Here is a 115,343-nt window from a genome sequence, read left to right as displayed (position 1 = left end):
CAGTTCATTGAAATCTCGTCTGGAAATGGAATATATCGCCTGGTTTTCCTTCCCATATGGCAAAAAGGAAGTGTCTCCATGTTCATCATGGATACTCCGTCCGTACATGGGCAAGGCCATTGGGGCCACTTTTTCCCTTAGGCCAATTTTATCCAAAGCTTTCCAGCCACGGTCACTTAAGGCCATATTGATGGACCTTCCTTCAGGAACATTCTTTTTATCCCTGAGATCGGAACGCTTTTCATACAAGCTAACATCCAGTCCTTTTTTTCTCAGGTAAATTCCCAAAAGAGAACCAATCAACCCTGCTCCAATAATGCTTACATCATTATTCCTCATCGGTTCAAAATCAGTTTAATAGGTTAATATAAAATAGGTTTGAAATTTATTCACTTAAGTAAATTTTGCCAAAGATCGTTCCAAAATCTGTGCAAAACGATAGACTTCCTCAAAGCTGTTGTACAATGGTGTAGGAGCAAGTCTGATCACATTTGGATTTCTCCAGTCACCAAGGATTCCATTTCTATAAAACTCATCGAAAACAGCCTTGCCCCCCTTATGGATCAATAAGGACAATTGGCAGCCTCTTTCTGCTGGATCCTGAGGAGTAATTATTTCCAATATCCCACTTTCTCCATTGATTCTTTGAATCAGATATTCCAAATACCCCGTCAACAACACGCTCTTTTCTCTCAACCTGTCTATTCCTGCCTGCTCAAAAACATCCAAAGATGCTTGATGGGCAGCCATCCCCAGTACATTGCCATTGGAAGTCTGCCAACCATCAGCGCCATACATCGGCTTGAACCCCTTCTCCATCATGAAACGCTCCTGCTCTTCATGACCCCACCAACCTGCAAACCGATTCAACTCTTTATTATCAGCAAATTTCTCATGCACAAAAATCCCTGCTACATTTCCAGGGCCAGAGTTCAAATACTTATAGCTACACCAAGCAGCAAAATCCACCTCCCAATCATGTAAAGCCAATGGATAATTACCTGCTGCGTGCGCTAGATCAAAGCCCACCAAGGCACCAACACCATGTCCTGCTTCGGTTATGCGCTTCATATCAAAGACCTGACCGGTATAATATTGCAGACCTGCCATCATCACCAACGCAAGCTCATCTGCATGATCCGAAATAGTGGCTAAAATATCCTCAGTCCTGAGCGTATGTTCTCCAGTTCTTGGTGCTATTTCTATGATTGCATCCTCTGGCGAATAGCCATGAAACTTTACTTGGCTCTCCAACATATACATATCAGAAGGAAATGCTCCCGCCTCCGTCAAAATTTTAAACCTTTTGCCTTCAGGTCGGTAAAAGGAAACCATCAAAGCATGAAGGTTGCTGGTCAAACTATTCATTACCACGACTTCTTCTTCCTGCGCACCTACAATTTTGGACAAAGCCTTTTTGGCGCGAGTATGAATAGAAAACCAAGGTTGCTCCCCGTCAAAATGCCCATCTACCGCCTTATCAGCCCAAGCATGAAGCTCTCTTTGCACATATGCTTCGACCGTTTTAGGCTGCAAACCCAATGAGTTTCCACAGAAATATATAGCTGCTTTCCCATCAATTTTGGGAAAAAGAAACTGTTCCTGAAAATCCTTTAAGGGATCTTCAGCATCCATCTTCTTGGCAAAGTCAAGGCTGTATTCGTAAGAAATCATGGTTTTGATTAAAATTTCGTATTATTCGCTGTACAGTAAATGTACCGAAAGCCTATTTCTCCATCTTAGTCCCACACTGAGTACAAGTGGTGTGCTCCGGATTGCTCCAGAATCTCTCCATGATGGGAGGCAACTGGTTAACGATATCAGTTACTTCATGGTATTCTTCATAAAGCTTATTTCCGCAATTTTCGCAGTGCCATATAAAACCATCCTTCTCACCTTCTCTTCTATAACGCTCAAAGACCAAACCTATGGTATTGGCAGGCCTTCTTGGACTGTGGGGCACCCTTGGTGGAAGCAGGAAAATCTCCCCTTCTTTTATCGCTATGTCCTTGGGCTCACCATCTTCTATTACTTTAAGGACAATATCTCCTTCTAGCTGATAGAAAAACTCTTCCCCTTCATTATAATGATAATCTTTACGGGAATTGGGGCCTCCCACGACCATCACTATAAAGTCATCATTGCCCTTATAAACTTGCTGATTACCGATCGGTGGCTTCAAAAGGTGTCTATTATCATCAATCCACTTTTTGAAGTTAAATGGTTTAGCTAATTTCATGGTAATTGTGGTCTTATTTGTTTATCAGGAACAATAACACTTCCTGGTTATCAATGGTTTTTATCTAAGGTGCTTTTGACAGCTTAAAAGTAAAAAAAAACTACCAGTTTATTGATTATTTCGCAAAATGGCTTTTTCTGTATGTAGCAGAAATTTCAGATTTTAGAGACACATTAAGGCCTTACTTCAGGAGATCTTTTGAGATCATGTCCATCATTCAAGACTATCCTAGAAAGAAAGGTAATATTGCTATGATATTTTCCTATTTTAGCCTCTCATTAGTACATTACCAATCCTTACAGCTTTATCATTAAATCAAAACATGTCCTCCCATCATTTTGTAAAAGAGCAACAAGAGCCGGCACTATTGATTCTCGACACGCAAGATTATAGTTTTAACCAATTATCCTCCTTGCTGGAATGGGTACCAACGGTCTTGGTCGCACAGGAAGCCATAGAAACGGTTATTTCCTGGGGCATCAAAATTGATGTGATTTTGGCTTCTACTGAATTCCAAAGAGAAAACCTGCATCTATTGGAAGAGCAGTACCCCGTTAAATTCCTCACTGTCAAAAACAATGACTTCCTTAATGAAGGGCTGCAATATTTGATCGCTTCCAAGCATTCGGCGGTAAATATTATTGGCTTCGAACACCTGAAAGTTTTTGATTTGGAAGAAAAATTGGACTATTTGAACATTGTCATCTTTGATGGTCCTATCCGGTATTTTCCTGTCAAGGAAAAATCCTTTAAAAAATGGTTTCCTGAAAGTGCTCTGCAAATCCATGCTGCTGAAGGAAGCCTTGTAGAAATGAAAAGCGCCAATGAAACGCAATTGATAAAAATCAGCCATGCCACCTTTGTAGAAACGACAGAAGGCACGGTGACCTTTAACTCCATTAAGCCCTTTTGGATTGGGGAAATGATCTAAATGGCACAGGAATTATAATTTCTTCACCACTTCTTTTTTGGGAATGGCTATACTCCACATCCCTCTTAGATCACCTACTTCATGCCCCTTGGCTTTATCTTCTGGATATAGTTCATTCAATTTGGCCAAAGTTTCCTCAGTAATATCCTTACCTGGTGCTCCATGACAGTTCAGACAAAGTTTTCCGGGAATTTTTATGGCTTTGGTATATAAAAGCACTTCTCCACCTGGCAATTCTTGCACATTGGTGGTATTGGCGATATCATTTTCTTCATTATACTCATAGGCCTGCAGCAGCATTTCCTCCATCTCACCCGGCTGGTCCTCAGGATTCCTATAGTCATGAGACACACGTCTAATTTTGACCCCATAATCATCACTCAGCTTTTTCAAACCGGGCAATGCTTCCACATTACAAAAGGCAATGGCTTCCGATACTCCCTTTTCTTCAATGGTGCTTAGTAATTTAGTCATGAGCTCCTCCTGAGCCGCTCCACTGATCTCATCACCCCATTCCATCGCTTTATTAAGGATATCTACCTCACTGACTTTTTTGATTTCCATGGACTGGTTGACCTCTTCCAAAACCTCTTTATCCACGTGTTTTTCAGAATTACAGGCCATGATCCCCGAAGCGAACACGCCAAGTATCAATAATCTCTTCATTACTGCGCTAATTTATACTTAAAGTTAATGGATTTTTCTTCGGCAATTAAATCCAAGCCCAGCTAAATCAAAATATCAGAGATTCACAGATAGGCGCTTGTCCATACTAGAATCCCACTTATTTTCTTAATTTTGATGATTGAAAAGAAATTGAAATTATGCTTGATAAGTTAGAGCACATAAAGGACCGCTTTGAAGAAGTCGGACAGCTGATCATTCAGCCAGATGCCATGGCGGATATGAGTAAATACACAAAGCTCACCAAGGAATATAAAGACTTGGAAAAAATAGTCGCCGTTTATGATGAATATAAACTGGTACTCGAAAATATAGACAGTTCAAAAGAGATACTCGAAAATGAAAAAGACCCAGATTTTAGGGACATGGCCAAGGCCGAACTTGATGAATTAAAAGACAGGCAGGTAGTATTGGAAAAGGACCTCAAGCAAATGCTGATCCCAAAAGATCCAAATGATTCCAAAGACTGTATCCTTGAGATCCGAAGTGGGACAGGAGGGGATGAAGCCGCTATTTTTGCCGGTGACCTTTTCAGAATGTACCAGCGTTTTGCTGAAAAACAAAATTGGAACCTGACCATTCTCGATTTGACCTTCGGCTCAGCAGGAGGTTATAAAGAGATTATCAGTACTGTTTCCGGGGCTGATGTTTATGGCATGCTTAAATATGAGTCTGGAGTCCATCGTGTCCAAAGGGTACCCGCCACAGAAACCCAAGGCAGGGTACATACTTCAGCGGCTACTGTTGCTGTTTTGCCTGAAATGGAAGATGTAGATGTGCAGATCGATATGAACGATGTACGAAAGGATACTTACTGTTCTTCTGGGCCAGGAGGTCAGTCCGTGAACACCACCTATTCTGCAGTTAGGTTGACACACGAACCAACTGGAATAGTAGTAACTTGTCAGGATCAGAAATCCCAGATCAAAAACTTTGAAAAAGCCCTAAAGGTACTTAGGTCCAGGATTTATGAAATTGAACTGGCCAAGCACAATGAAGCCGTGGGTGCGCAGAGAAAATCCATGGTGGGCAGCGGTGACCGTTCTGACAAGATCAGAACGTATAACTATCCACAAAGCCGGGTTACCGATCACAGGATCAACAAAACCGTTTACAACCTTCCAGATGTAGTAGAAGGAAATATCGAGGAATTTATCAGTGCGCTGCGATTTGCAGAAAATGCTGAAAGACTCAAGAACAGTGGCATGGAGGATTGATCTCCATGCTTTTTTTTTACACAAATACACATTTTTTTTTCACTGACAGTCAATCTTTTCTATCTCATGCTTGATTTTCAGCTGTAAGGATCATTTTGGGTATGATATATGTAGTGTATTCGGATTATTCCGAACACTATATAATCTATCATTTACCTAATATGAGAATCGAAGGAAACAAGGGCATAGCATTAGTATCCTGGGGAGGCCAGCACTTCCACAAACTGTATCCCATGGCCAACAACCCTGCAGTTGCGAAAAATCTGAAGGATAGTTTTCCACAGCCCTACACCATACATGATGCCCGTGCATGGATAGAACACAATATAAAATTCAATCCTCCACAAAATTTTGCCATTGAGAAAAATGGAGAACTGGTAGGAGCCATTGGCGCAGAAAAGGGCAAGGATGAATTACGTACCAATATGGAAATTGGTTTCTGGATAGGTCAAGCCTACTGGGGGCAGGGAATTGCTACGGAAGCCACCAAACTTTTTGTGCATCACCTCTTCGAAAAATTCCCTGTTTATCGGGTATTTGCAACTATTTACGACTTTAATATCCCCTGCATGCGTGTGATCCAGAAAGCAGGCTTTCAGGAAGAAGCAATCTTAAAAAATGCTTTTATCAAAAATGACAAAGTGGGAGATATCTATCAATATGTGATGCTCAAGGACGAATTACAAAATCAACAAACAACGACCCTATAGATACAAAACCCTCAAATACAGAAACAAACTACGCATTAAATGATTTTGGTCTGATTATTGATTTTCATGGAGTATGAAAAAATTATTCAGACATATCGGACTTCCTTTAGCCATATTCTTCCTAATTTCAATAGGGACAAGTTCTTGCATGGTATATGATCATGGTCATCATTACAAAAGAAGCTATAAAAAAGTCCCTCCGGGCCATATTAAAAATCACAATGGCTATCATCCCAAATATCACAAAAAAGGAAAAAAGAGAGGAAAATGGTAATCATCAAGACAGGGTCATACCTGTCTTTTCAATATATAAAAGAATAAACTCTTCTTCTTTTCTAAATTCACTAAAGGGAATTAATTTGTGGCATTATTTGTAAAACCAACTCTAACATGCCCAATAAACTATCCCCTAAGTTAAAAAAAAACCTAAAAGACTCACTTCATTACTTCAATAAAGCGAGTTTAAATAAGGGATATAGCCTTTTTTCTAATGGTGGTTGTAGATTTTCAGAATATGATCCTGAAGAAAATGTATTCCAGTTTCTTGTTGAGGGAAATGAGGTGCCTGAGTATGAAGTAATCATATATGGAAATGAAACCCTTATTCAAGAAAAATGGCATTCTGAAACAAATTTTTTCGGCATGGATGGTTATTATTGTGAGTGTATGGCTTATATGGACTATAACCATTGTAAGCATATCGCTTCGGCAATCTATTACCTTCTCGAAAGGGGCCCCACATATGACGATTCCCTTTCAGGCGCCCTTGAGATGCCTCTTGAAATAGACTGTAAGACTGATAATGTAGCAGCAGCTATCCTGAAACATTTAGATCACAAGCATCAGCAAGCCCAGTATCTAAATTTAGAAAATATCAGTGCAGGCAAAAACTCCCTAAAATATGAACTCACAGATTTTCACCATACTTATGAACTGACCATAAAGGCCTTCAAAGAGCATATCAATATAAATTGCAATTACAAAAAGCCTTACCTTACAAAAATAGCCTTAGCTTGGTTCGCTAACAGAATACAACAATATCCCCAAGATCTCAAATTCCTAAAAAACACGGAAAGAAAGAAGATCATGCAGCGTGTCCTTGACTTACATGGCTTGGAAAAAATTGAAGATAAAATCGAAAACCTTTTTGATGTTTCATTTGACGGGGAAGAATTGTCGGTCATTCCTAAGGGAAAACTTGAAGGGCTCTATGAACCTAAAATGCTATGCAATTTTCTTGGGAATAAGGTCTTCTCCCCTATTGAGCAATGGGGATCAGGAGCACTTCTGGATAATGGAGAAAATGAAAATACGGACATCTTTAATCCGGGAATAGTCCTAATGGTAGACTCCAATAATCGTTCTTTGATAAAAATAAAGCTTATTAAAGGAAAAGGCACTAAGAAATCCCCCAAACTTCTCAAGACCAAGCTTTCTTGGCTGGATGACCCCGAAGATTTCACCCTAAGCTACCGTAGAGGACTTCATGAGCTGCAGAGCAAAATCGATAGGATCAACAGGCTATTCGTCAAAGAAAAAAACGACACCAACTATCTTTCTACTTATAGCAAGATCCTTGACTTGATCGATACCTCCACTATTCCTTTGCATATCCTAGAGATTCATGGATATTACCATGACAACAAACCCCGGCCGTCTGACCTATTTCCTCTGGATCCCATTAAAGCTTCTCTTAGTTTTAAAATTGACCAGGTCCGTGGAATCTATGAATTACAACCCCTTCTCACTTTCGGGGATCAGGATTATCCTTTCAATGAAATCAAAAACCATCTGGAGTTATCAGAGTTTTATCTGATCCACAAAGACAGCAACTATTTGTTTTTCGACTCTCCAAAAGCCATCAAGGCCTTGACCTCTTTTTGGGCAGCTCCATTGATACGGTTTTCCGAAAAAAACCTGAAAGAACTCGAAGAAAATCTCATCCTGCCACTGTCCAAGAATTTTACGGTCAGCTATCCGGCAGGTCACATGGAAACCAAAGAACCTTCCTCAAAACCAAGCAAGCAGTTGTACATTTCAGAAATGGGCAATTTTGTCATTTTCAGACCCATTTTGCGCTATGAAAACAGCATGGACTCTAATCCCATGGAGGAATCCACCCTTATAGATCATTCCAACCAGATCATATACGCAACGGACAAAGATGAAGAAAATGACTATGTCACCTTCTTGAAGGGCATGCATCCAAGTTTCGAAAAGCAGGGTTCCCAAGGTTTCCTATATTTGAATTTTGAAGAATTTCTGGAGGATTATTGGTTTTTGAAGGTTTTTGAAAACGTAAAGAAAGTAGGTGTTCAGGTTTTTGGTCTTGACACCTTAAAAAACTTCAGGTTTTCTCCCCATCAGGCTGCAGTGCAGTTTAAACTGGACACCAAACCCGATTGGTTTGAAGCCAACCTGGAAGTAGCCTTTGGCAATAATAAAGTCCGCCTAAAAGATCTAAAAAAGGCTGTCGAACAGGGCAGCAACTATATCGAACTCTCCGATGGAACACTCGGGATATTGCCGGAACAATGGCTTGAAAAATTTGGAAAGCTGTTCCGCTCCTCCCTGCAAGAAAAGGAGAGCCTGAAAGTTTCCAAGACTCATTTTGACCTGATTGGTGAACTGGCTGATCCCCTCGAACATAAAAAAATTCTTCAGGAAATAGCCGAGAAAAAGGAAAAACTGGCTTCATTCACCAAAATTGAACAAACCAAGCCTCCAAAAAAACTCGTCGCCAGTCTTAGAACCTATCAGCAACAAGGCCTCAACTGGCTAAACTTCCTAAAAGACTATGGCTGGGGAGGCATATTGGCTGACGATATGGGGTTGGGCAAAACCCTTCAGCTTATTGCCCTAATCTGCCAACTGAAAGAGCATAAAAAAGCCTGCAATGTATTGGTAGTGGCTCCTACCACCCTCTTGTTCAACTGGAAAAATGAGCTGGAAAAATTTGCTCCCCATCTGGATTATTTTATCCATCACGGACAGCGTTATGATGACCCGGGAGAATTTAGTAAACATGACCTGATTCTGACCAGCTATGGGGTCGTCATCAACGACATCGAACTGTTAAAGCAAATAAAGTTTGAACTGATCGTGGCGGACGAATCTCAGGCCATCAAAAACATCTCTTCCCTCCGACACAAAGCCCTGGTGCAGTTAAAGTCCAACTTAAAAATCGCACTTTCGGGTACTCCCATCGAAAACAATATAGGGGAGCTCTTTGCCCAAATGAACTTTGTCAACCCTGGATTCTTCAGTACCATGGCTGCCTTTAAGCGTGACTATGCCAATAAGTTCAAAAACGGTGGTGATGAAGCATTGACCGTCGAATTACGAAAAAAGGTTGCTCCCTTTATCCTCAGGCGTACCAAGGAGGAAGTGCTCACTGAGCTGCCTGACAAAACCGAGGAATACCTTTACTGCGAAATGGGCAAAACCCAGCGCAAGCTCTATGACGCCTACAGGAACGAATACAGGGATTTCCTGCTGAAAAAGTTTGAAGAAGACGGCCCTGAAAATTCCAAAATGTATGTATTAGAAGGACTTACCCGGCTAAGACAGATCTGCGATGCCACAGCACTGGTCAAAAACGGAGAAGAAAACCAAGAATCTGCTAAAATCGACCTGTTGCTAGAGCATATCCTAGAAAAGACCGGAGAACACAAAATATTAATATTCAGCCAGTTTGTAAAAATGCTGGAACAGATTACTAAAAAGCTTGCGGAGAAACAGGTTTCTTACGTCTATCTGGATGGAAAAACCAGCATGAAGGAACGTGAAAACAGGGTAAACCATTTCCAAGAAAACGAAGATACCAGGGTGTTCCTTATCAGTTTGAAAGCAGGAGGAACAGGACTAAATTTGACTGCTGCTGATTATGTGTACATTGTGGATCCATGGTGGAATCCCGCAACCGAAAACCAAGCCATTGACCGTTGCTACAGGATGGGGCAGAAAAAAAATGTTTTTGCCTATAGAATGATATGCAAAAACTCCGTGGAGGAAAAAATCATACAGTTGCAAGAAGCTAAGAAAAAATTATCCAAAGAGGTAATTGGAGAGGGAGAAAGTATTCTGAGCGAATTGAACAGAGATTCTTTACTGGAATTGTTTGATTAATCCCTCAGCGAAGGATATTAGTCCTTACAGATTTATATAAAACATTTAAATCAACCTTCAAGGCCTCTAAATTTTAAAAGCATTTAACTAGAAGAGATCAACTCTCAGAAATTATGATCACTACCAGGCAACTTTATAATTCTTCCCATTCCAAAATTCTAAGTATTTACCCAGATCCAGAGGCTCAACAATTGGTATTTTGGCTCTTAGAACATTTTCTTGGATTAAGCCGGGCGGACATCATTAGGGACAAAGCAATCACTGAAGTACCTGAGGCACTTTATCTGGCCCTAAAAGATTTAGAATCCGGAAAACCCATTCAATATATTCTTGGGCTCGCCCCTTTTTACGGCCGTGAATTTAAAGTATCTCCTGAAGTTTTAATTCCCCGAAATGAGACAGAAGAGTTAGTTCACCTTATTATTCAGGAAAATCAACAGCCTAATTTAAAGATATTGGATATTGGAACAGGTTCAGGCTGTATTCCGATCTCACTTTCCTTGGAAATGCCACAGTCTGAAGTACAAGCCTTGGACATCAGTACTGATGCATTAGCAATAGCTAAAGATAATGCATCAAGGCTAAATGCTAAAATCAACTTTTACCAAGCCGACATTTTAAATGATGAAATCCCTGCAAAGGATTTGGATATATTGGTCAGCAATCCTCCTTACGTACGCGATCTTGAAAAGTCTATGATGCGAAGTAACGTCCTTGACCATGAACCGAATTTGGCACTTTTTGTCAGAGATGATGATCCTCTGATTTTCTATAGAACGATCGCCCAAAAGGGATTAAAGGCACTTAAGCCCGGAGGCAAGCTCTATTTTGAAATCAACGAGGCCCTTGGTGAGGAAATGATTGAGCTAGTTAAAGAAATGGGTTATTTAGAAGTGTCCATTCACAAAGATCTACATGGAAAAGACCGGATGCTATCTGCTACCAAAAGATAATCTAATATCTATTCTAAAAGCTCAACTGCCAATTTTCTAACTCCAGCATCTGGATCATGGAGAACTACAGAAGACAAAGTAGACTGTGTTTTCACTTTACCAACGGCAATTTTTCGAACCTCTGCATCTGGATCATGAAGGGCTACCGATGACAAAGACGACTGGATAGCTAGTCCCTCTACAGCAATCTTACGAACTTCCGAATTTTGATCATGAAGCGCCACTGAAGAAAGAGTAGACTGTGTTTTTACTTTACCAACAGCTATTTTACGTACCTCTGCATCTGGATCATGAAGGGCTACCGATGACAAAGATGACTGGATAACCAGTCTCTCTACAGCAATCTTACGAACTTCCGAATTTTGATCATGAAGTGCCACTGAAGAAAGAGTAGACTGTGTTTTCACTTTACGAACGGCAATTTTTCGAACCTCTGCATCTGGATCATGAAGGGCTACAGAAGCTAAAGTACTTTGGTTAGTAGAATTTCCATTTCCCGAGGAAGAAGTTTCAAGCTTATACTCTTCCTTTGAAACATTCTTCGACTCATAGCGAACTTTAATACAAGAATTAAGAGCAAACAAAAGACCAAATGCAACAAAAAGATTTTTCATTGTATAGAATTAATTAAAAACTAAAACATTAAGCTACACCCATTACTTTCGAATTCAAAGCCATAACAGAATTAAAATATTGGATCACTTATTTTCCGGTCGGTTCTACGATTAATCCAACAAGCCATCGCCATATTTGGAACCCAGCACAACCAAGCCACAATAGTATAAGCAGTAATAAATTCAGAAAAAATAATATTCAAAAAAGGTAAATATATCCTTAAGGTTACTGCTGCCCAGCAAAGGGCATAACTATAGACCATCATCTTTTGATGACGAATAAGCTCTTTTCTCAATATATAAAAATAAGCAGCAAAAGTGCTTGACAACCAAAAAATCCCCAGTAGCACAAATCCCATCTTGGTGAGCCAAGTTCCTGTTGCATAAAAGCCCAGATAAATACCTGCTAAAGCACCGAGCAAAGCACACATCACGTAAAATCGCCCAATGGTCCTATGAATTTTTATATGCTCGTTTCTAATTGTTACACTAAACTGAATCCAACCGATCAACAAAGCTATCCCTGCAAAAACTATATGGATATAAAAGCCCAGATTCCATGAAAAACTATTGAGTAGCACCAAGCTTTTCGTACCCAAAAAACCAATATCCCGATCCCCCATGAAAATATAAACAAGAGGATAAACTCCTATCATTATAGATAGAAGAGCAAAAACAAACCACCATATTTTTTTCACAATAGAAAGGGAGCTATTTAGTTTCAAATTAAGGAAATTGGACCATAAAAAAAATCCCCTGATCGGAACATTCCGAACAGGGGACAAGTCAAACAACCGCAAATAATTAGAACAAAACTAAATATTCATGGTGTTTTAGTAAATACATAAAATCATGTAAATCAATATATTTACCAGCCTAATTTACCCGTAATGGGCCAGGCTTTTTACAAATTCTGCTTTTTCAACTCCTTAACTGCATAATCAGCGGCCCTAGCAGTAAAGGCCATATAGGTCAAGGATGGATTTTGACAAGCAGAAGATGTCATAAAAGAACCATCTGTAATAAAAACATTGGGAACTTCATGCATCTGATTGAATCCATTCAATACGGAAGTCTTAGGGTCCCGGCCCATTCTGGCAGTACCCATTTCATGGATACAGTGACCTGGAGGTGGGGCACTATCATAAGAACTAATATCCCTGGCACCAGCAGCCTCAAGAATATCAATGGCACTTTGGCGCATATCCTTTCTCATGACCATTTCATTTTCCTTGAATTCACAATCGATATCCAAAGTAGGCAAACCATTAGCATCCAATTTATCATGATTAAGGGTAACCTTGTTCTCGTAATAAGGCAAATGCTCACCCCAAGAACCAATTCCAAAACTCCATTCATCTCTGGGTTCGGTCTTGGACATTTTAAACTCCGCACCGATACCTTTTGCACCTCCATTGCCCCTGCCGCGGCTAGCTCCACCTTGATAGCCAAAACCGCGCACATAATCATCTCTCATGGTAGACTCACTAATATTCCTGAACCTAGGAACATAAATTCCATTTGGTCGACGGCCATAGAAATACTTATCATTGAAGTCATCAAATTTTCCGGATGCACCCACACCGTAATGATGATCCATCAGGTTGTGTCCCACTTGCTCACTGCCATTCCCCAGTCCATTAGGGAAGGCATCAGAAACAGAGTTCAATAAAACCCAACTTGTACCTAATGTAGAAGCATTAAGGAAAATAATCTTTGCGTAATACTCCACATACTCCTTGGTCTCAGCATCCATGATCCTTACACCAGTAGCCTTACCTGATTCTTTATCGTAAAGCACTTCCGTTACAATGGAGAAAGGTCTCAAGGTCATATTACCGGTTTTCATGGCCGCTGGCAAAGTAGCAGAGTTACTGCTAAAATAAGCACCAAAAGGACAGCCTCTAGAACATAAATTTCTATATTGACAAGGTCCCCGGCCATTATGAGACTGGGTAACATGAGCTGCCCTACCAATGGTAATAATCCTATCGTCAAATTTTTCTTTTATTCTTTGTGCCACATGCTTCTCTACACAATTCATTTCCATTGCAGGAAGAAAGTGGCTGTCAGGAAGCTGCGGAAGCCCTTCTGCCTGACCGGAAATTCCGGCAAACTTCTCCACATATTCGTACCATGGAGCAATGTCATTATACCTCACTGGCCAATCCACTCCAAAACCATCTTTAGCATTGGCGGAGAAATCAATATCACTTAGTCGATAACACTGTCTACCCCACATCAAAGACCTACCACCTACATGGTATCCTCTCAACCAGTTGAACGGTTTTACCTCATTATAAGGATTTTCATTATCGTCTACCCAAAAATGCTCAGTGGCTTCGCCAAAGGCATAGCACCTACTTTGAATAGGATGCTTTTCCCGCATCTCATTGGTAGTCCAACCATGATGGTCCATTTCCCATGGGTTAAGGTTGGTAGTGGGATAATCTTTGATATGCTCTACATTTCTACCTCGCTCAAGCACCAATGTCTTCAGTCCTTTTTCGGCCAATTCCTTCGCGGCCCATCCACCACTGATTCCTGATCCTACCACAATGGCATCGTATGTATTCTCTTTATTTGCCTTAATATTTAAATTCATGATGTTATTTTTTTTTTAGGCCCAAGCTTTATCTCCAGGATGATAATCCACACATCCATCATACCTGCCCGGCACCAACTTATATCTCAATGCTTGTGTTGCGCCAATTTCTGAACTGAAGTATCCAAAAAGTGTCAATTCTTTAACAATTTTATATCCTCTGGTCAACGCTTCCTCAAGGTCATTTCCCTTAGAATAGACCTTCGCATCAATTTCCGCTACAAGGGAAACTTGTTCTCCTGCCGCCAAACCCGAGAAATCTTTCTCATTTTCAATATGAACCAAAAATGCAGATACTTTCTCCCTGTCTTCCTGAGAATAGCAATCTTCCAAAAGTGTCACCATAAGTGGTCCCACACCTGCCGCTTTTGCTCCGGGGGAATCCGGCGTATCTGGAATGATAATATCTCCAATCTCAGACATCAACTGCGCATCCTCAGCAGTAAACACCCCCGTCGCCGCATCTTTGGATCGGGTACACCCTTGCTGAAAAACAGTCAATGTAGACACGGATAAAGCACTGCCAAATATCAGCGCGACATTCTTCATCGCTTCACGTCTTTTCATGTTTATAAATATTAGGATTAGTTTTTTGCTTTCAATACAATTCATGAAAATATTGAAAATCAAAATGATAAAAAACAATTTTTTCACAAAAGACAATCTTAGATATCCCTACCATCAACCAATAGCAACTTATATTTGACTGATTTAATAGTTAAAAATTTTGAAGAGATTTAAAATCCTATTCAAATATTCTATGACCAACTAGAAATAGGATGTATTCAGTATATCCTATGGAACATCTGAGGACAAAAAATCATTTTTGATGTCGATCATTGGACAATAAAAATAATCCTCAACAAAGCTTTTACATCACATCAGAACCACAGCGGTCTTTGCTGGATCAAGATCTAAAATTGTACATCTAGAAGCATCAAATAAAAATCAGCTATCAATCTTTCATTAATTCAAGTACCTTTTTAACCGGTAAAGACTTAACCTCATGCCCTTGGTATCCTTTTGTGCTTTTGGCAGCAAATAGGGAATTGATTATAGCTTCCTCCGTAGCCTCTATAGTAGCCATAAACAAACCGCTCATATCATCATTCCTTAACACTTTCATCACCTGCTTTTCCATTGATTTTGCTTGGTAAGGAATCCTCAAACTTCTGGCTGTGGAAAAGGCCAAAACATAATCTCCAGAACCATTGGAAGCAATACCACCTGTTTTAGCCAAACCCAAAAGGGCCCGCTTTGCAATTCGCTTGAGATTTCTCTCATGCAGTGGTGCATCTGTTGCCACTACGATCATACAGGAACCATCTGCTGATTCCAGTTGGTTTTTAAATGCATATTGTTCCAAAGCCTTGCCAACAGGCAAGCCACCGATCTGAAGGACACCACCAAAATTAGATTGCACTAATACCCCCACAGTATATCCTCCCATTTCTGCAGGCAACTCTCTGGAGGCAGTACCTATTCCCCCCTTGAAACCAAAGCACACTGTTCCCGTTCCAGCTCCTACATTGCCCTCCTCCACAACACCTCCACTGGCTTTGCTTATCGCCTCCAGTACATCTGTAGCTTTTACATGCCTCCCCCGAATATCATTCAAATATCCATCATTGGTTTCCCCAACAACAGCATTTACAGAGCGGACATCCTCATTTTCTGGAAAAGAAAATGTAAAATCTATCAAGCCTTCTATACCAGCTGCTACACTAAGTGTATTGGTCAGTACGATAGGGGTTTCAATATTTCCCAACTCCTCCACTTGTGTACTTCCTGCCAATTTCCCAAAACCATTTCCTACATAAACAGCCGCTGGAACCTTTTCTTGAAAAATATTTCCACCATGTGGAAGGATGGCCGTGACCCCAGTTCTCACACTATCCCCACTAATAAGCGTTTTATGTCCCACCAATACTCCTTTTACATCTGTAATAGCGTTCAGCTCACCTCGCTTCATGACCCCAAATTCAAATCCATGATCTTTGGCGCGCTCTTGGGCAGAAAGCTCCAAAAAGGCAAAAACAACTAAAACCAACATGCAAAATATTACTCTAAAAGTCTTCATAACAATGGGTCGTTAAATTCACGGTATTATTAAAGTACCACAATATTCTACTACTAGGCAATTTAGCCGATAAACACAAAACCACAAGAAATGCGATCATTCTTGTGGTTTTGGAAAGGTAATAAAGTGCTATCTCCTGTATTTACCTCATCAATTACTACCTGCTTATTTCCCCAATATTCCCTTTAGGTCTGCAGGAGAGTAATTCACAGATTTCAGGGTTTTACGGTCTTCTTTTCTGAAAACTAAGTACAAATCCCCTTCCTGCTCATAAAAGCAATCAACTCCCTGGCTCCGGTAATGGGCCATGGTTGCTTCAGCTTCCTCCACCGACTTACACGCTTTGCTCATATTGGACCTTTGCACCTCATCAAATAGCGCTTTGAACTTATCTGTCAGTCCAAATTCCAATACGGCACCTGCCAATACATATTGTAAGTCACACAGGGCATCCGCTACCTCCACGATATCTTCATTTTTTATTCCTTCTTCCAACTCTTTTAACTCCTCAGCCAAGAGTGAAACCCTCAACTTTGATCGCTGTTCATTCGGTAAAGTCGGCACCTCCAATACAGGGTGTTTAAAGGTCTGGTGAAATTCAGCTACGGCACTTAAAGTCTTCGGATCTTTCATAATGTTTATCTCTAAATAATTTGCAACGAAAAAAAATCAAAATGAGAGCAAATACAAAAAAAGGCCAGAAAAATTTCCGGCCCTAATGATCTCATGTGCTAATAAGTCCCTTTATTATTGTTGCTTTAGCGTCACTGCCCCTTCAAGATTGTTTTCTACCTGACCATATAAGACACTATTTCCATCCACATTTCCAGGACCTATCTCCACTGTTCCATCCGAATTACCATCCAAAGCAGCACTCATATTCACTCCCTCAAACATGGCCTCCATATCAAAGACAACGGTCATATCTGTATTTCCTTCTACTTTATAACCTTGTGAAGATTCAGCGACAGCTCTCAGTTCCTTTTCGGCTGAAAGCCAAACCTTGGTCGGCTTACCTTCTACCTCACCCATGATCAACATGGACTTATTCTCCATTTCGCTTTCAGCACTTCCTTCAGAATGCTGGTACAGCTTAAAAATCACTTCGCTATAATTTCCATTGGGTGTTTCTCCCTCACCAATCACTTCTACCTTGCTTTCTCCATCTGCTACCAATGAAAGGCTTTTCTCTTGAGAAACTTCTGAACCAAGTTCAGCACTTATGTTAGTCATTAATGTCCCATTTCCTATACTGATCCCTGCATTGATTTCCGCCTGAGACACATATTTCATTTCCATGTCTTTTGTACCTACCTGAAAAGATGTCACCGACATCGCCCCCACATCCACTCTGGAATTCTCTGATGAACTGCCTGACTCACCCTGTGCTGTTGACTTTAAAGTTACTTGGCTATAACCTTCCTTTGGCATCTCATCATTTTCAGAACAGGCCATCATCATTAAGCCCAAACTCAAGGGCATCATCCATTTCGCAATGTTATTAGTTGATTTTTTCATAACGTTTAAACTGTTGGTTTATCTTCACCAAATAACAAGGCAAACAAAATGCCAAAAAACGTAAATATAATTTCGTATTCTGTCAATAAGACGAAATTATGAACAATAAAATCATTCAAAACAAACAATATGAAACTATATCATATCTCAAAAAGTAAAAACAAATCATAAGAATTTTCATATTGTCCACAAAAAGCCTTTCCACCAATACTAAACCAATGTATATAAGTGATAGATCCATTTTCATTCACCTCGCAGCTCATATGAAATAAAATCACTGCCTATTTTTGTAAATAAATTTGAAAATTAAGAACCACTCAAAAAGAAAAATCACTGCTGCAAGTGAAAAGCAGCCTGCAAATTTTGTTCAAAGATCAAGAGAAGCGACTGGTTACCATCCAGATTATTTGGACCTATCTCTATCTTACCATCACCGTTACCATCCTGGGCCAGACTAATATCCAACCCTTCAAATAATTTCTGAAAATCAACGACCAAGGTCAATTCCGAATTGGTGTAAACAGCATAAGCATTGACATTGATGGCGCTTGCCTTTAACCATCCTGTATTCTCTGTCCATATTTTCACTGTTTTCCCCTCAAAATTCCCCTCCAAGTCCAGTGAATGAGCAATACCGGAGCCAGTTGAATTTCCCAATTGGAAAGTAACTTCCTGATAAAGACCATTAGGTGCATTTTTTTCCCCCAATAGATTGGACTGTAAGTTACCATCCTCCACCAATTTAAAATGGGGACCAGAATAAGCATCCTTACCCTCACTAAAAGTCAATGTCTCCAGTCGGTCAAAACCGGCATTAATCCCTGCCTCTGAAAAATAACCAATGCTGAGATCTCTCAGATCAAGACCAAAATCCTTTATCAACATCCCACCTGCATGCACCACGCCCTCATGGATATTATCTTCAGAAGCCGTAGCAGTAAGGTTCATTTTTAATTCACTATATCCATTTGACCCATCCTCATCCGATCCGAGACATGAAAGCATCACAAGGCCAAGCATCAAACACAAGTTTCCTTGATTTAAAATTTTCAAAAGTTTTTTCATGCTGGCCAATCTATTGGTAAATACCTATCCCTCTATACAGGACAAATCCAATACCAGCCCTACCAAGTCCTTTCTATTGGCTATCGCAAGCTCAAAAAATGGCAAAAAACGAAAAAAGCCGGATAAAAATAATTTATCCGGCTTTACAAAAATCTCCTATACTGTGTATTAAATGACAGAATTGTAGCGATTTTCCACAACTGACCAATCCACAACATTCCACCAGTTTGACACATACTTACCTCTTTCGTTTTGGTAATGCAGGTAATAGGCATGTTCCCAAACATCTATTCCCATTAATGGAATGCCTTGAAAGTCGGACACATCCATCAATGGATTATCCTGATTTGGGGTAGAACCAATTTGCAATTTTTTGTTTTCATCTAGAACCAGCCATGCCCATCCAGAACCAAATCGCCCTTTGGCAGCCGCCTCAAATTCCTCTACCATACCATCAAAGCTTCCAAACGTCCCATCAATAGCAGTAGCTAACTCTCCAGAAGCTTTACCTCCACCATTTGGAGACATGATACTCCAAAACAGCTCATGATTATAGTGTCCGCCTCCATTATTTCTCATAGCAGTACTGAATTTAGAAATCCCCATCAACACTTCTTCCAATGGTTTTTCCATATCCACACCTTCAGCTTCGCAGGCAGCCTTTAATTTTCTGGCATAACCTGCAGCATGTTTGGTATAATGGATCTCCATGGTCATGGCATCGATATTCGGCTCTAATGCTGCATAGTCATAATTCAGACCTGCTTGGGAAAAGCCTGTACTCAAACTTACAGCTTCCTCCTCTTCTTTAGCAGCGCCACAAGCAGTTAAGAAAGCAGATCCTATAGCACTACTTCCTATGCCCACTGCCAAAGTGGCCTTAGTACTTTGTGTTATAAAAGTCCTTCTAGAAGGATTAAATGAAACTTTTTTCATTACACATAAAATTTTATTTCGAAAATAGATTAACACTCTAGGTTATTCTTCTCAATAATTCCATTATTGAATCCAAGCAAGTTAAGTATTTCACTTTTAAAATAAAACCATTATTCGGACATTGCGTCCGAATTAATGACAAGTTGGTTATGTTTGTAATTCTATATTAGAATGGATTGGTTTTTGAACCGTCATTTTACTTTAAAATACTTCAAACAAGGATATGGAAATATCATTTTATAAATATCAAGGAACAGGTAATGACTTTGTCATGATCGATGATCGATCAGAGCAATTTGATGCCCAAAACCTTGAGCTGGTCAGACAGCTTTGTGACCGAAAATTCGGAATAGGTGCAGATGGTCTTATCCTAATCCGAAACAAAAAAGGCTTTGATTTCGAAATGGTATACTTTAACTCCGATGGCTCTCAAAGCATGTGTGGCAACGGAGCCAGGTGTGCAGTAGCCTTTTCAAAATTCTTGGGCATCGTGGAAGAACACACCAAATTCCTTGCCATAGATGGGCCACATGAAGCACGAATTGCTGATGGCTTGGTAGAATTGGGTATGAGTGAGGTAAATCAGCTCTCAAAAGTTGAGCAGGATTATTTTGTCAATACTGGCTCGCCCCACCATGTTCGTTTTGTAAGCGATGTGGCATCCTATCCGGTTGTGGATTCTGGAGCAGAAATCAGGTACAGTAAAACCTACCAGCCTGATGGTACTAATGTGAATTTTATTTCTCCAATCTCTGAAGATGAAATTTTCGTAAGAACTTATGAACGTGGAGTTGAAAATGAAACCCTTTCCTGTGGCACTGGAGTGACTGCTTGTGCTTTGGTGTACGGGCAGCAAAACAAACTCAACCATGTTCGAATCAAATCCTTGGGAGGCAATCTGGCCGTCAAATTTACGGCTTCCTCCGATGGCAGCTTCAAGGATATTTTATTAATTGGCCCCGCTGAGCAGGTCTTCAGCGGAAAGGTAAAAATATAAGCCAATACCGCAATCCAAATTTATCCCTGATTGCCGGGTAAAAACTACCGATTGTAACAAAAAGAAAGTAATTTTAAACGCTATTACAATTTTCAATATAATATGTTAGACGCTATTGCTAAAGGTCTGGCCAAAATCTTCGGAACCAAGTCAGATCGTGATATAAAAGAATTGCTCCCAATAGTGGATAAGATCAATGCTGAATTCAAGCAGCTCTCATCCATTACTGACGAAGAATTAAGGGCAAAAACCATCGAGATCAAAGAAGTGATCAATTCGGAGTTAAAATCCTTCGATGACAACATTGCTTCTTTGAAAACAGAAATTGATGCTTTGGCTCCAGATAAGGTTCATGAAAAGGATGCCCTTTTCAACCAAATTGATGGGATAGAAAAAGATCGTAACGAGGCCTTGGAAGTAGTACTAGAAAAAGTGCTTCCCAAGGCTTTTGCTGTTGTTAAGGAAACCGCTAGAAGGTTCAAGGAAAATGGTAAAATTGTGGTTAAGGCCAATGATTATGACCGTGAACTCGCCGCTAGAAAAGACAATGTAGAAATCAACGGTGATGAAGCCATCTGGCACAACAAATGGATGGCTGCTGGTACAGAGATTACCTGGGACATGCTTCACTATGATGTACAGCTGATTGGTGGTATGGTACTTCACAAAGGCAAGATCTCGGAAATGGCCACTGGGGAAGGTAAAACTTTAGTATCTACCCTACCTTCATATCTTAATGCCTTGGCCGGACGTGGAGTACACGTTGTAACAGTCAATGACTACTTGGCTAAAAGGGATAGTGAGTGGAATGCACCATTATTCGAATTCCATGGCCTTACTGTAGATTGTATCGACAAATACCAGCCTAACTCTGCAGGAAGGAGAAAAGCTTATAATTCCGATATCGTTTATGGTACCAATAATGAATTCGGCTTTGACTACCTAAGGGACAATATGTCCAGGGAAGCCAATGACCTGGTTCAGGGCAGACACCACTTTGCCATGATTGATGAGGTCGATTCAGTATTGATTGATGATGCCAGAACGCCATTGATCATCTCAGGACCAATTCCAAGAGGAGACGAGCACGAATTTTATGATATGAAACCTAGGGTTGCGACCCTAGTGGACGAGCAAAGAAAACTGATTCAAGGTTACCTTACTGAAGGCAAGAAACTGATCGCTGCAGGCAACCAAAAAGAAGGAGGGCTAGCATTGTTCAGAGCTTACCGAGGTATGCCTAAGTACAAGCCTTTGATCAAATACCTTTCTGAGCCAGGAATCAGGGTAATCCTTCAAAAAACAGAAAATTACTACCTTCAGGATAATAAAAGGATGATGCCAGAGGCGGACGAACCGCTTTTATTTACCATTGAAGAAAAGTCCAATACTGTGGACCTAACCGATAATGGGATCGAGGTAATCACCAAGAAAAATGAAGATACCAACTTCTTTATCCTTCCGGACATTGGTACTGAAATTGCCGAAATGGAAAAGGATGAAAGCTTGGATGACAAAGAGAAGTTGATCCGCAAGGAAGAAATCATCAAGGATTATGGTGTAAAGGCCCAAAGGATCCACACAGTAAACCAACTATTGAAGGCTTACTGTATGTTCGAAAAGGACACCGAGTATATCTTGGTAGACGGTAAGGTAAAAATCGTCGATGAACAAACGGGTCGTGTGATGGAAGGCAGAAGATATTCTGATGGACTTCACCAAGCCATAGAAGCAAAGGAAAATGTGAAAGTAGAAGATGCTACACAGACCTATGCCACCATTACCTTGCAGAACTATTTCAGAATGTACCATAAGTTGTCCGGTATGACCGGTACAGCGGAGACAGAAGCTGGTGAATTCTGGGAAATCTATAAACTGGACGTAGTCGTTATCCCTACCAATAAACCTATACAGCGGGATGACAGGGATGACAAAGTCTACAAAACTGTCCGTGAGAAGTTCAATGCAGTCGTGGATGAAATCAATGAACTGACTGATGCAGGAAGGCCAGTGCTAGTGGGTACCACTTCGGTTGAAATTTCCGAAGTACTCAGCAGAATGCTGACTTTGAAAAAGATCAAGCATCAGGTATTGAATGCCAAGCAACACGCCAAGGAAGCGGAAGTAGTTGCGGAAGCAGGTAAGCCAGGAACAGTCACCATTGCCACCAACATGGCGGGTCGTGGTACCGATATTAAATTGACACCAGAGTCCAAGAAAGCCGGAGGTTTGGCCATCATCGGTACAGAGCGTCACGAATCCAGAAGGGTCGACAGACAGTTGAGAGGTCGTGCAGGTCGTCAAGGGGATGTGGGTTCTTCCCAATTCTTTGTTTCCCTAGAAGATAACTTGATGCGTCTATTTGGCTCTGAGCGTATTGCCAAGCTGATGGATCGCATGGGCCTTGAAGAAGGTGAGGTGATCCAGCATTCCATGATTTCCAAGTCCATCGAACGTGCCCAAAGAAAAGTAGAAGAAAACAACTTTGGTGTGCGTAAGCGATTGCTGGAGTACGATGATGTGATGAACTCCCAGAGAGAGGTCGTTTACAAACGTAGGAAAAACGCCTTGATGGGCGAGAGACTTGAGCTGGATATCTTGAATATCATGTATGATGTCTGCGAGGGAATCATCGAAATGGCCAAGTCTACTGAGGATATCGAAAACCTAAGAATGAATATCTATAGCTCTCTGGGCATAGATCATAAATTCAGTGAAGAGGATATTAAATCCAAAGATCTAGCTGTTCTGACACAAGAACTCTTTGATGCTTCTTACCAGAACTATGTGACCAAAAACCAAAGGGTCCTTGAACGTGCCATGCCAGTACTGAAGGATGTCTATGAGAATAGAGGGGCAACCGTGAAGGAAATCATGGTGCCAATTACTGATGGCATCAAGCAAATTGGTGTGGTGATCAATTTGGAATCTACCCTTGCTAATGAAGGTAGGGATTTGATCAGGGCCTTGGAGAAAAATGTAACCTTGGCCATTATCGACCAAAACTGGAAAGAACACTTAAGGGACATGGACGACCTTAAGCAATCTGTACAAAATGCTGTTTACGAACAAAAAGATCCATTATTGATCTACAAATTCGAAGCATTCGAGATGTTCAAACGTTTTGTAGGCAAATTGAATGAAGATATCATTTCTTTCTTGGCCAAGGCAGAATTGCCACAGCAAAATCCTGACCAAGTGAAAGCTGCCCAAGCTCAGCGTCAACCAGAACCAGCGGTACAGGCTTCTAAAGAGGATGCCAGCAGTTCTTTGAATCCACATGCCAACAGGGCAGCTGCTGCAGCCGTAGCAGCCAACCGCGGCGCTCAAAGACAAGCTGTTGCCCCAAGGAAATCAGAAAAAGCCTATGGTAGAAATGATCGTGTCTCTGTCCAATATCCTGATGGAAATGTCAAAAAGGACGTTAAATACAAAAGTGTTGAACAAGACATCATTTCTGGCAAGTGTATTGTTATAGAAGATTAAAAACATCATGACAAAGCAAGCTTTTTCCCTTTTGATTTCAATAGTTTTCCTTGCAGGCTGTGCGGGAGGCAGTAAGATCAGTAGATCTGCAGCTGCCTATAACAACTACCAGGAAGACCTCAGTCATAGCCGAATCACATACCCTGACCTACCGCAGGAAAGCAGTATAGTGCCAGAAAATAACGGTCCTGTCAGTGCTGAGGCGGGCGAACCTGTGGACGCTGACCTCAAACAAGCACTAAACAGTTTTTCTATTGAAAATGAGGAAAGAGGAACCTATAATGGCTTCACCATTTTAGTGTATAGTGGTATTGACAGGGACCAGGCTTTCAGCGTAAGAAATGATCTTTACAATACCCTACCCAGTGAAATCAAAGCTGAAATGGAATATGAACAGCCGAGATACTTGGTAAAAGTGGGACAATATATTTATAGAATAGAAGCTCAGTCTTTGTTTCACACGATTAAAAAAGACTTCCCTTCAGCCAGAATCATTAGACAACGATTCGGTAAAGCACCAGAGGAAGAAGAAGAAATTATAGAAGGAGAAGATATTTAAGCATGCTAAAAGATAAAGTGAAGGCCCTGGCAGGGGAATACCTTGACCAGATCACCCAAAACAGAAGACATATTCACGCCCATCCCGAGCTTTCTTTTGAGGAATACAAAACCAGTGCTTTTGTAGCCGCTCAATTGAAAGAAATGGGGATTACATCTATTGAAAAAAAGGCCGATACAGGACTGGTAGCACTTATTGAAGGTAAAAACCCTTCTAAAAAGATCATCGCCTTAAGGGCAGACATGGATGCACTCCCCATAGTAGAACAGAATGATGTACCTTATAAGTCTACTAATCAAGGAGTGATGCATGCCTGTGGGCATGATGTCCACACCGCTTCCTTATTGGGAGCAGCCAAAATTCTTAATGGGCTAAAAGATGAGTTTGAAGGCACCATCAAATTGATTTTCCAACCTGGAGAAGAAAAAATCCCAGGGGGCGCTTCTTTGATGATCAAGGACAAAGCCCTAGAGAATCCAAAGCCGGAGGCTATTGTAGGCCAGCATGTGATGCCATTGATCGATGCGGGGAAAGTAGGCTTCCGTAAAGGAATGTACATGGCCAGTGCCGATGAACTTTACCTCACTGTAAAGGGGAAAGGCGGTCATGGTGCCATGCCAGAAACTTTGGTAGACCCTATACTTATTGCTTCTCATATCATCGTAGCATTACAGCAGGTAGTCAGCCGTAATGCCAATCCAAAGATTCCTACGGTGCTTTCCTTTGGGCATATTGAGGCACTTGGGGCCACCAATATCATCCCTAATGAAGTAAAGATCCAAGGTACATTCAGAACCTTAAATGAAGAATGGAGGGCAGAGGCACACAAAAAAATGGTGAAAATCGCGGAAGGACTGGCTGAAGGCATGGGAGGATCCGTAGACTTTGAAGTACGTAAGGGGTATCCTTTCCTAAAAAATGCACCTGAGCTCACAGATAGGGCACATAAAGCTGCTCAAGAATACCTAGGGGAAGAGAATGTAGAAGACCTGGATATATGGATGGCTGCGGAAGATTTTTCCTATTACACTCAAGAAATGGATGGTTGTTTTTACCGGCTTGGTATTAGAAATGAAGAAAAAGGAATCACAAGCGGGGTGCACACACCTACCTTTGATATAGATGAAAGTGCCCTAGAAGTAGGAGCGGGATTAATGGCTTGGATAGCTATCAATGAACTCGCCAAAGGCTAGTCAAGTCTTTTGACTATACCTGCAGGCAATTTATTTTTAAACAGATTACTAATATGAAGAAGAGTATTGCAGCACTTTTTTTGAGTACGGTAATTATTTTCCAGTCCTTTGGATGGGGACAAAATGGCCACAGGGTGGTCGGCCAAATAGCCGCTTGGCACCTGAGCAAAAAGGCTAAAAGGAATATTGCTGAGATTTTGCAAAATGAATCCATTCCTATGATGGCCAATTGGATGGACCAAATCCGCTCAGACAGGGCTTATGATTATGCCTATTCATGGCATTTCCTTACCATACATGAAGGAAAAGGATATGAACCGGAAATTCAGGATGATCGCGGAGATGCCTATCAAACCTTGCTAAGGCTGATCGATGAATTGAAAAACCAGCCCTTGTCTCTTTCGAAAAAACAGGAAAACCTGAAAATGCTAATTCATATTGTAGGTGACCTGCACCAACCACTGCATGTGGGAACTGGAGAAGACATGGGTGGCAATAAGCTGGATGTTTATTATTTCAACCAAAAGACCAACCTTCATACGGTGTGGGATACAAAAATGATAGAAAGGCAGCACTTGAGCTATACAGAATTGGCCCAGCATCTGAACAACAGGGCAAATAAAGATAAAATCAAAAAGCTCCAAGCTGATCCCATTGAAGACTGGCTGAAGGAAGCCGTTTCACTTAGGAAATATGTTTATGATCTTCCCGAGAATAAGAAACTGTCCTATGAATACGATTATAAATACTTTCCTATCATAGAAAATCAACTCTTGACGGGCGGAATCCGCCTGGCTGGAATCCTAAATGATATTTACGGATAATTTATTCAAAAAAGCTAAAAGCCTCCTAATTCTTATCAGTCATTAGGAGGCTTTTTTATGTTTATACCGAAGAGATTGGATTAATCCTTTAATTTCAAAATCCCATCAATATACTCCCGATTATTCGCTAGTCGGGGCACCTTGTTTTGACCACCTAACTTACCTCTCGACTTCATCCATTTTTCAAATAAGCCATGTTGGGCAAAGTGGATTTTAGGTTTGTCCAACGCCAAATCTTTATACCGCTTGGCATCATAATCGGAATTAATTTCCCTGAGCGTAGCATCCAGCTTTTCTTTAAACAAATCTTCATCATCAGGCATCTTACTGAATTCGATCACCCATTCATGTGCCCCCTTGCTTCCTGCCCCTTCAAAATATACCGGTGCCGCTGTAAAATTTACAATGGTAGCATCTGTAGCTTTGCATGCTTCTTCTATGGCCTTTTCAGCATTTTCCACAATTACCTCCTCTCCAAAAGCATTGATAAAATGCTTGGTCCTGCCCGATATTTTTATCCTGTAGGGACTAGTAGAAGTAAATTTAACCGTATCTCCAATCTTATAGCGCCAAAGTCCTCCATTGGTACTGATCAATAAGGCATAATTTTTCCCAAGCTCTACTTCTTCTAAGGGAATGACTTTGGGATTCTCAGCATCCCATTCTTCCATTGGGATGAATTCATAATAAATCCCATAATCCAACATCAGGAGTAATTCATCAGAATTCTTTTGATCTTGGATACCAAAAAAGCCTTCTGAAGCATTGTAAGTTTCCATATAGCGCATCCCATTGGATGGAATAAGTTCTTGGAACAACCTTCTGTAAGGTCCAAAAGCAACCGCTCCATGAAAAAACACTTCCAAATTTGGCCACACCTCCAGAATATTTTTTGAACCTGTAATTTCCATTATTCTCTCTAAGAGCACAATGGTCCAAGTTGGCACTCCAGAAATACTGACCACGTTCTCTTTCATGGTCTCATAAGCCATCCGTTCTATTTTCTCTTCCCATTCACTCATCAGGGCGGTTTCCAGACTTGGTGTCCTTGCCAGCTGGGCCCAAACAGGCAGGTTTCTCATAATAACCGCGGAGATGTCCCCATAATGGCTATTTTTATTTGCATCAAAGCTATTCACCTGGTGGCTGCCCCCTATGGCTAAGCTCTTGCCGGAAAAAAGTTTGCTCTCAGGATAATTATTCACATACAATGAAAGCATATCCTTACCTCCCTTAAAGTGGCAGTCCTCTAAAGATTCCTGTGAAACCGGGATAAACTTACTTCTACTCCCTGTAGTCCCGGATGACTTGGAAAACCAGGTGATCTCTGTTGGCCAAATGACATTTTGTTCGCCCCGCATTGTCTGCTCAATATAAGGCTGCATTTGCTCATAATTATGAACAGGGACATTATTGGCAAAATCCCTATGTGATTTGATATCCGAAAACCCATATTTCTTTCCAAACTGGGTTTTTCTTGCTGTTTTAATAAGATCGAAAAATATATCCTGTTGAACTTCAATGGGATTTTCTTTGAAGTTATCAATCTGACCTATACGGATCTTGAAGATCCAGGTCATAAAAGTATTCAGTACGTCCATAAAATCAAATCTTACGTTTTAGCTCAAAATTCTTACCGAGGTATACTTTTCGAACCTGTTCATCAGCGGCTAGCTCTTCTGCAGTACCCGCTTTAAGCAACTTCCCTTCAAACATGAGGTATGCCCGATCCGTAATGGATAATGTTTCATTCACATTATGATCGGTGATCAAAATCCCGATGTTTTTATTTTTCAACTTGGCAACAATGGTTTGAATTTCTTCCACAGCAATGGGATCCACGCCCGCAAAAGGTTCATCCAACAACACGAAATTAGGATCCACAGCCAAAGCCCTAGCAATTTCCGTTCTTCTTCGCTCTCCTCCAGAAAGCACCATCCCCAGATTTTTACGGACATGCGTAAGGCTGAACTCCTCCAATAATTCCTCCATCTTCTCCTTTTGGGCTGCTTTGGGGAGATCAGTCATTTCCAGCACCGCCATGATATTTTCCTCAACGGATAATTTTCTAAAAACCGATGCTTCTTGGGCAAGGTAACCTATGCCCCTCTTCGCACGGCGGTACATGGGTAAGGGAGTAATTTCCTCTTGATCTAAAAAGACTTTCCCACTATTAGGCTTGATAAGTCCCACAATCATATAAAATGAGGTGGTTTTTCCAGCACCATTTGGCCCCAACAACCCAACAATTTCCCCTTGTTCTACTTCCACGGAAATATTGTTCACCACCTTGCGGCCTTTATAGATCTTGATCAGGTTGTCACCTTTTAGTTTCATTTCAATCGAATTTTATGTCCTTAACGTACAGCTGCAAACTACTGGTATTCCTAAAAGTATTTTCCCTTACTTCAAATGCTATATTGAAACGCATTTTACTTCTGAGCATTTCATAATAGGTGGCAAAGCCAAAGGCAATACAAACAGGCGTAGTGACTTGTCCATCTTGTACAATTTCAAATTTTAAATGTTTGTCCTTCAGCACCTTTATATTCTGTGCATACACTTGGTTGGCACAAAAAACCGGCTCAGGATTTCCAGGCCCAAAAGGCGCCATTTGACGCAATATATTGTAAAATTTATAATTGACTTGGTCCAGTTCAAGCTCATCATCCACCTCCAAAACCGGCTTGGTATGAATATCAGAAATTCTTCTACTGACCACCTCCTCAAATTTCTCCTGAAACGCAGGCACATTATCCAACTCCATGGTCAAACCTGCCGCATATTTATGGCCTCCAAATTGCTCTAATAAATCACTACACTCACTAATAGCTTCATAAATATTAAAATCAAATACCGAGCGTGCACTACCAGTGGCCTTATTATTGGATTCGGTCAATATGATGGTTGGTCTGTAGTATTGTTCAATACACCTGGAAGCTACGATTCCTATCACTCCCTTATGCCAATCCTCTTTATAGAGTACAGTGCTTTTATAGGGCTTTATCTGCTCCCTATCTTCAATCATCTGAATGGCCTCTTTGGTGATGTTTTCATCAAAGTTCTTTCTGGCGGCATTGACATCTTCCACCATTTCAGCGCGTTCAAGGGCATCATGGATATCCTTGGAGTTGAGCAATTCCACCGATGCCTTGGCATGTTCCAGTCTTCCAGAGGCATTGATCCTCGGGCCTATCCTAAATACGATATCCGAAATTTCTATGTCCTTATCAGATTTCAACTGAAGCATTTCCCGGTGCAGCAACTGTCTATTTTCCTGCAGTTCTTTCAGACTACGCTGCCCTTTTCCTGCCAGTATCAAAGCCATTAGACCTGGACGAGGGTTATTATTTAACCTTTCCAATCCATAATGGGCCAAAATCCGGTTTTCACCTGAAATGGGCACAATATCCGCAGCAATACTTACCGCTACCAAATCCAAAAGGCCAAAAAGGTGACTGGCGTTTTTCCCTGTCCGCTCAGTAAAAGCCTGGATCAATTTAAATCCCACTCCACACCCACTTAATTCCTTATAAGGATATTCACAATCGGCTCTTTTGGGATCCAGGACGGCCAATGCTGCCGGCAATTCCTCTCCCGGTGTATGGTGATCACAGATAATAAAATCTATTCCCAGACTATTGGCCAAAGCTACTTTCTCAATAGCTTTGATTCCACAGTCCAGGGATACGATAAGTTTAAAATCATTTTCTGCAGCAAAACGAATCCCTCTCTCAGAAACTCCATAACCTTCTTGATACCTATCCGGAATATAGAAATCTACATGTGAATAAAATTCCTTAAGAAAACCATAAAACAGTGCCACTGCAGTGGTCCCATCCACATCATAATCCCCATAGACCAGGATTTTTTCCTCCTTATTCACTGCTTCCACCATTCTCTCCACTGCCTTGCCCATGTCCTTCATCAGAAATGGAGAGTGGATCTTGTCCAAATCCGGCCTAAAAAAATCTTTAGCTTCCTGAAAATCAACTACTCCACGATTGACCAGAAGATTGGCCAATGTCGGATTGACATTGATTTCACTGCTAAGGGATTGAACGGTTTCTTGATCTGCTTTACTTTTTATTTCCCACCTAAACTCCATGTCGCCTAAATTACTAAACTAAACTGCTTCTTTATTAAAAAAATCTGCAATTATTTCCCTACAAAAACCTTTACACACACTAAGTCCCTGTGTCTAAGCCATTGAGCTCACAATTTAATGGATATTACTTCTAAATAATACAATCATATTTTAGCTCAGTACAAATTACACCAAACGAACCGCTGGGATAAAACTATTTTTGTTAAGTTTAAGCTACCATTTTTTACCCCTTAATTGCTATGATATGATCAAAACGAAAAACTTTTCCCTTTCAGAAAGGGAATTTTTTGAAATAATCGCTACTAACCGGCTCAAAAAATTCTGGTGGCTTTATCTGATTTCCTTTATTATAGGGCTTTCAAACCTTAACAGCTTTGGAGATGATAAATTCTCTTCTGCCCTAGTAATTTTTGGATTGACCTTTCCTCCGCTAATCTTTCTTCATTTATTCTATTGGGTAAAATCTTCGAAAAATGCCAGCCTATTTAATGAAATGAGCATGACATTTTCAGAGGAAAAGATCAGTTTGTCTATGTCCAATGGAAATTATAGTGAGGTTCCTTGGGATCAAATCTTGGAAATCAAAAAACGTCCCAATTATTGGTTACTTTATATTTCAAGCAACCAGTTTCTATTTTTGAAAAAGGATTCTTTTAACTCTATTGAAGACTTTGAAAAATTCGAATTATTAACAACTGAAAAATTCACCAAACCATAAATCAAAACTAATGAGAAACACCTTCACCCTTTTATGCCTTTCACTGTTGATGCTTTCCTGTAGCTCAAAATCTTCTCAGACTTACCCTATCGGTCAGGTGATAACACCCAAAGGAGAAATGTTATTCTGGCTTTATGAGGAAACCCCGATCCATAAAGAAAGCTTTATAGAACTAGCCAATGCACACTATTGGGATTCCTTAACTTTCAATAGGGTAATAGAGGGATTTGTAATTCAGGGAGGTTGTCCTGACACTCCAGAAGGTTTTGGGGATTCTCCTTATCTGCTAGAGCCGGAATTTGTCGATGGCATTAAACATGTATATGGTGCGGTAGGTGCAGGCAGGGATGATAATCCGGAAAAACTATCTGCAGGTTGCCAGATTTATATTGTCCATGACAAAGATGGTATTGAAAGGCTGGACGGGAATTATACTGTTTTTGGGCAAGTATTTAAGGGACTAGATGTATTGGATGCCATTGCCACGGTTAAAACAGATTCCACCGATACACCTTTTGAGGATGTAAATATGGAGGTCAATGTCATCCAAATGACTGCTGAAGAGCTAGAGAAAAATGGTTATGAATTTGAATTAAATTAGAACGATCACTTATTCACCACCTTATCCAGGACTTCTTTTAAGGGAACCCTTTCACCGTCCTTATAGGGCACTATCCATGCCGTACTGATCCCAAGTTTGCGCATCAGCTTCTTAAAAGTATTGGCTTCATCGTAGTCTCTATAATAACCCAGGAGCATGCGTTTCAAATCCCCTTTTTCTTCCACATCCATAGTGAAATTTGAGGGAATTTCTTTATCATACTCCTGCTCGGTCAAGGCCCCAATTTGCACCCGAAAAACCACCCCCTTACTCCATTCACCTTCCAGCTTTTCCGGTGCTCCATGCAGTTCTTCATGGGCATCTTCCATCATGGCACTGGTATACTTTTCTTCCAGCTCTTCATGCCGTTTCTGAAGAATAGAAAGGTCTTGGGACTTGCTTGCCAAGTCTTTTTTGAGGCTTTCATTTTCCTTTTCCAGCTCTAGGATATTTACCTTTTGCTCCTGCTGCATTTCCTGCATCTGTCGAAGCTGCTCCGGGGTCATGCGTTTCAATTCTTTCTTCAATGCTTTTTTCTCATCTTTCGATAATTGAGCCAAAGCATTTGTAATATTTGACACCAAAAGCGTCACCATTAAGCATGATCCTAAAAGGTATTTCGAAACCATATCCTCCAATAATAATTTAGTTTAAACAAAAAAAGAAGAAGCATATTTCATGTAAAATACGAAATATACTTCCCCTTTTAAAATTTGGATAAAATAAAGTTAAAATATCGGTCTTTGAAGATTAATCAAAAACTAATTACTTCAAACTCCCGATCATATCTTCAGGTTTCACCCACTCATCAAACTGTTCGTTGGTCAATAAGCCCAAAGCCAGAGCAGCTTCTCTTAAGCTAGTACCTTCCTTATGCGCTTTCTTGGCAATGGCCGCCGCATTTTCATAACCAATATGTGTATTCAAGGCAGTTACCAACATCAGGGAGTTTTCTAAGTGTTTCTTGATAAATGGCCTGTTAGGCTCAATACCAATCACACAGTTATCATGGAAAGAAACACAAGCATCACCTAGCAATCTTGCTGAAGTCAAAAGGTTATGGATCATCATTGGCTTGAACACGTTAAGCTCAAAATGTCCATTAGAGCCTCCCACAGATACAGCTGTATCATTTCCAATTACTTGAGCACAAACCATGGTCATCGCCTCAGCTTGGGTAGGGTTAACTTTTCCTGGCATGATAGAAGAACCTGGTTCATTCTCAGGAATGAGGATTTCCCCAATTCCAGATCTAGGACCTGATGATAACATTCTGATATCATTGGCAATCTTCATCAAGCTTACTGCCAATTGCTTCAAAGCACCGTGCGTTTCCACGATGGCATCATGTGCCGCTAGGGATTCAAATTTGTTGGGTGCGGTGATAAATGGCTGGCCAGAGAATTCTGCTATTTTCTTGGCTACCAACTCAGCATAGCCTTTTGGCGTATTCAAGCCAGTTCCTACTGCAGTTCCACCAAGGGCTAATTCGGAAAGGTGGGCCAATGTGTTTTTCAAGGCCCTTACACCATGATCCAACTGGGCAACATATCCGGAGAATTCCTGTCCCAAGGTCAATGGAGTCGCATCCATAAAGTGCGTACGGCCGATTTTTACCACATCCATAAATTGCTCAGACTTGCTTTTAAGGGTGTCCCTTAACTTCTCAACACCAGGAATGGTTGTCTCTACCACCATTTTATAGGCCGCAATGTGCATGGCTGTTGGGAAGGTGTCATTGGAAGACTGTGACTTGTTCACGTCATCATTTGGGTGGATGGTCTTTTTCTCATCCTCCAGGGTACCTCCTTGCAAAACATGGCCTCTGTAGGCAATCACCTCATTGGCATTCATATTGGATTGGGTACCAGAGCCCGTTTGCCAGATTACCAATGGAAACTGATCATCCAGCTTACCTTCCAAAATCTCATCACAAACCTTGGCGATAATGTCTGCCTTTTCTGGAGCCAAAACACCCAAATCAGCATTGGTCAGGGCTGCTGACTTCTTAAGGATGGCAAAGGCATGGGTAATTTCTAAAGGCATTCGGTTACGCTCACCACCAATTTTAAAGTTATTGATGGATCTTTGGGTCTGCGCTCCCCAGTATTTGTCCGCAGGGACTTCCACCGGACCCATGGTGTCTTTTTCTATTCTATATTTCATGAGTTAATAATTTGTTTTTAACAATCATAAAGTCTGTCCCAAACTAGTTTCGGGAGAACCTCAAATTCCAAAATCATCGTTCTGATTAAGCTTTTATCATCTCCAGTTTCAGGGATTTAGTAAGCATTGATTCTAATCAAAAATCCTAAAACTGAGCAGCAAGTTACATTTCAAGCAGCGGCCTGTTTACGGTGCCCCTAAATTACTACCTGAGGCTCAAAAACCATAAATGAAGGGTAATTTTGTCCTTTAAAATCAACTGTTTTTTTGCAAACTCAGCATTTCGTGAAAAATTTTCTGGGACTCTTTTACCTTGCGCTTAAAATATGACCAGGCAAAAAGGATATTCCCCAAACCTACAGCCAAACTCAGTATGGCCAATAAAGGCCTATCGGCTGCAAATACAAAAAAGATCCCCATGGCCAAGGTGATCACCGACCAAAATATGATAAAAAATGCAGAGCCTGGAAATAGGCTAAAATCCAAAAATATAATACAACCTGAACCGGTAGGCTCTATTTTCCCTTTGATTAAAGGAATAAAGCTATCCGCCTTGGTCAGTACCTTGGAAAGCCTGAAAGAATCTTCCTTAATGCTACCATTAAAAATTTGCCCATCAATAGACTCTAATGATGTTTGGGAAAGATAATCTACTTCTTGGGTTACAGTATGTAAACGAGTGATGACTTCCTCACAAGTTAGGGAGGAAACCAACACTTCTGTATGGCGGGGCAAGTACTGGAACATTTATTCCTGCCTCCTCAGGTTATTTAAGATTTTATTGCAATACAGGAGATTTCTACCTGTACGTCTTTGGGTAATCTACTTACCTCCACAGTCTCCCTAGCCGGCGGGTTGGACTTGAAGTATTGACCATAAGCTTCATTAATGGTACCAAAATCATCCATGTTCTTAATAAAAATAGAACATTTTACGACATCACCAAAACTATAGCCAGATTCCGTCAGTATTGCATCCAGATTTTTCATGACTGCATGGGTTTCCTCTGTGATGTTTTCGTTGATCAACTCACCTGTTGCCGCATCAAGCGCAATTTGGCCAGATACAAACAGTGTATTGCCAGCTTGAACCGCCTGACTATAAGGCCCTATTGGTGCTGGAGCTTCCTTTGAATAAATAATCTTATTTGCCATTTTCTAAAATTTTATCCCAAATGTAGGGAATTCTGATGGAATGCTATATTAGTCCTGAGTATTGAGAACAATTGACACTGTCCAATACTCAAGACCCAATATATTGACTAGCTACTAAATTACTCTTCCCATTAGTGGATCAGAAATACTATCCTTGCCTGTCTCCAATCTTCCTGCATACCGAATTCCGAAATTATCCAAGCCCGGTACATCAAGTTTAAAGTCATACCAGCCTTGGTTCTTGGAAATATCCAAAGTGAAGCTTTCTGATGAGTCAGGCTGAACAGTGAAGGTTTTCTCCAGTTTCTGATAAGAATCATCCGCCAGTCTTAAGTTCAGCGATTGTAGCCCACTGATGTTATTTACGGTGATTTTAAGACTGTCTGTGATTTCCTTTCGTTTTTTGATAGGTTCACAACTGATGCTCACTCTTGGTCCTTGGGCATTGCCCATAAACTCTCTGTAATATCCATTAGGCCCATAAACCCTCAGGTGATACTCACCTGCCTCAAAAGCCTCCAGTGGCCACTGATATTCCAATTCATCACCAGATTTCACCGCAAATGCCCAGGTTCTCACTGGCTCAAAGGCTGCTTTTTCCTTATCCCAATAATTGCCGGGAGCATATACATTAAATGGAGCACCTAAAGCTTCCTCTCCAAACAGTTCTTGGGCAGCCTTAAACCGAATAACAAAATGCTTCCCGTCTTTACTCAATTTCCCATCAGCATATAGCTCATATTTTAGAGCATTGGAAGGCTTTGTTCCCTGCTCTTGCTTTGGCAAAATATCACTGCCCTCAGGATTTTTCCCAACTTCCCTGGCTTCTTCCTCTGAAAGGGTAGCAAAGTTTTTGGGTAAGTCCTTAAACTGGGCATTGAATATCTGCTGCACATGCTGGTTTCTGTCTAACCACTCCGGTAAATTGATGTCTTCCCCATTATAAGGTCTGAATACGGAGGTAAGGTCACCGCTAATTTCCCTTCTCCAAGTACTGATATTTGGCTCCTCCACCTTCTTACCCGTTTTCTTGGACAACCATTTCTCCATAAACTTAATCGTAGAGGTGATATCACAAACCTGTGAATTCACCCAGCCTCCACGACTCCATGGAGAGGCTATCACCAAAGGAACCCTATATCCTAGGCCTACTGGGCTGGTCCTGGCATCTCTATCCTTAAATCCCACAGCTAACTCTTCTTCTTTGGTCACAAACTCACCGGTCACATCCAAACCTTCTGATACTTTTCCACTATCAGCATCTTTGGGATTAGGCGCTACAAATGGTGGCACATGGTCAAAATACCCATCGTTTTCGTCATAGTTCAGAATAAAAATGGTCTTTTTCCAAACTTCCGGATTTTGGGTCAGGATATCCATTACCTCAGACACATACCAAGCTCCATACCAAGGAGCACTAGGGTGATCAGAGAACTTTTGGGGAGCTACCACCCAAGAAACCGTAGGTAGCTTACCTTCTTTAACATCTTTCCTGAATTGATGTAAAATATCCCCTTTGGGTACCTTGGTTTCTCTGGCCTCTCCATTCTCTGTATAGGACAAGGTTTCTACTTTATGATAATTGGGATCGCCAATATTGGTCACAAAAGCCTTTTCATGTAAGCTCTTCTCTCTTGGAGAAAGCTTTTCAAATTGCTTTGGATTCCACTTGCTTATATAAGTTTTTAATTGAGCAAGGTCCTGCTTTTTCTCAGCTAATTTCTTAACTAAATCCTCTTGGTCTTCGTTTGGACGTTTTATTTGCTTTTCCAGTTCCTTGATCTCTTTAGGGAGACTCTTTTCTCTCTTTTTCAGATAATCATAATGACCAGGACTAAAACGCACGCCAAACTGCGAGAACCATTCCAGGTTATTGTCAGTAAAATTGGAAAGTAAGGAGTAATCCTCCACATCTGCTCCTACACTCACCTCATTTTGATATACCTTCCAAGAGATACCATTGTCTTCCAATCTCTCTGGGAAAGTTGGCCAATTTACTTCATTATTATAGCCCATTTCACCATTTCGAACCTTTGCCTTGGCGCCGTCCGGATGGGTCCTTCCTGTCCAAAAATAATTTCTGTTGGTCGTAGTCCCTGTCAAAGAAGCACAAAAATGCTGGTCACAAACTGTAAAAGCATCCGCTAAAGCATAGTAAAAAGGGATGTCCTCACGGCTATAATAGCCCATGGTCATAGGCACATCCCTAAATTCCTTCCTGCCAGATCTTTTGGCTTCTATCCAGCCATTGTATTTTCCCTCATTACGGGCATCCACTTGGTTTTCCCAGGAATGTGGAATATCCCTCATCCAAGTAGCCTTGGTATCTTTAATATCAAATCTAAAAGGGGCAAAGCGGTTGCCATTTTTATCAGGTTGCAACCAAACAGGATTTTTATCCGGCAGATTGATTGCCCTCGGATCATTAAAGCCACGCACCCCTTTTAGGGTGCCAAAGCAATGATCAAAGGACCTGTTTTCCTGCATCAACAAAACCACATGTTCTGCATCATAAAAAGTAGTCCCCGGGTCAGGAGAAATGGCCATGGCCCGTTCAATGGACGCTGGCAAAGCGCTCCATATGCCTGCACCGCCAGTTAAAAGTGCCGCTTTTTTAAGAAATTCTCTTCTCGAATCCTTCATATTTAATATCCTTTAGGAACTTAAATTTAATAATATCATGATGTATTCCGCTATCCAATAAAAAAAGTGGAACATTATCGTGTTGGGCGATAATTGTTCCACCTTATTGGTGCTTCTTTGGTTTATATTACTCTAACCACCAAGTCATTTTATTGATTTGATCATTTCCCTCACCAAACTGCCTACTGATCGCTTCAGTGACATTGCTGGCATTATAGTTATACTCAGATTGCGGATAGATCCATCTGTATGGTATTTCTACACCCGCTGGTCTTCTGAATGATGGGTATCCTCCCGTTCTATGGTGATCGTAAAAAGAAGTCCATCCCAACTGGAAGAATGATTGCAAATACTTCTGCATAATAATCAGTTGTAATTGCTCCTCTTCACTTTCTGCCATACTGAAATTATTGATGGGCTTGGCCAGATAAGTTGCAGCAGCCTCTTCACCCACAAAGGACGAATAGTTTTCAGCATACATTTCATAAAACTTAAAGGACGCTTTCACAGCTGACTCATAAAGTTCTACCACATCAGCAGAAATCCATCCTTTGATAGTCGCTTCTGCCAAGATCAATTGCTGCTCTGAATAACCCAAAAGCATATATGGCTCATTTACAGGATCCCTATGATACCGGTCATTTACTTTAGACACATTGCCCTCAGTAGCCTTTTCATTTACCTCAGCATAAGGCGCTGCAGGATCACCCCCCTCATATGCGGTAAAGTCATCAATGGCTTTTCCGGCTTCCTTGGCTGATTTGGTTTGCGTACAATAGATAAACAACCTAGGATCTTCTCGATCTTGAAGTCGTTGCACAAAAGTAGAATCCATATACATACCAGAACTGAAACCACTGGAATTAAAATCAGGATATCGGTTATCCTGCTGGTCCAAAAACACCAGTTGGCCACTTTCCTCTACATTTTCCATTAAAGGTTCGTTCTGATAAATGCTCGCAAACTCACTCAAGCTTACTTCACCCTCTTTCTCTGATAATGTCAACATGACCTTAAGACGGAAGGCATTTACCAACTTTCGCCAGCCCATGATATCTCCGGCATAGATGATATCACCTGCAATGATTGTATTCTCCTCTTCCAAAATTTCACTTGCTTCCTTTAACTCGGACAGTATGCCTTCAAAAACCGCTTTCTGGCTATCATATATAGGTTGGTAGTTTTGCTCTAGCTCACCTTTCAGTGCAGCAGAGTAGGGAACATCACCAAAAGTTAAGGTCAAATTATAGAAATAATATGCCCTAAAAAACTTCCCTAGCGCCATATAAGATGGCTCGCCAATCCTTTCGCCCTCCTCTATCATCTTGCTCACATCCCTTAGCACAGCATAAGGCCCGTAACTTCCTCGATCCCATTTATAATATTGATTGGCATTCTCGCCATCAGTTTGTACTAACATCTTCAATGCATATAAAGGGGAGGTTCCTCTGTATGCCCTGAAAGCATCCCATTCAATTTTGGTCAGTAGCAACTGAGGGTGCGTCTCAGTTGGTAAATTGGGGTTGATGTTCATCTCCTCTAAATTTTGACAGGAGGAAAGCCCAACCAACAATAAACATATCACTAATATATTTTTCATTTTTTCTCTTTTTTCTTAGGCTGGAAAATCAATTAAAAGGTAGCGCGAAGGGTGAAACCAACATATCTGGAAGATGGGTCCTGTAGGTTATTATCATCTCCATAATCAGGATCCAGTAAAGGCATCTTTTTCCACATGGCCAAATTATATCCGTATACAGACAGATCAAGCTTTTTGATTTTTTCAGAAGTCATGATATTCATCAAATCATAAGTCACCGAAAGTCTTCTCAACTTGAAATAAGAACGGTCATAAACATTGGCAAAAAGCTCACTTTCGTCTTCAGTCACCTGGGCACGGTAAGGATAAATCTGGGACCAAGTTTGCCAGCTTACAGCTGTGGTGTTCTGGGTGTATTCACGAGTGTCAGAAATAATGTTTCCATCTACGTCCCTAACCAACTCTCCGCCAGTAACCACTACACCCTCAGGAACATAAACTGGTTCTCCAGCTGCATATTCTTCATCTCTGTACAATACAGAATTCGGGTGCTTTCCTCCCCACCACATTTTCTCTATGGTCAAGGAACGAATCAAGCCACCCCAAGCACCATCAATATCCATATCTACTCTAAAGTCTCCTACTCTAAACCTGTTCTGAAGACCCAATCTCCAAGATGGATCCAAATGACCGATTTTGCTTGGGTAAGGGTCTCTAGTTGGCAAACCTGTATTGGCATCCAGAATCACTTCACCATCAGCACTTTTTTGCCAAACCGTGGCATAATAAGCATCAGCCCTATCTCCAACACTTAAGTTCCCAAATTTTCCACCATCCCCATAGATATCGGTGATCTTCTTCACATACCGGGTCCAGTTCATTCCTATATCCCAACCGAATTTATTATGATCAATCGCATTGAAATTAACCATGGCCTCAAAACCATTGGTGGTATATTCATTGCCGTTAACTTTTCTAGAAGAAAAACCAGAAGCTCCAGAAATACTCAGGTCAATAATCTGGTTCTCATCCAAAATCCTGTAATAGGTGCCTTCCAAGGTCAATCTTTTCTGAGCAAAAGAAGTAGAGAAGCCAGCCTCAAAGGATGTGGACTTCTCAGGCATGATCTCCGAATTCACCAATCCAGATGGGTAGTATACAGATGGTGTAGAACCGTATGTCACCCCCTTTTGATAGGTAGCATAGATACTGTATGGGCTCAAATCACTGGATACCTGCGACCAAGAACTGTACACCTTCAAATAGTCCATTACCTTAGGCAATCTGATGAATTCAGAAAGCATGGCACTCAGGGAAGCAGAAGGATAGAAGTAGGAATTAGTGGAAGTTGGCAAAGTAGAGGACCAGTCATTTCTTCCTGAGATATTCAAGAACACTGAATTCCACATATCAAAGTTCACTGAACCATAAGCACTTCGAATAGCCTTTTCCTGAAAAGAATTTCTTGCTTGAACTGGTCCTTGGGTATTGCTCAAACTATAAATATCTGGAACAATCAAACCATCTGAAGAAGCATATTCCTGCTGATAGGTTCTATAGAAACTGGAACCACCGGCATTTACCGTGAAGGCAAAATTATCACTAATGTTCTTATTATAAGAGGCCAAGATATCCGTATCCAAATTCAACCTGCTATCATTCCACATCTTATAATCACCATTTCTGGAATCACCATAGTTCATATAAGACTTTGGACTTTCCATGTCGGAAAACACCCTGTACTCTCTAGCGGAAATCCTACCTTGGACATATAAATCAGGTGTAATCTGGTATTTCAATTTCAATTTACCGTCCAAAGTATTTTGATTGTGCTGTTGGTTTAGCTCATGAGCTGCGAAGTATACATTATTATACCAAGCATAGTTATAGTTGGCTTGACGATAACCCTCGAGCCCTGGCACATACATATGGTCTCTAAGATCCTGACCATTAACATCATCACCCATCCAAATCAAAATGGTGTACATATGGTTTTTTGGTCCATAGCCATATCTTGGGTAATTAGGTGAATACACTTTATTATAACTCAAGGTAGCGTCCAACTGAAGATTACTGGTCAAATCAAAAGAACTGTTAAAGTTCAGACCACCAGTGTTAAGAGAGGTATTTGGAACCTGTCCTTTTTGGTAGGAATAATTTCCAGAAAAATAAAACCTGGATTTTTCACCTTGATAAGCCACTGAAAAATCATTTTTGGAAACCACACCAGTCTTCAAAAAGTCCTTCAAGTTTTCATGTCTTTCCCATGCGATTGGCACTCTTTCGTAACGAGACTTATCATCATAAACCGTTCCGGCAACATTTCCGTACCATTCGATCACTTCTCCAGTCTGTAAATCTCTAATAGGACTATTCCACTGTGGGATCATCACACCAGGTTCAAATTTTGGTCCCCAAATCATATCACCATCTGAGATACCTCCATCAGCACCATCCCAGAATTCATATTTGCCATTTGATCCGTTACCATATTCAGTCTGTGTTTCAGGGAAAACTGTAAAACCCGCCGTCACCATATTACTGGTAGAAGCAGTGACGGTCAAACCTTCCTTGGAAGCATTTTTTCTAGTGATCAGGATAGCGCCATTTTTACCTCTTGCACCATAAAGAGCAGATGCCGCGCCACCTTTTAGGACGTTGATGCTTTCAATGTCCTCAGGAGAAATATCAAACAAATCAGTCTCCACTGGAATACCGTCCAAAACGATCAAAGGCGTCTTGCCCCTTAATTGAAAAGACGGAGATTGAAAAATACCTGTTGGGTTAGTTACTGTCAAACCAGCCACTTGACCAGAAAGAGCATTTCCTAAGTTCATGGTTCTGGACTCACCCAAAACCTCGGTGTTCACTTCTTGGGTAGCATAACCCAATTTTTTCTTTTGCTGTTTGATACCAATAGCTGTAACAACTACTTCGTCCAAACTTTTCTGATCTTCCTCCAAAACCACATTGATAAGGGAGCGACCATTTACGGCTTCTTCTTTTGAAGTGAAACCGATAAAACTGAATTGTAGGACAGCATTTCTGTCTGCATTGATTTTGTAATTTCCTTCAAAATCCGCAACAGTACCATTTGTGGTCCCTTTGATCATAACCGTAACACCAGGAAGGCCTGCCCCCGAAGCATCTGTTACTTGACCCTTCACTAAATCCTGCCCCGATACCAGTAAAGGGAAGTTCATCAGTAAGAAAATAAAAACTGTAAAAACGTGTTTCATAAGTTAGTGTGAATTATAAAATTTAAACAATTGATTTTCAGGTAAATAATCACTTATAAATGGTTTACTAGGAGTAATTTGGTCGCAAAATTAAAAGTCTGATTAATGGGGAAGACATAAGGGCAATTATGAATTCTTTAATTGCGTTTGGATATCCTTAAGTAAAAATTAATACAAAAGAGCTGGCCTTCGCTACCCACAAATACCCATAGCCTCAAATCAATATTTAGTATTAAAAAAGGTCAACAAAAAATGATTACACTCATCATAAAACAATATTTTAACATCAATAGATATATTATCCAAAGGTTAAAGCAACAACCAAAACCTTCAGCTTATCCATGCTCAATTTGGTTCATAGGGGAAAAAGATCATCCATTAAATAGGATGAAAAGAGAAGTAGGTATTTAGAATAAACTACACCTGAAAAAGCGGTTAAAAAAATCATCCCTAGCCAGTCAAGGATCAAGCGGAAAAGTGGGCGATTAACAGCCTTTAGGTAGTTCGACAGTGCATATTTACACTGATCAAAACCTTACAAACCCAAGTGTATAACCAAATATCAGTGTTCATCCTTTTATCTGTGGTCAATATTATTTGTCCACAAATGAACATACAATACCTAGATGTTATAGTTTTTTCAAATAGGTTAGCATTGAACGATTATAGTATAGAAATTTTTATAACAAGTATTTTAAGAGTTGCCCCATATGAAATTTCCTTGATTCCCAATCAAAGCTTGATCCCCTGAAAAAATAGACAAAAAAAAGGCAGGTAGACCCTACCTGCTTTTTCAAAATTAAATCAACCGCATATTTAAAATCTTATTGACAGAAATATCAGTTTTTCACCAATAATTCCTTTGTCAACTTATTCAATGCTTCCACCTTATATTCAAAATCTCCTTTTAAGGTATCTCTATATTCATTAATGTTCTCCACCATTTCATTGATATCATCTGGAATGACCTCCTCCAAAAACTGCCTCAACCTCTTAGCTGTAGTAGGTGATTTACCGTTCGTACTGATGGCAATTTTCACATTGCCTTTGGTGACAATTCCACCTAAATAAAAGTCACATAATTCAGGAGTATCAGCAATATTTACAAGTAGATTTCTAGCTTTTGCATCCACTTGGATTTGCTTATTGACCTCCCTATCATCAGTTGCTCCGATAACAATATGTCTATTATCAAGGTATTTTTCCGCATAAGCATCTTCCACTAGAGAGATATTTTCCCTTTCTCCAGCTATTTTCTTAATCTCATCGGAAATCTCCTTGGCTACGATGGTGACTTTTGCATTTGGACTGGATTTGAGTAAAAAGGACAACTTCTCTAACCCAACATTACCAGCTCCTACTATTAGGGTATTAAGCTGTGCTACCTTAAGGAACACAGGGTAAAGCTCATTCATTGTGTTATTATTTTTTTGTGATAAGCACAATTAGGGCATCAAGATATTAATAATATATCAATACTCTCGCTTAATTTATGGAAAAAGCTAAACTTTTATCGCTTCTTGATAAATATTCATCAGTTTAGGGCTTTCTCTGACCACCTCTCCAACGATTATAATCGCTGGAGCTCCCACACCGCTCTCTACTACTTTTTTCTCAATATTATGAATATGACCGGCCACTATTTTTTCGGACACCGTAGTACCATTTTGAATCAGAGCAATAGGTGTATCCTCTTTTCCCAAGGCAGTAAACTCCTGGACAATTTCATGTAGCTTTTTAGTGCCCATTAAAATCACCAAAGTAGCAGTAGATTCGGCTGCAATTTTAATATCCCGGGATAGTTGTCCAGAAGAAGTGGTTCCCGTAATCACCCAAAAGCTTTCCGATACCCCCCTTTTGGTCACTGGTATTCCTTGATAAGCTGGTACCGCGACACTTGAAGTGATCCCTGGGACAACTTCCGTTTCTATCCCAAACTGCTGAGCATATTCAATTTCCTCAGCGCCCCTCCCAAAGACAAATGGATCACCGCCTTTCAGCCGAACCACATGGCCGTACTTCAAGGCATATTCCACTATCATCTTATTGGTGTTATCCTGGGGATTTAGCTTACTTCCCTGCCGCTTGCCCACAAAAACCTTGATGGCATTAGCTGTCGCATGCTTCAGCAAGGACTTATCTACCAGTGCATCATATAATATCACATCCGCCTTGCCCAGTGCCAATACCCCTTTTAGGGTGATCAACTCGGGATCACCGGGGCCAGCACCGACCAAAGTTAATTTTGGAGTGATTTTAGGGATCATGCTTCTACTTCTTTAGCTCTATAATCACCGATAATATGATATACTTTTTCTGCCTTGGCATAATAGGCTTTAGCAAATTCTTCTGTAGGTTCATTTTTCTGAAGCTCATATACAACATCAGCAAAACTTGACCCCAAATCGATTTTACCAGTAGAGACAAAAATCTCATCAAACTGGCTTACAATATTCGCATAGGAATTTGCTGACTTTCCTTCAGAAATCATGATCGCCTTGGCTGCATTTACCAAAGTAGCATAGGTATGGTAAATACTATCAGACCATTTCCTTTCATTCAGACTGTCTTCAGCATTGGCCAATTTCTCCCTTGCTTCCAATAGCAAGGTAGCCACCAAATCAATCACCACACCGGCACACTCACCTACACCTACTGCCTTCACATATGCTTGCTCATTGCCCCAGTCTATGTAATCTGCATCTACCACATCATCCGTACTGGCCAATGGCTTCAGCTGTTCATAGAAATACATTTGACCCTGACGATCATAATAATTTACAAATGCCTCACCTTTCTCAGCATTCTTATCAAAGTCATCTAAAATGACTCTCAAGGCCTGAGGTGCTCTCTTACTTGGAATTTTAATTACTTTATCAGCAAATCTTCCTTCACCATCTCCGAGAATAGCACCTCCCAAAAGTACCTGAAGGGCAGGAATCACAGATTTGCCCACTTTGATGGACATACCCTGGAAACCAATAGCGGCCATATTGTGCTGACCACAAGCATTCATACAACCCGAAATTTTAATGCTCAAGTCCTTATTGAACAGATGTTGTGGATATTCTTTTGCAATGACTTCTTCAAGGATATGGGCAGCACCAGTACTACTGGCAATACCCAAATTACAAGTATCAGTACCTGGACATGCAGTAAGGTCTCCTAAAGTATTATAACCAAAAGCCACAAAATCCAACTTTTGCAATTCTTGATAGAAGAATGGCAATGCTGCCTCCTGTACATCTCTGATCAGGATATTTTGTCTTAAAGTAAGACGGATCTCATCATTGGCATATTTACTCACCAAATCAGCCAATTTCCTGGCCTTATCAGTGTAAAAATCACCTAAATGTACCTTAATACCGATAGAAACATAACCTGCTTGCTTTTGTGAAAGCACATTGGTCTTCAACCAGTTTTGGTAAGCTTCGCCTTCTGGAACCGCTACTGCCGGTACCTCTGGAGTAGCAATTTGATTCGTAGCCTCATAGGCTTTATAATCGATTGGATAAGACTGGAACTGTAATGCTTTTTGCTCTTCCTCTACCAATCTCAAAAATTCCTCTACACCAATGTCCTTGATAAGGAATTTCATCCTGGCTTTCATCCTCTTGGCTCTTTCACCGTGTCGATCAAAAATCCTAACAACTCCCTCAATAAAAGGAATCAATTTATCTTCAGCTAAAAAATCAGTGATGATGTCGGCATTTCTAGGTTGCGACCCCAATCCTCCGCCAAGCATCACTTTGAAGCCTCTTTGCTCCTGACCATCTACTGTCTTTACCTTTGGAATAAAACCAAGGTCATGAAGATAGGATAAAGCAGTATCCTCTTCACTGGCAGAAAAGGCCATCTTGAACTTTCTGCCCATTTCCTGACAGATAGGATTCCTAAGCATATACCTAAAAGTGGCATCTGCATAAGGCGTAACATCAAAAGCTTCTTTGGGATCAATCCCTGCTGTTTCTGAAGCAGTGACATTTCTGACCGTATTTCCACAGGCTTCCCTCAAGGTAACATCATCCTTTTCCAGTTCCGCCCAAAGTTCAGGCGTTCTGTCCAAACTCACATAATGAATCTGGATATCCTGACGAGTAGTGATGTGCAATCTCCCAGTAGAAAATTCATCAGAAACCTTACAGATCCTGTGCAGCTGCCTGCTGGTCACTTTGCCATACGGCAATTTGATACGGATCATCTGCACCCCTGGCTGTCTTTGACCATAAACTCCTCTGGCCAGTCTGAGGCTCCTGAATTTTTCCTCATCTATTTTACCGTCCTTGAAAAGCGCAATTTTCTTTTCCAGTTCGATAATATCTTTTTCCACAACGGGATTTTCTATTTCTGTTCTAAAACTTTGCATAGTGGTTATAGTATTTGGTTTTGTGAATGAACCTATAATCGCCGAATTCCTCAGCGCCGGTTCTTCCTACTGGATGAAACCTACACTGGTAGTATCAAATGACGCTTCATCGATTAAAATAAAACTTCCGTTTGACTTACTATCCTTGTAAGGATCAAAGTGAATGGGTTTGCTCAACCTGAAATTCACTTTACCAATATCATTTAGCTTCAACTGATCTGCTGCTTCCTCTCCAGTGAAATCAGTATGTACCAGGCCGTCTATACTGTCCACCTTAGCCAAAACCTGATTGACACCATGTTGAAGAATATATTTTGCACCCACTCTCAATGGTTTACTGTTTACTTGACAGATCGTTGCGCTAAGTTGTTTTTCCGACTTAGGCAATTCATTGGATTTCACCAACATATCACCCCTGCTCACATTCACTTCATCTTCGAGGGTAATGGTCACCGAACTTCCTGCTACAGCCTCATCAAACTGCTGGTCAAAGAATTCGATGCTTTTGATTTTACTTTGGGTAAAAGAAGGTAGAACCGTGACATCATCCCCTACCGAAAGACTTCCTCCGTACAATTTCCCTGCAAATCCTCTAAAATCATGGTGGGTATCAGTCTTTGGTCTTATCACATATTGTACTGAAAAGCGGGCAGTACCATGATCATCCAGTTCATCTATTTCAAGGTCTTCCAAGTATTCCAATAAGGAAGGGCCTTGGTACCAAGACATTGTCTCAGATCCACTGGCAATATTATCACCATGTAGGGCACTTACAGGGATAAAGGTAACTTGGTCGCTAGAATAATCACTTTTCTCGATCAAGGCCTCAAAATCCTTTTTGATATCTTCAAAAACTTGTTGGTCAAATTCCACCAAGTCCATTTTATTGATCGCTACGATCACATGACCAACCCTTAACAGGTTATTGATGAAAAAGTGACGGTACGTCTGCTCGATCACACCCTTTCTAGCATCAATCAAAATGATGGCCACTTGGGAAGTCGAGGCACCGGTCACCATATTTCGCGTGTATTCCACGTGACCTGGAGTATCCGCGATGATATAATTGGTTTTATCGGTATTGAAATAAATATGGGCTACATCAATAGTAATTCCCTGCTCTCTCTCCGCAACCAAGCCATCTGTTGCCAAAGAAAAATCAAGGTAATCATATCCTTTTTGCTTGCTGTTGCGCTCTATGGCCTCCAGCTTATCGGTGGTCAGGGAGCGGGTATCGTACAACAACCTTCCGATTAGGGTACTTTTACCATCATCTACACTTCCGGCCGTTGCAATATTGATCAGTTTTCTATTTTCAGTACTCATGGTGTTCTTTTTAAAGGGATTTTTGATGCTTACAAGTCCAAGTTTGGATGACTAGGACCCTATTTAGAAAATTGAAGATGGGGTAGGATCCTAGAAGTAACCTACTTTCTTTCTGTTTTCCATGGCGGCTTCAGAACGCTTATCGTCAATTCTCGCGCCTCTTTCGGAAATGGTACTTGCCCTGATTTCCTCCACCACTTCTTCAAGGGTTTCTGCTTCTGACAATACCGCTGCGGTACAGGTCATGTCTCCAACGGTTCTGAACCTTACCATTTTTTCCTTCACCTCTTCATTTTCCTCACGGTAAACATGCTCTGAAGCGGTCCAAATCATGCCGTCTCTTTCAAAAATCTCGCGCTTGTGTGCAAAATAAATAGATGGGATAGCAATATTTTCAGTCTTGATATATTCCCATACATCAAGCTCTGTCCAATTGGAAATAGGGAAAGCCCTCACATTCTGCCCCTGATGAATCTTGCCATTAAGCATATCAAATAACTCAGGACGTTGGTTTTTCTCATCCCACTGACCGAAGTCATCACGAACAGAAAATACACGTTCTTTTGCGCGCGCTTTCTCTTCATCCCTTCTGGCACCACCTATACATGCATCAAACTTGTGGGTCTCAATTGCATCCAATAAAGTGGTAGTCTGTAATGAATTCCTACTGGAGTAACGGCCTTTCTCTTCCTGAACCTTTCCTTGATCTATGGAATCCTGCACCTTAGCCACGATCAGTTCCAAGCCAAGCTCTTCTACCAATTGATCTCTAAATTCAATGGTTTCTGGAAAATTATGACCAGTATCCACATGGAGCAAAGGAAAAGGAATCCTTGCTGGGTAAAAAGCCTTTTGAGCTAATCTTACTAAGGTTATCGAATCTTTACCGCCAGAAAAAAGCAAAACAGGTCTTTCAAACTGTGCAGCTACTTCACGGATAATTTGAATTGATTCGGCTTCTTTTGGATTAGGAACAAATATATTTTTCATGCTAGACATCTATTTTATATGTAAACCACATTCTTTTTTTGAACTTTCCCACCACCATCTACCGGCGCGTGGATCTTCTCCCGGCTCGATTGCCCGGGTACAAGGGGCACAGCCTATGCTGACAAAGCCCTTGTCGTGAAGTGGGTTATATGGGATTTTGTTTTCGTTGATATATTGAAGCATTTCTTCCATACTCCAATCTAACAATGGGTTAAATTTCATTATTTGGTTGCCTTCGTCCCATTCCAATTTACTCATGGAACTTCTGTTGGCACTTTGCTCAGATCTCAGTCCTGTGATCCATATGCTATTACCTGCCAAGGCCCTCTTCAAAGGCTCTACCTTACGAACATAACAGCAGCTTTTTCTGTTTTCCGGAGATTCATAAAAACCATTGATACCAATATCAGCTACTAAATTTTCTACCGAGCTGGTATTAGGATAATAAGGTTTGATTTTCACCTTATACCTACTCTCCGTTCTTGAAAGCAAATCGTAGGTTTCATAAAACAATCTCCCTGTGTCCAATGTAAAGATCTGCACGGGCAAATTATTTTTGGCAATGATCTCTGTAATCACCTGGTCTTCTTGGCCCAGTGAGGTCGAAAACACCACTTTTCCCGGAAACAATTCACACAACTGTGCAATGGCATCAGCGATAGAAACATTTCCTATTCTTGCAGACAAGTCTTTAATTAGGTTCTTCTTCATGATACTCTCTTAAATTATTTATCCGTGATCCTGGCCCAAGCTCTTTCATGGAAATAATACAATACCATCTTGCTCACGACCTCAATAGAACCAATAGATAATGCCGTTTTAATTTGACCCGTAATCAGGTACGAAATAACGATCGTATCCATTGTCCCTACCAGTCTCCAGGAAATAGACTTCAGTACACTTTTAATGTTACTGTCTTTACCCTTTTCATCCACAAACCATTTTTTGATAGGCTGATCAAAAATCATAGGTTTCATAATTTGTTGAACCACAAAAGTATATAAAACCTATAAAAAAAGTAGGGTTTGTAGACATTTTTTTTCACTCCTTGTCTAGGATGTCAGATAAAGTCTTGTTTTCCAGTATATTAAGTGTTTCATCACGCACTTGAATCATCACTTGATTTAAACCACATTTTTCTTGGTCCTTGCATTCCTCACAAGCCTCATAATAGTTCAAACTGACACAGGGTAACAAAGCTATGGGCCCATCCAATAACCTGATGATTCTGGACAACTGAATATCCTTGGGCTCCTTGATCAGATAGTAACCACCCCCCTTGCCTTTCTTGCTTCCTAGAAAGCCTGCCTTTTTCAATTCCAACAGGATATTCTCAAGAAACTTATGAGAAATACCATGCTCTGCAGCAATGTCTTGGATCAATACAGAGCCTTCATCTTTGTGCTTTCCAAGATAAGTCAGGGCATGAAAAGCATATTTGGTTTTTTTGGATAACATCTTACAAAAATATAATAATTCCTTAAACCACCCCATTTGTGGGATTTTTTTCATAAATCTGCCCTAGCAGCCTCCTATAACGCCATCAAGATTGGAGTAAGGAGCTTGCCCAACAAGACGGTGAACTATAAAAACAAAAGCCCTCCAAAATCATTGGAGAGCTTTTAACCTATTTATATAAAACATGAATTAAATCATGTCCACACTTCTTTTTACAAATTCTGTCAAATCCTTACCGGAAAGCATACCTTGGGAAAGTTTCGCCAAATCAAAAGCCTGTTTGGCCAACTTGGCTTGCTCTTCCTCCCCTTCAGCCTTAAGGATCCTATCTATGATCTTGTGGTTGCCATTGATGGCTACCTTGTAGTTATCCGGCATGGCTCCATAAAAACCCATTCCACCACCTGTTTGCGCCATATCTTTCATTCTGCGCATAAATTCCTCCATGGTAATGGTTACCGGCAACTCCTCAGGGCTCAACCCTTCCACTTCCACGCTATAAGCCTTATTGCCTATCGCCTTTTCAAATACCTCCTTCACCTGCTTGCTTTGCTCTTCGGTAAGGACATGGGTGGTGTCCTCTTCTTTCTTGATCAGCTTATCTACCACATCAGCATCTACTCGCTTCAAGGAAGTTTTTTCCAGTTTTTGCTCAAGCTGGTTGATGAAATGACTGTCAATAGGAGTGTCCATCACCAATACATCATAGCCCTTATTGTTGGCTGACTGAATAAAGGCATCCTGCTTTTCTGCATCTGTGCTGTAAAGGAAGATGGCTTGGCCGTCTTTGTCTGTTTGGCTCTCCTTTACCTTCTCTTTGTATTCTTCAATGGTAAAATGCTCCCCTTTGGTATTGCTCAAAAGGGCAAAGTCCTTTCCTTTATCATAGAACTTGTCTTCGCTGATCATTCCATACTTCACAAACAAACCAATATCACCCCACTTGGACTCATAAGCGGCCCTATCTTTCTTGAACAACTCAGCCAGCTTGTCAGCAACTTTCTTGGTAATATAGCTATTGATCTTTTTCACATTGCCATCCGCTTGCAAGAAGCTTCTGGATACGTTCAATGGAATATCCGGAGAATCAATCACTCCATGCAATAACATCAAAAATTCAGGGACAATATCCTTTACCTCATCAGTAATGAACACTTGACGGGAGAATAGCTTGATCTTATTTTTCTGCAGTTCAAATTCATTCTTCACCTTAGGGAAATACAATACACCGGTAAGGTTAAACGGATAATCCACATTCAGGTGAATCCAGAACAATGGATCTTCGCTCATCGGATAAAGCTCTTTATAGAAGGACAAGTAATCCTCATCTTTTAGCTCACTAGGGGATTTGGTCCAGATAGGCGCTGTGGTATTGATGATATTGTCCACCTCCACAGATTTGTATTTAGGTTTGCCTTCTTCGTCCGTTCCGTCTTCCACACTTTCTGTCTTGGTCTCAAACTTGATCGGAACTGGTAAGAATTTACAATATTTGTCAAGAATCTCCTGAAGCTTCCATTTGTCCAAAAACTCTTCGGATTCTTCATTGATATGAAGGGTGATTTCGGTACCTCTTTCTGTTCTGTCTCCAGCAGAAATCTCAAAGGATGTACTGCCATCACATGTCCATTTGGCAGGCTCAGCACCTTCCTGATAAGACAATGAATGGATGTCCACCCTGTGGGCCACCATAAATGCCGAATAAAAACCTAGACCAAACTTTCCAATGATTTCATTGGCATCCTTGGCATCTTTAAATTTCTCCACAAATTCTGTAGCACCAGAAAAAGCGATTTGGTTAATGTACTTTTTGATCTCCTCAGCCGTCATACCAAGCCCTTTATCGGCAATGGTAATCGTCTTTTTCTCTTTGTCAAAACTTACCTCTACCGTAATGTCTCCCAGTTCACCGGGATACTGCCCCAGTTGGGCCAATCTTTTGATTTTCTGCGTGGCATCCACTGCATTGGACACCAATTCCCTTAAGAAAATTTCATTGTCAGAATAAAGAAACTTTTTAATGATGGGGAATATATTCTCGGTATGGATCGAGATGGTACCTTTTTCCTGCATAACTTATATGGTTTTTATTTTTACGTCTAAATTTCAATTCCCTCATCACAAGTGCTGTTCCAAAAGGATTTAACCGCCAAAATGACAGCATTCATCAATCTCCCGCCTTATTGCATTGCAATAAATCACAAGAGAATCTGGAAACCTTTTTGTATTTAATCAGTTTATATTTATATTTAAAAAACATTTTAATGTTTCTATTTTACATTTTAATATGTACAAACAGTAAATTCATCCATCAATAACAGCCTACTATTTGGATCCACAGCAGAACAGGTAACCTATGTCAAGTTTTACTTTATGAAAATTGTAGTCGTCAGTGAATGCAAGGCCAGAGAAATGGTGGCAGTAAAAAGAATCATACAATTTTTTCCCAACGCAATTATTGTAAAACCCATTTATCCCAAAGGCAAAAAAAACATCAAATCACTTCCCAAAAGACTCTTTCAAAAGGGACAATACAGCATGCTGAAAAGGATGGTTTTGGAAAACAACCCCGAAGCCCATCATATTAGCCATATTCCTATTGACGCAGTCAAGATAAACGATGCTGAAGGAATACATTTTTTTAAAGAACTGGCACCGGATATACTGATTACTTGTAGGGCACCTATATTATCTCCAGAAATCATCCAAATCGCCAAAACAGCTACCGTTAACCTCCACTACGGCATTGCACCAAAATACCGGGGAAATGACTCCTTATTCTGGGCACTGTTTCATAACGACTATGAAAACCTGGGTGGATGCATCCACCACATAGACCAGGGAGTGGATACCGGAAATATATTGGCTGAAGTCTACCCTCCGCTCAACTCAACCGATAATGAACTTAGCATAGGCATCAAAACTTCCCATTTGTTGGGAATCGCCATCGTCAACTTTATCAAGGCTCAGGAAAAAAGCCTCTCTCCCATTTTAGGAAAACCACAAAAAGACAAGGGAAAAAATTACCATTATTCCGAACGTACCTTATTAAAAAGCATAAGACTCCTGTTGAGATTCCAAAGGAACTTAACCCAGATCCCGGAAAGCCCCCAAAAGATCATCACTTATTTCAAAAAAGAGGCCGTTAACATCTTCGCCTAATACTGATGTACTTTGACCACAACCCCTGTACAAACCACTAAAGGCCATAATGAAAAACCATCCAGCAATTGATCTGCAATAAGTGTCATTTATTTTATTAAATTGTAATAAACATAAACCCAAAATAACATGGCCTTCTATCATCGACTGGGAAAAATCCCTCCAAAACGCCATACACAATTCAGGCAACCAGATGGCAGCCTCTATAAAGAAGAACTGGTCAGCTCAAAAGGTTTTTCAGGTATCTATTCCATCCTTTACCATATTTATAACCCCAACCAAGTACTGGAAATCCAAAGACCCAAACCCTACCACTGGGAAATCGCCAAAGACTACGGGCTAAGACAAACCCATCTGAACACCTCTGAGGTAAAAAGTACCGGGACGGATTACTTGCATGCCCGACGAATACTCATGAAAAACAAGGATGTAATGATGGGTATCTGCATGCCAGAAAACCATAACATGGATTATTATTTCAAAAACGCCGATGGAGATGAAGCTATTTTTGTTCACGAAGGCAGCGGCCAATTAATTTCCCAATTTGGGAAATTGGACATAGAAGCAGGCGATTATATTGTCATCCCCAGAACGACCATATACAGGTTCAAATGGAAAAAAGGACCAATCAAACTACTTATAATAGAATCTGCAAGCCCTATAGAAACAGTCAAGCGCTACAGAAATGAGGTTGGGCAACTTCTCGAACACTCACCATATTGCGAAAGAGACATCAAAATCCCAGACAAGTTGATTTTGGAGAAGGAAAAAGGAGAGCACTTGGTACAAATCAAGAAACACGACCAATTACATCAATATGTCTATAACCATAGCCCCTTTGACATTGTGGGCTGGGACGGCTATTTGTATCCTTACGCCCTCTCCATAAAGAACTTTGAACCTATTACTGGGAGAATTCATCAGCCACCTCCTGTACACCAAACCTTTCAAGCAGCAGGTTTTGTGATTTGCTCCTTTGTGCCCAGATTGTTCGATTACCATCCTTTATCTATCCCAGCCCCTTACAACCACTCCAATATAGATTCCGATGAAGTGCTCTATTATGTAGACGGAGACTTTATGAGTAGAAAGGGAATCGACCGTGGCTCTTTCACCATTCACACGGGAGGCCTGCCCCATGGACCCCATCCGGGAATGGTAGAAAAAAGCATTGGAGCCAGCAAGACAGAAGAAACCGCAGTGATGCTCGACACCTTCAGCCCTCTGTATTTAACCCAGGATGCCCTGAGGTATGTGGACAAAAATTATCCAATGAGTTGGACGGAAAAATAAGGACAGAATCATGCCAAGGACAAGAAACAATAAGATTGTCCAATTCTCCTTTATCCTGCGCTTATTTCTGTATCTTTGCAGCTCAAAATCAACCAATATCACATGAGGCTTCATTCCAACACCGTTTACGGGGTAGTCAATGCCATCGACCAAATATTCAACGAACAACAATATGCCGATAAGGTCATCGAAAGAACCTTGAAGTCCAACCCTAAATGGGGCTCAAGGGATCGAGGGTTTATCGCTGAATCCGCCTATGAAATGGTCCGTTGGTGGCGCTTGATCAACGAAGTGAGCCCATCTGATGATCTTTTTCATTTATTTGCCACTTACTGGCTGATGCAAGGCAACGAATTACCCCCTTGGAGAGAATTCGAAGGGATCGATGCCAAAAACATCAAAGAGCGCTACGAATGCATAGACAGCCGGGCCATATTACAATCTATCCCAGATTGGATGGACGAAATGGGCGAAGAGCTATTAGGAGAAAAGTGGGACAAGGAGATAGACGCTCTCAATGAACAGGCCCAAGTGGTTATCCGGGTAAACAGTCTTAAAACCAGCAAGGAAGACCTGATGAATCGCTTCAAGGAAGATGACATTGAAACCTTTGCTCCAAAAGGCTATAAAGACGCTTTGGTATTGGCCAAAAGGCAAAACATCTTTCGACACCCCGCATTTAAGGAAGGCCTTTTCGAGGTGCAAGACGCTTCTTCTCAACTCGTTGCTGCTGCACTGGATGTACAACCCGGCATGAGGGTAATAGATGCCTGCGCAGGAGCAGGCGGAAAATCCCTGCATCTGGCGACCCTAATGGAAAACAAAGGGCGCGTACTATCCATGGATGTAGAAGACTGGAAATTGAAAAATACCAAGCTCAGGGCGAGAAGGAACGGCATCAGTATTATTGAAACCAAAACCATTGATGGCAGCAAGACCATCAAGCGACTGAGTGAATCTGCCGATAGGCTATTACTGGATGTACCATGTTCTGGAATGGGAGTTTTAAGAAGAAACCCTGACACCAAATGGAAAATATCCAAGGAGTCGATTAATAATGTCCGCAAAATCCAACAGGAAATACTTCAAGGATACTGCAATATGGTCAAGTCTGGCGGCATGATGGTTTATGCTACCTGCAGCATTTTCCCTTCTGAAAACCAAATGCAAGTCGATCGGTTCCTAAAAAGTGAAAAAGGAAAAAAATTCGAACTCATTGAAGATCAAAAAGTTCTTGCCCACGAAAGTGGATTCGATGGATTTTATATAGCCAAACTACAACGAAAGTAAATTTGGCATCGCAGGGGAATTAAACTATTTGAGAGTGATTTTCCTGCGATTAACCTTTATCTCTTATTTTTTGGTTTCCAAAGATTATTCCTTGAAGACGTAATTTATTCACGAAATATTAAATTATTTTTTAGCTATCATTGATTCACATTCAAAATTGTTTGTATCTTTGACGGGCAAATAGGGTTCCTTAACCAAATTTGCCATGAATCTAAATACCGATAAATTCCTCTACGAAGCGCTCACCTATGATGACGTGCTTTTGGTTCCCGGATACTCAGAAGTATTACCGCGCGACACCAACACCTCCACTCAACTTACTAAAAAAATCAGGTTAAACATTCCTTTGGTTTCAGCGGCCATGGATACCGTTACCGAAGCCGAACTGGCCATTGCCATTGCTTTGGAAGGAGGACTTGGTTTTATCCACAAAAACATGACTATTGAGCAGCAAGCCGCCCAAGTCAGAAGGGTAAAACGTTCTCAAAGCGGTATGATCCTAGATCCAATCACCTTACAGGTGGATGCCATAGTTAAAAATGCTGAAGACATCATGAGAGAATACCATATTGGTGGTATTCCAGTAGTGGACAAGGACAGAAACCTAAAAGGAATTATCACCAACAGGGACTTACGATTCATCAAAGATCAACAAAAGCCTGTTAAGGAGATCATGACCTCCGAAAATCTTATTACTGCTAAAGCGGGCATCACCCTGGAACAAGCGGAAGAGATTCTTCAAGAATATAAAATCGAAAAACTTCCCATCATCGACGAGGACAATAAACTTACAGGCTTGATCACCTATAAGGATATCCTTAAAAGGAAAGACAAGCCAAATGCTTGTAAAGATGAATATGGCCGTCTAAGAGTGGGAGCTGCTGTTGGGGTGACTGCAGACATCGTAGAAAGAGTCCAGGCCCTTAAAGATGCTGGAGTGGACGTGGTTTCCATTGACACTGCTCATGGCCACTCTAAAGGAGTTATCGATACTTGCAGAAAAATTAAAGACACCTTCCCTGACCTGGAAGTTATCGTAGGAAATATTGCTACACCAGAAGCGGCCAAGGCCCTTGCCGATGCAGGTGCTGATGCAGTAAAAGTAGGTGTAGGACCAGGAAGTATCTGTACTACCAGGGTTATTGCCGGTGTAGGTGTTCCCCAGTTATCTGCCGTATTCGAATGTGCCAAGGCGCTTGAAGGAACAGGAGTACCTGTTATTGCAGATGGTGGTATCCGCTATTCTGGTGACTTGGTCAAAGCAGTAGCTGCTGGGGCCAGCTCTATCATGATCGGATCACTATTGGCAGGAACTGAAGAGGCTCCAGGTGAAATGATCATCTATCAAGGAAGAAAATTCAAGACCTATAGAGGAATGGGCTCTTTGGAAGCCATGGAATCAGGATCAAAAGACCGTTATTTCCAAGATGCAGAAGACAATATCAAAAAGCTGGTTCCTGAAGGCATCGTAGGAAGGGTAGCCTTCAAAGGCCTGGTAGCAGAGGTACTTTACCAATTGGTAGGTGGATTGCAGGCTGGTATGGGCTATTGCGGCACACAGACGGTTGAGGACTTACAGAAAAATGGCAAATTTGTAAAAATCACTGCTGCTGGTGTTCATGAGTCCCACCCACATGATGTGAGTGTAACCAGGGAAGCACCTAACTATAGCGCAAAAGGTTAATATCCAACACATATTTATATTTAAAATGTCATCTGCCACCAGCGGATGACATTTTTTTTGATCATCATCTAAGCGAGACTAAAAGACGTATCAAAGCGGGCTAAGTGGAAAATTCGGGAGACCAGAATATTTTAGTTAGATATGCGCTATTTATTATCCTTTATTTTTTGACCACAGATGGATAAAGATAAACACAGATAAGGATATCCGTTCAAGACAAATCTGTGCGTATCATTTTTATATATTGTATAAAGGGCTGTACCCAGATAATCTGAAAAAATGAGGCACGGGTTCAAGTGGTTTTAAGCTATAATAATTTGAAAAAGCAAAAGCAATAAAATACTTCCTTTGTTTCCAGTTGCACATTCCGTGGATAATAATCAAATAGCGAACTTCGTAAAAGAAAAATATACAGGCACAAAAAAAGCGTAATGGTTTTCATTACGCTCAAATCATATCTTTCTTTTGGATTAATCCATTCCCAGAAAGTCCACTTCGAATACCAATACTGAATTTTCTGGTATCCTTTCTCTTTCTTGACTTTGGTATCCATATGGAGAAGGAATCACCAACACTGCCTTGGATCCACTTCTCAGCCTTCTAAAACCTAATGAAAAGCCTTGTACAACTCCTGATCCTAATTCAAAGCTAAGCGGTCTATAAACATCTCCTTCTTCATGTAGGCCATTGTCTTCAGCAACAGACTGTATATTGGTGTCAAAAACAGTGTCGTCAGTAAGCATTCCCACATAATCAGTGTATATCTGATTACCATATTCAGGACGAGAACCTTCGCCTTCTTCTTGAACAATAATTACCACCCCACTTGGGTCATGAATTCTATAAAGACTGTCTATTTCCGCAACCTCTAAATATTCGGCTATCTTTACACTATCAATCTTTAAATACTTCTCCGCATCATAAGTAGGCCCAATATTATAGGGATTATTAGGCTCACAAGAAATCATACCTGCAAGCAATACTAGACCCAAAAATCCTAAAATATACTTTTTCATATTATTCTGTCGTTTCACTGTCATCTTCATCATCCTTATCCACTTCTTTCAGGTCCAAGTCAAATACCAATACAGAATTAGCCGGAATTCTACCTGCTTGCTCACTATTTCCATAGCCAAATATAGACGGCATAATGATTCTTGCCTTATCACCTTCTTCCATCTTCGAAAGTCCAAAATAAAAGCCTTGAATCAGTGAGGTATACAAGTACTTAACTACCAAGGGAGCATATTCTCTGTCAGAATTATAAATCCGGTTATCCCTGGCAATATCCTCATCGGAAGTATCAAAAACACTTCCATCTAACAGCATTCCAGTGTAGTCTACATGAAGGGTATCAGCCTCCTCTGCCTTGACACCTGAATAAGACTTATACTCCCACAAAATCACTATACCTGAATTTGCATCCTGATCCATCTCTAAATATGGATAGTCCGTGGTAGCAATATACTCATCGATCCTTTCCAGATCACGCTGGTAAATTTCTTGCGGCGTTTCCTGTTCCTCCAAACAAGAAGTCAGCACCCCTGAAATCAGGAGTGCTGACAAAATCACTTTGATACTATTCATTGGTTTATTTCTGAACATCAAGTACTTCTACGTCAAAAACCAAGATAGAGTTTGGCTTAATCACCTCACCAGCTTGTCTTGGGCCATAGGCCAAAGTAGAAGGGATCAACAACTTGGCCTTGCTACCACCTTTAAGCAACTGCAAGCCTTCATCCCAACCAGGAATCACACGACCTTGGCCCACCATCACATTAAATGGTTCGTAGGGACGATTTTCGTTAAAGATTTCATTTTCCTTAGCTACTTCCTCCACACTGGTATCGAAGATGGTACCATCCAAGACATAACCTGTATAGTTCACAGAAACCGTATTTCCTTCTTCCACAGCTTCACCATCACCCTCTTCCTCGATTATATAGAAAAGGCCAGATTCCGTTTTAGTGGCATTCAGATCATTCTCGGCCATATAGTCTTGGATCATTTTGATATCAGTGGCCAATTGAGCTTCTGCTGCCTCTTCTTGCTTGGCGCGTTGCTTCTCTTGTACCTTGGCCATAAAACCTTCCATTTCGGATTCATCCAAAATATCCGTAACACCGATATTCAAGGTAATATTCTCTTCAGGCGTCAAGAAAGGAGGGGTGTTCATTTCACCAAAAATTTTAGACGCAGCAGCAGTGAACTGGATGCTATCGCCTTTTTTAAGGTTTGAAAAAATCTCGTCAATAGCAGGTCTTACTTTGGTAGTATCGTACCTTTTGATGGAATCATTGTGCATCATATATGCCGGTGCACCATTTTCTATGCTAGAAAGAAATACAGAGTCCTTGGCATTTCTTGCCGTGAATTCATAGATCACAAACTGACCATTTTCAGGCTTTTCGGAACCTTCTTCAAGATAGGTATACTCGGTACCATCTTCTGTTGTTTTTGTCTTATTACAAGAAACAATCCCTAAGGACAATGCCAACACACTGGCTGACAACATCATGCTTTTAATGTTTTTCATTGACTAATTCTAGTTGATTTAACAATCTTTGTTGATTATCTTTTATTAATTTTTCAAACTTTTCTATGGTCTCCTTCAAGGATAAATCGGATTTTCCTCCCGCAGCATTTTTATGTCCACCTCCATCAAAGTATTTCGCGGCAAACTGGTTGACCGCGACATCCTCTGTGGACCTGAAAGAAATCTTCACCCCATCTTTCCTCTCGGTAAACATGGCCGCTATTTTGACACCATCCAAGGAAAGTGCATAATTAACCAATCCTTCCGTATCTCCGGTACGAGAATCGTATTTTTTCAAATCCCTTTTACTGATCCAAAAATACGCAGTATTCAATCCCGTATGAATCACCAATCTCCTACTTAAAGCAAAACCTATAAATTTAAGACGGTTTACGGAATTTGTATCATAAATCAGGCGGGAAATTTTTGCATTATCTGCACCTAGGCCTATCAGCTCAGCAGTCACACAGTGTACATGCTTGGTGGTATTGGGATGGCGAAAACCGCCGGTATCGGTCATTATGCCCGAATAAAGACAATCTGCAATATCACTGTCGATCAGGTCTTTTTCTCCCAATTTAACGATAAGATCATATACCAGCTCACAGGTGGCTGCAGCTTCGGTACTCCAGTACCTAAAGTCCGCAAAATCCTCCGGATCCAAATGGTGATCAATATTGACTTTGACAGCTTTGGAAGCCCTGACCAATTCACCCAGTTCATGGATCCTTTTCAAACATGAAAAGTCCAGGCAAATGATCATATCTGCAGCGGCCACTTTCTCCGTTATCTCCTGCTGATGTTCCTGGTCCTCGAAATTCAATACCTCATCATTACCTTTCATCCAATACAAAAAGGACGGATAATCCGATGGAGTAATCACAGTTACCTCATGATTTTTTTTCTTGAGATAATTCCCCATTCCCAAAGATGAACCTAATGCATCTGCATCAGGTTTATGATGGGTGGTAAGGACAATTTTCTTGGGCGAGGACAGTAGTTTTTTAAATGACTCTAACTCTAGCATCTACATTATTTTAGTAGCACTTTCAATACTACACAAGATGCAAAGGTCATTATAATTTTTTAAAAATCCCAATTTACACAAAACCCTAAAAAAGAGCCATATAACGCGATTTTAACTCTACATATTCTATCTTTCCGTTAAAAACACTATTTTTGCAGCGGAAAATAAACCTTATACTATCAATTAATCAAAAATGGCAAATAATAGAACATTCACCATGATTAAGCCTGATGCCTTTGGCGCAGGAAATGCTGGCGCAATCCTTAAAATGATCGAGGAGGCTGGATTCAAAATTGTAGCCATCAAAGCTACCCAGTTAACCGCTGAATTGGCCGGAAAATTTTATGAAGTCCACAAAGAAAGACCTTTTTATGGTGATCTATGTACTTATATGTCTTCAGGACCTATTATTGCTGCCATCTTGGAAAAGGACAATGCAGTAGAAGACTTTAGAAAACTGATCGGTGCTACCAACCCAGCAGAAGCTGCTGAAGGTACAATCAGAAAATTATTTGCCAAGTCAATAGAAGCCAATGCGGTGCATGGTTCTGACTCTGATGAAAATGCTGAAATCGAAGGCAACTTCTACTTTAGCCAATTCGAGAGAGTACTTTAATGATCTTTCGACAAAACACACAACTCCCTGGCTAATCGCTTAGGGAGTTTTTTTTATTCACAAGCCCCTTCAGTCCAGCTTTTTACCCCATTGGACTTCGCCACACAGTCATTTGAATAAGTTTTACCGTCGCAACCACAGACAGGTTGATATATCTCAATACACGCAGTGCTTGGATCTACCATATCTGGATCCATGCAATCGGATACAGCGGGATTCTCATCATTATTGCATTGGAAGCCAAGCAGGAAAAAGGCAAACACAGCAAATAGGGTAAGGGTTTTCATTGTTTTTTCTTTTTTATCACTACGTGGTATCACACCCCTTTCGCTACAGATAGAAATTAATCTTCTATACATACTATTTTGTTTGGTACAAGAGAAACCCAGCATACATAGCTCATATTCTTAATCGAGAGAATCAAATTTCCCAACAATTAAAGGAGATAAGACAATTAATATCGTTTCAAGAAGAAATAATTCACACGCAAAGGACAGAAAGGTTTCTCGAAGAAGACGAAAGACCTCCTTAATCTTGCACTATAAACACTCTGCATGCTTGAAAGAACATTGAATTAACTTTACTCAGCCGCTTCCTCTTTCTTCTTAAAGAACACCTGCCTGATCCATCTGGGCAAAAAGACTGCTCCCAAAAGCAGATAAGGGTAGTAAGAAAACATTCTCCAGAGAATACTGGTAACAAAGGTGTAATTGGACAAGAACTCATAAAAGAACTGTGCAAAGAAAAACTCTGCAGTCCCGCTACTTCCAGGTGTAGGGGACACCATCATCACTATCCACATGATAATTTGCCTGGCAAAGACAATGATATGCTCGTTAAAGCTCATGTCCACATAAGCGGTGATCAGAGCATTCAGCATCAAATAGCGAGAACACCAAATAAATACAGTAGCTAGGGAAATGGTTATCCAATAATTGGCCTTTTTGCCCTGCAATTCCTTGCTGGACTCAATAATCTGATCACCATATTCGCTGGCATTATGTTTCCACTTCCTGATCCATCTGATACTGAATATTTTCAACAAGATCCATTTGAAGACCCTTGGCCGATAAAACAGTGCTGCTGCCATCACCAGGGAATACAAAGCATACAAAAAATAGCTCACCCAAAAGATATACCCCAGACTATTGTCCAGCCTGAGTTCAAGTACCTTACTATCAGGAAAAATATAGCCTTGGGCAAAATAAAGGACAATTGGCGCGCCTATGACAAAAAAGAGATTGTCCAAAATGGCCGTCACCATTACATAGGCAATGGCCTTTCCCAGCTTGATCCCCTCTTTATGTAAAATAAACACGGCCACCGCAGTGCCTCCGACGATCGAAGGGGTGACCGCAGAGGCAAATTCCCATAATATAATGACATAGATGGCCCGCAGCCAGGTGAGTTTCTTGTCGGTGATTTCCCTGATACGAAAGACATAGCCTGCGTCGCGCATAAAAATCACCAAAAAAGCGATGAACAAAGAAAATAAAGAAGCATCAAAAACACTGCTCAGATTCTCTTTCGTGATCGATGGATCCATGTAAAACATGAGGAAAACAATACCAATCCCGATCAAAATAGGAATCCAGACCTTATTGGGGTTCAGTGTTTTGAAAATCTCTTTATTATCTAACCTCATAAATACTAAACCTGAACTCCTTCTGTTTTCTCCACCCAAAAATTATTAAATCCTTCTCCCAGCTTAATGGTTACGAGCGATAACTGCAATAATTCAAGTATCGCCAGAAAAGTATAAATCACGAATATCTTATCAGGCTTGTATTCTATAAATTCAGAAAATGCCACATGCTTCTTGAAGCTGATCTTGTCCAAAACAAAGTTTTTTTGTTGGTCAATGGTGTAGGGATATTGGACCACAGTGTGTTTTGTTTCATCAGTTCTAGCGGAGTACTTGGCCATCACCCGCTGAAAAACCCTCAGAATTTTATATAAATCAATATCCTGCACTTCACTCTCCACATTATCTACCTTACTCAATTCTTTAAGCTCAGCAGCGATATTTCCCCTCTTCTCTTTGCTCATCCTTTCCGCTTCCAAATCCGAAAGCTCACCGATCACGGACTTGTACTTTTTGTATTCAAGTAAGTGCCGTATCAATTCTTCTCGAGGATCGATCTCCTCCCCATTCTCATCCAATTCGGGTCTGGGGATCAATAATTTACTTTTGATCTTCATCAAAGTAGCCGCTACCAGGATAAATTCACTGGCCACTTCAATCTCCATTTTTTCCAAATGTTTCAAGTAATCCAGAAAATCATGGGTGATTTTTGAGATAGGAATATCATAGATATCCAGCTCATCGCGCTCGATAAAGAACAGCAATAAATCGAAGGGTCCCTCAAAAAGCGGTAATTTGATCTCGAAACTCACTGGATAGTATTAAATTTCTCTTAATTTTGCGATCGAATTGATTATCAAAGATATTATATAAATACAAAAATCTATAGGAGACGGTTCAAAATCCATAAGATTTATTTCTTGAGGAAAGATTGGCTAAATTTTAGCTATATTGAAACAATTGAACCTCAGTCTCAGTTATCATTGCCAAACGGTATCATACTGCCATGTTAATAGAACCAGGGAAACTTCTCGCTCAAATCAACTCCCCGGATGAATTGAAAAAATTCAGCAGGGATCAACTCGTACAAATTTGCGAGGAGTTGCGCCAATACATCATTGACTCTGTTTCAGTCTATGGCGGCCACTTTGGCGCGAGCTTGGGCGTGGTAGAATTGACCGTTGCCTTGCATTATGTGTTGAACACCCCTTCAGACCAACTGGTTTGGGATGTGGGCCATCAGGCTTATGGGCACAAAATCCTCACAGGTAGAAGGGGGGAATTCCATACCAACAGGCTATATAAGGGAATCTCAGGGTTTCCAAAAAGAAAAGAGAGCGAATACGACAGTTTTGGTGTAGGACATTCCAGCACCTCTATCTCTGCCGCCCTAGGTATGGCCATGGCCTCCAAATACAAGGGAGATGATTTAAAACAGCATGTAGCTGTAATAGGTGATGGATCCATGACAGGGGGAATGGCCTTTGAAGCCATGAACCATGCGGGAATCTCTGACACCAATATGATCATTATCCTCAATGATAATTGTATGTCTATCGACCCTAATGTCGGTGCACTGCGGGATTACCTAACGGATATTACTACTTCTCAAACTTATAATAGGTTCAAGGATGATTTGTGGAGGATCTTGGGCAAGTTCAGTAAATTTGGTTCCAGTGCCCAAGAAATTATCTCTAAGGTAGAAGGAGCTGTAAAATCGGCCCTGCTCAAGCAAAGTAATCTTTTTGAATCATTAAACCTTCGCTATTTCGGTCCAGTGGATGGACATGACGTAAATCACTTGGTAGAAGTATTGAATGACCTCAAAAAAATCCCAGGGCCTAAAATCCTTCATTGCCTGACGGTAAAAGGAAAAGGTTATGACCTCGCAGAAAAAGACCAAACCAAATGGCATGCTCCCGGTAAATTTGACAAAATCACCGGTGAGATTTCCAAAAAGATATACGATACACCCCAGCCACCTAAATACCAAGATGTTTTTGGACACACTTTAGTGGAATTGGCTGAAGAGGACGATAAAATCATGGGGATTACCCCAGCCATGCCTTCAGGATCATCTATGAATATCATGATGAAGGCCATGCCTGACAGGGCTTTTGATGTAGGTATTGCCGAGCAACATGCAGTAACTTTCTCTGCAGGCTTGGCCACCCAAGGTCTAAAGCCTTTCTGTAATATTTACAGTACTTTCATGCAGCGTGCCTATGATCAGGTTGTTCATGATGTTTGCCTGCAGAATCTTCCAGTAGTTTTCTGCTTGGACAGAGCGGGATTTGCAGGTGCCGATGGCCCTACCCATCATGGTGCTTATGATATTGCTTATTTCCGTTGTATCCCTAATTTGGTTATCAGTGCCCCTATGAATGAGGAAGAACTAAGAAACATGATGTTTTCAGCTTCCAAATATGAAGGACCTTATTCCATTAGATATCCTCGTGGACAAGGGGTGATGCCTGATTGGAGAACACCAATGAGGGAAATACCTACCGGGCAAGGTCGTATTATCAAAGAGGGAGAAGACGTTGCTATTTTGACCTTAGGACATATTGGAAATTATGCCATAGAGGCCTGTGAAAAGCTGGAAAAGGACGGCTTAAATCCTGCTCACTATGATATGCGCTTTGTGAAACCATTGGATGAATCATTACTTCATGAAGTCTTTGGCAAGTTCAAAAAGGTAATTACTGTAGAAGACGGCTGTCTCATGGGAGGATTTGGCAGTGCTGTATTGGAATGGATGATGGACCATAACTATCAGGCCCAAGTAAAAAGATTGGGAATTCCAGATGAGGTGATTGAACATGGTACACAGCTAGAACTCCATAGAGAATGCGGTTTCGATCCGGATGGAATCGCCCAAGCTGTAAAAAAGTTAGCTGATCCCATATCAGTAGAAAAATAAAAATTCTAGAGCACTCATCAGGGCTCTTTTTTTTATCCTATTCATTGATTAATTTTCTCCAATGACCAGTCAAATAGAATATACCGATCAAGGGCATGGTAGTCCAGTAATATTTATTCACGGATTTTGTGAGGCCAAGGAAATGTGGAAAAGGTTTGAAGCGGAATTGTCCTCTCATTATAGGGTCCTTTGCCCTGATTTACCTGGTTTCGGTGAAACTCGCTGGTATGAGGAAAATATCAGCTTGGAAAAAGCTGCTGAAATGCTTCAAGCATGGATCAAAGGCCTAAATTTGGAAAAACCCACTGTGATTGGCCATTCATTGGGTGGGTATGTCACCTTAGCTTTGGCAGAAATGATGGGAGAAGAGCTTGGAGGAATTGGGCTTTTTCATTCCACAGCATTTGCTGATGATGAAGAGAAAATTGGTGTCAGAAACCGCACCATCACTTTTGTAAAAAAACATGGGGTCAGGAAATTTGTAGACTCCTTTGTCCCACCTTTGTTTACCGAAGAACATAGGGAAAACATGAAAAGCAGCATAGAAGAAGTGGTCGAAATTGCCCGAACAACTAGCTTTGAAGGGCTGGTTTCCTTTACCAAAGCCATGCGGGACCGCAAAGACCGAATGGATATCCTCAGGGATTTCAAAGGCAAAAAATTAATGATAGCTGGGGTGTTGGATGGTGCAGTAAAAATCGATGCAAGCCGAAAACATCAAGAATATGTTGATTATTATCATGAACTTTCAGATGCTGGCCATATGGGCATGTTTGAAGCAGAAAAGGAAAGCCTAGGAATGGTCAAGGAATTTTTAAAGGCTTAAGATTAAATTTCTAATTTCAGCATTAAATAAAAAAGGCCTTGGAAATATGTTTCCAAGGCCTTTTCGTTATTCATGACTAACCAAACTAAAACTTCACATTGACACCAAGCATGAAATTGGTTCCTGCCATTGGGTAGTAATAGTTTTCTGTCACCAGTTCAGGGTCAGTTTCCCCTGGAACGAAATAGCTGAAGGTATATCCATTTGGCTCATACATTTCGTTGAAAACATTATTCACTTTCATATTAAACTCCAAAGCCTTTACAAATCTAGGACGGACTGAATAGATCAATTGGATATCATTGGTTAAGTAAGCATCCAGCTTGCGACCTTCATTTTGGGTATTGTCCAAATACTGGTCATCCACATATTTGGCCATCCAGCTGATCTCCATGTTTTTCACAGGTCTGAAATCGATAATGGCGGAACCTACAATATTTGGAGAAAAAGCAATATCAGTATCCGTATAGGTAAAGTCTATCTGCTGAAACTGCTCGGAAGCATAATCATCTATATACTCAGTGAATGTTTCTATCTTGTTTCTGCTGAAGGCGATATTTCCTCCCAAGGTCCACATTGGAGAAAGCCTAACCGCTCCGTCTAGTTCAATCCCTGCTCTATAGGACTTATCCACATTCTCACGGATATAAGCTCCTACATCGTTGATTTGCCCAGTTAATATCAACTGGTCCTTATAGCCCATATAATAGAAGTTGGCATTATAGCTGAAGTTTCCCTTTTGCGCCCTGATACCCACCTCCAGATTATTCAGTCTTTCCGGTTTTGGTATTTCAGTGATGGGGTTATCTATAAAATCACTTCTTACGGGCTCTCTATTGGCAACCGCATAAGAAGCATACCAAGTTTCTCCTTTTCCTGTTTCATAGCTAATGCCCACTTTAGGGTTAAAGAAATCATAATGCTGGTTGCCATCTACCACCCTTTGATCATCATTGACACCTTGGAATTGATAATCTATTTGTCTGAATTGCAAGTCACCGAACAAATACAGCCTATCAGCTACTTCATAGGTAGCTTTAGCATAAATATTTCTATCATCTTTTACTGCATTATTATCATAGTAGCGGTCACGAATTTCAGTATTTCCTGCTATTCTTGCCCAGATGATTTCACCAAAATGGTCTCCATCATAACGGTTGGCTCCACCACCAAACAAAAAGTCCAAATGGCCATTGTCAGACACATAATTTAAGGAGAACACCCCTCCATAGAAATCATTGTCCAACCATCTTCTTCTAATAATATCGGTACTTTCAATGAGCTCACCACCGATCATGATCGGTTCCAAACCATAGCTGGCAAAATCATCCTCCGCTCTAAACTGTTCATAATAGCCACGGCCATAAGTATAATGCAAGGCACCATTGGCTTTCCAGTTCTGGCCAAACTTACCGGTATAGATAAATTGATAATGATCTTGCTGGTAATTATCGGTCTCATTATCATAAGTATAATAATTAAAGGTCCTGTCATTCTCCAATTTGGATTCAGGCAGGCCATACCAAGACTGGTAAGTTTGCTCTTTTCCTGAGAATATATTCACCTTAAAAACATGGTCATCGCCATAGTATCCACCAGAGACAAAATATGATTTCAAGTCTGAAAAAGCCCTGTCCACATATCCATCAGAGTTGATTTTTGAAAGCCTGGCATCTACTGCCCATCGGTCGTTCAATAATCCTGTTCCCGCCTTGACAGTATGCTTCCAAGAATTAAAAGATCCGAAGGAATTACCGACTTCTGCATAGGCTTCTTCCTTTTTTGTATCCGTTTGAATATTCATGCTGGCACCAAAGGTCGCCGCTCCATTGGTGGAAGTTCCTACACCACGTTGAATCTGAATATTGTCCACCGAACTGGCAAAATCCGGCATATTTACCCAAAAAACACCATGGGATTCAGCATCATTCATAGGAATTCCATTTACGGTGACATTGATCCGGCTTTGATCAGATCCACGAATTCTCAATCCGGTATATCCAATTCCCGCACCGGCATCAGAATGGGTAACCACCGATGGTGTATAGTTCAACATGATAGGAATATCCTGACCCAAATTATTCTTGGCCAGTTCTTCCTTGTCAATCGTCTGAAAGGTAGTGGGCGTGGTTGCTGAAGCACGGGTAGCAGAAACAATAAATTCTTCAGTAAGAAGAGAATTTCTTTCCAACTGAATATCCAAACCACTTATTGGTGCTTGAATTTCCCTTACCAATGTCTCATAACCAACAAAAGAGACCCTGAGTTGATACTTTCCTGCGGGCACCTTTTCAATAGAGAAATTCCCCTTCAAATCAGAGGTGCTTCCCCTGCCTGTCCCTTCCAAAATCACATTGGCCCCTATGAGCTCCTCACCGGTTTCTACATCCACAATATGGCCGGTAACATGATTTTGTGCCATAGCACTAAGCCCGACCAACAAACATAATGTGGTCAAAAAGACGCGTTTCATAATAATCTTAGATTTTTAATTTGGTTAAACTTCGAAGCAGTCCAGGGGAGACTGCTACTTTATATGTTCACCATAATATCCACTCTCGGTGGAATTCTCATTTCCCTTCGTCGGCATTACCCGAATCAGGTATTATGGGTATGATCTCAGCCCGTTAATTTAGGGCACCCCTTATTAGATCTATTTGCAAGGGCAAAGTTAGAAGGTTTATTCCAGAAAGAAAAACGTAAAGTAACTGTCTGCAACAAGTCGGTACTTAACCAGATAGAACACCTTGACAATAAGCCATTATTAATCTACTGATTAAAGATCCACAATTCGACAGGTCCCATCACCAAAATACATAGGGCGGTTTCTCAATTTGCAATATATTGGATAGTACATACAAAAAGCGGGGAAGCAAATGCTTTCACATTCATTTCCCCACAAAATATATCCGGAATTTTTCCTAAAAAGGAATACCTCGAAACTATTCTAAAAGGTGCAAAAAGTATAAAGCTCCCCAACACCTATACAAACTTTATTTCAATCAGAAACACACATAAACTGTATTAAATCGTAAATCAAATGTTTAAAAACATCAATGAGACATACTATATTTCACCCAAATTACCTTATCATTTGTCTTCAACCAACTCCTCTTTCTCCTTGGGCTTCACATATCTGGGCCTGATCAAAAGTCTCAAAGAAGGATCAAAAGACAAGTAATTCCAAGCCCAGTCTAAGAATATAAATATTCTGTTTTTTACTCCAACAATGGCCATAAGATGGACAAAAAGCCAAGTGATCCAAGCAGCGAATCCCTGAAATTTCACAAATGGTAAATCCACTACAGCCAGGCTTCTCCCCACCGTGGCCATTGAACCAAGATCCTTATATTTAAACCTAATTTGCGGACGGTTATCAGCTATGGCTTTCAAATTTTTGGATAGATTATCCGCCTGCTGTATGGCCACCTGCGCTACTTGCGGATGTCCTCGGGGATAATCTTCATCAGTCTGAATACAAAGATCCCCAACCACATATATTCCTTGACTGTCGATCAATGCATTATACTCATCCACTTTTAAACGCCCATTGGGGATCATTTGATCTTCACGCAGGCCTTTAATATGATTAGGTTTCACCCCTGCTGCCCAAAGTAAGGTCTGCGTTTGCAAACCTTCATGATCTTTGATTTTAATGGTCAAACCGTCATAATCTTCTACCGCAGCATTGACCATGATTTCCACCCCCAACTTATCCAGATATACCACTGCCTTGTCACTGGCTTCAGTGGACATTCCTGCCAACAGCTTCGGTCCTGCTTCGGCTAGTACAACTCTCATATTCTGAAAATTCAATTCAGGATAATCTTTGGGAAAAACATTGTTTCTCAGCTCTGCAATAGCTCCTGCCAGCTCCACCCCTGTTGGTCCACCGCCTACAATGACTACATTCATCATGGATTTCCGCTTCTCCACATCAGCGATATTGATGGCCTTTTCATAATTGGAGATGATGCGGTTCCTGATATATAGAGCTTCAGAAACAGTTTTCATGGGCGTACTGTGCTCCATGATATTCTTCATCCCAAAATAATTGGTATCAGCCCCCATCGCCATGACCAAATAATCAAAATCGATATACCCTACATTGGTATACAATCTTTTGTTATCTTGGTCCAACTCCAGGGCCTCGGCCATCCTGAAGGTTACATTTGGCGTATGGTGGAATATCTTTCGCAAGGGAAATGAAATAGCACTGGGCTCTAATGCTGCTGTAGCAACTTGGTAAAATAAAGGCTGAAACTGATGATAATTATTCTTGTCCAGAAGGATCACCTGATATTCAGAATTGACCATCTTTCTGGCCAATTTAAGCCCGGCAAAACCACCGCCAAGAATCACCAGTTTAGGTCGATTGGACACAGGGAGATTTGGAATGGGATATTTTACAGTATCTGGCATAGCTACTAGGGTTAAGTCTATAATTTGTTGAAGCAAGTCCGTTATCATTGCCACAACAAATATAAAAAGCCTTGACTTGAAAAGTACTTGTTTAGGCAGTTATGATGAGCCAATTCAAAAGATTTATTATTTTTACAATCCTGAAATTAAAATCATATGGGAAGAGCATTCGAATTTAGAAAAGAAAGAAAGTTCAAGCGTTGGAGCAAAATGTCCAAGGTATTTACCCGCTTGGGCAAGGAAATAGTTATAGCCGTAAAAGCCGGGGGACCAGATCCAGACAACAACCCTAAGCTTAGAACGGTCATGCAAAATGCCAAGGGCGCAGCCATGCCCAAAGACCGTATCGAAGCGGCCATAAAAAGGGCTAGCAATAAAGACCAAAGCAATTACGAAGAAGTAGTATATGAAGGCTTTGCACCGCATGGTGTGGCTATTTTACTGGAAACTTCCACCGACAATATCAACCGTACTGTTGCCAATGTAAGGCATTATTTTACCAAAGGGGGCGGCTCTTTGGGTACTTCAGGTTCGGTTAGTTTTATGTTTGACCATAAGGCTGTCTTTAGATTCCCTAAAGATGATCATGACCTGGAAGAACTTGAGCTAGACCTGATCGATTTTGGACTGGATGATATTGATGAAAACGAAGGTGAAATCTTTATCTATACCCCATTCGAAGAATTCGGCAATATGCAAAAAGCCTTGGAAGACCGAAATATTGAAGTCACCAGTGCGGATTTCCAGCGCTTTCCTACCACAACGGTTGACCTAACAGAAGAGCAGGAAGAAGAAGTCAATAAGATGATAGAAAGAATGGAAGAGGACGACGATGTTAATAATGTCTACCATAATATTTCATAATTAAAAGTATGATTTCATTTGCCTTTGGCCCTGAGCCAAAGGCTTTTTTATTTTTAACCAAGGCTATTTAATGGCATTTCCAAAAAGAAAAAATATTCAAAAACGAGACCGACAGCAATTGGTCGTTGTGGGCAGCAATAATCCCGTAAAGATCAATTGTACAGAAAGTGGCTTTGCCCAAGCTTTTGAACAATCCTATTTTGTGGTTCAAGGCCTCAATGTTGATTCAGAAGTCAGCGATCAGCCCTTTGGTGATGAGGAAACCTATAGAGGAGCTCATAATAGAGCTAAAAATGCCAAAAGTGCATTTCCTGAAGCAGATTATTGGGTGGGCATTGAAGGTGGAGTAGCCAAGATGGAAAATGAACTGGAAGCATTTGCCTGGATAGTTATTTTAGACAAAAATGGAAAAGAAGGAAAATCCAGGACGGCTACATTTATCTTGCCTGAAGCGATCAGTAAGCTGGTTAATGAGGGAATGGAACTTGGAAAAGCTGATGACCAGGTCTTTCAAAGAGAAAACTCCAAACAAGGGAATGGCGCTGTTGGAATATTAACCAATGGAACCATCAATAGAAAAGAATATTATTACCAAGCAGTCGTTTTAGCATTGATACCATTTATAAAAGAGGAACTGTATTAAGAAACTCTATGGGCTATAGATTTTTTCAATTGGTTTAGCAATTTAATTGATATTACTTTTGTTTCATCAATAAGCAACACATAAACGAACAAGAATATGTTACAGGAATTAGAACAAGACAACCTTCAGGAAGTAGTTTCACAAAATGAAAAAGTGATTGTACAGTATGGTGCAACATGGTGTGGTAACTGCCGTATCATGAAGCCAAAAATGAAAAGACTTTCTGGCAGCTATGAAGGAATCACCTTTTTGTATGTAGATGCTGAAAAACTTCCTGAATCAAGAAAATTGGCCGAGGTAACCAACCTGCCAACCTTTGCCACTTTCAAAGACGGAAAATTGGTTAACCAAACGCAAACAAATAAAGAAGACAACCTTAAAGCTTTGATAGATGAGATTGCCAATAATTAAGCATGTGCTCGGTTTTATCGAGGAAAACGATGAGGATTGGGTGAATGAAACCATAGAACTACTTGAATCCATGACCGAAATCCCTTCACTGAAGGATGAGGAATTGGAAGTCATGGGAGAATTACTCTCCAATCTTTACGGTACATTAGAAGTAAATACCATGATCAAAGACGGTATGGATAAAAAAGAAGCCATGAATGCTTTTATGAAGCGCGTAATGGGTTCCATAGACAAATAAAAAAAATCCCCGGTAATGATACCGGGGATTTTTTTATTTCACCCATTTTACTTTTTCAGCAATTGGTTTTCTTTTTCCTTCTGGCCAAATATCCAACTTTGGCTTGGCCACATAGAAAAACCCCATCAACTTGTCTTCTTCTCCCAAACCAAAATACGCTTTGGCTTCGGGATAAAAAGTCACCCCGCCTGTTCCCCAATAGGCCGCCAATCCATGGGCACTGGCTGTCAAGTACATATTTTGCACTGCCATAGAAACTGAAGCTACTTCCTCCATCTCTGGAAGATTGGCCTTCAAATCACGCTTCATGGCTATTGCGATTACATGGGAACATTTCAGCGGGTTTTCTTGAAGCTTTTGATAAACTGCCTCTTTAAAATTCCCATTCCTTTCTGCTCTTTCCTTATAACATTCAGATTGGAAATCTGCCAATTCTTTAAGCCCTTCTCCTGAGAAAACTGTAAATTCCCAAGGCTCGGTTAATTTATGCGTAGGCGCCCAGTTGGCATTTTCCAGCATTTCCTCGATAATGCTGTCTTCCACAGGGTCATTTTCCTTAAACTGTGCCACAAACATTGAGCGACGGTTTCTGATAATCTTGTTTACTTCCTCAATATTAAAAACGGGTTTTTCCATTCTAAATAATCTTTCTATTTAAATAATTACTTGAGCTAAACTTTTATGCAAAGGTAATAATGCCCATGACAAGATAGCTATAGCTTCCTCTTTTCAATTGAAACCTAACAATTAAAAAATCATTAAATAAGTTCAGAAAATTTGTAGTATCATCAAATGATAATCATATTGATCTTCATTTTTTATCCAAAACCTGCGCCATGTCCAAAATGCCGCAAAATTGTCATAAAATAGACGCAACTACGACACTATCATTACGGCCCTAGCATGAGTAGTTTTGAGATATACAAATCATAAAATCATGACAAAAGAAACAATAGCACAAAAACTAAGAGCACTAAGAACCTCCAAAGGAATATCTCAAGAATTTTTAGCTGATGAAGCAGGGCTGAGTTTAAGAACCATTCAACGAATAGAAAATGGAGATTCCAAACCCAGCGGGGCTACCTGTACCAAACTTGCCGAAGCACTAAAAGTAGATCCCCAAGTACTATTGGACACCGATCATTCAAAGGACATCGCTTACCTTAAAAAGCTAAGCCTTTCTGCCCTTTCTTTTATTTTATTCCCCCTACTGGGAATTTTAGTCCCTGCTATTCTTTGGGTACTTAAGAAAGACGAGGTAAAAAATATCAACGAGGTATCCAGAAAATTGATCAACTTTCAAATCACCTGGGTATTACTGCTATTGCTAACACCCTATATATTTATTCCCATAATAATATGGTCAATATCAATTATTTTTCAGATCGCTACTAGTCCCGGAACTACAAATATGAGTTATTTCGGTTTAGGCTACCATGGAAATATGGTAATCTGGATCCTGATGTATATCACCAATGCCACTTTTATCATCATCAATACCTTTAGAATCCACGATCAAAAGGACACCAAGTATTACCCAAAGATCAGGTTCATACGAGCTTGATCTTATCCTATTTTATTTATCTAAAGTATCTTATTTTATGACTATTCTAAATTTTTTCAGTACCCCAATAGAAACGAAATATTTGTACGCAAATTAATCATTCGGCCTTAGGAGCATTCGTTTTTGGGACAGTTGATGGGGGCGTTTAAAAAATGAGTTAGCTCGCGAAGTGGACGAGCGAGATCCGCTCATTTTTAGCCTACGGCAAATGGCACAAAATCAAATTGAGTCAAACGTATTACATTCGGAAACGAAATTAGCTCAATTTGAAGAAGGTTCCTCGGCCTAGATTTTTGGTTCTTTTCATCGATGGAAAAGAACAGAAAACAATAAGTTCCTCACAAAGTTCGGTTACCCACAACATTGCGGACACACATAATTTACTTTAATACCTCACTTTAAACTTAACTCCACCATAAAAATTCAATGGGGCAGCCGGCTGATAGTAGCGTCCCCCAAAGGCATTAAGATCATTTCCCAAGCTGTATTGCTCATCCAGTATATTTTCGGCACCAAAATAGAGCTCCAAATCATATTGACTGCCCAAGCTTTTCCTCCACCCCATCCGGGCGCTCAATAAATTATAGCTGTCCTGGAAAACAGTATTGACATCATTCAGCGGAATTTCATCTACAAACTGATGGGTAATATTAAGATATAGCCCAGCCCTAGTTTTTAGGTTAATTTGATTAGCCAAATTATTTGGGGCCACTCCTGTTAGTTTATTTCCAGAATAGACCTCACCATCATCCACATAATCTTTAAACCTAAAGTGATAAAAAGAGTAAGCATGTACCAAAGCTATTTCCTGAAGCCAAGACAAACCATTTCTATACAGGGCATAGTCCAATTGGGCCTCTAATCCCTTTTGGTTCGTTGCCCCTGCATTTTGGAAAAGCACCACTCCTTGTTCATTGGTATAGGTGGTAATGGTTTCGTCTAACTTGAAATAAAATGTACTTATATCAACATTGAACCTATCCTCCCAATAACTGGCTCTATAGCCTATTTCATAGTTCACTCCCCTTTCAGCCTCCAAATCTAGATTGATGGTACCTTCATTGGTCCTCACCTCATCAATCGTTGGTGGTGAAAAGCCTGAACTTATACTTCCAAAGATGGAGGAATGATCATTTAATTTACCTGAAAGAGCTAACCTAGGCACCCATACAGGATCAAATGTCCTCTCCACCGCATAGGGCTCTCCAGCAGATGCATCAATGGTCCTATTGATATCAAACTTGGAGAAATTCTCGCTTAACCCCAGGGTCATTCGGATAGCTTCTGTCCACTTTACTTCCAACTGCTGAAATAAAAACGCTTGTGTCGTGATCAAATCGTCACTAAACCGAATAGTATCTGCTTGTCCTCCTCGATTCCCAAAGTTTTGTGCACTGGTATTGGAAAATTGATACTCTCCACCAACAATAACTTTCACTGGAAAACCAGCCCATTGGTCATCCAAGCTAAATTTGGTCCTTCCTCCATAACCATACTGCGTTTCTCTTTTATAATCCAGATTGAAAGGATTTTCAAAATCTGTTGTTTGAACATAAAAGGAAGTATGATTATTCCATTGATCATTAAAATCATAATCATGGACAAAAGTCCCATACAAGGTCTTTTGGGAAATAGAGGCGTTTTGGGCGGCAGAACCAGGCCTGGCCTGTTGTGGGTTTTCGGCCACTTGATCGGCATTTAAGCCTCCGGGAATCTGATACTTAAGATCTGAATACAATAACTCCGTAGAAACAGTTTGCTTATCGGATGGAAAAAAATTAGCTCCCATCTGAAGGACCTTTCTATCCAAGGCACTATGGTCCCTGTATCCATTTGATTTTTGTTGGACATAATTAGCATGTACATTGGACTTTTCCATTGTTTGCTGTACGCCCACACTGTATTTTACCAAACCATATTCACCCAGACCAAGGTTAACTTGCACAGCATTTTCATCGATAGGCTTGGAAGTAAAACTGATCACCCCGCCATTTCCTGCTCCGTAGATGCTTCCTGCTGGACCTTTAATGATATCAGCCTTCTTTACATTATTCAAATCCAATAAATTCAGGGCGGTAGTACCATCAGGAGAAGTAAAAGGAATACCATTCCAATACACTTTTACATTCCTTACTCCAAAAGGAGCTCTTAATGAGCTGCCCCTAATGGAAACCCTATAGCTTCCTGGCGCCCGCTCCTCCAATCGAATTCCCGACTTGGTATTAAAGGCTGATACCAAAGAAGTCTCATTGAAGCGATAAAACTCCTCCTCCCCGATATGACTCACAGCAGCATCCTGTTCCATAAGGGATCTTGATGACCCAAAAGTAGAAACAACTACTTCAGACAGGCTATTGGTCTTACGCTCCAAAAATATGGTGCGGTTCTCATTGGGCTGGATTTTAACCCATAAGCCAGCATATGAAATATGTGAAAAGGAAACATCTTCTACCTTTTGGTTATCCAATATAACTCGGCCTTGCTCATCAGAAATTTCTTTATTCTGAGAATTGATCTTAACCAAAACAGCTGGAATCGGCTCTTGGGTCTCTGCATCCAAAATGGTCAAAACTGTTTGTCCCAAAATCAAATTGGGCAGAAGGCCAATAAAAATGGCTAATAGAATGGTAAACTTTAAATTCATTTGCCAAAAATAAGGATTAATATCCTTTGCAAAAGAAAAATTGAAAGACCTTTATGTTCCATAGCACTTAAAATATGCTTGCAAAAAAATAGAATTAATCTTACAATTTTTAGGCCTTTTCACCTACAAAATAAACCGATTCAATTTACATAAACTTAAAAATACCTTGCCAATGCTAATACAATTTTGACACTTTTTATGGGAGATGAAGTATAAAAAGTTAAAATTTATAAAATTAAGACACGATTAATTATATTGAGGCCTCGTTATAACCCTCCTTATCAATGATAAAAAATTTAGCATTTCTATTATTACTTATTATGGTGGCCTGTCAAACTGAACCAGTATCGCCACCTGCACCTGTAGCACCCACACCTTCTGAGCGACAATTAGCTTGGCAGGACATGGAATATTACGCCTTTGTTCACTTTAATATGAACACCTTTACCAATATAGAATGGGGAATGGGCGGTGAATCCCCTGATACATTTAACCCCACTGAATTGGATTGCCGACAATGGGCCAAAGTAGCCAAAGAAGCAGGCATGAAAGGTATCATCATTACAGCGAAGCACCATGATGGATTTTGCCTCTGGCCAACAGAAACTACTGACCATTCTGTAAAAAGCTCCTCTTGGAAAGATGGAAAAGGGGATGTCCTTAAAGAGCTTTCTGAGGCTTGTAAAGAGTATGGATTGAAATTTGGCGTATATCTTTCCCCTTGGGACAGAAATAACGAGCATTATGGTACTCCAGAATATATAGAAATCTTCAGAGCTCAGCTAAAAGAATTATTAACCAATTATGGTGATGTTTTCGAAGTATGGTTTGATGGTGCCAATGGAGGCACCGGATACTATGGCGGCGCCAATGAAGAAAGAAAAGTAGATAAAAAGACTTACTATGACTGGGAAAACACCTATAAGATCATCCGCGAACTTCAACCAAATGCTGTAATTTTCAGTGATGCAGGTCCTGACGTCCGCTGGGTAGGCAATGAAAGCGGCCACGCCTATAAAACGACTTGGTCCAACTTATTGCGTGATGAAATATATGGAGGTATGCCTAATTATCACACCGAATATGCAGATGGACAAGAAAATGGTACCCATTGGGTGCCTGCAGAAGTGGATGTATCCATTCGACCAGGTTGGTATTACCATGAATATGAAGACCACAAGGTAAAATCACTTCCTACACTTTTGGATATATATTATGAAAGCATTGGCCGTAATGGCTCACTTTTATTGAATTTCCCTGTAGATAAAAGAGGCCTGATCCATGAGAATGATGCCGAGCAAGTATTGAAATTAGCCGATAAAATAAAAGAAGATTTTGCTAAAGACCTAGCTGCTAATGCAGGCAGCATCGAGGCCTCCGAAAGCAGAGGAAATGGTTATGAAGCGGAAAATGCAATAGATGAAAACCCTGAAACTTATTGGGCGACTAATGATGGAGTAATTGAAGCTTCTTTAACCATCAATTTTGATGGACCTATTACTTTTAACCGTTTCTTGGCCCAAGAATATATTACTCTAGGACAAAGAGTGAAAGCCTTTACAGTTGAAGCCCAAACTGAAAATGGATGGGAAGAAATCGCTTCGGAAACCACTATTGGCTATAAAAGGATATTGAGATTCCCTGATGTGACTGCCAATGCGGTTAGATTTACCATCAAAGATGCCAAGGCAAGTCCGACGATCTCAAAAGTGGCCGTCTATAATGCACCGAAGGTAGTATTAGCTCCTGAAATCAAAAGAACCATCGCTGGAAAAGTGAGTTTAGAGGTTCCTGACGAAGGCGTGGACATCTACTATACCACTGATGGAAGCCAACCTGATCAAAATTCAACCAAATATGAAGGTGAATTTGATGTCAAAACGCCACAAATCATTCAGGCCATTGCCTTGGACAAAGCTACCGGAAAAGTAAGTGAAGTAAGCAGAAGAGATTTGGACCTAGCCAAAACTAGCTGGAAAGTAGTAAATGGAGGAGAAAAAGCACAACAAGCCATTGACGAAAACATCCACTCGAACTATGTCAGCAAAAGCAACGAAATTATAATCGATCTTGGAACGGAGGTGAATTTGAAAGGATTTACCTATATGCCTATGCAAAACCGCTATATGTCAGGGGTGATCCAGCATTATAATTTTGCGGTAAGTACAGATGGTAAGAGCTGGAAAACGGTAAGTACCGGAGAGTTTGGCAATATCGCCAATAGCCCAATTGAGCAAAAAATAAGCTTTGGTACGGTGCCTGCTAAATTTATCAAATTAAAAGCTACCAAAACCCTGGATGGAAAGGATGCTTCCTTCGCGGAAATTGGTACCATTTCTGAATAAGCACTTAAACCCCGGCATTACTTGACCTGCCGGGGTTTATTTTTTATCTGATGAAATCAAATCTGGAGCTTAAGAAAAATTAACTTATCCTGCTCCAATTGACAGCATGCTTCTTTTGGTTTTTTATTTGCCTTAACACCATGGCATTTTGAGGAAGTTTTAATTCTGCATCCTCTTGTATCAGTTGCTGGGCAGCATCTCTGGCCATGGTAAGAATAGGCGCATCTTTACTCAAATCTGCTATTAGCAAATCAGCTACACCACTTTGTTGGGTACCCATCAAATCACCCGGGCCTCGCAATTTGAGGTCAACATCAGCAATTTCAAATCCATTATTAGTTCTCACCATGGTATCCAGCCTCACTCGACTATCTTTGGAAAGCTCATACTTACTCATCAAAACGCAATAAGACTGCTCGGCCCCTCTCCCCACTCGCCCCCTTAACTGGTGCAACTGTGAAAGCCCAAACCTTTCTGCATTTTCTATGACCATCACAGAGGCGTTCGGAACATTCACTCCCACTTCGATAACAGTAGTGGCCACCATGATTTTGGTTTCCCCCTTCACAAAACGCTGCATCTCGAATTCCTTATCTGCGGCCTTCATATTTCCATGAACTATACTGACTGGATATTGGGGAAAGGCACGACAAATACTCTCGTATCCGTCCATCAGACTTTTGAGATCCAACTTTTCGGATTCATCAATCAGGGGATATACCACATAAATCTGCCTGCCCAGCTCTATCTCCTTTTTCATAAAACCAAAAACCTTCAACCGATCTTTATCAAAGCGGTGAACGGTCTGTATAGGCTTTCTCCCTGCTGGCATCTCATCAATTACTGAAATATCCAAATCACCATACAGGGTCATCGCCAAGGTCCGTGGGATAGGTGTAGCAGTCATCACCAATACATGAGGGTAAAAATGCTTATTCTTGGCCCAAAGTTTTGCCCTTTGGGCGACACCAAATCGATGCTGCTCATCCACTATCGCCAGGCCTAGATTATGAAATTGAACCACATCCTCCAGCAAAGCATGAGTACCAATAAGAATGTGCAATTGCCCATTTAAAAGGTCTGCATGAATTCGTTTCCTTGCAGATTTCTTCGTGGAGCCAGTCAACAGATCAATTCGTAAACCCATCATTTCGGCATACTCCCTCAATCCTTCAAAATGTTGGGTAGCCAAAATTTCCGTCGGAGCCATCAAACAGGTTTGCGTGCCAGAACTGATGGCAATCAAGGCACAAATAAAAGCCACCATGGTCTTCCCACTTCCCACATCTCCTTGAATCAATCTATTCATTTGCTTCCCGGAACGCATATCTGCAAAAGATTCTTTGATCACACGCTTTTGCGCGTTGGTCAGCTCAAAGGGCAAATGATCCGTATAAAACTGGCCTACCAAATCAGTTTTCCCCAATACCTGTCCTTGGAACTTTTCGGTCCTGGTCAATTTTAACTTAAGCAATCGCAATTGCACAAAGAAAAACTCTTCAAACTTAAGCCGGTACCTGGCCCTTTTAAGGCGTTCAGGCTCATCAGGAAAGTGAATCTGTTTGATCGCATCTTTTTTGGGCATGAGATTAAACCGCAGCATCACTTCTTGAGGCAGGGTTTCCTGTATCTGCGGATAGGCATTTTGGACCAAGACATCCATTATCCTTGAAATCCCCTTGCTATCTAGATACCTGGCCCTTAGTTTTTCTGTAGTAGGATAAACAGGCTGAAAAAAACTCTTTTCTTCTTGCGCCGCCGTCAGTGGCTCCATTTCTGGATGGGCAATGCTGAATTTTCTCCCATATTGGTTCGGCTTACCAAAGAAAATATAAGTAGCACCGGGAAGCAGTTTTTTCGCCACCCATTGGATGCCTTTAAACCAAGTCAGCTCCATCTCCCCTGTTTCATCCTCTATATAAGCGACCAAGCGTTTTTTACGGGCCATGCCCACAGTTTCAACCCTTCGGATTTTACCAATTACTTGTACATGCTCAAGATTTCCGTTGATCTGATTGATCTTATAGAATTTAGTGCGATCCTCATAGCGGAAAGGATAGTGCTGAAGGAGCTCCCCAAAAGTAAAAATATCAAGCTCCTTATTAATTAAGGCTGCTTTTTGTGGGCCTACACCCTTTAGAAACTCAATTTTTGTATCAAAGAATCCCGGCAATTTCCTGCTTTCTTGGTGGTTAATTCAAACTCGGCCACAAATTAATTTTTAATACCGTGAAAAGCTATTGCTGCTTAATAATATTACTTCTCAAAGCTGGAGCTGTGACAGCAATCGTCCTAATTATTCCCCGCTTTCAGGCTCGACAGACCAAACTGCTTTATTGAATTAGCTCTTTCCTTTCCACAAGAAAGACAAACCTACAGCAGGGCCCACAGCAAGTACAATAAAAAGATAATGGACATCGACAGAAGCCCTAAAATAATTCAAAAGCTGAATACTGAAAATTGTCAATGCAAACCCCAAACTGTTCACAATGGTCAATGCCGTTCCTTTAAAATCCGCCGGAGCATTTTGTGCGACCATAGTAGAAAACAAAGGTGAATCTGCCACCACTGCTAAGCCCCAAATTAAAAGGAATATAATCAGTAGAACGGGAGAAGGCTGAAGAAAAATCAGAGGCGATACCAAACAGCATAAGCCTGATATGGCCAAAGCCATTGAAGCTATCTTTTTGGCTCCTTGGTTGATATAAAGGTAGCCAGCCAAAATACAGCCCAAGCTGCCCATTCCGATTATCAGGAAAGACCATAATGAAATATCCAAATGAACATGAGGATGGAAGGCGCCATAACTGACCAATATAAAGGGAACAAATGCCCAAAAAGCATACAACTCCCACATATGTCCAAAATATCCGATCGCGGCAGTGCTGAACTCCCTAATTCGAAACACTTTAAAAATAGCTGATAAATCAAGACCAGCCGCTGCTTTCCTGTATGGTCCATCAGGCACAAACTGCCCAATCAAAAAACCTCCTAAAACGGCTAAAGCTGAAATAAAAATAATCACATATACCCAAGAAAGATCACCTATAAATGCCTGAAGAAAGTGTGGAAAAGCTGTTCCCAAAACCAATGCACCAACCAAAAAGCCTAAAGACTTACCCAATCCATGTTCATAATAATCTGCTGCAATCTTCATTCCCACTGGATAAATCCCAGCCAAACATAAACCTGCCAAAAACCGCATCACAATCAAGCTAACTAAAGTATTCCCGGGCCAAACCAGCCCCAAATTAAAAAGTCCTCCCAATACAGCACAAAACAAAAACACCCTGGAGGGTGAAAAGCGGTCTGCAACACTTAATAATGCAAATATTAATGTTCCAAAAATAAACCCCAACTGAACAGCTGAGGTAAGATGGCCCAAGGCAGTACTGCTAAGGTCAAAACTTTCCAAAAGGCTTCCCATCACGGCATTGCTGGCAAACCAAATGGAAGTACAGCAAAACTGGCTGAATACTATCAGTGGAAGAATTCTTTTAGCGGGCTTCATAAAAAGAGGTGTAGGATTGTTAGATTGAAGTGAATGACGAACAAAACTATTTCTTTTTGCTTGACTTTGCCTTAGGATTAAATTCCAGGCATTTTTCCACCCAATATTCCAATTGCGGCTCGGTGTCCACCACATTCCCATCTATAAACACAAAGCCCTTCATACTTCTACCTGTGAAATTCATCTCCATACATCCTGCCTGTTGGAGTGCCTCCTGATATTGATCTGGACCTACTCTGGCCATGATGCGGTCCTCATGAACACCAATGCACATTTTACCATCGACCATAAAGCAAAGGCCTCCCATCATCTTCTTTGCTTCAAAAGGTTTGCCGGCATGCTGCAAAACATGCTCTATCCGATCCGCTAAAAAGGTATTATATGCCATACATTTTATTTTGTGTAGAATGTAATTTAAGCTTTTATATGGCTAAAATCAACAAATTATTGGTTATATCGAAGGTGAAAGTTTGTGAATTGCTGGATTCCAAATCCTTTATTTAATATTGAAAAGATCCATATGCTATCTAATTAACCTTATGATTTCATTCAAAAAATGTTTTTGGATATTCTACCATTCCAGTAACATTTTGAAATGCTCCTGGAAATAATTCAATAGCCATGCAATTCTCATCTGGCACCTCAAATGGAAGAGTGATGCCAAAATCACAGGCCTGCCTATACCCAAACCTTGGATAATAATCCGAATGTCCGAGCACCACAATTCCCTTGAAGTCCATTTCCCTGGCTATTTGATGCGCCTCCACAATCAATTTTCCGCCGATTCCCTTCTTTTGGTATTCAGGCAGTACACTTACTGGAGCCAAAGCGAGCGCTTCATGAGAATGATGAACATCCTTGATTTTTATTTTGCTCAGTAAAATATGTCCCAAAATCTGATTTCCAGATTCCGCTACTAGCGAAAGCTCAGGAACGAAACCTGATGATCCCCTTAAACGATCTACAAGAAATTGTTCCTGGTGATCGCTCATTGGCTTCGTTTTGAAACGATTCTTTTATAAGATTGAAAACCTCATGGTGATCCGAATCGATTTCCTGCCTAAGGATAATATTCATATTTATTCCACGATTTGTTTCACATGATGGCCCATGTGATCGGCATAATCACTGATCAAGAAAGCGAGATTTTCTTGACGGTGGTCATTGATGAAAATAGGGATGTTAACCGCGTCTTCATCAAGGTTTGAAATTATTTGGACGATCCTTTGGTTCAGCACCATTCAAAGCTGGAGCAGGGATTGCGTGTTGGTATGTTGATAATCATTTACACTTACCCATTCGTTTTGACGATAAGGATGTACAGAATAGACTGAGGGAGAAAATTGGATTTCCACAAAGCGTTGAAGGTTATGAATGGCTGAATCCACCAAGTGTCCTAAGATTTCCTTTTTGGACCATTTATGGGGGAATGCCTTGTATTCCATGGTATTTTCGGGACAGTTTTGGACATAGCTATCCACTTGTTTCATAAGTTCGCTTATTTGACTTGCCTCCTTCATAGTTTTCAATTAGGTGTTTTTGGGATTAAGGATATCGATGATATTTTCTTTTAGAAGAATATGCATCCCCAGTCTTTCATAGGATACACCTTCTTTAATTTCATAGCTATAAGTTAGCTGATTCTCATCAATTTTGGCTTCGAAATAGTGGCATTTCACATTGGGCCAATCAGCAATCTGGCTTGCAATTTCTGTAATATGGGTAGAAATAAAGTAGGTGCTCTGCTGAATTTGGGAAAAAGACTTTATAATATACAGGGATGCCTCATAAGCATCTTTTACATTGGTACCTCTAAACAGCTCATCAAAAATCACAAACACGCTTCCTTTTTCCTTGATTACATTGGCGACTTGTTTTATACGTTTCACTTCCGAATAAAAATGACTATATCCAAGTCCCATATTGTCCGAAAGGTTTATGGTTGTCATTAGTCCTTTATAAAAAGTAGTTTGTATTTCTTTGGCTGGTACGGGAAATCCTAAATGGGACAGGTATATTGAAAGTCCCAAAGATTTCAGAAAAGTGGATTTACCAGCCATATTGGGACCTGTAAGGAAACAAAGGTTTTGCCCATCTTTCATCTCCAGATCATAAGGAATGGGAGATTCCAAAAAAGGATGGAAAAGGCCTTTAAGTTTTAACTGGGGAATGGCCGAATCTATAAAACCTGGCAGACAAAGGTTTTCCTTAAGGGCTGTTTGAGCTACAGCATTATAGGCATCAAATAGATAAATAATATTGACCAAGTCTTGTGTTTCTTTTTTGTATTTCTCCCTGAATAACCAGTCAAATTGATGGGGTTTAACACGATGAGGTGAGTTCTTTATTTCACTCAAAAGGCCTGAGATTTCCTTTAGTTGTATGTAATCCTTAACGAAAGAGAAATAAGCCTTAAGCTGTTCAGGAATTTCATTTTTTGTAATGTGGGGAAGGTGTCTTTTCAATTCCAAAAGAAGATAGACAAGCTTTTCCACACCAGTCTTAATTAAATAGACATCATTTCGATTACCTTGTCTGACAAACATGTTCTGGAAATAAGCATCAATAAAATTGGATTTCAGGGTGGTTTTGTTCAACCTAAAATAGTGATCGATAAAATCCATTTGACTTGAAGAAATCTCGAAGGGCAATTCTGCCTTCATAAAGAATTTGATGGAATCTCTTCGGTCCAATATTTCCTTCGGTGAATCCAGTGGACTTTCCATAAGTCCCTTTAGCTGAAGCCTGCCTCCAAAAGTTTTAGTACGATTGAAAAAGGAAAAAATACTTTTTGAGTTTGGTCGGTCTCCAAAAAGTTCTAGATCTTGTACCGTTTGTTCATCAATTGTAAAAGACATGACGTAAGATATAGTTATTACAACGTAAATATCACTTATTCTGTATGTTTTTACTGATGTATATTTTCTTACAACCTTAGGTTCATTTCCCTTTTATATTGATAAGAAAAATTATTTTTTATGTATACCCGCAATAGCACCAGTAGCTTTAAAATAGCATGATAATCTTTCAAAAAGCATACGAAAGTCCCTAGAAATGAGATATTATTCCATGCAAACCTGTCTTCCGCCAGGTAGATCCGTGAAATCTCCCGATAAAACGGGACAGGCTGTGAGAAATACAACTACTGGCACGATGCCGGATAATCATATTATTTTTTCAATAATCACCACCCTTTTTACTGTTTTCTACTGATCTTAACCACTCTTGCAATTCACTTTCCATCTTTGAAGCCACAAAAGGAAGCTGCTGAATAATATTATCTTTTTCGCTGAGATCATTCAATAAATCATAAAGCTCAAAAGGGCTATCAGGTGCATCTCTTACCAATTTATATTGCTCACTTACCCAAGACACCCGGTGCTGGTCCAGATAAATAAAGCCTATGGGATTAATGCGGCTCTGCTTTTCTCCTGATAATAAGGGATAAAAACTTTCGCCATCAATTGGCCGATCATCAGGATAACTTATATCTAGGACATCCAAAATAGTAGGCAAATAATCACTGGTCACGGCTGGAAAATCACTCCGCTGACCTGCCTCAATTTCACCTTTCCAAACGGCAAATGCCGGCACCCTTACTCCCCCTTCGTACAAACTTCTCTTTTTTCCCCTAAACGGCCCTGCGCTCCCGGGTGTTCTTAGCTCTGGTCCATTATCACTACAGAATAAAATCAAGGTATGCTCTGCCAGCTCCTTTTCTTCCAAATAATCCCAAAGCCTGCCTATCTGCTCATCCAAAGCTGTAATGGTTCCATAATACAACTGCTCCTCAAAACTTAAATTGGCATATAATTCCCTGTGTGGCACATCTGCCACCACTGGAAGATGGGGCGTATGAAACCAAATACTTGTAAAAAACGGCTTATCACCTTTTAAGGATTGGTCTATAAAGGGCAAAACCCTGTCCATAATCACCCTGGCATCATCACCTTCCAAATTACCTTCAACTATTTATTCCTCTCCTACCCAATAATAAGTACCATAAGCTTTGGAGGGCCTCCCTTCACCAATTGCCTTCCAACCATAGCGCAAACTTTCACCTGCCTCAAATTCCTCAGGGACTTTAAGAGGGTCATAAGTAGCCACTTTGGATTCAGAACAAAAGTAGGTATCATAGCCATGCATGCTAGGTAAACTATAATGCTCCTCTTGCCCTGGCCTGCCACCCCTATTACCATCCTTGGTTTCCTTGGTCAAAGTTCCCAAATGCCATTTCCCAAAATGTCCAGTGGCATAACCTTGTTGCTTGAGCAATTCAGCCAAGGTGATCTCTTCAACTTTCATATGGCCCTCATTGGCATTGCCTATCCCCATTCGCAAGGGGTTTCTTCCGGTGATATAACTGGCGCGGGTAGGGGAACACACCGGCCCTGCACTATAAAAACGGTCAAAAACCAAGCCCATGCTTGCCAATTTGTCCATATTGGGCGTTTTTATCTTTTGATTGCCATTAAAGCCCACATCCATATAACCCTGATCATCAGTCATGATCATGATGATATTAGGCTTCTGGGCATGAGAAATCAGACTGTGGAAAAGTAAAAAAATAAAAACTGCAACAATCTTAAACCTATCCATCTCTCTAACCATGTATAAAATACTGAAAATCAGACATCAAATGTAATCAGGAAACTTTAGTGTTTCTCCCTTATCCCCGATGTACCACCATTTGCTTATTGGGCATTTTCATTAAAACTAACCATCCAGTTGATGCCGAACTTGTCTGTGAGCATACCAAAATAATCGCCCCAAAAAGTATCCGCCATAGGCATGCTCACCTGTCCTCCATTGGACAAACCGGTGAACAGTTGGTCTGCTTCTGCCTTACTTTTCGCTGTAATGGATACGGATATATTATTGCCTATTACAGTCTGAGGGGCCCAATCTCCCCCCACATCACTGCCCATTAAAATGGTATGGGAACCTATCGGCAGTGAAACATGCATGATCTTATTTTTCTCTACCTCGCTTAAGCTTACCCCTTCTTGGGGAGGCATTTCAGAAAACCTACCCATATAGGTGAATTCTCCTCCAAAAACAGATTTATAAAAATTAAATGCTTCCTCACAATTGCCCAGGAAATTCAAGTAAGGATTAATTGTTGCCATGATCTTTTGGGTTTAATAACAGAAAATTTATTATGACTCAATTTACTATTTGTGCCGCTAATTTACCAGCTTTATTAAACAACAAAATTAATATCACCAACCTCTCCTTAACGCACCCAGCCCAATTGCGGTAGGCTGAGTTTGTAGCGAACAGCCACTATCCTGATAATAATCACCAAAGACATACAGATAATTAAATTGACATCCCTGGGCACTGAAAATTCCTTTAGCAATAAATACAATAATGAACCAGAAAGACAGGCGGTAGCATAAATTTCTTTCCGAAGCAGCACTGGCGTCAAATTACAAAGGGTATCTCTGATCACCCCGCCCATAGTCGCAGAAACCATTCCCAAAATGGCCGCAATTTCCCAACCATGTCCCAAACTCAACACTTTTTCTGTTCCCAAGACTGTAAACAAACCTATTCCCAAGGCATCAAAAAGCATCAGGGTCTTACGGAGTTTGGACATGATCTTAAAGAAAAATATGGCCGTCAAAACACCAAGAATAATGATGTAGAGATAATTGATATCATCTATCCACCCCAAGGGATAAGCGCCCAACAGCACATCCCTCAAACTTCCTCCACCAATGGCCGTGATAAAACCCATAAATCCCGCACCAAAAACATCATGCTCACTGTCCTGTACAGCCAATGCACCTGAAATGGCAAAGAAATAAGTTCCCACCAACTCCATGATATACTGAAGGTTCATATATTATTGAATTAAAAATAACGTTGTCCAAAGATAGGAAATAAACATTCCTTAATAATACACAAAAATAAAATTAAACTAAGATCTATTTTAACTTTTGCATTACAAAAACCCCCATGGCACGCTGCCCATGGACCAAAACGGACTTGGGAGATTCCAAATGAACCAAATGATGTACTTCCATAAGCTCTTCCAAAAGATTCTCCGTAAGCAAAAATCGACTTGACCCATCGGGAAGTTGATAAACACCATCTTTGATTTCCTGGGAAACCTCAAGCATACCTGCAAAGCCGGTTGTCATTCTCAAAAATAAAATCCCCCCTGGTTCCAAAACCCGCATCATCTCAGCAAATAGCTGATGAAAGTGAACGGTGTCATTGGCAAAATGCAATACCGCAGAGCTGATCATGGCTTGAAAGGCTCCCTTATGAAAAGGCATATCCTCTACCCCGGCCACCTGGAACCTCAATAAATCATACTTGGGCTGCAATGTCCTGGCATAGGCCCTGGCCATTTGTACGGCAGTGGGATTCTGGTCTACACCAAATACCTGAAATCCAGACTTGATCAAATAGACCAAATTCCTTCCTTCACCACATCCTGCATCAAGGATTCTCATTTCAGGGCCAAATCGGCCCTTTAGTACTTGGTCCAAAAGGTAAATATCAATATTGCCCAATAATTGGTTCAACTCGGCTATGTTCATGCTTCTAATTGTTCTAGGGATTTCAGGGCCAATTGCTTGCCCGAAGCAATCAATTCCTTTGCCCGATAAAACTCAAATGTACCACATTGCTTCCTGGACATTTGTACCACCACATCTGCCGGGTAAGTATGGAGAATATAATCAGAAAGCTTGTCCTGCATCAATTCAAAGGAAAGGTTCATCAGGTCCAAAAAACTGGCTGCTTTTGGTTTCTCCTTTTTATCCTGCGGAAAATATTTGATCATCTTATCCCTGTATTCATTTACCCAAGTTGGCACTGCTATGAGGGAGGTCTCCCTACTTTTTTGACTTTCCCAATTGATCGGCGATACAGGCGCATTTACATTGGAAACCATAAGCAGATCATTTCCATGGTTCAGCGCAAGGTTCACGGGAATGGGATTCAACACCGCCCCGTCCACATATTCATTACCACCAATTGGAAAAGGCTTGATTACTGTAGGTATGGAGGCTGAGGCCCTGATCGCCTCAAAAAGCTGCCCTTCCTTGAAAATCTTTTCTTCACCACTATGGATGTCCACCGCATTGCAGGAAAAAGGTATGGGTAGGTTTTCTATCAAATCATCGCCCACCAAAGCTTCCACTGCTTGAAAAACCTTATTGCCCTTAATGAAGCCACGCGCGGACAGCGTAAAATCCATCAGGGAAAAGACATCGATCCGGTCCAAGTTAGAGATCCATTCCTTGTATACGGGCAATTTCCCCTTGGCATATATCCCTCCAATCAATGCCCCCATGGAACAACCCGCTATGCTCTTGATGTGATAGCCTTTCTCTTCCAATGCCTCTATGACCCCAATATGAGCCAAGCCCCTGGCCCCTCCGCTGGAAAGGACCAATGAAACAGTTTTATTTTGCATGGTATTTTTAGAAGAATCTGCTACTTTCATGACAGCTTATCAAATGCCACTCCAAAGTTAGAAAATATACAAGATTACCATCCTTTTCATTTGGCTTTTCCCATAAAAGATATTGAAAGTACCCGAGCTTTTTACCAAGACCTGCTGGGCTGCGAGATTGGCAGAAGCACGGACCAATGGATTGATTTTAATTTCTTTGGCCACCAACTATCTGCCCATGTAAAACCAGACGAGCTTAAGGCTGCCCTTGCCAATGAGGTAGATGGCAAACAGGTTCCTGTGAGACATTTTGGAGCAGTACTTCCTTGGGAACAATGGCATGAACTGGCTGAAAAACTGGAAAAAGAAGGCATTGAATTTATCATAGCACCAGGCATCCGCTTTCAAGGAAAAGTTGGGGAACAGGCTACCATGTTCTTTTTGGATCCCAGTGGAAATGCCCTGGAATTTAAATCTTTCAAAGACCCCAACCAGATCTTTGCGAGCTAGATTTCCATACCGATTTCTCTGCAAGGAATCTCTTTTGCTATTTGTTTCTGGATGAGATTATTTTCTGATAGGGCTTTAGGATGAAATTGAACAAATAGGGTCAATAAACTACACATAAACCCTTCTGCCCTCTGCATGGCTTTGCTGGGCAGCTTCTATAATCTTTAAGGTTTGTACCGCTTCCTGTGGCTGAACCAATAAGGCCTCCTTGCCATTCAATACCTGGGCAATGTTTTTATAATAAGCTGGATAATCTCCTTTCAAGGTGGGATAGGGATAGCTTTCATGGGCCAAAAACACCTCTCCCCAACCTGATTCTGGTTCTTCTCCCCAGCCATCGCCACCAGGTATTATCCCTGTTTTCAAGGCTGCTTCCTGTACATCCAAACCAAACTTGCTATAAGACCCTTTATCTCCCAAGACGAGGAACTTGGGCAATTTGGCATTCATCAAGATACTGGCAGTCAACCTCACCTTGGTGTGCGCATACATCATGGTGATATCGAAAAAGTCATCAGCATCCACTCCCTCACGTTGTTTGAGGATCTCCGCATAAACCCATTTAGGCTGCCCAAAAAGAATCAATGCCTGATCTATCAGGTGAGCACCCAAATCATATAATATCCCGCTTCCAGGAACTTCTTTTTCCCTCCAGTTATCATTGGGCTCAGGCCTAAACCGATCAAAATGGGATTCGAAATGAACAATATTTCCCAGCACCTTTTCATTGAGGAGTTTTTGGATGGTTTGAAAATCCCCATCCAAACGCCTGTTCTGATAGGCAGTGAGAACAAGCCCCTTTTCATTGGCCAGTTTTACCAGTGCTTCAGCCTCAGAGGAACTCACTGTGATCGGCTTATCCACGACCAAATGCTTGCCAGCTTCCAAAGCTGCTTTTGCCTGGGGAAAATGCCATTCATTAGGAGTACATATCACGACCAATTCCACATCCGACTGTTCAAGCATTGCTTCCAAGCTCTTATAAACAGTCACTTGGGGATAATCTTCCTTGGACTTTTCTTGGTGCCTTTCTACCACAGCTGTTAGCTCCAGCAAGGGTTCCTGTTGGATCAATGGGGCATGCATGGTTTCTGCTACCTTCCCAAAACCTACTAGCCCGGTTTTTATGGTTCTAGTCATTTATAAATTCATTTCAATGGCCTTACGCATTAGCTCAACGCTATTGTTAACGCGCAATTTATGATGGATATTCTTTCTGTGGGTTTCCACGGTATAAACACTCAAGAACAACTCATCGGCAATGGCATGATTACTATGCCCCTCCTTAATCAACTTAAGTATCTGTAGTTCCCTGCGGGACAATTTAAACTTCTGCTTATAGACATCAAAATATTGATCTTCATCCACCTGCTTGAGCACCCGCTCGAAATGCATCCTGTGCTGTCCCTCAAAAACCTCCCTAATAGTATAAACCAACTCATCTGGATCCGCATCCTTCAGCACATAGGCATCCACTCCCTGCTTTTGGCATTTTTTAAAAATATCCTCATCATCATACATGGACAGCACGATCATTTTGACTTTGATCTTTTGCTTGTTAAGATGCTGCAATACGGCCAAGCCATCCATGCCAGGCATATTCATATCCGTCAACACCACATCCACCTCATTATTCTTGACAAACTCTACCAAATCCTTACCATTTGAAAAAATGGACAGAATTTCCATATCTTCTTCTTTTTCCAATAAGTTAGCAATGCCTTTGGCAAACATCTTATGGTCATCGGCAAGTACGAGGCGGATCATTATTTATGGATTTTGGTAAAAAAGCCTATTGGCAATGCTAAAATAAGCAGTTTTAATGGATTACTTTACCAAATTCAAATAATTTACATGAGTGATTATGCAGGAACCCTCAACTTTATGGCAGTTCCTTCTCCTATCTCTGAATGGATATCCAGCTCCCCCCCAATTGTTTCAATCCTGGATTTCAGATTGTGCATGCCCATGCCCTTGGACTTATCCTCGGTATTAAATCCCTTTCCATCATCCACTATCTGTAGGGAAAAGTCATTTCCCAACTTTAATAGATTAATGGAAATGGTTTGGGGCTCGGCATGCTTGATAATATTATTGAGACATTCCTGCACCACACGGATCAGGACCAGCTTGGTATCCTGTTCCAGGCTTAGCCCGTTGACTTGGCTTACCAACTGGGTTTTACAGAAACCAGATTTTTCTATCTTCTCCAGCTCCCCGGCGATAAAATCTTGGATTTGTACTTCCTTCACCCAGTCAAGGTTCAACCTTTTGGACAGGGAACGCACCTCTTGGATAGCTTTGTTGATCAGCCGCTTTCCCTCAGAGAAGTTCTCAGGATCTGGCTGGCTAAGGGTCAGCTTGGTAAGCGAAAGCAACTGCCCAAGGTTATCATGTAGTTCCTGCCCAATAAAAGAAAGGGTCTGTTCCTGTATCTCCTTTTCCACCCCCAAGATGGTCTTCTCATATTCTGCCTTTAGCTGATCCATTTTTTGCTTATTACGGAACTGCTGTTGCCGGTGAAACAGAACCAACACTACAATAAAACTACACATAACCAATGTGATCAACACACCGGCTGTAATCAAGAAAATAAATTGCGCTGGATCTGAAGACATAAAGAAAATTATTAAGTGATAAAATATTTTCCCCTAAACACTTTTGGAGCATAAAATGCCAAGCCCATGACTAAATAACTAACACCTGCTAGTAATCTATTCAGGTCAAATAAAGACATTACAAAAGTCCGATAATCAGCTTTTAGCAAATAAGAGAAACTCGCCCAAATCAAAAATGTGCTGGAGTAATAAAAAAACAGCATGGTTATAATCCAGAAATAGGGTATAGACAAAAGGTTAGAATTTATATAATCATTTCTGGTAAAGACCTTATAGTAAAATGAAATACTTAATAAAATGATCACCAAACTACCATACAAAAGCATATAATGCTGGAAAATTTCTGTAAGTGGCTGGAGAAACAAAGAGTCAATAATACCCAAAACATATAAAAGTAAAATGGAAATATTAATTCTTCTTTTCATCCTTTCGGATAAAAATACCATTTTGTAAAACAACAGGTAGAGAGGAATTAATAGATAAATACCGACAATATTATATACAATGGAATTATTGTTATCATTCGTTTCATTTAGGTTTCTAATTGTTATCGCAACATGTTCCTGTAGTACTACAATAACAAATATTGAAAAAATGAGGACATGTGCTTTACGATATTGCCTGTCAGTCTTGAAAAAAAAGACTGACAAGCTAGATAGTAATCCCAATATTATTGTGTAGAAATATAGATCGAAAGTCATTTCATTTAAGATTTCTCACAAAAATAATGGCATTAACAACCTGGAGGGCATATACCCCCATAATTATAAGCATAATCTCTCTCCGCATCTGCACTTTCTTCCTCAGTTGAAGTGGCTTCAGCAACTAATTTTTCATCTCCTGGGAGCATAGCGAGCGTAAGTCTACCTACATATTCTTCCCCCAACTCTTCACCGAATGATTCATCATATTGACTAAAATAAAATCTGATCCCCGCTTTTCCTTCGTCCAAAACTTTTTGAATTTCTTCCCTACTGAACCAAATCCAATCTGTTTGATCCGTAATTTCTTTTCCGTCTTTTCCTATGCCAGTAAGCCCCTTTTTAACTTCGTTCTTGTACTTGTTGGTGATTTGATCAAATTGTTTTTTGGTGATTTTTTCTTTCTTTTTACCATCCATGGTTAAAATTATTTAAGTGTAGCTTTATTTATTGTCCTGTGGTAGTTAAGCATTGGTTAAAATTACACAATTAGTTGTATTTACGGTCAACAAACATAAATGGAGTGTAAAATGAAAGACTAAAAGTTAAGTACATCAATCCAGCAAAAACCCTATTCAATCCTAGCCAAGGTTTCCATATTTCAAAGTCGATCGCAGGAATAAAGTGGTTTACACCTAATAATATCAATACTTCTATATAAAAGAAGATTAAAACAGTTACTATCCAAAAGTGGGGAACTGCCATAATATTAGCATCAGAATATACCCTCAATTTAATTATTTGGTACAAAAATCGGCCTGATAAAAACAAAATAAATAAGCCAAATGGAGCCAAACTGTAATATTGAAAAACTTGATCAATGGGCTGAATAAAAAGTGAATTAATAATACCCCATATATAAAGCCCGCCAAAAACATAGTTTGTCTTACGTTTGAATTTTTTATTTACTTCTAATAATTTCAGATAGTAGACTAATAAAAAGGACTGTAGATAAGTACCGCATATATTATAAAGCAATACATTATTGATTCCCCTACTGCTGGTAAAATATCCCGCTGCTTCTAAAAAGAAAACAAACGCCAGCGTAAACAATAAAATTTTATGCGTGGTACGGTATGCAGGCTTTTGATAGAAATAGAATATAAGACTACCTATTAAACTACTTAGAATTACCCCCAAATAAGCGATTTGACTCATAATTATTGCATTTTTCCGATACGGCAATTTAGGTTCTTCCGCCTTATTGGGAAATACCGTGATCACGGTATTTTTCACGCTGTCAATTGATTATAAACCAAAAACAGGCTTTTATAAAGGTTTATTGGTACTTACCAATCTAAAACAAATGCATGTCATCGTGACGAAAGAGCTTGCTGTCGAAAATAGAATTTTATACGAATTACTAATCCCTGCCATCCTGACGAAAGAGCTTGTCCCGATCCCTATCGGGAAAGGATCTATTTCCATAATCACGATGCTGCAATGAGACTCTCTACCTTTGGCAGACAGGTTCGCTTAGCTCAGCGTGACAAAAAAATTACCGCATTAATCGATATTTTATAAGTATTACAAATCGATGTCATGCTGACGATAGGAAGGATCTCTTCCAATAATGCGATACTGCAATGAGACTCCGTTGTCCCGAGAGCTGAGTCCAGTCACGGCTAAAGCAGCAAAGTCTTCTAAAAATAGTTGCAAAAAAAAAAGCGTTCTGCCGAAACAGAACGCTTTCAAATATCGATTATAGCATCAGATTAAGCCAATTTCTTAGCTTCTTCTTTTTCTTGCTCAAGTTCCTTTTTCATCAAATCCACCACAATTGGAGAAGCGATATAAATAGAGGAATAGGTACCGACCAATACCCCGATAAATAAGGCAAAAGAGAAGCCTCTCAATACCTCACCACCAAAGATCAATAGGACAATCACTACAATCAAGGTAGTCGCTGAAGTAATCAAGGTCCTGGACATGGTCTGATTGATGGCCTCATTGAACATCCTTACCAGCTTTGAAGTACCTCTATTGGCAATATTCTCCCTGATACGGTCAAATACAATCACCGTATCATTAATGGAATAACCAATCACGGTCAATACCGCTGCAATAAACACTTGGTCTATTTCAAATGAAGCTCCAAAAACACTGGCAATCGCAAAAGCCGCCACCACAAACAAGGTATCGTGTACCAAGGCAATGATAGAAGCCAACGAATACTGCCACTTGCGGAATCTCAATAGGATATAAAGGAAGATCGCCACCAAGGCAAAGAACATCGCTTCCATGGAAGAGTTTTTGATATCATCAGCCACGGTTGCCCCCACCTTCGAAGAACCTGCGATCGCAAAAGAACTATCGTCCAACTGGCTGGCATCCTCTATATACTTCAAGCCGGTAATGCTCGCAATACCTTCAATCACTTTATTTTCTACTTCACTGTTGGCCTCATCAGAATCATCATTGATCAGGTAGGAAGTCGTTACTTTGATGACATTATTCGCTCCGTAGGTCTTGGCTTCTACCGAACCGTCAAATTGCTTGTCCAAGCCCACTTTAAGTTCCGAAGGAACAATTGGCTGGTTAAACTCTACCACATAAGAACGTCCACCGGTAAAGTCTACACCAAATTTAAGTCCATTGATAGCCGCTAATGCCAAACCTACTACGATAATGGCTGAAGAAACCAAATAGGCAACTTTTCGCTTACTTAGGAAGTCAATATTAAGATCACTGAACAAGTTTTTGGAGAATGGCGTAGCAAAGGAAATCTTGCTTTGGTCACCTTTCTTGCTCAACCAGTAAACGATCACCCTGGTGATAAACACGGCAGAGAAGAATGAAGAAGCAATACCGATCATCAATACGATCGCAAAGCCTTTCACAGGACCTTGGCCCAATGCATAAAGGATAGCACCGGTCAAGAAAGTAGTTACGTTAGAATCAAGAATCGCACTGAAGGCCTTATTATAACCACTGCTGATCGCCTGTAATAATCCAGATCCTGCGGCCAATTCTTCTTTGATCCTTTCAAAGATCAATACATTGGCATCAATGGACATACCGATCGTCAATACGATACCTGCGATACCTGGAAGGGTCAATGCCGCACCAAGCTGAGCCAAGATACCCAAGATAAAGAAGATGTTGAACACCAATGCTGCAGTAGCGATGAAACCACCCTTAGCATAGTAAGCGATCATAAACAACACCACAATGGCCAAACCGGCAATGATGGAATTGATACCTTGTGCTTGGGCTTCTTTACCCAATGTTGGACCGATGATGGCCTCTTCTACGATCTTGGTAGGTGCAGGCAAAGTACCTGACTTCAAGATATTCGCCAAATCCTTGGCTTCTTCAATGGTAAAGTTACCAGTGATACTAGACTGTCCATTAGGAATCTCACCTTGGATATTTGGCGCAGTATATACATAGTTGTCAAGAACAACCGCAATCCTTCTACCGATATTTTCGGCAGTCATTTTTCTCCATTTCCTGGCACCTTCAGCATTCATACTCATGCTGACAGCAGGATTGGAAGACTCATCCAAAGTCTGGCTGGCATCAGTGATCACATCACCTTCCAAAGGAGCCTGTTCAGTCCCTCTAGGTGTTTCGATAGCGTGAAGCTCCAATAGATCAAGACCATCTGCCTCTCTAGGCTTCACAGACCACATAAAGGTCAAAGTCCTAGGAATGATAGACTGGATATCTTCTCTCTTGAAAATCTTGTTGATGGCCATGGTATCTTTTACTTCGTATACCAAACCATAATTGGCTTTCAATAAAGAGAACAATGGAGAAACCTCAGAGGAAAGTGAATCCGTTTCATCACCACCTTCTGCCAGTTGTCTCTCTAGGTCAGTTAGGGTAGAATCACCCTCAGTAGCTTCCTCAGTGGAAACAGTAGTTTCAGACTTTTTGCTGGCCTGAGCTTCTGCTACCAATACGCCGTTGATTCTTTGCAATACATCTCCGTATTCATTGATCTCCGCCACTTTCCAGAACTGTAGCTTGGCCACACCCTGCAATAAGCTTCTTACCCTCTCTTGGTTATCCACACCTGGCAATTCGATTTGAATACGGCCAGTACCCTGGATTCTCTGGATATTAGGCTGAGAAGTACCGAAACGGTCAATACGTGTTCTCAAGATATTGAAAGAACGTTCGATAGCATTTTCGATCTCTCCATCGATAATCTCCAAAATCTCACTGTCTGAAGTTTCCAAAGAGATTCTTCCTCTGTTGGCTGCAGTGGCATAAATGCTGTTCAAAGACTGTCCACCTGACTTTTCCTGCCAAGCACTGTAGAATAGGTCTACAAACTTCTCATTGGAAGTTTTGGAAGCTTCATTGGCCTCCTCAATAGCTGCATTGAATGCTTCATTCTTGCTGTTTCCAGCCAAACCTTTTACAATCTCCACCGGAGAAACAGCAAGTGTCACGTGCATGCCCCCCTGAAGGTCAAGTCCAAGCCCTAGTTCGGTTTCTTTTACTTCTTGGAAAGTATAATTGGCTCCTAGGAAGTTATAAACAGGCTCTCGCCAAACAGAGTCTAGGTAAGATTGTTTCTTTGCGAAGTCCAAATTGCCATCAGCATCTGTAGCATAGGCAATGGCGTCCTTTTGGACGTTACTTGATACGTAGGTAAATGACAGATAGTACAAACATAATGCTGTAACAATCACTGTCAAGAACACAATGATCCCTTTGTTTTGCATGATTTACTTAAATAAATATATGTTGTTATTGAATTCTAATTTGATGCGCGCAAATATATCACTTGCTGCTGGGAAGGAAAAAATGGGCAATACCTTATGGTGCGTTGGGAGAAATTATCCTTTCTAGGAGAACTTCTAAAAAGTGACTTGGGTATCTGGCCATAAAGGCCTGAGGCACGAATTCTTGTTCTTCGAAACCTACAATTTCATAAATCAAATACATGGTGCTTTGTGCCAACATGGAAACAAAAGGCACCACAACTGCATCCGAAGCTACATCCAGAAAAGTCTGGTGCTCCTGATCATCCTGATCAGAATCAGTTGGCAGCTGAACTTTCACCTCACAGGACTGCTGATCTTGTGCAGGCATAAACAAATGGGAATTGGAAATCAGAAAGCAGCACAATGCCACCAAAAGGACGCTCATCCTTTTTTGTAGTAGTGTTTGCTGATTTCTTTTATTCTCCATAGAAAGCAAATGTAGGTATTTTTTGAAATAAAATCATTTTTTTGAATAAATACCTTTCCCAATGCACTGATTTTGGCTTAGAAACCAATGTTTGCAAAAAAAATATAAGGCAAAAAATTATCAACCAATCTACCGGAAAAGGGAATCATTACCTTTAATAGATCAAATCACCTACACTTTGATAATTATATTCTTTTTCCACATCCAATAGGCCGGAATATACAAAATCAGCATCATCAATAACGCCCCACCCAAAGAAGCATTCTTGGGGGAAAGCCAGCCATTGAAAAGCATTTCTTGCAAAAAGAATTTTAAACTGACCAATTCCCCTTGATAATCCACCTTGGTATAAGCGAAAAGTTTGGCTATAAGACCAGAAAGAAAAAATACCGTAATGGCATTCATTCCATATATCACAAATGGTGTCGACCAGCTTTTCCAGCCTTTGATATCCAGCAGCCAATAACAAAATGCCAAGGCCAAAAAAGCCCAACCTGCTGTATAAAGCACAAAGGTACTGGTCCATAAAGACTTGTTAATGGGAAAAATAAAAGACCATAAATAGCCTACAACCGAACAGCCAAAAGCCCAGAAAAGCCAGCTTTTCATTCTTTTCTGGTGCTCCCTAGACCGGGTCAGGGTCTTTCCAGCCATGATGCCCAAAAGACAGGTTACTATAGCAGGCAAGGTGGAAAACAGTCCTTCAGGATCCCAAGTCTTCGTTTGGGACCACATATGTCCCGTAAGGATTTGCTGGTCTATCCAAGCAGCTAAACTAGTTCCGGGCTCTAAATTGGCCGCACCAATCCCCGGTACGGGAATAAAACTCATGCAAACCCAATAAAACACCAATATAGCTGTACCGCTGATGAGCAATTGCTTTCGGGATAGATAAAGGTACATCAAGCTGGCAAAGAAGTAAACCAAGCCAATCCTTTGTAAAACTCCTGGAAAACGCAAGTTAGCGAGATCAAAATAAGGAATAGCTGTTAGCAATAATCCCAGACCTATTAACTTCAAAGACCGAAAAACGGCCTTTCTAATAATCGCTTTTTTCTCCACTCCTTTTTTCAGCTGAGCACCAAGAGACAGTTCTATCGCCACTCCCACAATAAACAGGAAGAAGGGAAATATCAGATCCGTAGGGGTACAGCCATGCCATTTGGCATGTAATAAAGGAGGGTAAACTGCTGACCAAGATCCCGGATTATTGACCAGGATCATGGCAAAAATGGTAATCCCTCTAAACACATCTAAGGCTAATACTCTATTGGTCTCCATAAAATGTCCTTTACTAAAACTCAGATTAAAATTCGGTTTGAAAGATATTGAATTTTTGGCCCCAATTAATTTTCACCAAACAATTCTTCAGGGATTATTGAAAAAAGAGGTCAAAATCACTGAAAACAGGGAGCTGTGTTTTGCAAATTCATAAAAATCAAACAGCTGAAGTAAAGTTATTGGCAGACAAAGAACTAAAAGCACAATTACAAACCACCTATTTTAAAACAAGGGAATAAACCACAGATTAATAGGATGAACACCGATTATTACGATATCATTTTTCCATCCGTGTTTATCTGTATCTATCTGTGGTTTAAAATATTCGTTTAGGCTATTATCCACCTCATATTTAAACCAGCTTTATAAAGGCAAATTAGCATCCAGTTCTTCTGCACAACGGATGATCAGTTTTACTGTATTAAAGTAGAAATCCTGATTTACTTTTTCGAAAGTATCCGTATCCTTATGATAATCCGCATGATCCTCTACCCCAAAGTAAACAAAGGGAATCCCCTTTGCATGAAAAGCGGCATGATCGGAGGCATTGGTCCAGTCATCATGGCCGGTGTTCGGTAGATCATGCCCAAATTTTAAACTCACACGCTCCCCTTCTGAAGCATTCTCCAAGACAACCTTCAATTCCGGATAATGTCTTGTTCCTGCTGCATAGATTTCATTATGGTCATTTCTGCTGATCATGTCCATATTGATATTGAGCAAAACCTGATCCAAGGAAAAAGGAAAATCCTTAACCAATGCTTTGGCTCCTTGAAGTCCCCTTTCTTCCGCATCTAGGGCAGCAAAAACCATAGAATGCTTGGGAGCCTTGTGGCTAAAATATGTTGCTAAAGCCAACAGTGCCGCCGTACCGGAAGCATTATCATCAGTACCATTATATATCTTCCCTTCTTTCACCCCCAAATGATCATAATGAGCCGTGATGACGATGATTTTCTCAGATTCTTCGCCTGGAATAAAGGCCACTATATTGGCTGCATTTTCTACCTTCTCTTCCTCTCCAAAACTAAAATACTGGGTATAATCGCTAAACTGGCTGGACAACTCAAGAGAACTGAACCTCTCTGTAATATAGCTTTGGGCTTTTTTACTTCCTGGACTCAATGGAGCCCTTCCGGCCAGCTCATCTGAAGACAAGTATTTGAGATCTGCAATAAGTTGTTTGCGGTCAAGCTGCTGTGCCTCTAAAAAAGCCGGACTGAGTATGAAAAGTAATAAAATGAGTATTTTTGACATTTTCATGTGATTATCGATTGTTGGCTACCAGTATTAAAGTGAAAATACTAATTTAGTCTTTTGGAACGTTGAAATACCTATGAAATATATTTCTACATTATTTTTAATCTTATTTTCTACCTTTCAAAGTTTCGGCCAAAGTACCTTGCCCGAGCACTTTTTAGATGGAAAGGCGGTGATTTTGATTTCCTCCGCACCCAACGCAAGGCCGCCCTTGGATTGGAAAAATATCGCTGAAAAAATCCATCCGGCTTTGATAGAGGCAGGCGGAGATCCCATTGCCTATTATGAATTGGAAGAAATCATTCTTTCTGAGGAAATTCAGGCTGCTTATGGGAAAAGTTTCTTGCAACGCATGGTCAGGAATATCGTCACTATAACCAGAAAAGGCAATGGGGACTTTTTTATCAACATCATGGAATTTTCCGGAAACAGCCACATCATTAACGCAGGAACCCAGTGGTCACTTCAGGCGAACAATATGGAAGTACTCCAAGAAAAACTTATTGCAGCTGGCAAAGGCCAACGATCAAAGAACCTAATGGCCTTGGATGTGCCCAGCTTTCTTCCACCTTTGGTAGGAGGAGCCGAACCAAGCCCATCCCAGGCCAATAACCTACCTGTTTCTTCCAGGTTTATTGCCAAAAATCCCTTGAACCTGGATGTATTTAAGCTGGGAATCCCGCTTTCTGGAGCATCGGGTGAAGCAGCCTTGCTGACCCAGTTTAGATACGACCTATTAGGCAAATCTTCAGACCAAATTTTGGCTGCACAAAAAGCCGAAAAAGCCAGTCTAGAAAGTATTTTGGAGCAATATTATCCTTACGAAACCGTATTTTTGACTACTATCCGTTCGGACAAAGACCTCATTGCTAACAAAATCCAATTTGTATTGACCAGGGTGGAAGGTCGTGAAGCCGACCTAATGGAAAGTATGGGACTGAGCAGTGAGACGCTTCCTGATAAAGACCGGATTGTGGTGAAATATTATATCAAGTTCTTAGTAAGAAATGAGCTTTATATTGGTCCAGTATGGGATGCCGACCCCAATGGAAAACAGGCCTTGATTAATTTTCTCCAAAATCTAAAAATAGAGGAATAAAAAGCTAACTACAGATAAAGACACTAAAAAGCCTGTCAAATGAATTGAATTATTGACAGGCTTTTTATTTTTCATGAAAACAGAAAATTACCAAGCTCTGAAGGGTGGTGGTGTAATACCATTCAAGCGTAAGTAGACGATCAAGTTGCCTCTATGGTGAATACCATGGGAATCAATCAATCCTTCTACTTGCCTGCGAGTAATCTTATTACCTCCAAAAACCTCTACTTCTTCACCCAATTCGCTTTCAGATAAAGATGAATAGGTTTTGGCAACAAAATCAAATGAAGTTTTTACCGCTTCAGCCAATTCAGCCTTGCTCATGTTCTTATCCTCAAAATCAATTCCTGGATTACCCTCCTTAAGAAAGTTATTGGCCATCATCACATTGCCACCTGCTATATGCATGATCAGTTCTTTAAAACTGGAAACCTCCTCTACAGGCTTAAAATCCAATTTATCCTCAGGCATTGCCTCCAAAATCTCTACCGTATAGGCTTTCATATTTTCCCATTTTGCCAAAAACTCATCCTGATTGGTTTGGGCTTTTAAGGCATAAATACAAGATGTACTTAAAATCAAGACCAGTGTCAATGATTTGAAAATCTTTTTCATATTGCTTAAAGTTTAGGTTGAGTACCTAATTTCGTGAAGTTTGACCACAAATAGTAATATCCCCCGCAATATATTACCCATAAAATGAGAGATTCTGATCTATTCTTTATCTTTGAGGCTATGAAGTTCAAAAATATCTGCTGGATACTTGGTTTAGCCCTTCTGGGCTGTGAGCAACATTACCTGCCAAAACCAAAGGGCTATAACCGGATCGACCTCCCGGAAAAGTCCTTTGAGGCACTGGCCAATACCTACCCCTACCAATTCCAGAAATCAGTTTTTGCACAAACAGAAGCCGACTCCTTCAATTTGAAAGAAGAAAACTGGATCAACTTAAACTATTCCGACTTTGGAGCAAAGATCCACCTGACCTACAAGGCCATTCATGGAAATAAGGAAGTACTAAAAAGTATCCTTGACGATTCATTTAACCTCACCGCCAAACATCAAGTAAAAGCCTACAGCATAGAAGAAGGAGTGATCAAGACACCCCATGGCTATGTCGGAGTAGTGGCTGAGTTGAGCGGAGAGGTCCCCACCCCTTTTCAATTTTTTGTAACAGATTCTACTCAAAATTTCCTGAGAGGGGCCCTTTACTTTAACACTGCCGTCAAAAACGATTCCCTTGCCCCTGTAATTGAATATATAAAAGAGGATATGCTTCATTTGATCAATTCCCTTGAATTCAAAAACTAAGGTCTAATTATTGATATGAGTACTATCCAAAATCCTTTGACATTACATGAACTTAAGTTTACAACGATTAAGCATCCTGGCTTTTGCGCTATTGTTGAGCGCCTGTGCCACTTTCAATAAAAGTAGCAAAAACACCGGGCCTGCTCCACTCCCAAAGGAAGAAGCTCCTGTACCGGCCCCCTCTACTCCTGATACAGAGCAGGCCGAGACCATAAGGGAAGAAGAGCTGCCTACCTTTGCCATCCCCCAAAGGGAAATGAGGGGCGTATGGATCGCCACAGTAGCTAATATTGATTGGCCCAGCTCAGGTACCGATAGTTTTGAAAAACAGCAAAGGGATTTTATCCAAATTTTGGATTTTTATCGACAACATAATTTCAATGCAGTCTTTGTCCAGATCAGAGCTGCAGGTGACGCTTTCTATCCTAGCAAAATGGCCCCTTGGTCAAGATACCTAAGCGGAAAAGAAGGAAAAGCACCCCAAACCATGTTGGATCCACTGAAATGGATGATCCAAGTGACCCATGAAAGGGGCATGGAATTTCATGCTTGGCTCAACCCTTATCGGGCGACCTTTAACCTTAAAGTGGAAGACCTAAGTCCAATGCACGATTATTTCCGTCATACAGACTGGATGGTCAAATATGGAAGTAAATATTATTACAACCCTGGTATTCCTGCAGTGAAGGACCATATGGTAAATATAGTGCGTGAAGTGCTTACCAATTACGATATCGATGGTGTCCACTTGGATGACTACTTCTATCCCTATAAAATCCCTGGAGAAGCATTCAATGACCAAATCGCCTTCAAAAAATACGGTAATGGCCTTGATCTGGGAGACTGGAGAAGAGCTAATGTGGATCAGCTCATCCAAGGCTTAAGTGATCTGGTAAAAAATGAAAAGCCTTGGGTACAATTTGGGGTGAGTCCCTTTGGCGTATGGAGAAATGCCTCCGTGGATCCAAATGGCTCCGATACCCAAGCCGGTCAAACCAATTATGACGATCTTTATGCAGACCCTTTATCTTGGGTAAAGAATGGATGGGTTGATTATCTAGCTCCCCAAATTTATTGGAGCTTGGATCACCCTAAAGCTTCTCACAGGGAATTAGTGGATTGGTGGGCCAAAAATGCCGGAAATACCCCCATCTATATTGGCAACGGAAGCTATAAAATCAGAAATGATGCAGATGAAGCTTGGAGAAACGCTTATGAAATTCCCAACCAAGTAGCCATTGGCAGGTCAAAGGCAGCAGTAGAAGGCAATGTGTATTTCCGCGCCCGGTCATTGATGGGCAGTAATAGGGATATCGCCAGCCTGCTTTCCCAAACCATGTATGAAAACCCCGTCTTAACACCCAATAAGGCAAGAAATAAGGTTTTTGAAAGCATAGAACCAGATATTTCCAATATCCATTTATCAGATAGGGGCTTACAAATCGCCATAGAAAATGCCTATCTGGCCAAATCAGTTGCCCTGTTTGGCCTTAATACCAGTGGAAAATGGGAATTGGTAGAAAGTCAATATACGGGCACTTCCATCGATGGTAAAACCTTTATGTTTGATAGCTATATGGTACCCAACTACCCTTATTTGGCAATAGGCTTCTTAGGTAACTTTGGAGAATTCTCACAAGTGGAAATTTGGAAACCCTAGTTACCCAAATGAGCAGGTCCTTACTGTAAGCGAACTTGCCAAACCAGTAATAAAACCTAATGACTTCACAGCCTCTACTATGCAGGACCTGATCGGCCACACAAAAGCGCTGACCGAGACAAAGGATCCCCACAAGAGTAACAGGAAGGCTTAATGGCAATAAATTAACCAACAAATCGCATTAAAAGGCCAATAAAAAAGGCCCGCTTGAGATCCAAGCGGGCCTTTTTTATATTTTGTCTCGTCCTAAAATAAGTTGACAACAAATCGACTTATTCTAGGGCGGGTCAGATATTGATAGATTAGAATAACTTGATCTTATTCCAACTCTTGATCAGAATAAAAAATCCAATGGCACTGACAGCAGTGGCGATCATAGCCGAAGTGGCGTTGTCATATATCCAGAAGCCGATGGCAAACAAAGCGGAATAGATCGCAATAGTTCCCGTCAACATCAACCCGATTTCAAAAGGAAGTTGGCCCTGCTCTGCTTCTACTTCAGGATACCTATTCAAGAGCTTCCTCCATCCATATGCAGCCGGCTTTACCTTTTGGTAGAAAGAAAGCAACACCTCGTCTTTCTCCGGTTTAGTCAGCAAAGTAACGGTCAACCATGTAGCAGTGGTGATTCCCACTCCATAAAGTAATTTCAGGTATTCCATTCCCTCAGGGATACTGATGATACCAAATTTAGGATTAATGGTTTCAAAGAAAATCGCCACAATAAATGAGATAATCATAGCAGATATTTCAGTATAGGCATTGATTCTCCACCAGAACCATCTTAAGATAAAGATCAAACCAGTACCTGCACCGATTTGCAATAAGATATTAAACGCCTCCAAAGCATTGGATAAGGCCAAGGCCAATAAAGCTGCAAAACCCATCAACACTACCGTAGAAATCCTACCTACCATCACCAAATCTTTATCACTGGCATCAGGCTTTATAAACCTTAGATAAAAATCGTTAACCACATAAGATGATCCCCAGTTAAGGTGTGTAGACAAAGTAGACATCACCGCTGCAATCAAAGAAGCCAATACTATACCGATCAGACCAGTAGGCAAATAGGTCAACATGGCAGAATAAGCAAGATCATTACCCAATTTATCAGCAGGCATATGAGGAAAGGCCTCTTGCATATCACTGATCTGAGGGAACACCACCAAAGAAGCCAATGCGATAATAATCCATGGCCAAGGTCTCAGAGCATAGTGCGCAACGTTAAAAAACAGGGTTGCACCGATGGCATTTTTCTCATCTTTGGCAGAAAGCATCCTTTGGGCGATATAGCCCCCACCTCCCGGCTCAGCACCTGGATACCAAGTGGCCCACCACTGAATGGCTATCGGCATGATCAACAAAGGAATCACCAAGTTCATATCATTAAAATCAGGGAAGAAGGAAAGCTTGTCAGACACATTTGGATGGGAAAGCAAGTTCTCCAAAGAACCAATTTCAGGCAAATCAAGAATATAATAAGCCGCACCGATCGCACCGGCCATGGCAATAAAGAACTGAAAAAAGTCCGTCAGCAATACCCCCTTCAATCCACCAAGAGAACTATATACTACCGTCACGATGGAAGCGATCAACAAGGTCTGCACAGGAGTCAAACCCAACATCACCCCGCCAATCTTAATGGCAGCAAGGGAAACCGTGGCCATGATCACAATATTAAAAAACACACCCAGATAGATGGCCCTAAAGCCTCTAAGAAACGCCGCTCCTTTTCCACTGTATCTCAATTCATAAAATTCAAGGTCTGTGGTGATTTCAGATCTCCTCCATAATTTGGCATAAACGAATACCGTTAACATTCCTGTCAAAAGGAATGCCCACCAGACCCAGTTGCCGGACACCCCATTCACACGCACAATATCCGTCACCAAATTAGGGGTATCGGCTGAAAATGTAGTCGCCACCATAGACACACCTAATAACCACCAAGGCATGTTCCTTCCTGAAAGAAAGAAGTCCTTGGCACTTTTACCTGCAGACTTGGAGGTAAAAAGACCAATCAACAAGGAAATGATGAAAAAGGCCGCAATAATGCCCCAATCAATTGGAGAAATGTTCATAATATCCTAATGTAAATTTTAAACTGTATTAATTCCGAATGCTATTGACACTGAAAACTATTCCAACCTAATAAAATTCGTTTTACAAAATTTTACACTTAATAAAAGTGACTTTTGAAATAATTTTCACTAATGTATTCAATAATTCAAGAAATTCAAAAACCCCTATTTTAAGGGGCAAAATAAATTTCCTTCAAATAAAATAAATCTTATCGAAAACATATATTATTTATTATATTTTTTATTTTTACATTCGCTTTTATATAAAATATGTTTCAATTTCTTTTGATTTAAGATTTTTGAATTAATTTTATCGATAATTGGAAATAATACATCAATCAAAAAATATATTTTTAACATTTCAGTAAAGCAAGTATGGAAAGTGTCTTTGATGATATTTTAGTGGATTATGGTCAGCCGGGAGCGGTGTCGGATGTAAAGAAATATGGTTCGGGACATATCCATCAAACTTATTTGGTAAACAGTGACGCAAAACAATATATTCTTCAAAATTTTAATACCAATGTATTCCCCTTTCCTGACAGAATCGCCAAAAACCTTAAGATCGTCAATCAACATTTAACAGGTAAACAACTAGATTTCAACTTGGTATTACCCATGAAGACGGTCAGAGGCAGCCTTTTTTCGGACTTGGACCAGTCTGCCTACAGGCTTTTCCCCTTTATCTCTGGAGAATGTATCGATAAGGTCTCCTCTACCGAACAAGCCTATTTGGCCGCCCAGGCCTTTGGGGGTTTTGTGAAAGCCTGTATAGGCATAGATACCAGTGAGCTAGAAGAGGTCATTGATGGTTTTCATAATCTTTCCTTGCGCTATAGACAGTTTGAAAACGCTCTAAAAGAAACCAAAGTGGAGCTGCATGCAGAAGCACAGGAACTGGTAGAATTTTACAAACGTCAAGTACTTCTGGTGAGGAAATACAAGTATTATGAGGAGAACCTGCCACTCCGTGTGACCCATAATGATACCAAAATCAATAATGTAATCTATGACAAAAACTTTTCAAAAATCAATGCGGTCATCGATCTCGACACTGTGATGCCCGGATACATATTCTATGATTTTGGAGATTTGGTAAGAACAGTCAGCTGTACAGAGGAAGAAGCTTCCTTGGACTGGGACAAAATAGATGTAGACCTGGACAAATATGCAGCACTGCTCAAAGGCTTTGTGGCTGCCCTAGGCAGTGATTTGACAGCAGAGGAAAAAAATTCACTGCCATTTGGAGGGGAAATGATGGCCTGCATTATGGGATTGCGCTTTCTGACAGATTACCTCAACGGAAACATCTATTATCCTATAGCCTATCCGGAACATAATTTGCACCGGGCCAAAAACCAATCCTTATTACTAAAAGCCCTACAAAACAAGCGTGAGGACATTGATCAAATGATGAAAGAGGTTTAAACAACCTCTTTTTCTTTTTTCGTTAATGAACAACAAGCCAGCTTCAATAGATCAAAATTGAATTTTGAAAATCTCAATATCTCAAAACAATTCATCCATAAAAGGAAATAGACGCAATAAGTTTTGAAACATCTTGGTATTCATTCAAATACTTTAATATATTAGTGCTTAGATAGTGTATTTTTTTTATAAACTTAAACTTAATAACGTAAAAAGTCTATTTACTCAATCAAAATAGCCTTTACCATAATAACACAGTACCCATGAAAAAAAGAGCATTTCTTAAAAACACAGCAGCATTAGCAGCTGTATCCATGTTACCTGGATCCACCTGGGCCTTGGGTAAAAGCAAAAAACTAAGAACGGCACATATTGGCTTAGGAGCCATGGGCATTGCAGATTTGAAGTCCATCTCTTCCCATTCTTCTGTAGATGTAGTTGCACTATGTGATGTAGACTCTAAAGCATTGGACACTGCCAAAGCCATGCACCCAAATGCAAAAATCTATAAAGACTATAGAGAAATGATGAAGGAAATGGTGGACAGTATTGATGCCGTTGTAGTTTCCACACCAGACCATACCCATGCTCCAGCTTCCATGCTGGCAATGGAAAAAGGCAAACCAGTATACTGCCAGAAGCCATTGACCCACCATGTTACCGAGGCCAGGGCCATGAAAAAATATGCTGAAGACCATAATATCATCACCCAAATGGGCATTCAGGTACACTCCTTCTACGACTACAAATTGGCTACCCATTTGATTCAGTCAGGAATTATCGGAAAAGTAAAAACCGTTAGGGCTTGGTCTCCTAAAAACTGGGGATTTGATGGACCTGCACCAGAAGGTCAAGACCCAGTTCCAGAAAACTTGGACTGGAACCTATGGCTGGGAACTTCTGCAGAAAGACCATACAAAGAGGGGGTATACCATCCTGGCAATTGGAGAAAATTATTGGACTACGGTTGCGGTACCTTGGGTGATATGGGAGTTCATATTTTTGATACCCCTTATAATGCCTTGGAACTTGACGTACCCATGACCATCAAAAATAAATGTAGAAAGCCTACAGGATTTGGCTTTCCTGAAAACAATGAGGTTACTTATGAATTTCCACAGACACCATATACTACTAAAAAACTGAAATGGGTATGGTATGATGGCCCAGGAGCACCTGACAAACATAAAGACCTTAAATTGCCCAATGATGACAAACTTCCAGGACAGGGAGCCATGTTTATCGGAGAAGATGGAAGAAGACTATTACTGCCTCACTTCATGCAGCTTCCAAAGCTGATCGTGGATGGTGAATATAAGGAATTGGACCTTACAGGAACTGAGCACATAGGAAAACCAGTTCGTGATTATGACAGTGAAGGTGATAAACATTATCATCAATTTGTGGATGCGTGTTTAGGAAAAGATGAAACCAGCGCACCTTTCTCCTATGCTGCCCGACTGACTGAAACTATCCTGCTAGGAACCATCGCAGGTAGATTCCCAAATAAAAAACTACACTGGGATGCAGCATCCGGAAGATTTGCAGAAGAAGAAGCCAATAAATTATTGGATGCCCCTTATAGGGATTTCTAATCCTCACCACACATCATATATCAAAGGGGCTCAAAAGGCCCCTTTTTTCATGTTTAAATAGATAGGCTTATTAGCCCGGAAAATTATTAAAAACCTATCATTTACAAAAAATGACGATTAATATCCATTCAAGATTCAGTCAAACCCAATTATAGGCTATTTCCACTTTTTACTAGTGTTTATACTTATATTTAATAAAAGACTTTTAGCCATGCCGATGTTTATGGACTTTCATCAGTTCGACCACATCACCACAGAGGATGTAAAGACCAGCCTCATCCAGGATGAAGCTAAACTGAAGAACTTTGGCGTAAAATACCATCAGTTCTGGGTCAATGAAGCAAGTGGTACTGTCTTTTGCTTGATAGAAGGCCCAGACAAGGCTACTTGTGAAATGTCCTGTCCCTTTCCCCATAATCAGCTCACCTTCTTCATCAAGGAAGTTGAAACAGGCTTCTTTAAAAACATGCTGGGCATCCAACCATTCCTAGTTGATGACCCTAAAGCAGAAAAGAAGGCAGCCCCTGATCTTGGAGATAGATTTATCCTTGCCCTTAACCTTTGGCCAAGTTCCATCCAAAATTTGACACGCGCAGGGGACCCTCCCATGATACCTTCCTGGGCCAGTAACACCATCAGGGAAATAATAGAACATCAAGAAAGCAAAGCCCTCAATAATTTTAGAGCCGAGGACATTATTGCCCAGTTTGGTGAAGCCAATCAGGCATTTTATTGTGCCCTGAAGCTTCAAAAACAGCTCACAAAAGCAAACCAGCATTCCCTTCAGCCAGTTTCATTTAAAATTGGGCTTTGTGCCGGAAAGGCTGAAAATACCGATTACCTGAAATATACCGTTCAGTATGCGCAATGCCTAAGCAGGATAGCCTATAATCAGCAAATCATTGTTTCTTCCTCTGTCTCCAAGCACCTGACATCAATGAATCAATTTGACTCCTTAGCTACCAAAATCATTTCTCCTTTGGAAGAAAGCTTTATCGTCAAAGTCTGCTCGACATCAGACCAAAATTTATCAGATCAAAGTTTTACCATTGCAAAACTCTGCAAACACATAGGGATCAGCCGGCCACAACTATACCGCAAAATCACCTCTATTACTGGAAGACCTCCCATCATCTTCCTCAGGGATCTTCGGCTGGAAAAAGCACGCAAACTCCTGCTGCAAAAGACAGAGAACATTGCCCAAGTGGCCTTGGAAGTTGGATACAGCAGTCCCTCTTACTTCACCAAATGCTTCATTGAAAAATTTGGATATAAACCATCCTATATATTGGCTCATTAAGCTTGAACTTTACTTTTTGATATTTAACTCAACCTGATGCTTGGAAAAAGACGGCTAGTTCAACCCGGATTATGCATTTTCAGTCCGTAATACTTGTGCGCCGCGGCGTAGATAAGCTAATGCATATTTCGGGTTCAAAATACCACTCTAAAAAGGACACAAAAAAAGGACAACTGCTGAGCTGTCCTTCTTCTTTAGAATATTCCTATCAAGCTTCTTGCTTTCCATCAGGATAATAATGGTTGATATCTCTTTGGGGAAAAGGAATTTCAATATTGTTTTCCTCAAAAGCTTCTTTGATTCTTTCCATATTATCAAAATACACAGGCCATAGGTCTGCCGCATCTGACCAAATTCTGGCTACAAGATCCAAAGAACTATCTCCGAAATTGGTAAAGAAGACCACTGGCTCAGGATCTTGGTGAATTCTTTTATCCTGCGCAAAAACGTCCAACATGATTTTTCTGGTTTTCTTTAGATCCGTACCATAGGCCACACCTACCTTGATTTCAGATCTTCTGGTAGGCTTATTGGACATATTGATCAAGTCGGAATTGGCCAATGCCCCATTTGGGATAATAATGTCCTTATTGTCAAAGGTCTTCATCTTCGTATAAAGAATATCAATGGATTCTACCACACCCAAGTGCCCCTTTGCTTCAATCACATCGTCCACTTTGAAAGGCTTGAACAATAGTATCAACACCCCACCGGCAAAATTGGCCAGAGAACCTTGGAGTGCTAGACCAATCGCCAAACCAGCAGCACCTAAAATGGCCACAAAGGAAGTCACTGGAATACCCAGGACAAAGGCAATGGTCAAAAATAACAGTACATATAATAATGCACTGGTAAGACTCATTAAGAAGTTGGTAAGCGAAGGGTCTGGTTCCCTTTTGGCAATTACCGCCTTCATGGAGTTTATTATTTTATTGATGATAATCTTACCCACAATGAAGATAAGAATAGCATAAATAATACTTGGAACAATGTTCATTAAGAGCTCTATTCCTTGATCATATAAGGTCTGTAAAGTTTCTGCATTAATGTCCATAAGTAAAAAGGGTTGATTTTATAGTGTTAAATTATTTAATGAAACGGGCAATGCTTGAATATATCCAAAGCTCCCTTAATTTAGTTCATTTATGGAAAATTATAAACGCTGACTATCATTAATGTCAGCGCTTTTGAAAATGGCCAATCAAATGATTCTGTTTCCTTCAATCGCTAAACAAAGCTATCCTTTTTTATTGAAGCCGTGAAATAATTGCACGATTGGATTTAAAAATTATCCAATGAGAT

At 40.6% G+C, this 115,343-nt stretch carries 101 protein-coding genes and 1 riboswitch (2 of these 102 cut by a window edge); of the genes, 32 read left to right on the top strand and 69 right to left on the bottom strand.

Features of this window, described 5'->3' with window-relative positions:
• The 3 genes in view from KZP23_RS07115 to KZP23_RS07105 are tightly spaced (at most 54 nt apart) and all read right to left on the bottom strand, a layout consistent with a single transcriptional unit that may run on beyond the window.
• Positions 1-339, bottom strand: partial view of an FAD-dependent oxidoreductase gene (locus KZP23_RS07115; RefSeq protein ID WP_226335401.1) — the beginning only. It extends 1,017 nt beyond the left edge of the window; the window shows 339 of its 1,356 coding nt (coding positions 1-339); the start codon lies at positions 337-339; its stop codon lies beyond the left edge, outside the window.
• Positions 340-393: 54 nt separating this feature from the next.
• A complete protein-coding gene (gene kynU, locus KZP23_RS07110) occupies positions 394-1,674 on the bottom strand; it encodes a kynureninase (protein ID WP_226335400.1) in 1,281 nt (426 codons plus the stop codon).
• A gap of 52 nt (positions 1,675-1,726) precedes the next feature.
• Positions 1,727-2,239, bottom strand: a complete 513-nt coding sequence (locus KZP23_RS07105; RefSeq protein WP_226335399.1) for a 3-hydroxyanthranilate 3,4-dioxygenase — start codon at positions 2,237-2,239, stop codon at positions 1,727-1,729.
• Positions 2,240-2,561: 322 nt separating this feature from the next.
• Between KZP23_RS07105 and KZP23_RS07100 the strand changes: the two genes are divergently transcribed.
• Positions 2,562-3,170, top strand: coding sequence for a thiamine pyrophosphokinase (locus KZP23_RS07100; protein WP_226335398.1), 609 nt, complete (start codon positions 2,562-2,564; stop codon positions 3,168-3,170).
• Positions 3,171-3,182: 12 nt separating this feature from the next.
• On the opposite strand, the gene KZP23_RS07095 is transcribed toward KZP23_RS07100, so the two are convergent.
• A complete protein-coding gene (locus KZP23_RS07095) occupies positions 3,183-3,836 on the bottom strand; it encodes a Tll0287-like domain-containing protein (protein WP_226335397.1) in 654 nt (217 codons plus the stop codon).
• Between the two features lie 158 nt (positions 3,837-3,994).
• Between KZP23_RS07095 and prfA the strand changes: the two genes are divergently transcribed.
• The 4 genes from prfA to prmC all read left to right on the top strand — a co-directional run bounded on the left by prfA (position 3,995) and on the right by prmC (position 10,862).
• Positions 3,995-5,071: a peptide chain release factor 1 gene (gene prfA, locus KZP23_RS07090; RefSeq protein WP_215225338.1), complete on the top strand. Its 1,077-nt coding sequence runs from the start codon at positions 3,995-3,997 to the stop codon at positions 5,069-5,071.
• Positions 5,072-5,232: 161 nt separating this feature from the next.
• Positions 5,233-5,781, top strand: coding sequence for a GNAT family N-acetyltransferase (locus tag KZP23_RS07085; protein WP_226335396.1), 549 nt, complete (start codon positions 5,233-5,235; stop codon positions 5,779-5,781).
• A gap of 390 nt (positions 5,782-6,171) precedes the next feature.
• Complete coding sequence (locus KZP23_RS07080) at positions 6,172-9,909, top strand: DEAD/DEAH box helicase (RefSeq protein ID WP_226335395.1); 3,738 nt, start codon at positions 6,172-6,174, stop codon at positions 9,907-9,909.
• A 113-nt stretch (positions 9,910-10,022) separates the two neighbouring features.
• Positions 10,023-10,862, top strand: coding sequence for a peptide chain release factor N(5)-glutamine methyltransferase (prmC, locus tag KZP23_RS07075; protein ID WP_226335394.1), 840 nt, complete (start codon positions 10,023-10,025; stop codon positions 10,860-10,862).
• 8 nt (positions 10,863-10,870) lie between these two features.
• Here prmC and KZP23_RS07070 read toward each other — a convergent pair whose 3' ends face one another.
• The 9 genes from KZP23_RS07070 to KZP23_RS07030 all read right to left on the bottom strand — a co-directional run bounded on the left by KZP23_RS07070 (position 10,871) and on the right by KZP23_RS07030 (position 19,680).
• The gene (locus KZP23_RS07070) at positions 10,871-11,476 is read right to left on the bottom strand and encodes a hypothetical protein (protein ID WP_226335393.1); all 606 of its coding nucleotides are present in this window, start codon (positions 11,474-11,476) and stop codon (positions 10,871-10,873) included.
• A gap of 71 nt (positions 11,477-11,547) precedes the next feature.
• Entirely contained in the window at positions 11,548-12,174 is a 627-nt protein-coding gene (locus KZP23_RS07065; RefSeq protein ID WP_226335392.1) for a DUF2306 domain-containing protein, read from the bottom strand.
• Between the two features lie 206 nt (positions 12,175-12,380).
• Positions 12,381-14,081, bottom strand: a complete 1,701-nt coding sequence (locus tag KZP23_RS07060) for a GMC oxidoreductase (RefSeq protein ID WP_226335391.1) — start codon at positions 14,079-14,081, stop codon at positions 12,381-12,383.
• A gap of 15 nt (positions 14,082-14,096) precedes the next feature.
• Positions 14,097-14,648, bottom strand: coding sequence for a gluconate 2-dehydrogenase subunit 3 family protein (locus KZP23_RS07055; RefSeq protein WP_226335390.1), 552 nt, complete (start codon positions 14,646-14,648; stop codon positions 14,097-14,099).
• A gap of 388 nt (positions 14,649-15,036) precedes the next feature.
• Positions 15,037-16,161 (bottom strand): P1 family peptidase, encoded by a 1,125-nt coding sequence (locus KZP23_RS07050; protein ID WP_394370969.1) that lies wholly within the window; start codon positions 16,159-16,161, stop codon positions 15,037-15,039.
• A gap of 165 nt (positions 16,162-16,326) precedes the next feature.
• Positions 16,327-16,794: a nucleoside triphosphate pyrophosphohydrolase family protein gene (locus KZP23_RS07045; RefSeq protein WP_226335389.1), complete on the bottom strand. Its 468-nt coding sequence runs from the start codon at positions 16,792-16,794 to the stop codon at positions 16,327-16,329.
• Between the two features lie 114 nt (positions 16,795-16,908).
• Positions 16,909-17,679, bottom strand: a complete 771-nt coding sequence (locus KZP23_RS07040) for a hypothetical protein (RefSeq protein ID WP_226335388.1) — start codon at positions 17,677-17,679, stop codon at positions 16,909-16,911.
• 330 nt (positions 17,680-18,009) lie between these two features.
• Complete coding sequence (locus KZP23_RS07035) at positions 18,010-18,744, bottom strand: hypothetical protein (RefSeq protein WP_226335387.1); 735 nt, start codon at positions 18,742-18,744, stop codon at positions 18,010-18,012.
• A 168-nt stretch (positions 18,745-18,912) separates the two neighbouring features.
• A complete protein-coding gene (locus KZP23_RS07030; RefSeq protein ID WP_226335386.1) occupies positions 18,913-19,680 on the bottom strand; it encodes a superoxide dismutase in 768 nt (255 codons plus the stop codon).
• Positions 19,681-19,903: 223 nt separating this feature from the next.
• Here KZP23_RS07030 and dapF point away from each other — a divergent pair, with 223 nt between their 5' ends.
• From dapF to KZP23_RS07005, 5 genes are all read left to right on the top strand, one after another.
• Positions 19,904-20,677, top strand: coding sequence for a diaminopimelate epimerase (gene dapF / locus KZP23_RS07025; protein ID WP_226335385.1), 774 nt, complete (start codon positions 19,904-19,906; stop codon positions 20,675-20,677).
• A gap of 102 nt (positions 20,678-20,779) precedes the next feature.
• Entirely contained in the window at positions 20,780-24,163 is a 3,384-nt protein-coding gene (secA, locus tag KZP23_RS07020) for a preprotein translocase subunit SecA (RefSeq protein WP_226335384.1), read from the top strand.
• 7 nt (positions 24,164-24,170) lie between these two features.
• The gene (locus tag KZP23_RS07015) at positions 24,171-24,722 is read left to right on the top strand and encodes a hypothetical protein (RefSeq protein ID WP_226335383.1); all 552 of its coding nucleotides are present in this window, start codon (positions 24,171-24,173) and stop codon (positions 24,720-24,722) included.
• Between the two features lie 2 nt (positions 24,723-24,724).
• Positions 24,725-25,915: a M20 metallopeptidase family protein gene (locus KZP23_RS07010; RefSeq protein ID WP_226335382.1), complete on the top strand. Its 1,191-nt coding sequence runs from the start codon at positions 24,725-24,727 to the stop codon at positions 25,913-25,915.
• Between the two features lie 53 nt (positions 25,916-25,968).
• On the top strand, positions 25,969-26,739 hold the full coding sequence (locus tag KZP23_RS07005) for a S1/P1 nuclease (protein ID WP_226335381.1): 771 nt from the start codon (positions 25,969-25,971) through the stop codon (positions 26,737-26,739).
• Positions 26,740-26,819: 80 nt separating this feature from the next.
• On the opposite strand, the gene KZP23_RS07000 is transcribed toward KZP23_RS07005, so the two are convergent.
• Genes KZP23_RS07000 through KZP23_RS06990 form a run of 3 tightly spaced genes read right to left on the bottom strand, consistent with a single transcriptional unit; the run spans position 26,820 to position 30,847 of the window.
• On the bottom strand, positions 26,820-28,340 hold the full coding sequence (locus tag KZP23_RS07000; RefSeq protein WP_226335380.1) for a GH3 auxin-responsive promoter family protein: 1,521 nt from the start codon (positions 28,338-28,340) through the stop codon (positions 26,820-26,822).
• 4 nt (positions 28,341-28,344) lie between these two features.
• The gene (gene lptB, locus KZP23_RS06995) at positions 28,345-29,076 is read right to left on the bottom strand and encodes an LPS export ABC transporter ATP-binding protein (protein WP_226335379.1); all 732 of its coding nucleotides are present in this window, start codon (positions 29,074-29,076) and stop codon (positions 28,345-28,347) included.
• 1 nt (position 29,077) lies between these two features.
• A complete protein-coding gene (locus KZP23_RS06990) occupies positions 29,078-30,847 on the bottom strand; it encodes a single-stranded-DNA-specific exonuclease RecJ (RefSeq protein WP_226335378.1) in 1,770 nt (589 codons plus the stop codon).
• Between the two features lie 244 nt (positions 30,848-31,091).
• Here KZP23_RS06990 and KZP23_RS06985 point away from each other — a divergent pair, with 244 nt between their 5' ends.
• Both KZP23_RS06985 and KZP23_RS06980 read left to right on the top strand, forming a co-directional pair.
• Positions 31,092-31,565 (top strand): YcxB family protein, encoded by a 474-nt coding sequence (locus KZP23_RS06985; RefSeq protein ID WP_226335377.1) that lies wholly within the window; start codon positions 31,092-31,094, stop codon positions 31,563-31,565.
• A gap of 10 nt (positions 31,566-31,575) precedes the next feature.
• On the top strand, positions 31,576-32,166 hold the full coding sequence (locus tag KZP23_RS06980; RefSeq protein WP_226335376.1) for a peptidylprolyl isomerase: 591 nt from the start codon (positions 31,576-31,578) through the stop codon (positions 32,164-32,166).
• 5 nt (positions 32,167-32,171) lie between these two features.
• On the opposite strand, the gene KZP23_RS06975 is transcribed toward KZP23_RS06980, so the two are convergent.
• From KZP23_RS06975 to htpG, 16 genes are all read right to left on the bottom strand, one after another.
• Positions 32,172-32,762, bottom strand: a complete 591-nt coding sequence (locus KZP23_RS06975) for an SPOR domain-containing protein (RefSeq protein WP_226335375.1) — start codon at positions 32,760-32,762, stop codon at positions 32,172-32,174.
• Between the two features lie 169 nt (positions 32,763-32,931).
• Complete coding sequence (gene fumC / locus KZP23_RS06970; protein ID WP_226335374.1) at positions 32,932-34,332, bottom strand: class II fumarate hydratase; 1,401 nt, start codon at positions 34,330-34,332, stop codon at positions 32,932-32,934.
• Positions 34,333-34,587: 255 nt separating this feature from the next.
• Positions 34,588-35,067, bottom strand: a complete 480-nt coding sequence (locus tag KZP23_RS06965) for an ATP synthase subunit B family protein (RefSeq protein ID WP_226335373.1) — start codon at positions 35,065-35,067, stop codon at positions 34,588-34,590.
• Positions 35,068-35,102: 35 nt separating this feature from the next.
• Positions 35,103-35,486 carry a RidA family protein gene (locus KZP23_RS06960; RefSeq protein ID WP_226335372.1) on the bottom strand — a complete coding sequence of 128 codons (384 nt, stop codon included), beginning with the start codon at positions 35,484-35,486 and terminating at the stop codon, positions 35,103-35,105.
• 114 nt (positions 35,487-35,600) lie between these two features.
• Positions 35,601-38,129: a phosphocholine-specific phospholipase C gene (locus KZP23_RS06955; RefSeq protein WP_226335371.1), complete on the bottom strand. Its 2,529-nt coding sequence runs from the start codon at positions 38,127-38,129 to the stop codon at positions 35,601-35,603.
• Positions 38,130-38,256: 127 nt separating this feature from the next.
• Entirely contained in the window at positions 38,257-39,729 is a 1,473-nt protein-coding gene (locus KZP23_RS06950; RefSeq protein ID WP_226335370.1) for a SusD/RagB family nutrient-binding outer membrane lipoprotein, read from the bottom strand.
• A 32-nt stretch (positions 39,730-39,761) separates the two neighbouring features.
• Complete coding sequence (locus tag KZP23_RS06945) at positions 39,762-42,908, bottom strand: SusC/RagA family TonB-linked outer membrane protein (RefSeq protein ID WP_226335369.1); 3,147 nt, start codon at positions 42,906-42,908, stop codon at positions 39,762-39,764.
• 839 nt (positions 42,909-43,747) lie between these two features.
• Positions 43,748-44,323, bottom strand: a complete 576-nt coding sequence (locus KZP23_RS06940; protein ID WP_226335368.1) for a precorrin-2 dehydrogenase/sirohydrochlorin ferrochelatase family protein — start codon at positions 44,321-44,323, stop codon at positions 43,748-43,750.
• A gap of 87 nt (positions 44,324-44,410) precedes the next feature.
• The gene (cobA, locus tag KZP23_RS06935) at positions 44,411-45,175 is read right to left on the bottom strand and encodes a uroporphyrinogen-III C-methyltransferase (protein ID WP_226335367.1); all 765 of its coding nucleotides are present in this window, start codon (positions 45,173-45,175) and stop codon (positions 44,411-44,413) included.
• Positions 45,172-47,274 carry a HEPN domain-containing protein gene (locus KZP23_RS06930; protein ID WP_226335366.1) on the bottom strand — a complete coding sequence of 701 codons (2,103 nt, stop codon included), beginning with the start codon at positions 47,272-47,274 and terminating at the stop codon, positions 45,172-45,174. The genes cobA and KZP23_RS06930 overlap by 4 nt, the downstream gene beginning before the upstream one ends.
• A gap of 66 nt (positions 47,275-47,340) precedes the next feature.
• Complete coding sequence (locus tag KZP23_RS06925) at positions 47,341-48,600, bottom strand: sulfate adenylyltransferase subunit 1 (RefSeq protein WP_226335365.1); 1,260 nt, start codon at positions 48,598-48,600, stop codon at positions 47,341-47,343.
• Positions 48,601-48,690: 90 nt separating this feature from the next.
• The gene (gene cysD / locus KZP23_RS06920; protein ID WP_226335364.1) at positions 48,691-49,590 is read right to left on the bottom strand and encodes a sulfate adenylyltransferase subunit CysD; all 900 of its coding nucleotides are present in this window, start codon (positions 49,588-49,590) and stop codon (positions 48,691-48,693) included.
• A gap of 9 nt (positions 49,591-49,599) precedes the next feature.
• Positions 49,600-50,301, bottom strand: coding sequence for a phosphoadenylyl-sulfate reductase (locus tag KZP23_RS06915; RefSeq protein WP_226335363.1), 702 nt, complete (start codon positions 50,299-50,301; stop codon positions 49,600-49,602).
• 14 nt (positions 50,302-50,315) lie between these two features.
• Positions 50,316-50,558, bottom strand: coding sequence for a DUF2061 domain-containing protein (locus KZP23_RS06910; protein ID WP_226336498.1), 243 nt, complete (start codon positions 50,556-50,558; stop codon positions 50,316-50,318).
• A gap of 73 nt (positions 50,559-50,631) precedes the next feature.
• Positions 50,632-51,048: an RrF2 family transcriptional regulator gene (locus KZP23_RS06905; protein ID WP_226335362.1), complete on the bottom strand. Its 417-nt coding sequence runs from the start codon at positions 51,046-51,048 to the stop codon at positions 50,632-50,634.
• A gap of 189 nt (positions 51,049-51,237) precedes the next feature.
• Positions 51,238-53,121 carry a molecular chaperone HtpG gene (htpG, locus tag KZP23_RS06900; RefSeq protein ID WP_226335361.1) on the bottom strand — a complete coding sequence of 628 codons (1,884 nt, stop codon included), beginning with the start codon at positions 53,119-53,121 and terminating at the stop codon, positions 51,238-51,240.
• Between the two features lie 300 nt (positions 53,122-53,421).
• Here htpG and KZP23_RS06895 point away from each other — a divergent pair, with 300 nt between their 5' ends.
• The 4 genes from KZP23_RS06895 (at position 53,422) to guaB (ending at position 58,477) form a co-directional block, all read left to right on the top strand.
• Positions 53,422-54,210: a formyl transferase gene (locus KZP23_RS06895; protein ID WP_226335360.1), complete on the top strand. Its 789-nt coding sequence runs from the start codon at positions 53,422-53,424 to the stop codon at positions 54,208-54,210.
• Between the two features lie 129 nt (positions 54,211-54,339).
• Positions 54,340-55,503, top strand: coding sequence for a homogentisate 1,2-dioxygenase (locus KZP23_RS06890; RefSeq protein ID WP_226335359.1), 1,164 nt, complete (start codon positions 54,340-54,342; stop codon positions 55,501-55,503).
• Between the two features lie 102 nt (positions 55,504-55,605).
• Entirely contained in the window at positions 55,606-56,793 is a 1,188-nt protein-coding gene (locus KZP23_RS06885) for an RsmB/NOP family class I SAM-dependent RNA methyltransferase (RefSeq protein ID WP_226335358.1), read from the top strand.
• A 205-nt stretch (positions 56,794-56,998) separates the two neighbouring features.
• The gene (guaB, locus tag KZP23_RS06880; protein WP_226335357.1) at positions 56,999-58,477 is read left to right on the top strand and encodes an IMP dehydrogenase; all 1,479 of its coding nucleotides are present in this window, start codon (positions 56,999-57,001) and stop codon (positions 58,475-58,477) included.
• Positions 58,478-58,947: 470 nt separating this feature from the next.
• Here the strand turns inward: guaB and KZP23_RS06875 are convergent, their stop codons facing one another.
• From KZP23_RS06875 to KZP23_RS06860, 4 genes are read right to left on the bottom strand one after another with little or no spacing between them, the layout of a single operon-like run.
• Positions 58,948-59,493 carry an FKBP-type peptidyl-prolyl cis-trans isomerase gene (locus KZP23_RS06875; protein ID WP_226335356.1) on the bottom strand — a complete coding sequence of 182 codons (546 nt, stop codon included), beginning with the start codon at positions 59,491-59,493 and terminating at the stop codon, positions 58,948-58,950.
• A gap of 1 nt (position 59,494) precedes the next feature.
• Positions 59,495-60,064, bottom strand: coding sequence for an FKBP-type peptidyl-prolyl cis-trans isomerase (locus KZP23_RS06870; RefSeq protein WP_226335355.1), 570 nt, complete (start codon positions 60,062-60,064; stop codon positions 59,495-59,497).
• Between the two features lie 4 nt (positions 60,065-60,068).
• Positions 60,069-61,013, bottom strand: a complete 945-nt coding sequence (locus KZP23_RS06865; RefSeq protein WP_226335354.1) for an FKBP-type peptidyl-prolyl cis-trans isomerase — start codon at positions 61,011-61,013, stop codon at positions 60,069-60,071.
• On the bottom strand, positions 61,000-62,040 hold the full coding sequence (locus KZP23_RS06860; RefSeq protein ID WP_226335353.1) for a DHH family phosphoesterase: 1,041 nt from the start codon (positions 62,038-62,040) through the stop codon (positions 61,000-61,002). The genes KZP23_RS06865 and KZP23_RS06860 overlap by 14 nt, the downstream gene beginning before the upstream one ends.
• A 193-nt stretch (positions 62,041-62,233) precedes the next feature.
• Between KZP23_RS06860 and KZP23_RS06855 the strand changes: the two genes are divergently transcribed.
• Complete coding sequence (locus tag KZP23_RS06855) at positions 62,234-62,656, top strand: nucleoside-diphosphate kinase (RefSeq protein WP_215225383.1); 423 nt, start codon at positions 62,234-62,236, stop codon at positions 62,654-62,656.
• A gap of 53 nt (positions 62,657-62,709) precedes the next feature.
• Here the strand turns inward: KZP23_RS06855 and KZP23_RS06850 are convergent, their stop codons facing one another.
• From KZP23_RS06850 to KZP23_RS06840, 3 genes are all read right to left on the bottom strand, one after another.
• Positions 62,710-62,943, bottom strand: coding sequence for a Kazal-type serine protease inhibitor family protein (locus KZP23_RS06850; RefSeq protein WP_226335352.1), 234 nt, complete (start codon positions 62,941-62,943; stop codon positions 62,710-62,712).
• Between the two features lie 293 nt (positions 62,944-63,236).
• Positions 63,237-64,301, bottom strand: coding sequence for a lysylphosphatidylglycerol synthase transmembrane domain-containing protein (locus tag KZP23_RS06845; RefSeq protein WP_226335351.1), 1,065 nt, complete (start codon positions 64,299-64,301; stop codon positions 63,237-63,239).
• Positions 64,302-64,306: 5 nt separating this feature from the next.
• Entirely contained in the window at positions 64,307-65,053 is a 747-nt protein-coding gene (locus tag KZP23_RS06840; protein WP_226335350.1) for a segregation and condensation protein A, read from the bottom strand.
• Between the two features lie 194 nt (positions 65,054-65,247).
• Here KZP23_RS06840 and dxs point away from each other — a divergent pair, with 194 nt between their 5' ends.
• Together dxs and KZP23_RS06830 are read left to right on the top strand one after the other, a co-directional pair.
• Positions 65,248-67,164: a 1-deoxy-D-xylulose-5-phosphate synthase gene (gene dxs / locus KZP23_RS06835; protein WP_226335349.1), complete on the top strand. Its 1,917-nt coding sequence runs from the start codon at positions 65,248-65,250 to the stop codon at positions 67,162-67,164.
• Between the two features lie 61 nt (positions 67,165-67,225).
• Positions 67,226-67,990, top strand: a complete 765-nt coding sequence (locus KZP23_RS06830) for an alpha/beta fold hydrolase (protein ID WP_226335348.1) — start codon at positions 67,226-67,228, stop codon at positions 67,988-67,990.
• Positions 67,991-68,075: 85 nt separating this feature from the next.
• Here the strand turns inward: KZP23_RS06830 and KZP23_RS06825 are convergent, their stop codons facing one another.
• Positions 68,076-70,463, bottom strand: coding sequence for a TonB-dependent receptor (locus KZP23_RS06825; RefSeq protein WP_226335347.1), 2,388 nt, complete (start codon positions 70,461-70,463; stop codon positions 68,076-68,078).
• Between the two features lie 85 nt (positions 70,464-70,548).
• Positions 70,549-70,645: riboswitch (TPP riboswitch) on the bottom strand.
• 435 nt (positions 70,646-71,080) lie between these two features.
• Entirely contained in the window at positions 71,081-72,412 is a 1,332-nt protein-coding gene (locus KZP23_RS06820) for an NAD(P)/FAD-dependent oxidoreductase (RefSeq protein ID WP_226335346.1), read from the bottom strand.
• 156 nt (positions 72,413-72,568) lie between these two features.
• On the opposite strand from KZP23_RS06820, the gene KZP23_RS06815 reads away from it, so the two are divergent.
• From KZP23_RS06815 to KZP23_RS06800, 4 genes are all read left to right on the top strand, one after another.
• Positions 72,569-73,276, top strand: coding sequence for a YebC/PmpR family DNA-binding transcriptional regulator (locus tag KZP23_RS06815; RefSeq protein ID WP_226335345.1), 708 nt, complete (start codon positions 72,569-72,571; stop codon positions 73,274-73,276).
• Positions 73,277-73,346: 70 nt separating this feature from the next.
• Positions 73,347-73,919, top strand: a complete 573-nt coding sequence (yjjX, locus tag KZP23_RS06810) for an inosine/xanthosine triphosphatase (protein WP_226335344.1) — start codon at positions 73,347-73,349, stop codon at positions 73,917-73,919.
• A gap of 96 nt (positions 73,920-74,015) precedes the next feature.
• Entirely contained in the window at positions 74,016-74,330 is a 315-nt protein-coding gene (locus tag KZP23_RS06805) for a thioredoxin family protein (protein WP_186757072.1), read from the top strand.
• Entirely contained in the window at positions 74,311-74,568 is a 258-nt protein-coding gene (locus tag KZP23_RS06800; protein WP_226335343.1) for a DUF6952 family protein, read from the top strand. Before KZP23_RS06805 ends, KZP23_RS06800 begins: the two co-directional genes overlap by 20 nt.
• A gap of 33 nt (positions 74,569-74,601) precedes the next feature.
• Here the strand turns inward: KZP23_RS06800 and KZP23_RS06795 are convergent, their stop codons facing one another.
• Entirely contained in the window at positions 74,602-75,204 is a 603-nt protein-coding gene (locus KZP23_RS06795) for a nitroreductase family protein (protein ID WP_226335342.1), read from the bottom strand.
• A 301-nt stretch (positions 75,205-75,505) separates the two neighbouring features.
• On the opposite strand from KZP23_RS06795, the gene KZP23_RS06790 reads away from it, so the two are divergent.
• On the top strand, positions 75,506-76,132 hold the full coding sequence (locus KZP23_RS06790) for a helix-turn-helix domain-containing protein (RefSeq protein ID WP_226335341.1): 627 nt from the start codon (positions 75,506-75,508) through the stop codon (positions 76,130-76,132).
• Between the two features lie 385 nt (positions 76,133-76,517).
• Here KZP23_RS06790 and KZP23_RS06785 read toward each other — a convergent pair whose 3' ends face one another.
• Positions 76,518-78,776, bottom strand: a complete 2,259-nt coding sequence (locus KZP23_RS06785) for a TonB-dependent receptor family protein (protein WP_226335340.1) — start codon at positions 78,774-78,776, stop codon at positions 76,518-76,520.
• A gap of 284 nt (positions 78,777-79,060) precedes the next feature.
• Here KZP23_RS06785 and KZP23_RS06780 point away from each other — a divergent pair, with 284 nt between their 5' ends.
• Complete coding sequence (locus KZP23_RS06780; protein ID WP_226335339.1) at positions 79,061-81,121, top strand: alpha-L-fucosidase; 2,061 nt, start codon at positions 79,061-79,063, stop codon at positions 81,119-81,121.
• 79 nt (positions 81,122-81,200) lie between these two features.
• Here the strand turns inward: KZP23_RS06780 and recG are convergent, their stop codons facing one another.
• The 12 genes from recG to KZP23_RS06725 form a co-directional block, all read right to left on the bottom strand.
• Positions 81,201-83,294: an ATP-dependent DNA helicase RecG gene (recG, locus tag KZP23_RS06775; RefSeq protein ID WP_226335338.1), complete on the bottom strand. Its 2,094-nt coding sequence runs from the start codon at positions 83,292-83,294 to the stop codon at positions 81,201-81,203.
• 168 nt (positions 83,295-83,462) lie between these two features.
• A complete protein-coding gene (locus tag KZP23_RS06770; protein WP_226335337.1) occupies positions 83,463-84,632 on the bottom strand; it encodes an MFS transporter in 1,170 nt (389 codons plus the stop codon).
• A gap of 46 nt (positions 84,633-84,678) precedes the next feature.
• Positions 84,679-85,020, bottom strand: a complete 342-nt coding sequence (locus KZP23_RS06765; protein WP_226335336.1) for a TfoX/Sxy family protein — start codon at positions 85,018-85,020, stop codon at positions 84,679-84,681.
• Between the two features lie 157 nt (positions 85,021-85,177).
• Positions 85,178-85,624 carry a GNAT family N-acetyltransferase gene (locus tag KZP23_RS06760; protein ID WP_226335335.1) on the bottom strand — a complete coding sequence of 149 codons (447 nt, stop codon included), beginning with the start codon at positions 85,622-85,624 and terminating at the stop codon, positions 85,178-85,180.
• Between the two features lie 249 nt (positions 85,625-85,873).
• On the bottom strand, positions 85,874-86,152 hold the full coding sequence (locus tag KZP23_RS06755) for a hypothetical protein (protein WP_226335334.1): 279 nt from the start codon (positions 86,150-86,152) through the stop codon (positions 85,874-85,876).
• A 9-nt stretch (positions 86,153-86,161) separates the two neighbouring features.
• Entirely contained in the window at positions 86,162-87,490 is a 1,329-nt protein-coding gene (locus tag KZP23_RS06750; protein WP_226335333.1) for a MutS-related protein, read from the bottom strand.
• Between the two features lie 319 nt (positions 87,491-87,809).
• On the bottom strand, positions 87,810-88,589 hold the full coding sequence (locus KZP23_RS23125; RefSeq protein ID WP_394370968.1) for a sulfatase family protein: 780 nt from the start codon (positions 88,587-88,589) through the stop codon (positions 87,810-87,812).
• Positions 88,590-88,604: 15 nt separating this feature from the next.
• Positions 88,605-89,231: a sulfatase family protein gene (locus KZP23_RS23120; RefSeq protein ID WP_394370967.1), complete on the bottom strand. Its 627-nt coding sequence runs from the start codon at positions 89,229-89,231 to the stop codon at positions 88,605-88,607.
• Positions 89,232-89,326: 95 nt separating this feature from the next.
• The gene (locus KZP23_RS06740; RefSeq protein WP_226335332.1) at positions 89,327-89,761 is read right to left on the bottom strand and encodes a VOC family protein; all 435 of its coding nucleotides are present in this window, start codon (positions 89,759-89,761) and stop codon (positions 89,327-89,329) included.
• 107 nt (positions 89,762-89,868) lie between these two features.
• On the bottom strand, positions 89,869-90,480 hold the full coding sequence (locus KZP23_RS06735) for a trimeric intracellular cation channel family protein (protein ID WP_226335331.1): 612 nt from the start codon (positions 90,478-90,480) through the stop codon (positions 89,869-89,871).
• 85 nt (positions 90,481-90,565) lie between these two features.
• The gene (locus tag KZP23_RS06730; protein ID WP_226335330.1) at positions 90,566-91,186 is read right to left on the bottom strand and encodes a class I SAM-dependent methyltransferase; all 621 of its coding nucleotides are present in this window, start codon (positions 91,184-91,186) and stop codon (positions 90,566-90,568) included.
• A complete protein-coding gene (locus KZP23_RS06725; protein WP_317198051.1) occupies positions 91,183-92,097 on the bottom strand; it encodes a patatin-like phospholipase family protein in 915 nt (304 codons plus the stop codon). Before KZP23_RS06725 ends, KZP23_RS06730 begins: the two co-directional genes overlap by 4 nt.
• A gap of 36 nt (positions 92,098-92,133) precedes the next feature.
• On the opposite strand from KZP23_RS06725, the gene KZP23_RS06720 reads away from it, so the two are divergent.
• Complete coding sequence (locus tag KZP23_RS06720) at positions 92,134-92,556, top strand: VOC family protein (protein ID WP_226336497.1); 423 nt, start codon at positions 92,134-92,136, stop codon at positions 92,554-92,556.
• A 108-nt stretch (positions 92,557-92,664) separates the two neighbouring features.
• Here KZP23_RS06720 and KZP23_RS06715 read toward each other — a convergent pair whose 3' ends face one another.
• From KZP23_RS06715 to KZP23_RS06670, 10 genes are all read right to left on the bottom strand, one after another.
• Positions 92,665-93,696: an oxidoreductase gene (locus KZP23_RS06715; RefSeq protein WP_226335328.1), complete on the bottom strand. Its 1,032-nt coding sequence runs from the start codon at positions 93,694-93,696 to the stop codon at positions 92,665-92,667.
• Positions 93,697-94,323, bottom strand: coding sequence for a response regulator transcription factor (locus tag KZP23_RS06710; protein ID WP_226335327.1), 627 nt, complete (start codon positions 94,321-94,323; stop codon positions 93,697-93,699).
• Between the two features lie 95 nt (positions 94,324-94,418).
• Complete coding sequence (locus KZP23_RS06705) at positions 94,419-95,174, bottom strand: sensor histidine kinase (protein ID WP_226335326.1); 756 nt, start codon at positions 95,172-95,174, stop codon at positions 94,419-94,421.
• A gap of 11 nt (positions 95,175-95,185) precedes the next feature.
• Positions 95,186-95,599, bottom strand: a complete 414-nt coding sequence (locus KZP23_RS06700) for a hypothetical protein (protein ID WP_226335325.1) — start codon at positions 95,597-95,599, stop codon at positions 95,186-95,188.
• A 308-nt stretch (positions 95,600-95,907) separates the two neighbouring features.
• On the bottom strand, positions 95,908-96,294 hold the full coding sequence (locus KZP23_RS06695; protein ID WP_226335324.1) for a hypothetical protein: 387 nt from the start codon (positions 96,292-96,294) through the stop codon (positions 95,908-95,910).
• Positions 96,295-96,364: 70 nt separating this feature from the next.
• Complete coding sequence (locus tag KZP23_RS06690) at positions 96,365-97,111, bottom strand: hypothetical protein (RefSeq protein WP_226335323.1); 747 nt, start codon at positions 97,109-97,111, stop codon at positions 96,365-96,367.
• Between the two features lie 479 nt (positions 97,112-97,590).
• The gene (gene secDF, locus KZP23_RS06685; protein WP_226335322.1) at positions 97,591-100,554 is read right to left on the bottom strand and encodes a protein translocase subunit SecDF; all 2,964 of its coding nucleotides are present in this window, start codon (positions 100,552-100,554) and stop codon (positions 97,591-97,593) included.
• A gap of 94 nt (positions 100,555-100,648) precedes the next feature.
• Positions 100,649-101,023, bottom strand: coding sequence for a hypothetical protein (locus KZP23_RS06680; RefSeq protein WP_226335321.1), 375 nt, complete (start codon positions 101,021-101,023; stop codon positions 100,649-100,651).
• A 171-nt stretch (positions 101,024-101,194) separates the two neighbouring features.
• Complete coding sequence (locus KZP23_RS06675; RefSeq protein WP_226335320.1) at positions 101,195-102,304, bottom strand: acyltransferase family protein; 1,110 nt, start codon at positions 102,302-102,304, stop codon at positions 101,195-101,197.
• 363 nt (positions 102,305-102,667) lie between these two features.
• Entirely contained in the window at positions 102,668-103,561 is an 894-nt protein-coding gene (locus tag KZP23_RS06670) for a M28 family peptidase (protein WP_226335319.1), read from the bottom strand.
• Between the two features lie 79 nt (positions 103,562-103,640).
• Between KZP23_RS06670 and KZP23_RS06665 the strand changes: the two genes are divergently transcribed.
• Complete coding sequence (locus KZP23_RS06665) at positions 103,641-104,663, top strand: NTPase (protein WP_226335318.1); 1,023 nt, start codon at positions 103,641-103,643, stop codon at positions 104,661-104,663.
• Positions 104,664-104,750: 87 nt separating this feature from the next.
• Here KZP23_RS06665 and KZP23_RS06660 read toward each other — a convergent pair whose 3' ends face one another.
• Positions 104,751-105,278, bottom strand: coding sequence for a DinB family protein (locus tag KZP23_RS06660; protein ID WP_226335317.1), 528 nt, complete (start codon positions 105,276-105,278; stop codon positions 104,751-104,753).
• Positions 105,279-105,398: 120 nt separating this feature from the next.
• Here KZP23_RS06660 and gldD point away from each other — a divergent pair, with 120 nt between their 5' ends.
• Together gldD and KZP23_RS06650 are read left to right on the top strand one after the other, a co-directional pair.
• Complete coding sequence (gldD, locus tag KZP23_RS06655) at positions 105,399-105,974, top strand: gliding motility lipoprotein GldD (RefSeq protein ID WP_449506050.1); 576 nt, start codon at positions 105,399-105,401, stop codon at positions 105,972-105,974.
• 46 nt (positions 105,975-106,020) lie between these two features.
• Entirely contained in the window at positions 106,021-107,634 is a 1,614-nt protein-coding gene (locus KZP23_RS06650) for a glycoside hydrolase family 10 protein (protein ID WP_226335315.1), read from the top strand.
• A 302-nt stretch (positions 107,635-107,936) separates the two neighbouring features.
• Here KZP23_RS06650 and KZP23_RS06645 read toward each other — a convergent pair whose 3' ends face one another.
• Positions 107,937-109,718: a sodium:solute symporter family protein gene (locus tag KZP23_RS06645; protein WP_226335314.1), complete on the bottom strand. Its 1,782-nt coding sequence runs from the start codon at positions 109,716-109,718 to the stop codon at positions 107,937-107,939.
• Between the two features lie 375 nt (positions 109,719-110,093).
• On the opposite strand from KZP23_RS06645, the gene KZP23_RS06640 reads away from it, so the two are divergent.
• The 3 genes from KZP23_RS06640 (at position 110,094) to KZP23_RS06630 (ending at position 114,041) form a co-directional block, all read left to right on the top strand.
• Entirely contained in the window at positions 110,094-111,146 is a 1,053-nt protein-coding gene (locus KZP23_RS06640) for a phosphotransferase enzyme family protein (RefSeq protein WP_226335313.1), read from the top strand.
• A gap of 263 nt (positions 111,147-111,409) precedes the next feature.
• Positions 111,410-112,741: a Gfo/Idh/MocA family protein gene (locus tag KZP23_RS06635; RefSeq protein ID WP_226335312.1), complete on the top strand. Its 1,332-nt coding sequence runs from the start codon at positions 111,410-111,412 to the stop codon at positions 112,739-112,741.
• A 223-nt stretch (positions 112,742-112,964) separates the two neighbouring features.
• On the top strand, positions 112,965-114,041 hold the full coding sequence (locus KZP23_RS06630) for a nickel-binding protein (protein WP_262904785.1): 1,077 nt from the start codon (positions 112,965-112,967) through the stop codon (positions 114,039-114,041).
• Positions 114,042-114,249: 208 nt separating this feature from the next.
• Here the strand turns inward: KZP23_RS06630 and KZP23_RS06625 are convergent, their stop codons facing one another.
• A complete protein-coding gene (locus KZP23_RS06625; RefSeq protein ID WP_226335311.1) occupies positions 114,250-115,095 on the bottom strand; it encodes a mechanosensitive ion channel family protein in 846 nt (281 codons plus the stop codon).
• 227 nt (positions 115,096-115,322) lie between these two features.
• Positions 115,323-115,343 carry the 3' portion of a peptidoglycan DD-metalloendopeptidase family protein gene (locus KZP23_RS06620; protein ID WP_226335310.1) on the bottom strand. The gene runs 579 nt beyond the window's last position, so the window shows 21 of its 600 coding nt (coding positions 580-600); its start codon lies off the right edge, out of view; its stop codon occupies positions 115,323-115,325.

The sequence above is a fragment of the Echinicola marina genome (genome assembly GCF_020463795.1).
Lineage (GTDB): Bacteria > Bacteroidota > Bacteroidia > Cytophagales > Cyclobacteriaceae > Echinicola > Echinicola marina.
Note: the sequence above shows the minus strand (reverse complement) of the source record. Positions and strands in the feature narration are given on the sequence as shown.

Excerpts from the sequence above, each read along its gene's own strand:
- KZP23_RS07005 (WP_226335381.1), top strand. The coding sequence starts at position 25,969 with ATGAAGAAGAGTATTGCAGCACTTTTTTTGAGTACGGTAATTATTTTC.
- KZP23_RS06885 (WP_226335358.1), top strand. The coding sequence starts at position 55,606 with ATGAGGCTTCATTCCAACACCGTTTACGGGGTAGTCAATGCCATCGAC.
- KZP23_RS06800 (WP_226335343.1), top strand. The coding sequence starts at position 74,311 with ATGAGATTGCCAATAATTAAGCATGTGCTCGGTTTTATCGAGGAAAAC.
- KZP23_RS07100 (WP_226335398.1), top strand. The coding sequence starts at position 2,562 with ATGTCCTCCCATCATTTTGTAAAAGAGCAACAAGAGCCGGCACTATTG.
- KZP23_RS06710 (WP_226335327.1), bottom strand. The coding sequence starts at position 94,323 with ATGATCCGCCTCGTACTTGCCGATGACCATAAGATGTTTGCCAAAGGC.
- KZP23_RS07070 (WP_226335393.1), bottom strand. The coding sequence starts at position 11,476 with ATGAAAAATCTTTTTGTTGCATTTGGTCTTTTGTTTGCTCTTAATTCT.
- KZP23_RS06875 (WP_226335356.1), bottom strand. The coding sequence starts at position 59,493 with ATGAAAAAGTATATTTTAGGATTTTTGGGTCTAGTATTGCTTGCAGGT.
- KZP23_RS06905 (WP_226335362.1), bottom strand. The coding sequence starts at position 51,048 with ATGTTATCCAAAAAAACCAAATATGCTTTTCATGCCCTGACTTATCTT.
- KZP23_RS06945 (WP_226335369.1), bottom strand. The coding sequence starts at position 42,908 with ATGAAACACGTTTTTACAGTTTTTATTTTCTTACTGATGAACTTCCCT.
- KZP23_RS07095 (WP_226335397.1), bottom strand. The coding sequence starts at position 3,836 with ATGAAGAGATTATTGATACTTGGCGTGTTCGCTTCGGGGATCATGGCC.
- KZP23_RS06825 (WP_226335347.1), bottom strand. The coding sequence starts at position 70,463 with ATGAAACGCGTCTTTTTGACCACATTATGTTTGTTGGTCGGGCTTAGT.
- KZP23_RS06740 (WP_226335332.1), bottom strand. The coding sequence starts at position 89,761 with ATGGCAACAATTAATCCTTACTTGAATTTCCTGGGCAATTGTGAGGAA.
- KZP23_RS06950 (WP_226335370.1), bottom strand. The coding sequence starts at position 39,729 with ATGAAAAATATATTAGTGATATGTTTATTGTTGGTTGGGCTTTCCTCC.
- KZP23_RS06660 (WP_226335317.1), bottom strand. The coding sequence starts at position 105,278 with ATGAAAAAGATTTTCAAATCATTGACACTGGTCTTGATTTTAAGTACA.
- dxs (WP_226335349.1), top strand. The coding sequence starts at position 65,248 with ATGTTAATAGAACCAGGGAAACTTCTCGCTCAAATCAACTCCCCGGAT.
- KZP23_RS06975 (WP_226335375.1), bottom strand. The coding sequence starts at position 32,762 with ATGGTGACGCTTTTGGTGTCAAATATTACAAATGCTTTGGCTCAATTA.
- KZP23_RS06795 (WP_226335342.1), bottom strand. The coding sequence starts at position 75,204 with ATGGAAAAACCCGTTTTTAATATTGAGGAAGTAAACAAGATTATCAGA.
- secA (WP_226335384.1), top strand. The coding sequence starts at position 20,780 with ATGTTAGACGCTATTGCTAAAGGTCTGGCCAAAATCTTCGGAACCAAG.
- KZP23_RS07060 (WP_226335391.1), bottom strand. The coding sequence starts at position 14,081 with ATGAATTTAAATATTAAGGCAAATAAAGAGAATACATACGATGCCATT.
- KZP23_RS06665 (WP_226335318.1), top strand. The coding sequence starts at position 103,641 with ATGAAATATATTTCTACATTATTTTTAATCTTATTTTCTACCTTTCAA.
- KZP23_RS23120 (WP_394370967.1), bottom strand. The coding sequence starts at position 89,231 with ATGGATAGGTTTAAGATTGTTGCAGTTTTTATTTTTTTACTTTTCCAC.
- KZP23_RS06855 (WP_215225383.1), top strand. The coding sequence starts at position 62,234 with ATGGCAAATAATAGAACATTCACCATGATTAAGCCTGATGCCTTTGGC.
- KZP23_RS06805 (WP_186757072.1), top strand. The coding sequence starts at position 74,016 with ATGTTACAGGAATTAGAACAAGACAACCTTCAGGAAGTAGTTTCACAA.
- KZP23_RS07055 (WP_226335390.1), bottom strand. The coding sequence starts at position 14,648 with ATGAAAAGACGTGAAGCGATGAAGAATGTCGCGCTGATATTTGGCAGT.
- prfA (WP_215225338.1), top strand. The coding sequence starts at position 3,995 with ATGCTTGATAAGTTAGAGCACATAAAGGACCGCTTTGAAGAAGTCGGA.
- KZP23_RS06890 (WP_226335359.1), top strand. The coding sequence starts at position 54,340 with ATGGCCTTCTATCATCGACTGGGAAAAATCCCTCCAAAACGCCATACA.
- KZP23_RS06695 (WP_226335324.1), bottom strand. The coding sequence starts at position 96,294 with ATGGATGGTAAAAAGAAAGAAAAAATCACCAAAAAACAATTTGATCAA.
- KZP23_RS06765 (WP_226335336.1), bottom strand. The coding sequence starts at position 85,020 with ATGGCATATAATACCTTTTTAGCGGATCGGATAGAGCATGTTTTGCAG.
- KZP23_RS07030 (WP_226335386.1), bottom strand. The coding sequence starts at position 19,680 with ATGAAAAAAGTTTCATTTAATCCTTCTAGAAGGACTTTTATAACACAA.
- KZP23_RS06870 (WP_226335355.1), bottom strand. The coding sequence starts at position 60,064 with ATGAATAGTATCAAAGTGATTTTGTCAGCACTCCTGATTTCAGGGGTG.
- prmC (WP_226335394.1), top strand. The coding sequence starts at position 10,023 with ATGATCACTACCAGGCAACTTTATAATTCTTCCCATTCCAAAATTCTA.
- KZP23_RS06700 (WP_226335325.1), bottom strand. The coding sequence starts at position 95,599 with ATGAAAAGAAGAATTAATATTTCCATTTTACTTTTATATGTTTTGGGT.
- secDF (WP_226335322.1), bottom strand. The coding sequence starts at position 100,554 with ATGCAAAACAAAGGGATCATTGTGTTCTTGACAGTGATTGTTACAGCA.
- KZP23_RS06955 (WP_226335371.1), bottom strand. The coding sequence starts at position 38,129 with ATGAAGGATTCGAGAAGAGAATTTCTTAAAAAAGCGGCACTTTTAACT.
- KZP23_RS06860 (WP_226335353.1), bottom strand. The coding sequence starts at position 62,040 with ATGCTAGAGTTAGAGTCATTTAAAAAACTACTGTCCTCGCCCAAGAAA.
- KZP23_RS06820 (WP_226335346.1), bottom strand. The coding sequence starts at position 72,412 with ATGCCAGATACTGTAAAATATCCCATTCCAAATCTCCCTGTGTCCAAT.
- KZP23_RS06845 (WP_226335351.1), bottom strand. The coding sequence starts at position 64,301 with ATGAGGTTAGATAATAAAGAGATTTTCAAAACACTGAACCCCAATAAG.
- gldD (WP_449506050.1), top strand. The coding sequence starts at position 105,399 with ATGAAGTTCAAAAATATCTGCTGGATACTTGGTTTAGCCCTTCTGGGC.
- KZP23_RS06830 (WP_226335348.1), top strand. The coding sequence starts at position 67,226 with ATGACCAGTCAAATAGAATATACCGATCAAGGGCATGGTAGTCCAGTA.
- KZP23_RS06715 (WP_226335328.1), bottom strand. The coding sequence starts at position 93,696 with ATGACTAGAACCATAAAAACCGGGCTAGTAGGTTTTGGGAAGGTAGCA.
- KZP23_RS07050 (WP_394370969.1), bottom strand. The coding sequence starts at position 16,161 with ATGAAGACTTTTAGAGTAATATTTTGCATGTTGGTTTTAGTTGTTTTT.
- KZP23_RS06785 (WP_226335340.1), bottom strand. The coding sequence starts at position 78,776 with ATGAATTTAAAGTTTACCATTCTATTAGCCATTTTTATTGGCCTTCTG.
- KZP23_RS06755 (WP_226335334.1), bottom strand. The coding sequence starts at position 86,152 with ATGAAGGAGGCAAGTCAAATAAGCGAACTTATGAAACAAGTGGATAGC.
- KZP23_RS07015 (WP_226335383.1), top strand. The coding sequence starts at position 24,171 with ATGACAAAGCAAGCTTTTTCCCTTTTGATTTCAATAGTTTTCCTTGCA.
- KZP23_RS06910 (WP_226336498.1), bottom strand. The coding sequence starts at position 50,558 with ATGATTTTTGATCAGCCTATCAAAAAATGGTTTGTGGATGAAAAGGGT.
- KZP23_RS06625 (WP_226335311.1), bottom strand. The coding sequence starts at position 115,095 with ATGGACATTAATGCAGAAACTTTACAGACCTTATATGATCAAGGAATA.
- KZP23_RS06635 (WP_226335312.1), top strand. The coding sequence starts at position 111,410 with ATGAAAAAAAGAGCATTTCTTAAAAACACAGCAGCATTAGCAGCTGTA.
- KZP23_RS06780 (WP_226335339.1), top strand. The coding sequence starts at position 79,061 with ATGATAAAAAATTTAGCATTTCTATTATTACTTATTATGGTGGCCTGT.
- KZP23_RS06650 (WP_226335315.1), top strand. The coding sequence starts at position 106,021 with ATGAACTTAAGTTTACAACGATTAAGCATCCTGGCTTTTGCGCTATTG.
- KZP23_RS06680 (WP_226335321.1), bottom strand. The coding sequence starts at position 101,023 with ATGGAGAATAAAAGAAATCAGCAAACACTACTACAAAAAAGGATGAGC.
- kynU (WP_226335400.1), bottom strand. The coding sequence starts at position 1,674 with ATGATTTCTTACGAATACAGCCTTGACTTTGCCAAGAAGATGGATGCT.
- KZP23_RS06985 (WP_226335377.1), top strand. The coding sequence starts at position 31,092 with ATGATCAAAACGAAAAACTTTTCCCTTTCAGAAAGGGAATTTTTTGAA.
- KZP23_RS06725 (WP_317198051.1), bottom strand. The coding sequence starts at position 92,097 with ATGAAAGTAGCAGATTCTTCTAAAAATACCATGCAAAATAAAACTGTT.
- KZP23_RS06640 (WP_226335313.1), top strand. The coding sequence starts at position 110,094 with ATGGAAAGTGTCTTTGATGATATTTTAGTGGATTATGGTCAGCCGGGA.
- KZP23_RS07000 (WP_226335380.1), bottom strand. The coding sequence starts at position 28,340 with ATGGACGTACTGAATACTTTTATGACCTGGATCTTCAAGATCCGTATA.
- fumC (WP_226335374.1), bottom strand. The coding sequence starts at position 34,332 with ATGAAATATAGAATAGAAAAAGACACCATGGGTCCGGTGGAAGTCCCT.
- KZP23_RS07045 (WP_226335389.1), bottom strand. The coding sequence starts at position 16,794 with ATGAAAGATCCGAAGACTTTAAGTGCCGTAGCTGAATTTCACCAGACC.
- KZP23_RS06930 (WP_226335366.1), bottom strand. The coding sequence starts at position 47,274 with ATGCAAAGTTTTAGAACAGAAATAGAAAATCCCGTTGTGGAAAAAGAT.
- KZP23_RS06735 (WP_226335331.1), bottom strand. The coding sequence starts at position 90,480 with ATGAACCTTCAGTATATCATGGAGTTGGTGGGAACTTATTTCTTTGCC.
- KZP23_RS06850 (WP_226335352.1), bottom strand. The coding sequence starts at position 62,943 with ATGAAAACCCTTACCCTATTTGCTGTGTTTGCCTTTTTCCTGCTTGGC.
- KZP23_RS06705 (WP_226335326.1), bottom strand. The coding sequence starts at position 95,174 with ATGTCTTCAGATCCAGCGCAATTTATTTTCTTGATTACAGCCGGTGTG.
- KZP23_RS06760 (WP_226335335.1), bottom strand. The coding sequence starts at position 85,624 with ATGAGCGATCACCAGGAACAATTTCTTGTAGATCGTTTAAGGGGATCA.
- KZP23_RS06990 (WP_226335378.1), bottom strand. The coding sequence starts at position 30,847 with ATGGAGTTTAGGTGGGAAATAAAAAGTAAAGCAGATCAAGAAACCGTT.
- KZP23_RS06960 (WP_226335372.1), bottom strand. The coding sequence starts at position 35,486 with ATGGCAAATAAGATTATTTATTCAAAGGAAGCTCCAGCACCAATAGGG.
- KZP23_RS07035 (WP_226335387.1), bottom strand. The coding sequence starts at position 18,744 with ATGAAAAAACTTTTGAAAATTTTAAATCAAGGAAACTTGTGTTTGATG.
- KZP23_RS06865 (WP_226335354.1), bottom strand. The coding sequence starts at position 61,013 with ATGAAAAACATTAAAAGCATGATGTTGTCAGCCAGTGTGTTGGCATTG.
- KZP23_RS06675 (WP_226335320.1), bottom strand. The coding sequence starts at position 102,304 with ATGGAGACCAATAGAGTATTAGCCTTAGATGTGTTTAGAGGGATTACC.
- KZP23_RS06915 (WP_226335363.1), bottom strand. The coding sequence starts at position 50,301 with ATGAAGAAGAACCTAATTAAAGACTTGTCTGCAAGAATAGGAAATGTT.
- KZP23_RS06730 (WP_226335330.1), bottom strand. The coding sequence starts at position 91,186 with ATGAACATAGCCGAGTTGAACCAATTATTGGGCAATATTGATATTTAC.
- KZP23_RS06770 (WP_226335337.1), bottom strand. The coding sequence starts at position 84,632 with ATGAAGCCCGCTAAAAGAATTCTTCCACTGATAGTATTCAGCCAGTTT.
- KZP23_RS06980 (WP_226335376.1), top strand. The coding sequence starts at position 31,576 with ATGAGAAACACCTTCACCCTTTTATGCCTTTCACTGTTGATGCTTTCC.
- KZP23_RS06895 (WP_226335360.1), top strand. The coding sequence starts at position 53,422 with ATGAAAATTGTAGTCGTCAGTGAATGCAAGGCCAGAGAAATGGTGGCA.
- KZP23_RS06790 (WP_226335341.1), top strand. The coding sequence starts at position 75,506 with ATGACAAAAGAAACAATAGCACAAAAACTAAGAGCACTAAGAACCTCC.
- KZP23_RS06925 (WP_226335365.1), bottom strand. The coding sequence starts at position 48,600 with ATGAGTACTGAAAATAGAAAACTGATCAATATTGCAACGGCCGGAAGT.
- KZP23_RS07080 (WP_226335395.1), top strand. The coding sequence starts at position 6,172 with ATGCCCAATAAACTATCCCCTAAGTTAAAAAAAAACCTAAAAGACTCA.
- cysD (WP_226335364.1), bottom strand. The coding sequence starts at position 49,590 with ATGAAAAATATATTTGTTCCTAATCCAAAAGAAGCCGAATCAATTCAA.
- KZP23_RS07040 (WP_226335388.1), bottom strand. The coding sequence starts at position 17,679 with ATGAAAAAATCAACTAATAACATTGCGAAATGGATGATGCCCTTGAGT.
- KZP23_RS07085 (WP_226335396.1), top strand. The coding sequence starts at position 5,233 with ATGAGAATCGAAGGAAACAAGGGCATAGCATTAGTATCCTGGGGAGGC.
- KZP23_RS06940 (WP_226335368.1), bottom strand. The coding sequence starts at position 44,323 with ATGAATGAGCTTTACCCTGTGTTCCTTAAGGTAGCACAGCTTAATACC.
- KZP23_RS06815 (WP_226335345.1), top strand. The coding sequence starts at position 72,569 with ATGGGAAGAGCATTCGAATTTAGAAAAGAAAGAAAGTTCAAGCGTTGG.
- KZP23_RS06630 (WP_262904785.1), top strand. The coding sequence starts at position 112,965 with ATGGACTTTCATCAGTTCGACCACATCACCACAGAGGATGTAAAGACC.
- htpG (WP_226335361.1), bottom strand. The coding sequence starts at position 53,121 with ATGCAGGAAAAAGGTACCATCTCGATCCATACCGAGAATATATTCCCC.
- KZP23_RS06645 (WP_226335314.1), bottom strand. The coding sequence starts at position 109,718 with ATGAACATTTCTCCAATTGATTGGGGCATTATTGCGGCCTTTTTCATC.
- KZP23_RS07010 (WP_226335382.1), top strand. The coding sequence starts at position 24,725 with ATGCTAAAAGATAAAGTGAAGGCCCTGGCAGGGGAATACCTTGACCAG.
- cobA (WP_226335367.1), bottom strand. The coding sequence starts at position 45,175 with ATGATCCCTAAAATCACTCCAAAATTAACTTTGGTCGGTGCTGGCCCC.
- KZP23_RS06670 (WP_226335319.1), bottom strand. The coding sequence starts at position 103,561 with ATGTCAAAAATACTCATTTTATTACTTTTCATACTCAGTCCGGCTTTT.
- lptB (WP_226335379.1), bottom strand. The coding sequence starts at position 29,076 with ATGAAACTAAAAGGTGACAACCTGATCAAGATCTATAAAGGCCGCAAG.
- dapF (WP_226335385.1), top strand. The coding sequence starts at position 19,904 with ATGGAAATATCATTTTATAAATATCAAGGAACAGGTAATGACTTTGTC.
- KZP23_RS06750 (WP_226335333.1), bottom strand. The coding sequence starts at position 87,490 with ATGTCTTTTACAATTGATGAACAAACGGTACAAGATCTAGAACTTTTT.
- yjjX (WP_226335344.1), top strand. The coding sequence starts at position 73,347 with ATGGCATTTCCAAAAAGAAAAAATATTCAAAAACGAGACCGACAGCAA.
- guaB (WP_226335357.1), top strand. The coding sequence starts at position 56,999 with ATGAATCTAAATACCGATAAATTCCTCTACGAAGCGCTCACCTATGAT.
- KZP23_RS07105 (WP_226335399.1), bottom strand. The coding sequence starts at position 2,239 with ATGAAATTAGCTAAACCATTTAACTTCAAAAAGTGGATTGATGATAAT.